Annotated in this window: 113 protein-coding genes, 2 tRNA genes and 2 pseudogenes; 58 read left to right on the forward strand and 59 right to left on the reverse strand. The window is 60.2% G+C overall.

Features of this window, described 5'->3' with window-relative positions; all coding sequences use genetic code 11:
- The first annotated feature begins 193 nt into the window (after nt 1–193).
- Together CAK95_RS05020 and CAK95_RS05025 are read left to right on the forward strand one after the other, a co-directional pair.
- Complete coding sequence (locus CAK95_RS05020; protein ID WP_086086940.1) at nt 194–925, forward strand: response regulator transcription factor; 732 nt, start codon at nt 194–196, stop codon at nt 923–925.
- Nucleotides 922–2160 (forward strand): sensor histidine kinase, encoded by a 1239-nt coding sequence (locus CAK95_RS05025; RefSeq protein WP_245303631.1) that lies wholly within the window; start codon nt 922–924, stop codon nt 2158–2160. The genes CAK95_RS05020 and CAK95_RS05025 overlap by 4 nt, the downstream gene beginning before the upstream one ends.
- Nucleotides 2161–2622: 462 nt before the next feature.
- Here the strand turns inward: CAK95_RS05025 and CAK95_RS05030 are convergent, their stop codons facing one another.
- Nucleotides 2623–3804, reverse strand: a complete 1182-nt coding sequence (locus CAK95_RS05030) for a lytic murein transglycosylase (RefSeq protein WP_086086941.1) — start codon at nt 3802–3804, stop codon at nt 2623–2625.
- Between the two features lie 49 nt (nt 3805–3853).
- Nucleotides 3854–5860 carry a lytic transglycosylase domain-containing protein gene (locus CAK95_RS05035; protein WP_245303632.1) on the reverse strand — a complete coding sequence of 669 codons (2007 nt, stop codon included), beginning with the start codon at nt 5858–5860 and terminating at the stop codon, nt 3854–3856.
- A gap of 404 nt (nt 5861–6264) precedes the next feature.
- Between CAK95_RS05035 and CAK95_RS05040 the strand changes: the two genes are divergently transcribed.
- The 5 genes from CAK95_RS05040 to CAK95_RS05060 all read left to right on the forward strand — a co-directional run bounded on the left by CAK95_RS05040 (nt 6265) and on the right by CAK95_RS05060 (nt 9881).
- On the forward strand, nt 6265–6468 hold the full coding sequence (locus tag CAK95_RS05040) for a hypothetical protein (RefSeq protein ID WP_086086943.1): 204 nt from the start codon (nt 6265–6267) through the stop codon (nt 6466–6468).
- 50 nt (nt 6469–6518) lie between these two features.
- A complete protein-coding gene (locus tag CAK95_RS05045; RefSeq protein ID WP_086086944.1) occupies nt 6519–7313 on the forward strand; it encodes an SGNH/GDSL hydrolase family protein in 795 nt (264 codons plus the stop codon).
- 148 nt (nt 7314–7461) lie between these two features.
- Nucleotides 7462–8940 (forward strand): MBOAT family O-acyltransferase, encoded by a 1479-nt coding sequence (locus CAK95_RS05050; protein WP_086086945.1) that lies wholly within the window; start codon nt 7462–7464, stop codon nt 8938–8940.
- Between the two features lie 147 nt (nt 8941–9087).
- Nucleotides 9088–9291: a hypothetical protein gene (locus tag CAK95_RS05055; protein WP_086086946.1), complete on the forward strand. Its 204-nt coding sequence runs from the start codon at nt 9088–9090 to the stop codon at nt 9289–9291.
- The gene (locus tag CAK95_RS05060; protein ID WP_086086947.1) at nt 9291–9881 is read left to right on the forward strand and encodes an alpha/beta hydrolase; all 591 of its coding nucleotides are present in this window, start codon (nt 9291–9293) and stop codon (nt 9879–9881) included. Before CAK95_RS05055 ends, CAK95_RS05060 begins: the two co-directional genes overlap by 1 nt.
- An 11-nt stretch (nt 9882–9892) precedes the next feature.
- Here the strand turns inward: CAK95_RS05060 and CAK95_RS05065 are convergent, their stop codons facing one another.
- The 9 genes from CAK95_RS05065 to CAK95_RS05105 all read right to left on the reverse strand — a co-directional run bounded on the left by CAK95_RS05065 (nt 9893) and on the right by CAK95_RS05105 (nt 18620).
- Entirely contained in the window at nt 9893–10390 is a 498-nt protein-coding gene (locus CAK95_RS05065) for an SH3 domain-containing protein (protein ID WP_245303633.1), read from the reverse strand.
- 607 nt (nt 10391–10997) lie between these two features.
- Nucleotides 10998–11357, reverse strand: coding sequence for an HdeA/HdeB family chaperone (locus CAK95_RS05070; protein WP_183044369.1), 360 nt, complete (start codon nt 11355–11357; stop codon nt 10998–11000).
- 95 nt (nt 11358–11452) lie between these two features.
- A complete protein-coding gene (locus CAK95_RS05075) occupies nt 11453–12883 on the reverse strand; it encodes a DUF1254 domain-containing protein (protein ID WP_086086949.1) in 1431 nt (476 codons plus the stop codon).
- A gap of 54 nt (nt 12884–12937) precedes the next feature.
- The gene (locus CAK95_RS05080; RefSeq protein ID WP_147413742.1) at nt 12938–13705 is read right to left on the reverse strand and encodes a hypothetical protein; all 768 of its coding nucleotides are present in this window, start codon (nt 13703–13705) and stop codon (nt 12938–12940) included.
- Between the two features lie 193 nt (nt 13706–13898).
- Nucleotides 13899–15329, reverse strand: a complete 1431-nt coding sequence (locus tag CAK95_RS05085; RefSeq protein ID WP_086086951.1) for a DUF1254 domain-containing protein — start codon at nt 15327–15329, stop codon at nt 13899–13901.
- A gap of 58 nt (nt 15330–15387) precedes the next feature.
- Entirely contained in the window at nt 15388–16830 is a 1443-nt protein-coding gene (locus CAK95_RS05090) for a DUF1254 domain-containing protein (RefSeq protein WP_086086952.1), read from the reverse strand.
- A gap of 54 nt (nt 16831–16884) precedes the next feature.
- Nucleotides 16885–17364 carry a DUF992 domain-containing protein gene (locus CAK95_RS05095; RefSeq protein WP_157699550.1) on the reverse strand — a complete coding sequence of 160 codons (480 nt, stop codon included), beginning with the start codon at nt 17362–17364 and terminating at the stop codon, nt 16885–16887.
- An 85-nt stretch (nt 17365–17449) separates the two neighbouring features.
- Nucleotides 17450–18154, reverse strand: coding sequence for a hypothetical protein (locus tag CAK95_RS05100; RefSeq protein WP_245303634.1), 705 nt, complete (start codon nt 18152–18154; stop codon nt 17450–17452).
- Between the two features lie 85 nt (nt 18155–18239).
- Nucleotides 18240–18620, reverse strand: a complete 381-nt coding sequence (locus CAK95_RS05105; protein WP_086086954.1) for a helix-turn-helix domain-containing protein — start codon at nt 18618–18620, stop codon at nt 18240–18242.
- Between the two features lie 295 nt (nt 18621–18915).
- Here CAK95_RS05105 and CAK95_RS05110 point away from each other — a divergent pair, with 295 nt between their 5' ends.
- The 6 genes from CAK95_RS05110 (at nt 18916) to CAK95_RS05135 (ending at nt 24617) form a co-directional block, all read left to right on the forward strand.
- Nucleotides 18916–19917 carry an AraC family transcriptional regulator gene (locus tag CAK95_RS05110; protein ID WP_086086955.1) on the forward strand — a complete coding sequence of 334 codons (1002 nt, stop codon included), beginning with the start codon at nt 18916–18918 and terminating at the stop codon, nt 19915–19917.
- Between the two features lie 156 nt (nt 19918–20073).
- Nucleotides 20074–21528, forward strand: coding sequence for an outer membrane protein (locus tag CAK95_RS05115; protein ID WP_086091195.1), 1455 nt, complete (start codon nt 20074–20076; stop codon nt 21526–21528).
- Between the two features lie 89 nt (nt 21529–21617).
- On the forward strand, nt 21618–21980 hold the full coding sequence (locus CAK95_RS05120; protein ID WP_086086956.1) for an Ig-like domain-containing protein: 363 nt from the start codon (nt 21618–21620) through the stop codon (nt 21978–21980).
- A gap of 267 nt (nt 21981–22247) precedes the next feature.
- Nucleotides 22248–22874 carry a lipase family protein gene (locus CAK95_RS05125; protein WP_147413690.1) on the forward strand — a complete coding sequence of 209 codons (627 nt, stop codon included), beginning with the start codon at nt 22248–22250 and terminating at the stop codon, nt 22872–22874.
- A 63-nt stretch (nt 22875–22937) separates the two neighbouring features.
- Nucleotides 22938–24122 carry an alpha/beta hydrolase gene (locus CAK95_RS05130; protein WP_086086958.1) on the forward strand — a complete coding sequence of 395 codons (1185 nt, stop codon included), beginning with the start codon at nt 22938–22940 and terminating at the stop codon, nt 24120–24122.
- Nucleotides 24123–24137: 15 nt separating this feature from the next.
- Nucleotides 24138–24617, forward strand: a complete 480-nt coding sequence (locus CAK95_RS05135) for a hypothetical protein (protein ID WP_086086959.1) — start codon at nt 24138–24140, stop codon at nt 24615–24617.
- Nucleotides 24618–24795: 178 nt separating this feature from the next.
- Here the strand turns inward: CAK95_RS05135 and CAK95_RS05140 are convergent, their stop codons facing one another.
- Together CAK95_RS05140 and CAK95_RS05145 are read right to left on the reverse strand one after the other, a co-directional pair.
- Nucleotides 24796–25731: a hypothetical protein gene (locus tag CAK95_RS05140; RefSeq protein ID WP_086086960.1), complete on the reverse strand. Its 936-nt coding sequence runs from the start codon at nt 25729–25731 to the stop codon at nt 24796–24798.
- A gap of 75 nt (nt 25732–25806) precedes the next feature.
- Nucleotides 25807–26739 (reverse strand): annotated as a pseudogene (locus CAK95_RS05145) (heme o synthase); the annotation flags it as partial.
- A 425-nt stretch (nt 26740–27164) separates the two neighbouring features.
- Here CAK95_RS05145 and CAK95_RS05150 point away from each other — a divergent pair.
- Nucleotides 27165–28061: a DUF2189 domain-containing protein gene (locus tag CAK95_RS05150; protein ID WP_086086962.1), complete on the forward strand. Its 897-nt coding sequence runs from the start codon at nt 27165–27167 to the stop codon at nt 28059–28061.
- Nucleotides 28062–28205: 144 nt separating this feature from the next.
- On the opposite strand, the gene CAK95_RS05155 is transcribed toward CAK95_RS05150, so the two are convergent.
- The 6 genes from CAK95_RS05155 to CAK95_RS05180 form a co-directional block, all read right to left on the reverse strand.
- Nucleotides 28206–28538, reverse strand: a complete 333-nt coding sequence (locus CAK95_RS05155) for a cytochrome C oxidase subunit IV family protein (RefSeq protein WP_086086963.1) — start codon at nt 28536–28538, stop codon at nt 28206–28208.
- A gap of 8 nt (nt 28539–28546) precedes the next feature.
- On the reverse strand, nt 28547–29254 hold the full coding sequence (locus CAK95_RS05160; RefSeq protein ID WP_086091196.1) for a heme-copper oxidase subunit III family protein: 708 nt from the start codon (nt 29252–29254) through the stop codon (nt 28547–28549).
- A gap of 43 nt (nt 29255–29297) precedes the next feature.
- A complete protein-coding gene (locus CAK95_RS05165; RefSeq protein ID WP_086086964.1) occupies nt 29298–30023 on the reverse strand; it encodes a cytochrome c oxidase subunit 3 in 726 nt (241 codons plus the stop codon).
- 12 nt (nt 30024–30035) lie between these two features.
- Nucleotides 30036–31799: a cytochrome c oxidase subunit I gene (gene ctaD / locus CAK95_RS05170; RefSeq protein ID WP_086086965.1), complete on the reverse strand. Its 1764-nt coding sequence runs from the start codon at nt 31797–31799 to the stop codon at nt 30036–30038.
- Between the two features lie 88 nt (nt 31800–31887).
- Nucleotides 31888–32721, reverse strand: a complete 834-nt coding sequence (locus CAK95_RS05175) for a cytochrome c oxidase subunit II (RefSeq protein WP_086086966.1) — start codon at nt 32719–32721, stop codon at nt 31888–31890.
- A 319-nt stretch (nt 32722–33040) separates the two neighbouring features.
- Entirely contained in the window at nt 33041–33508 is a 468-nt protein-coding gene (locus CAK95_RS05180; RefSeq protein WP_086086967.1) for an Lrp/AsnC family transcriptional regulator, read from the reverse strand.
- Nucleotides 33509–33696: 188 nt separating this feature from the next.
- On the opposite strand from CAK95_RS05180, the gene CAK95_RS05185 reads away from it, so the two are divergent.
- From CAK95_RS05185 to CAK95_RS05210, 6 genes are all read left to right on the forward strand, one after another.
- Nucleotides 33697–34413 (forward strand): aspartate/glutamate racemase family protein, encoded by a 717-nt coding sequence (locus CAK95_RS05185; protein ID WP_086091197.1) that lies wholly within the window; start codon nt 33697–33699, stop codon nt 34411–34413.
- Nucleotides 34414–34476: 63 nt separating this feature from the next.
- Nucleotides 34477–36798 carry a molybdopterin guanine dinucleotide-containing S/N-oxide reductase gene (locus CAK95_RS05190; protein WP_086086968.1) on the forward strand — a complete coding sequence of 774 codons (2322 nt, stop codon included), beginning with the start codon at nt 34477–34479 and terminating at the stop codon, nt 36796–36798.
- Between the two features lie 24 nt (nt 36799–36822).
- Complete coding sequence (locus tag CAK95_RS05195; protein WP_086086969.1) at nt 36823–37767, forward strand: 4-hydroxy-tetrahydrodipicolinate synthase family protein; 945 nt, start codon at nt 36823–36825, stop codon at nt 37765–37767.
- Nucleotides 37768–37773: 6 nt separating this feature from the next.
- Complete coding sequence (locus CAK95_RS05200; RefSeq protein WP_086086970.1) at nt 37774–38553, forward strand: SDR family oxidoreductase; 780 nt, start codon at nt 37774–37776, stop codon at nt 38551–38553.
- A gap of 24 nt (nt 38554–38577) precedes the next feature.
- Nucleotides 38578–39555 (forward strand): Bug family tripartite tricarboxylate transporter substrate binding protein, encoded by a 978-nt coding sequence (locus tag CAK95_RS05205; protein WP_086086971.1) that lies wholly within the window; start codon nt 38578–38580, stop codon nt 39553–39555.
- Between the two features lie 52 nt (nt 39556–39607).
- Entirely contained in the window at nt 39608–40864 is a 1257-nt protein-coding gene (locus CAK95_RS05210; RefSeq protein WP_086086972.1) for a D-amino acid dehydrogenase, read from the forward strand.
- 30 nt (nt 40865–40894) lie between these two features.
- Here CAK95_RS05210 and CAK95_RS05215 read toward each other — a convergent pair whose 3' ends face one another.
- The 11 genes from CAK95_RS05215 to CAK95_RS05265 all read right to left on the reverse strand — a co-directional run bounded on the left by CAK95_RS05215 (nt 40895) and on the right by CAK95_RS05265 (nt 52265).
- Entirely contained in the window at nt 40895–42211 is a 1317-nt protein-coding gene (locus CAK95_RS05215) for a PepSY-associated TM helix domain-containing protein (protein ID WP_086091198.1), read from the reverse strand.
- A gap of 15 nt (nt 42212–42226) precedes the next feature.
- Nucleotides 42227–44563 carry a TonB-dependent receptor gene (locus CAK95_RS05220; protein ID WP_245303635.1) on the reverse strand — a complete coding sequence of 779 codons (2337 nt, stop codon included), beginning with the start codon at nt 44561–44563 and terminating at the stop codon, nt 42227–42229.
- Between the two features lie 189 nt (nt 44564–44752).
- Nucleotides 44753–45703 carry a FecR family protein gene (locus CAK95_RS05225; protein ID WP_086086973.1) on the reverse strand — a complete coding sequence of 317 codons (951 nt, stop codon included), beginning with the start codon at nt 45701–45703 and terminating at the stop codon, nt 44753–44755.
- An 83-nt stretch (nt 45704–45786) separates the two neighbouring features.
- Nucleotides 45787–46281 carry an RNA polymerase sigma factor gene (locus CAK95_RS05230; RefSeq protein ID WP_086086974.1) on the reverse strand — a complete coding sequence of 165 codons (495 nt, stop codon included), beginning with the start codon at nt 46279–46281 and terminating at the stop codon, nt 45787–45789.
- A gap of 212 nt (nt 46282–46493) precedes the next feature.
- The gene (ptsN, locus tag CAK95_RS05235; RefSeq protein WP_086086975.1) at nt 46494–46955 is read right to left on the reverse strand and encodes a PTS IIA-like nitrogen regulatory protein PtsN; all 462 of its coding nucleotides are present in this window, start codon (nt 46953–46955) and stop codon (nt 46494–46496) included.
- A gap of 149 nt (nt 46956–47104) precedes the next feature.
- Nucleotides 47105–48649, reverse strand: coding sequence for an RNA polymerase factor sigma-54 (gene rpoN / locus CAK95_RS05240; RefSeq protein WP_086086976.1), 1545 nt, complete (start codon nt 48647–48649; stop codon nt 47105–47107).
- Between the two features lie 124 nt (nt 48650–48773).
- Nucleotides 48774–49943 carry an LPS export ABC transporter ATP-binding protein gene (gene lptB / locus CAK95_RS05245; RefSeq protein WP_245303636.1) on the reverse strand — a complete coding sequence of 390 codons (1170 nt, stop codon included), beginning with the start codon at nt 49941–49943 and terminating at the stop codon, nt 48774–48776.
- Nucleotides 49944–50027: 84 nt separating this feature from the next.
- Nucleotides 50028–50711, reverse strand: a complete 684-nt coding sequence (locus CAK95_RS05250; RefSeq protein ID WP_086086977.1) for an LptA/OstA family protein — start codon at nt 50709–50711, stop codon at nt 50028–50030.
- Nucleotides 50708–51430: an LPS export ABC transporter periplasmic protein LptC gene (lptC, locus tag CAK95_RS05255; RefSeq protein ID WP_086086978.1), complete on the reverse strand. Its 723-nt coding sequence runs from the start codon at nt 51428–51430 to the stop codon at nt 50708–50710. Before lptC ends, CAK95_RS05250 begins: the two co-directional genes overlap by 4 nt.
- 102 nt (nt 51431–51532) lie before the next feature.
- Nucleotides 51533–52147 carry a ribonuclease D gene (locus CAK95_RS05260; RefSeq protein ID WP_086086979.1) on the reverse strand — a complete coding sequence of 205 codons (615 nt, stop codon included), beginning with the start codon at nt 52145–52147 and terminating at the stop codon, nt 51533–51535.
- Nucleotides 52148–52178: 31 nt separating this feature from the next.
- Nucleotides 52179–52265, reverse strand: a tRNA-Leu gene (locus tag CAK95_RS05265).
- A gap of 125 nt (nt 52266–52390) precedes the next feature.
- Here CAK95_RS05265 and CAK95_RS05270 point away from each other — a divergent pair.
- Complete coding sequence (locus CAK95_RS05270) at nt 52391–53359, forward strand: complex I NDUFA9 subunit family protein (RefSeq protein ID WP_086091201.1); 969 nt, start codon at nt 52391–52393, stop codon at nt 53357–53359.
- Between the two features lie 20 nt (nt 53360–53379).
- Here CAK95_RS05270 and CAK95_RS05275 read toward each other — a convergent pair whose 3' ends face one another.
- Complete coding sequence (locus tag CAK95_RS05275; RefSeq protein WP_086086980.1) at nt 53380–54183, reverse strand: undecaprenyl-diphosphate phosphatase; 804 nt, start codon at nt 54181–54183, stop codon at nt 53380–53382.
- A gap of 153 nt (nt 54184–54336) precedes the next feature.
- Between CAK95_RS05275 and CAK95_RS05280 the strand changes: the two genes are divergently transcribed.
- From CAK95_RS05280 to CAK95_RS05295, 4 genes are all read left to right on the forward strand, one after another.
- On the forward strand, nt 54337–55035 hold the full coding sequence (locus tag CAK95_RS05280; RefSeq protein WP_086086981.1) for a glutathione S-transferase family protein: 699 nt from the start codon (nt 54337–54339) through the stop codon (nt 55033–55035).
- An 87-nt stretch (nt 55036–55122) separates the two neighbouring features.
- Nucleotides 55123–56043, forward strand: a complete 921-nt coding sequence (gene pcaQ, locus CAK95_RS05285) for a pca operon transcription factor PcaQ (RefSeq protein ID WP_086086982.1) — start codon at nt 55123–55125, stop codon at nt 56041–56043.
- 115 nt (nt 56044–56158) lie between these two features.
- Nucleotides 56159–57172 (forward strand): Bug family tripartite tricarboxylate transporter substrate binding protein, encoded by a 1014-nt coding sequence (locus CAK95_RS05290; protein ID WP_086086983.1) that lies wholly within the window; start codon nt 56159–56161, stop codon nt 57170–57172.
- 14 nt (nt 57173–57186) lie between these two features.
- Complete coding sequence (locus CAK95_RS05295) at nt 57187–58092, forward strand: MBL fold metallo-hydrolase (protein ID WP_086086984.1); 906 nt, start codon at nt 57187–57189, stop codon at nt 58090–58092.
- 3 nt (nt 58093–58095) lie between these two features.
- Here the strand turns inward: CAK95_RS05295 and CAK95_RS29570 are convergent, their stop codons facing one another.
- The gene (locus tag CAK95_RS29570; RefSeq protein ID WP_183044306.1) at nt 58096–58236 is read right to left on the reverse strand and encodes a hypothetical protein; all 141 of its coding nucleotides are present in this window, start codon (nt 58234–58236) and stop codon (nt 58096–58098) included.
- A gap of 332 nt (nt 58237–58568) precedes the next feature.
- On the opposite strand from CAK95_RS29570, the gene pcaQ (CAK95_RS05300) reads away from it, so the two are divergent.
- Nucleotides 58569–59480 carry a pca operon transcription factor PcaQ gene (pcaQ, locus tag CAK95_RS05300; protein ID WP_086086985.1) on the forward strand — a complete coding sequence of 304 codons (912 nt, stop codon included), beginning with the start codon at nt 58569–58571 and terminating at the stop codon, nt 59478–59480.
- Between the two features lie 245 nt (nt 59481–59725).
- Nucleotides 59726–61336, forward strand: coding sequence for a sulfatase family protein (locus CAK95_RS05305; RefSeq protein WP_086086986.1), 1611 nt, complete (start codon nt 59726–59728; stop codon nt 61334–61336).
- A gap of 49 nt (nt 61337–61385) precedes the next feature.
- On the opposite strand, the gene CAK95_RS05310 is transcribed toward CAK95_RS05305, so the two are convergent.
- The 4 genes from CAK95_RS05310 to CAK95_RS29845 form a co-directional block, all read right to left on the reverse strand.
- Complete coding sequence (locus tag CAK95_RS05310; protein WP_086086987.1) at nt 61386–62369, reverse strand: Bug family tripartite tricarboxylate transporter substrate binding protein; 984 nt, start codon at nt 62367–62369, stop codon at nt 61386–61388.
- A 303-nt stretch (nt 62370–62672) separates the two neighbouring features.
- Nucleotides 62673–63143 carry a DUF2948 family protein gene (locus tag CAK95_RS05315; protein WP_086086988.1) on the reverse strand — a complete coding sequence of 157 codons (471 nt, stop codon included), beginning with the start codon at nt 63141–63143 and terminating at the stop codon, nt 62673–62675.
- Between the two features lie 148 nt (nt 63144–63291).
- Complete coding sequence (gene murA, locus CAK95_RS05320) at nt 63292–64581, reverse strand: UDP-N-acetylglucosamine 1-carboxyvinyltransferase (RefSeq protein WP_086086989.1); 1290 nt, start codon at nt 64579–64581, stop codon at nt 63292–63294.
- 195 nt (nt 64582–64776) lie between these two features.
- A complete protein-coding gene (locus CAK95_RS29845) occupies nt 64777–65100 on the reverse strand; it encodes a hypothetical protein (protein WP_086086990.1) in 324 nt (107 codons plus the stop codon).
- 104 nt (nt 65101–65204) lie between these two features.
- On the opposite strand from CAK95_RS29845, the gene CAK95_RS05330 reads away from it, so the two are divergent.
- Complete coding sequence (locus CAK95_RS05330; protein ID WP_086086991.1) at nt 65205–65450, forward strand: hypothetical protein; 246 nt, start codon at nt 65205–65207, stop codon at nt 65448–65450.
- A 128-nt stretch (nt 65451–65578) separates the two neighbouring features.
- Nucleotides 65579–65653, forward strand: a tRNA-Thr gene (locus CAK95_RS05335).
- Nucleotides 65654–65670: 17 nt separating this feature from the next.
- On the opposite strand, the gene CAK95_RS05340 is transcribed toward CAK95_RS05335, so the two are convergent.
- A complete protein-coding gene (locus CAK95_RS05340) occupies nt 65671–65994 on the reverse strand; it encodes an ArsR/SmtB family transcription factor (protein WP_086086992.1) in 324 nt (107 codons plus the stop codon).
- 42 nt (nt 65995–66036) lie between these two features.
- Between CAK95_RS05340 and CAK95_RS05345 the strand changes: the two genes are divergently transcribed.
- The gene (locus CAK95_RS05345; RefSeq protein ID WP_120265430.1) at nt 66037–66567 is read left to right on the forward strand and encodes a DUF6428 family protein; all 531 of its coding nucleotides are present in this window, start codon (nt 66037–66039) and stop codon (nt 66565–66567) included.
- A 110-nt stretch (nt 66568–66677) separates the two neighbouring features.
- On the opposite strand, the gene CAK95_RS05350 is transcribed toward CAK95_RS05345, so the two are convergent.
- Nucleotides 66678–67067 carry a DUF6481 family protein gene (locus CAK95_RS05350; protein ID WP_086086993.1) on the reverse strand — a complete coding sequence of 130 codons (390 nt, stop codon included), beginning with the start codon at nt 67065–67067 and terminating at the stop codon, nt 66678–66680.
- 172 nt (nt 67068–67239) lie between these two features.
- On the opposite strand from CAK95_RS05350, the gene CAK95_RS05355 reads away from it, so the two are divergent.
- Both CAK95_RS05355 and CAK95_RS05360 read left to right on the forward strand, forming a co-directional pair.
- Nucleotides 67240–67929, forward strand: coding sequence for an isochorismatase family protein (locus tag CAK95_RS05355; protein WP_086091203.1), 690 nt, complete (start codon nt 67240–67242; stop codon nt 67927–67929).
- Nucleotides 67926–68522 (forward strand): DedA family protein, encoded by a 597-nt coding sequence (locus CAK95_RS05360; protein ID WP_086086994.1) that lies wholly within the window; start codon nt 67926–67928, stop codon nt 68520–68522. The genes CAK95_RS05355 and CAK95_RS05360 overlap by 4 nt, the downstream gene beginning before the upstream one ends.
- 135 nt (nt 68523–68657) lie before the next feature.
- On the opposite strand, the gene CAK95_RS05365 is transcribed toward CAK95_RS05360, so the two are convergent.
- Nucleotides 68658–68849 (reverse strand): hypothetical protein, encoded by a 192-nt coding sequence (locus CAK95_RS05365; protein ID WP_086086995.1) that lies wholly within the window; start codon nt 68847–68849, stop codon nt 68658–68660.
- Between the two features lie 156 nt (nt 68850–69005).
- On the opposite strand from CAK95_RS05365, the gene hemA reads away from it, so the two are divergent.
- Nucleotides 69006–70232 (forward strand): 5-aminolevulinate synthase, encoded by a 1227-nt coding sequence (gene hemA, locus CAK95_RS05370; protein WP_086086996.1) that lies wholly within the window; start codon nt 69006–69008, stop codon nt 70230–70232.
- Nucleotides 70233–70255: 23 nt separating this feature from the next.
- Here hemA and dmeF read toward each other — a convergent pair whose 3' ends face one another.
- A complete protein-coding gene (gene dmeF / locus CAK95_RS05375) occupies nt 70256–71194 on the reverse strand; it encodes a CDF family Co(II)/Ni(II) efflux transporter DmeF (RefSeq protein ID WP_086091204.1) in 939 nt (312 codons plus the stop codon).
- Nucleotides 71195–71281: 87 nt separating this feature from the next.
- A complete protein-coding gene (locus tag CAK95_RS05380) occupies nt 71282–72370 on the reverse strand; it encodes an AbrB family transcriptional regulator (protein ID WP_157699551.1) in 1089 nt (362 codons plus the stop codon).
- 236 nt (nt 72371–72606) lie between these two features.
- On the opposite strand from CAK95_RS05380, the gene CAK95_RS05385 reads away from it, so the two are divergent.
- From CAK95_RS05385 to CAK95_RS05395, 3 genes are all read left to right on the forward strand, one after another.
- Nucleotides 72607–73977, forward strand: a complete 1371-nt coding sequence (locus CAK95_RS05385; RefSeq protein WP_086086998.1) for a glutamate--cysteine ligase — start codon at nt 72607–72609, stop codon at nt 73975–73977.
- A gap of 141 nt (nt 73978–74118) precedes the next feature.
- A complete protein-coding gene (gene ybaK, locus CAK95_RS05390; RefSeq protein WP_086086999.1) occupies nt 74119–74589 on the forward strand; it encodes a Cys-tRNA(Pro) deacylase in 471 nt (156 codons plus the stop codon).
- On the forward strand, nt 74583–75479 hold the full coding sequence (locus tag CAK95_RS05395) for a DMT family transporter (protein WP_086087000.1): 897 nt from the start codon (nt 74583–74585) through the stop codon (nt 75477–75479). Before ybaK ends, CAK95_RS05395 begins: the two co-directional genes overlap by 7 nt.
- A 466-nt stretch (nt 75480–75945) precedes the next feature.
- Here the strand turns inward: CAK95_RS05395 and CAK95_RS05400 are convergent, their stop codons facing one another.
- Nucleotides 75946–76827, reverse strand: a complete 882-nt coding sequence (locus CAK95_RS05400; RefSeq protein ID WP_086091205.1) for a LysR substrate-binding domain-containing protein — start codon at nt 76825–76827, stop codon at nt 75946–75948.
- 199 nt (nt 76828–77026) lie between these two features.
- On the opposite strand from CAK95_RS05400, the gene CAK95_RS05405 reads away from it, so the two are divergent.
- Complete coding sequence (locus CAK95_RS05405) at nt 77027–77398, forward strand: DUF1127 domain-containing protein (RefSeq protein WP_086087001.1); 372 nt, start codon at nt 77027–77029, stop codon at nt 77396–77398.
- 132 nt (nt 77399–77530) lie between these two features.
- Here CAK95_RS05405 and CAK95_RS05410 read toward each other — a convergent pair whose 3' ends face one another.
- A complete protein-coding gene (locus CAK95_RS05410; protein ID WP_245303637.1) occupies nt 77531–79135 on the reverse strand; it encodes a glycosyltransferase family 39 protein in 1605 nt (534 codons plus the stop codon).
- 214 nt (nt 79136–79349) lie between these two features.
- On the opposite strand from CAK95_RS05410, the gene CAK95_RS05415 reads away from it, so the two are divergent.
- Genes CAK95_RS05415 through CAK95_RS05425 form a run of 3 tightly spaced genes read left to right on the forward strand, consistent with a single transcriptional unit; the run spans nt 79350 to nt 80775 of the window.
- Nucleotides 79350–79892, forward strand: coding sequence for a PAN domain-containing protein (locus CAK95_RS05415; protein ID WP_245303638.1), 543 nt, complete (start codon nt 79350–79352; stop codon nt 79890–79892).
- Nucleotides 79893–79936: 44 nt separating this feature from the next.
- Nucleotides 79937–80284: a DUF6152 family protein gene (locus tag CAK95_RS05420; RefSeq protein WP_086087004.1), complete on the forward strand. Its 348-nt coding sequence runs from the start codon at nt 79937–79939 to the stop codon at nt 80282–80284.
- On the forward strand, nt 80284–80775 hold the full coding sequence (locus CAK95_RS05425) for a DUF6644 family protein (protein WP_086087005.1): 492 nt from the start codon (nt 80284–80286) through the stop codon (nt 80773–80775). The genes CAK95_RS05420 and CAK95_RS05425 overlap by 1 nt, the downstream gene beginning before the upstream one ends.
- Nucleotides 80776–80784: 9 nt before the next feature.
- Here CAK95_RS05425 and lepB read toward each other — a convergent pair whose 3' ends face one another.
- The 8 genes and pseudogenes from lepB to CAK95_RS05465 all read right to left on the reverse strand — a co-directional run bounded on the left by lepB (nt 80785) and on the right by CAK95_RS05465 (nt 87056).
- The gene (gene lepB / locus CAK95_RS05430; RefSeq protein WP_086087006.1) at nt 80785–81528 is read right to left on the reverse strand and encodes a signal peptidase I; all 744 of its coding nucleotides are present in this window, start codon (nt 81526–81528) and stop codon (nt 80785–80787) included.
- A 30-nt stretch (nt 81529–81558) separates the two neighbouring features.
- Nucleotides 81559–82992: a metalloprotease TldD gene (gene tldD, locus CAK95_RS05435; protein ID WP_086087007.1), complete on the reverse strand. Its 1434-nt coding sequence runs from the start codon at nt 82990–82992 to the stop codon at nt 81559–81561.
- Nucleotides 82993–83078: 86 nt separating this feature from the next.
- Nucleotides 83079–84023 (reverse strand): sigma-70 family RNA polymerase sigma factor, encoded by a 945-nt coding sequence (locus CAK95_RS05440; RefSeq protein ID WP_086087008.1) that lies wholly within the window; start codon nt 84021–84023, stop codon nt 83079–83081.
- Nucleotides 84020–84655 carry a glutathione transferase GstA gene (gene gstA, locus CAK95_RS05445; protein WP_086087009.1) on the reverse strand — a complete coding sequence of 212 codons (636 nt, stop codon included), beginning with the start codon at nt 84653–84655 and terminating at the stop codon, nt 84020–84022. The genes CAK95_RS05440 and gstA overlap by 4 nt, the downstream gene beginning before the upstream one ends.
- 42 nt (nt 84656–84697) lie before the next feature.
- Nucleotides 84698–85456 carry an SDR family NAD(P)-dependent oxidoreductase gene (locus CAK95_RS05450; protein ID WP_086087010.1) on the reverse strand — a complete coding sequence of 253 codons (759 nt, stop codon included), beginning with the start codon at nt 85454–85456 and terminating at the stop codon, nt 84698–84700.
- Nucleotides 85457–85589: 133 nt separating this feature from the next.
- A pseudogene (locus CAK95_RS05455) lies at nt 85590–85934 on the reverse strand (invasion associated locus B family protein); the annotation flags it as partial.
- Nucleotides 85853–86506 (reverse strand): MarC family protein, encoded by a 654-nt coding sequence (locus CAK95_RS05460; protein WP_086087011.1) that lies wholly within the window; start codon nt 86504–86506, stop codon nt 85853–85855. The pseudogene CAK95_RS05455 and the gene CAK95_RS05460, both read right to left, overlap by 82 nt.
- A 28-nt stretch (nt 86507–86534) precedes the next feature.
- Complete coding sequence (locus CAK95_RS05465) at nt 86535–87056, reverse strand: invasion associated locus B family protein (RefSeq protein ID WP_086087012.1); 522 nt, start codon at nt 87054–87056, stop codon at nt 86535–86537.
- A 417-nt stretch (nt 87057–87473) separates the two neighbouring features.
- Here CAK95_RS05465 and coxB point away from each other — a divergent pair, with 417 nt between their 5' ends.
- The 12 genes from coxB (at nt 87474) to CAK95_RS05525 (ending at nt 98368) form a co-directional block, all read left to right on the forward strand.
- The gene (gene coxB / locus CAK95_RS05470) at nt 87474–88319 is read left to right on the forward strand and encodes a cytochrome c oxidase subunit II (RefSeq protein WP_086087013.1); all 846 of its coding nucleotides are present in this window, start codon (nt 87474–87476) and stop codon (nt 88317–88319) included.
- A 76-nt stretch (nt 88320–88395) separates the two neighbouring features.
- Nucleotides 88396–90015, forward strand: a complete 1620-nt coding sequence (gene ctaD, locus CAK95_RS05475; RefSeq protein ID WP_086087014.1) for a cytochrome c oxidase subunit I — start codon at nt 88396–88398, stop codon at nt 90013–90015.
- A 58-nt stretch (nt 90016–90073) separates the two neighbouring features.
- Nucleotides 90074–91054, forward strand: coding sequence for a heme o synthase (locus CAK95_RS05480; protein WP_086091206.1), 981 nt, complete (start codon nt 90074–90076; stop codon nt 91052–91054).
- A gap of 5 nt (nt 91055–91059) precedes the next feature.
- Entirely contained in the window at nt 91060–91224 is a 165-nt protein-coding gene (locus CAK95_RS05485; protein ID WP_086091207.1) for a CoxF protein, read from the forward strand.
- 1 nt (nt 91225) lies between these two features.
- Nucleotides 91226–91834 carry a cytochrome c oxidase assembly protein gene (locus CAK95_RS05490; protein ID WP_086087015.1) on the forward strand — a complete coding sequence of 203 codons (609 nt, stop codon included), beginning with the start codon at nt 91226–91228 and terminating at the stop codon, nt 91832–91834.
- Nucleotides 91835–91945: 111 nt separating this feature from the next.
- Nucleotides 91946–92800 carry a cytochrome c oxidase subunit 3 gene (locus CAK95_RS05495; protein WP_086087016.1) on the forward strand — a complete coding sequence of 285 codons (855 nt, stop codon included), beginning with the start codon at nt 91946–91948 and terminating at the stop codon, nt 92798–92800.
- 161 nt (nt 92801–92961) lie between these two features.
- Entirely contained in the window at nt 92962–93348 is a 387-nt protein-coding gene (locus CAK95_RS05500; RefSeq protein WP_086091208.1) for a DUF983 domain-containing protein, read from the forward strand.
- Complete coding sequence (locus tag CAK95_RS05505) at nt 93345–94091, forward strand: SURF1 family protein (protein WP_086087017.1); 747 nt, start codon at nt 93345–93347, stop codon at nt 94089–94091. The genes CAK95_RS05500 and CAK95_RS05505 overlap by 4 nt, the downstream gene beginning before the upstream one ends.
- A 154-nt stretch (nt 94092–94245) precedes the next feature.
- Nucleotides 94246–95661 carry a threonine synthase gene (gene thrC / locus CAK95_RS05510; protein ID WP_086087018.1) on the forward strand — a complete coding sequence of 472 codons (1416 nt, stop codon included), beginning with the start codon at nt 94246–94248 and terminating at the stop codon, nt 95659–95661.
- Nucleotides 95658–96929, forward strand: coding sequence for a M16 family metallopeptidase (locus CAK95_RS05515; protein WP_086087019.1), 1272 nt, complete (start codon nt 95658–95660; stop codon nt 96927–96929). The genes thrC and CAK95_RS05515 overlap by 4 nt, the downstream gene beginning before the upstream one ends.
- Before the next feature lie 54 nt (nt 96930–96983).
- A complete protein-coding gene (locus tag CAK95_RS05520; RefSeq protein WP_086087020.1) occupies nt 96984–97562 on the forward strand; it encodes a GNAT family N-acetyltransferase in 579 nt (192 codons plus the stop codon).
- 287 nt (nt 97563–97849) lie between these two features.
- Complete coding sequence (locus tag CAK95_RS05525; RefSeq protein WP_147413689.1) at nt 97850–98368, forward strand: hypothetical protein; 519 nt, start codon at nt 97850–97852, stop codon at nt 98366–98368.
- An 81-nt stretch (nt 98369–98449) separates the two neighbouring features.
- On the opposite strand, the gene CAK95_RS05530 is transcribed toward CAK95_RS05525, so the two are convergent.
- The 5 genes from CAK95_RS05530 to CAK95_RS05550 are packed head-to-tail and all read right to left on the reverse strand — an operon-like array spanning nt 98450 to nt 100985.
- Nucleotides 98450–98932, reverse strand: coding sequence for a F0F1 ATP synthase subunit B family protein (locus CAK95_RS05530; RefSeq protein ID WP_086087022.1), 483 nt, complete (start codon nt 98930–98932; stop codon nt 98450–98452).
- 11 nt (nt 98933–98943) lie between these two features.
- Nucleotides 98944–99489 carry a F0F1 ATP synthase subunit B gene (locus CAK95_RS05535; RefSeq protein ID WP_086087023.1) on the reverse strand — a complete coding sequence of 182 codons (546 nt, stop codon included), beginning with the start codon at nt 99487–99489 and terminating at the stop codon, nt 98944–98946.
- A gap of 56 nt (nt 99490–99545) precedes the next feature.
- Nucleotides 99546–99773: a F0F1 ATP synthase subunit C gene (locus tag CAK95_RS05540; protein ID WP_086087024.1), complete on the reverse strand. Its 228-nt coding sequence runs from the start codon at nt 99771–99773 to the stop codon at nt 99546–99548.
- A 45-nt stretch (nt 99774–99818) separates the two neighbouring features.
- Nucleotides 99819–100568: a F0F1 ATP synthase subunit A gene (locus tag CAK95_RS05545; protein ID WP_086087025.1), complete on the reverse strand. Its 750-nt coding sequence runs from the start codon at nt 100566–100568 to the stop codon at nt 99819–99821.
- A gap of 39 nt (nt 100569–100607) precedes the next feature.
- Nucleotides 100608–100985, reverse strand: coding sequence for an AtpZ/AtpI family protein (locus CAK95_RS05550; RefSeq protein ID WP_086087026.1), 378 nt, complete (start codon nt 100983–100985; stop codon nt 100608–100610).
- A 241-nt stretch (nt 100986–101226) separates the two neighbouring features.
- On the opposite strand from CAK95_RS05550, the gene CAK95_RS05555 reads away from it, so the two are divergent.
- The 3 genes from CAK95_RS05555 (at nt 101227) to CAK95_RS05565 (ending at nt 103010) form a co-directional block, all read left to right on the forward strand.
- Nucleotides 101227–101673 carry a hypothetical protein gene (locus tag CAK95_RS05555; protein WP_086087027.1) on the forward strand — a complete coding sequence of 149 codons (447 nt, stop codon included), beginning with the start codon at nt 101227–101229 and terminating at the stop codon, nt 101671–101673.
- An 8-nt stretch (nt 101674–101681) separates the two neighbouring features.
- The gene (locus CAK95_RS05560; RefSeq protein ID WP_245303639.1) at nt 101682–102140 is read left to right on the forward strand and encodes a secondary thiamine-phosphate synthase enzyme YjbQ; all 459 of its coding nucleotides are present in this window, start codon (nt 101682–101684) and stop codon (nt 102138–102140) included.
- A gap of 204 nt (nt 102141–102344) precedes the next feature.
- Nucleotides 102345–103010 carry a response regulator transcription factor gene (locus tag CAK95_RS05565; RefSeq protein WP_086087029.1) on the forward strand — a complete coding sequence of 222 codons (666 nt, stop codon included), beginning with the start codon at nt 102345–102347 and terminating at the stop codon, nt 103008–103010.
- On the opposite strand, the gene CAK95_RS05570 is transcribed toward CAK95_RS05565, so the two are convergent.
- Entirely contained in the window at nt 103011–106490 is a 3480-nt protein-coding gene (locus CAK95_RS05570) for a hybrid sensor histidine kinase/response regulator (protein WP_086091209.1), read from the reverse strand.
- Between the two features lie 163 nt (nt 106491–106653).
- On the opposite strand from CAK95_RS05570, the gene mscL reads away from it, so the two are divergent.
- Nucleotides 106654–107073, forward strand: a complete 420-nt coding sequence (gene mscL / locus CAK95_RS05575; protein WP_183044313.1) for a large conductance mechanosensitive channel protein MscL — start codon at nt 106654–106656, stop codon at nt 107071–107073.
- A gap of 25 nt (nt 107074–107098) precedes the next feature.
- A complete protein-coding gene (locus tag CAK95_RS05580) occupies nt 107099–108274 on the forward strand; it encodes a pyridoxal phosphate-dependent aminotransferase (protein WP_086087031.1) in 1176 nt (391 codons plus the stop codon).
- Nucleotides 108275–108313: 39 nt separating this feature from the next.
- On the opposite strand, the gene CAK95_RS05585 is transcribed toward CAK95_RS05580, so the two are convergent.
- Nucleotides 108314–110521, reverse strand: a complete 2208-nt coding sequence (locus tag CAK95_RS05585; protein ID WP_086087032.1) for an FAD-dependent oxidoreductase — start codon at nt 110519–110521, stop codon at nt 108314–108316.
- Between the two features lie 60 nt (nt 110522–110581).
- Nucleotides 110582–111790: an acetyl-CoA C-acetyltransferase gene (locus tag CAK95_RS05590; protein WP_086087033.1), complete on the reverse strand. Its 1209-nt coding sequence runs from the start codon at nt 111788–111790 to the stop codon at nt 110582–110584.
- 220 nt (nt 111791–112010) lie between these two features.
- On the opposite strand from CAK95_RS05590, the gene CAK95_RS05595 reads away from it, so the two are divergent.
- Nucleotides 112011–113822 carry an ABC-F family ATP-binding cassette domain-containing protein gene (locus tag CAK95_RS05595; protein ID WP_086087034.1) on the forward strand — a complete coding sequence of 604 codons (1812 nt, stop codon included), beginning with the start codon at nt 112011–112013 and terminating at the stop codon, nt 113820–113822.
- The last annotated feature ends 190 nt before the right edge of the window (nt 113823–114012 follow it).

Here is a 114012-nt window from a genome sequence, read left to right on the forward strand (position 1 = left end):
ACAGGTGCAGATGCCCATAAACCAAACGCTTTGCTCGCATAGGGCAATTCGTGTCTAACTGTCTTGGCCGCGACCAATTTGTGTCGAAATGTTTCTGGAGAGATCGCGAGACGCAATTTGTTACAAATGACGGCTTCCTTCGACCGTACTTCGCGGTAAAAGTGCGCCCCTAAGCCAGTGCCGAACAACACTTATGAGTACACACACGCCGCAAATCCTGGTGGTCGACGACGATCCGGAAATCCGAAAACTGCTCGCGCGCTATATCGAAGGGCAGGCATTTCGCGTTCTATTAGCGTCGAGCTGCCGCGAACTCCGTGAGCGCATTGCGACCAATAAAATCGATCTTATCGTTCTGGACGTGATGCTGCCGGATGGGTCGGGCCTCGACGCCTGCCGAGATTTGAAAGCAGAACGAAACACAATCCCCATCATTCTGCTGACCGCTCTCAAGGAGGATATCGATCGTATCGTCGGCCTGGAGATGGGAGCCGACGACTATCTCGGCAAACCGTTCAACCCGCGTGAATTGGTGGCACGGATTCGCGCCGTCCTGCGACGCCGTTCCGAGACGACCTCGCAAGCTCCGACCTCAAAGGTGTATCAATTCGAAGGATTGATCGCGGACCCGCAAACGCGCAGCGTCGTGGACCCTCAAGGCAACGCTATCGAATTGACAGGTGCTGAATTCGATCTGCTGCAGACATTCCTGGACCGACCTGGACGCGTGCTCTCGCGGGATCAGCTTCTGGATCTCACGCATGGCCGTGACGGGGGCGACGTGCTCGATCGCTCGATCGACGTCCTGATCAGCCGCCTCCGGCGCAAGTTGGACGCCTCGGGGGCAACACGCCTGTTCAAGACTGTTCGCAACGGCGGATATCAGCTGGTCGTGAAGGTCGAGTTGCAGGACTCTCCATCATGACCACGTTGCGAGCCAAACTTGCCATGCTCGTTGCCATTGTGATCATTGCGATGGTCAGCATCATAACGGGCGTGCTCATCTACCTGCTGAGACCGCCGAATGAACGGCAAGCAATCGGTCCCATGGCCGAGCAGGTTCAATTGCTGGTGGGAATAGCGCGCGCTGCGCCGGCATTGGTGCCGATCCAGCAAAAACCAGCCGAAGGCGAGGTCGAGACGGAGGTAACCTCCTGGCTACGCGAAACGTTGAAAGCGCGGGGAGTGCCACGCGATGTCCTAGTGTCTCGAAATCTCCGCGATCTGCCTATGCTGTCTATTCCTCTCGACCAAGGCTGGCTTGTTACACAACTCACCGACCTACCCCCGCCGGGCGGAGTTTTTAATATAGTTCTGATGTGGCTCGCGCTAATTGCCCTTGGCGCGATCGCGATCGCGCTCTTCTTCGCCCACCGGATGGTCAAGCCTCTCGTCCTGCTTGAAAGAGCGATCGAGTCGGTGGGGCCGGACGCCCTGCTGCCCGAGCTTGCGATCAAGGGGCCGGCGGAGGTACGGGTCGCCGCTAAGGCACTCAATTCCCTGTCCTCCCGTCTCAAAGAGGCGATGGAGAGCAGAATGCGCCTTGTGGCCGCCGCTGGACATGACTTGCGGACGCCAATCACGCGCATGCGCCTGAGGGCAGAGTTCGTCGAAGACGATGACGACCGCGCAATGTGGCTCAAAGACATCGACGAACTCGCACGGATTGCGGACAGTGCGATCCTCCTCGTGCGGGAAGAGGCCGGGAAGTCCGCACCAGAGTCTCTCAGGCTCGACACGCTGATTTCGGAGCTCGCGGACGAGCTGCGGGCATTGTCATATGACGTCACGCTCACCGGCACCGCCGAGGCGATCGTGCGGGCAAACCGAACCAGCCTCAATCGCGCATTTCGCAATTTGATCATTAACGCCGCTACCCACGGGAAGCGGGCGCGCATCGCCGTCGAAAGCACGCCTTCAGAGGCGCGCGTTGTCATCGAAGATGATGGACCAGGGATTCCGCAGGATCTGCTTGGGCAAGTGTTCGAGCCATTCTTCCGCGCTCACCCTGCGCGCACAAAGAATATCGATGGCGCAGGGCTGGGTCTGACGATCGCATATGAGATTGTGCAGCGCACCGGTGGTACCATCACGATAGAAAATGGTCCATTGTCTGGCTTGCTCCAGATTGTGAAGCTGCCGGTTTACCAAAAACGATAATCAAATTCTGTCTCTCGATAGGGTTTCACCGAGTGAAACGCTGTTTTGCCATCCAGACGGAAAGCCCATTCTCAGCTTCAAGAATAGCTTTCAGCAAGCGCTCAAACGTGTGGGCATCCTCTACGGGTCCAACGGGATGAAGCGAGCCCCCTACTCGCTCCGGCACACCTAAGCCACGATGAGATTGTCGGAGGGCGTCAGCGTCTTTCAGCTAGCGGCTAACATGGGCACCTCGGTCGAGATGATCGAAAAGTTTTACGGTAAAAAAGCGGGTGCGCGATCCGAAGTCAGCGACGGAGCTGACGAAATGGTAACAGCGACCGCCGCCTGATTCAGCGGCTGATCCCTCGGGACCGGCCGTTTGTCGCTATAGCGTTCGTTTACATTCTCATTAGCATTTCTCGTCAGATTGAATATCGCCGGACCAACGTTTGGAGCGAGACGCAATCCTTGCTGCGACCCTTACTTGCCACCAAGCGCACGGTAGATCTTCTGACCGGCGCGGCCCGTCGGCTGCATGCCGAAATGCTTCTCTGCTTCCATAATGGCCTCGCGTGTCGCCGGGCCGATTTTCCCGTCTGTCTTTTCAAGGTCATAACCGCTCGCCAATAGCAGCTTTTGCAGATGGAGACGCTTGGCGCGCGAGAGGCCGGCATCGTCGGTTGGCCAAGCCGTCCTCAGTGATGGATAGCCGGCGAGCCGGTCCGCGAGATAGGAGACGGAGATGGCGTAGGATTCGGCGTGATTGTAAGCATAAATCGCGTTGAAGTTGCGGAAGACAAGGAAGCCTGGCCCCTGACGTCCAGCAGGCAGGAGAAGGCCGGCTTGAGCACCGCCGGAAAGCGGAGCTCCGTCCGCACGCATCACGCCACGGCGCGCCCAGGTAGACAAAGCTGCCTTGTTTTTGCGTCCCGTCGGGCCGACGTAGCCCGGTGGGACTTTCACTTCAATCATCCAGGACTCGCCGCGCCGCCAGCCAGCGCGTTTCAGATAATTGGCCGTCGAGCCCAACGCATCGGCAACGGAGTTGACGAGATCGCGCCGTCCGTCGCCGTCGAAATCAACGGCGAGACGCCGATAAGTGGACGGAATGAACTGCGTCTGTCCGAACGCACCGGCCCACGACCCTTGGAGCTTGCCGAGTTCGAGATCGCCACGATCGACAAGCTTCAACGCAGCAATCAGCTCCCCGCGCCAGAAGGCCGTTCGACGTTCTCCTTGGCATGCAAGAGTCACCAGAGCATGCGGCAAAAAATGATCACCGACTTCCCGTCCATAGTCGGTTTCAATGCCCCAAACCGCTGCAATCACGTGGCGGTTGACACCGTAACGCTGCTCTGCCGATCGCAAGACGCGATCGTACTTCTGCATCATGTCACGACCGTCCTTAATGCGCTGCTCGTCTACCAGAAAGCCGAGATAGTCCCAGATCGGCGTGTTAAATTCTGGCTTGAGCGCTGACAGCCGCAGAACCTTTTCGTCCGGTTGTCTAAGACTGAGCGCGCGGGACGCGAGGGAATGGCTGACGCCAGCCTTGACTGCTGTCGCCCTCAAGCCAGCGACACACGATGAGAAACTCGCGGCGGCTGCCGAGTGACCGACCCACATGACCGATAGCATCGCAACCAGGATCGTCACCCGCATGTCTGCTCCATTCGAATATTGGATGTTTCCTTTTTATGGAAGATGGGGCCTACCCCTGCATCCCGCGCATGTCGGCCTCGATAGTGAGCCGTGCCGGACGCTCGAATCGCGACCGGTACACCTGCAGGTTCTCCATCACACGCTGCACATAGATGCGCGTCTCCGTGAACGGGATGCGCTCGACCCAGTCGACGACGTCCACATTCGGGTTGCGCGGATCGCCGTAGCGCTTCGTCCATTCCTTGACGCGCCCGCGCCCTGCATTATAGCCAACAAAGGCAAGGACGTGATTGCCGTCATACGTATTGACGAGGTCGGCGATTTCGGCCGCCCCCATCTGCACATTGTAGCTGGGATCGTTCAGAAGCCGTTTGGGGTCGAACTTGATTCTCAATCGGCGCGCGATGGTACGCCCCGTGGCGGGCATCACCTGCATCAACCCCTTCGCCTTCGCGGCCGAAACGACACGCGGGTTGAAGGCGCTTTCCGCCCGTGCAATCGCGTAGACAAGGCTCTTGTCCGCTTTTGGTCCGATGGGGGCGTATTTGGGCAGGCCGACATTTGGGAACGCATACTGATCGAAAGCAAATCCACGCGCCAGCGCGCTTCTGCCAAGATACAACATGGCGCGCGCGTCCTTATGCCTGGCGGCCGTCTCGGCAATGAGCGTCAGCACGGCTGCGTCGCCGACGCGATTGAGATCGGCGACGAACGGGACCACGAGATCGCGGTTGCCGGTCGCGTAAAGCAGCTCAACCGCACGCACCAGATCGACATTACGTAAGGCTGCGCGCCGCATACTGTCCAAGGCCGGTGGTCGGCGCACCAGAATTCCGCGGCGTCCAAGGCGGGCGCGCGCAAGTTGGCCGTAATACGCCGCCGAATGCTCTGCCGCCGACTCGTAGTACCGGCGCGCATCGCTACCGCGGCCAGCAGCTTCGGCAGCGCGTCCGAGCCAATAGCCGGCGCGAGCGAGCGACGTCGGGTGCGTCGTGATCTGCGGGATGCGGGCGAAATGCTTTGCCGCCGAGCGCGGATCGTTGAGAAACCGCAGCGCGATCCACCCCGCCGTGAACGGATGGTCGACGCGGAGGCCTTCCTTCGACGGAAGAGCGGCATTGCGGGCGATCCGGTAGGCGATCTGTGCCTTGCCGTCGTCAAGCATTTCCCGCACTAGAATTCGGCGCTCGATCCACCACTTGTCGGCATCGTGAATGAGACGCGCATCATGCGGCGCCGACAGCATCAATTTGGCAGCTTCGCCGACTTGACCACTCCGCCGAAGCCACTGGACACGCGTAAGCAGATAGGCGGGATCGTTGCGTGCTGCCTGCGGCACTGCGTTGAGGAGCGTGCCTGCATTCTTCGCCCTTCGGGTGACCGCCGCGCGCGCCTTCACAATAGCGACTTGGGGGGCGCTGAGACGCTTCGCCGCACGCATTGCAGTATCGAAATCGTTCGCATACAGCCGAATGTGCATGCGCGCCTTATGATCGGCCGTCGTAAGCAGCGACCCAAATGTCTTCAATACCTGCGCTTCGAGTTGAGCTGAGAAGTTGTCTTCACGCCAAGCAGAGCGAACATATTTCCCGGCCGCAGTGACCTTGCCCTGCGCCAGCAGCGCCCGTGCCATCGCCAGCTTGCCGAGCGATCCCAATGGTTCATGATCGGAGAAGAAGGCCAAGACGACACCGGGCTCGCGCTTCTCGGACCAGAGCCGCGCTTCCGCACGCCGCCGAAACATATCTCGGCTCGGCCAGGCCCCGTTGGCATCCAGGAATGCGGCATAGCGCGCAAAGCTCGCTGCACTGTCGCCCGAGCGCAACATCACCCATTCCACCAGCTTTCGGCTCACCTCGTCATGGATGTAGTCGCGACGATTGGTCGCTGTGTCGACTTTGCCGCGAAGAGCGAGACGGATTGCGCGCTTGAGTGCATGAATGTTCGCCTCTGACGAGGCGATTGGTGCATATGCCGGAGGAACGTCGGAAGCCGGGGGTGTGAGCATCGATGACGTCGATGCCAGCAACCGATTGATCGGGTCAGCAAGTGCCATATTCGGGCGCGAACGCGGAATTGGTATGTGACGGACGGCCTTCAGTCGGCCTACTGCGCGACGAGATTCCCGTACAACATTACCGCTTCTCGCTACTGCCTTGCGGGAATGGGGCTTGATCTTCGTTTTGCTGCCGGACGTCTTTTGTGCCGTTGCATGCTTGCCGTCCTTTGGACTACTGGCGGCATGCGAGGTGGCCGCGAGCAGTGCGACGCAAGCAGAAAAAGAAATCGTAGCGAGGTGAGCGCGAATTGTCTGCGTCATAAAGTCCCATCTCAGCCGCGCAGCAACGGCTTGGAATTGCGTCAGTCCCCTCCGGGATTCTGCACGAAAGCGTTGATGAAATGCAAATCCAAGTTGAATTTGCCGCATTTTGATCCTCAACCACGGCAAGGATGGGACAAATGCGGCGACGCACGATGTCAGTGAAACACGCACTCGGCGAATTCGATGTGGGCGAGCGCGGTGCGGACTTTCATCATTGGATCGAAACAGTAACAATGCATGCAGACATTGCAGATTCGCAATCAGCTACGATTGCGCTGCGATCCCAAAGCAAGAGCTTTGTTCAACCGCCGCAGACGATGCTGCTTGATCCACTCACATGAGCAGCAACGTGATGTAACGAATAGGTGCTAAAAACGGGAGCGTTTCGGGCATGTCTTTTGGTTTTCGAAAATGGCGCAAACACCGACCCAGCTTTTGCTGGCTCTTTATCTTTTGTGCCGTCTCGATTCTCGCTCCGATTCAGTCAGCTCACGCTCGCAAGTTGGACAATGCTCATGCCGGGACTATCGCCTTGCTGCAATCGTCGCAGCGATTGCGGATCGGGGTTGTCGGCGATTCCATGGCCGGAGATCTTGGGGACGGCATGCAGAAGCTTCTGCGCGACCATGACACACTTAAGGTGATCAGGTTTGCGAAGCCTGCCACTGGCCTCATGCGGGACGATGTTTACAACTGGCAAAGCGCCTTGAAGGCATTCATCAGCAAAACAAAACTCAACGCCATCGTCGTCATGATAGGCGGAAACGACCGCCAGTCGATTTGGCTGAATGGCCGCAGACTGCCCCGTGGATCAAAAATGTGGCTGACCGAGTATGAACGGCGCGTCGCCCGATTCATGACGACTCTCGCAGCAGTGGATGCGAAGGTTTATTGGGTTGGCCTACCGGCGGTCCGATCCGCTTGGATGAGCCGAGACTATCAAGGGCTCAACAGAATTTTCCGTGCACAGGCCAGAAAACATGGGTTCACCTATGTCAGCACCTGGGAGCACTTTCTGGATGAGAGCGGCGGCTATACATCCTTCGGTCATAGCCTCGACGGAGTGAAGCGGCGTCTGCGCAAAGAGGACGGGATGCATTTCACCAACGATGGTCAACTTCGGCTGGCCGATATTGTCGCCGGTGCGATTGGCCGCGATCTGAGCGAGATCAAGACGGCCCGCTGACGCATTCAGGGAATCAAAGCCGGGGTCGGCGTACTGGGCGATAGTCACACAGGCAAAGCCCATCTACCGGCGCCCGATCAGAGGTTTTGCAGCTATGGGCGGCTAGCCCGGCCACGACAAAATCAGCAACGCTCATTCGTCGGTGCTCATGCTTTTTCCCACACTGACTTTTGCATTGTTCTTCATCGCGGTCTTCACACTCGCTTGGATCCTGCAGCCACATGCCGAGCCGCGCAAAATGCTGCTGCTCGCGGCGAGTTATCTTTTTTACGGTTGGTGGGACTGGCGATTTATGGCCCTGCTTGCTGGCAGTTCCGTGGCCAATTACCTGGGTGGACTGCTGCTTGGGCGGACCAAGGAGGATCGCTCGAGGCGCTGGATCGTCGCCGCGATGGTTGCGGCCAATCTCGCCGTTCTCGGCTTCTTTAAATACTATGGCTTTTTTCTCGATAGCTTAACTGACCTCTTGCTGAAGTTCGGCCTGCAACGTGACATGCCGTTTCTGGAAATCATTCTGCCGATTGGCATTTCGTTCTTCACGTTTCAGGGCATCTCCTATGTGGTCGACGTCTATCGCGGTCACGTGAAGCCGGTATCCTCACCGATCGACTTGTTTCTCTACATCTCGTTCTTTCCACAGCTTGTCGCGGGTCCGATCGTGCGCGGTTCGGACTTTCTTCCGCAATTGTCAAAGCCACCGCAACTCACTCGCGTCGTCGCGATCTACGGCTTCATTCTGATTTTGGCCGGAATGCTGAAAAAGACCGTGGTGGCACATTATTTGGCGGTCGACCTCGTCGATCCGGTGTTCGTCGATCCTACATCCGCAAGCAGCGCCGACCTTGTTGGCGCGCATTATGCGTACGCCATACAGGTCTATTGCGACTTTTCGGGCTACAGTGACATCGCTATTGGTGTCGCCGCCCTTCTTGGATTTCGCTTCAGAAAGAATTTCGATCGCCCGTTCGCCGCCACCTCGATGCAGCAATTGTGGCAGCGCTGGCACATCTCGCTGTCAACCTGGTTACGCGACTACCTCTACCGGGCCCTGCGCGGGAAAAAGCGAGAAGCAGGTTGGCGCATGCACCGCAACATCTTGCTGACGATGTTGCTTGGTGGTCTCTGGCACGGCGCCAGTTGGACCTTTGTCATCTGGGGCGCCATTCTCGGTGCGGCGCTTGTGATCGAGCGTGTCGTCAAGGGCCGCTATCATGAATGGCGGGGGCAGATATCTGCGCGCAAGAGCGCGCCTGATGTGCATGTGAGTAGCCGCGCAACTCAATTCGGATTGATCGCTTCGGCCTTCGTCGGGTGGTTCATGACTTTCCATGTCTTCACACTTGCTGCGATTTTCTTCCGCTCGCCGGACCTGGAAGTTGCGACAAGCTACTTTGAGCAAATGTTTTCATGGACAGGCAGCGTCCACCTGTTCAGTCCGTTTCTCCTTATCCTGACCGCAGGCTCGGTGGCCGTACAATTTCTGCCGGGCAATACTCTGGAGAAGACAGCAGAGAAACTGCGCAACATGCCCGCATCGATACTTGGGCTCCTGTTTGGCGGCGGGCTTGTGCTGATCGAGTTCATCGGCCCCGAAGGCGTTGCGCCGTTCGTTTATTTTCAGTTCTAAGTCACGTGATGGATAAATCCCATGCTTGATAGACCTTCCAGATATCGATCACCCGCACGCCGCCTATGGCACATCCGTTACTTCCGTCGCCGACCAGAAGCCAAAACGTCAGATACCAGCACAAACGTCCGAGCCAGCTGTTTCGCCATGCTGATCGCATTCGTGCTGATGGCGCTTTTCAATTCCAGCGACTTGCGCAGCTTCACCCGCGACCTGCCGGGCAATTGGTTAACTGATCAATTGGTGGCGTACTCCGATCAATGGCACGAGCTGATGCTTGCGTTGGGGCCAGCGCACGCCCAGCCGGCAGTGCGCGACGTGTTTGATGATATCCACGAGCTGCGCTGGTAATGCACAACCCAGGCAATGCCATCATTGTGCATGGCACTTGCGACCGAACTGAATATTTCAGTCCGGATCATCCGGCACTGTCGAATAGCCACTGGCTGCCTTGGATTCAAAAGCAACTGCTGATCAAAGGAATTGCCACACAAACGCCCGAGATGCCCAAAGCATATGATCCAGTCTATACGGTCTGGAAGCGGGAGCTGGAACGGTTTGATACCGACGCCACGACACTTCTGATCGGCTATAGCTGTGGCGCCGGCTTTTTACTGCGTTGGCTGAGTGAGAATGCCATTCGGGCCGCAAGGCTCATCCTTGTTGCCCCATGGCTTGATCCAGATAAGACACACACTCGCGGCTTCTTCGACTTTGAGATCGACCCCAGGCTGGACGCGCGCGTGAATGATATCCAGCTTCTGGTTTCGAACGACGACCATCCTTCGATACTGAAATCTGTCGGGCAGGTCGTTGACGCGCTTCCGCATATTGGAGTGCACCGGTTTGATCGGCTGGGCCATTTCACCTCAAAGGATTTGGACTCGACCGCTTTCCCACAATTGCGCGCTATCGCGCTGGATGAAACCGAGGCGGAATGAAGATTAGAGGACTAAAATACTTCGCCCGGATATGCGCCCCAAAGTCTCGTCTGGCGGATGTACCCCCTCCTCCCCTTGGCTTTCACCTTGCACCATTTTCCATCGCATCCGACGACGCGAACCAGCACCTTCGACTGCACGATCGCGACAGTCGAGGCGTTCTCCGCAGCATCAGAGCGTATCGCAACAGGGTTAGCGCCTGACCATGGGGCGACGAGCGCCGTTCTGTTGCCGGAAAGCAACGATCCGACTATCCAGCCCTCTTCGCCACCCCAGTCGCGGATTCGCCGCCAATTCCCAAACTCCGCAATTATTTCCACCGGAAGACCACGTCGAACAAATGTCCACTTGAGAGGGTAGCTGACGCCTGGTCCCACGCGCACGTTTGCAGGTTTGGACTTGACCGAGACGAATCGAGGAATCGGCAAACTGGTCGTTCTTCCAACATCCGACGCAAATGTGTTGCCAGCGAGCAAGCCTACAGCAATGATTGGAGCGGAAATGATCATGCGGCGCATCATTCGATAGCGTGTACTCCAGATTTCGTAGCACATAAAGAACTGGCAGGAGCTTACTGACAGCTACCGACGATCGCCCTCCCTGCAATGACAGCAATCCGAAAGAGCGGTTAGCTAGCGCCTTCTGCGATAAGGCGAAATACGCGATTCGCGCTTGGTAGCGTGCCCTACATGGCAACAAGGACTGTTACATGCCAGTACACCGTTATTTTGCATCGTATTAAGGCGTTTCCCGTCTCCTCTTCATCATTTCTAATTTTGTTCCCGCGGCGCGGCGCTGCCCGCGCAGTCGGAGGGGATGAGCAAGAAGTTGTAGTGGGCGCTCGTGCCACCCCATCGCCGTAGATGTCGATCGGACGGCGCGAGATCGGGAAAGGCCCGCAATCACGCACAGGCTTCGATCAAAATATCGGACACTTCGAGCGACAGTCTATAATATTTTATCGCGCACATTTTTTGTCGCAGTCCACCAAGCTGCGCCATCGGTGACGCTATGCGTCCCGGCGAAGGTCCAGCGGTGAACGCCAATCGCCTGTCAGGAAAACTGACTGCCGACGTCGAAGCCGCCGACATCGCCGCTGAGGGTCAATCCGTTAATTTAGTCTGGCTTCATCTTGATCCCGAGCTTGGCCCGCATGTCCTTGAACACCACAGCAATCGCCTCGATGATCCGTTTGTCCGGATTGGCCTTGCAGTACATGATGACTTCGTGCTCGGCCTCTTTTGCTCTCTTGATGTTCAGCAAGTGCTTGTGGGCGAGACCATTGTACCAACCGCTATACCAGGTGGTGAGCATGTCTGCATCTTGCTGCCACGTGCCGGCCAGTTGCGCGCACGTCAATTTCTGAACGTCCAAATACCCGTCGGCATCGGCATAGGCACTGAGGTCGGTCTGTGCGCGCGCCGGCTGTATGGATGTGAACCCGAGGATTGCTGCGATGATCAGTGCTCCGCGCATAGTCGTCCCCCAATATCGTCTTTGAATTTGGCAAGGAAAAAATAAATCAGGTCGAGCCCATGCCGGCCCGCAAAGACCGGCATGGGTTCGCTCACTCAAGAGACTTTCTTGGCCGCAGGAATCGTCCACGTGCCATTAATGATCGATGGGTCCGTCTCGGTCGGCCAATACATCCGCAACATCAGAATGAAATCGCCGGGAGGTGCCGGGAGCCAGTTTGATTCCTTGTCTTTGCCGGGCGAGTCTTTCTGGATGTAGAGATCGGTCGAGCCATCCGGATTGGTCTGCAAATCTTGCCGCGGGCTGATCGAGTAGCGATTGAGCGGATTGTTCACGAAGAAATACTGGCTGTCATACATCGTCAGCGACCAGAACCCTTCGACCGGCGGCAAATGGCCTTTGGGGAATCGCATGACATACTTGTTTGCCCCATTGTATTTGCCGCCATCTGCATCGACTTTCGAGGTCGGGTAGACCGCATCCTGCGGGCGATTTGCGCCGAGCCCGATTGCAGTCACGAGCGCCCGCATCAGGTAGTCGGTCCCGTAGATACCCGTCTTCGTGGTGAAGGCCCAGCCGTTCTCGTCCTTGATCGCCTTGTTGATCTTGAACTGGAGCATGATCCTGTCGACTGCGACTTCGGGGACGCGCTTCAGGAAATCCGCCTTGAGCTTACTCGGATCGAAGTCCTGTCCAGGAACTATGCCGATGCGCGCGAATTTGGCGAGTTGTGGAGCATCCGCTGTGGAAGGCGGATTCGTCTTCATCAATTGGCTGAGCAGCGTGAAGTACGACACAGCATCCATGCGATTGACCTGTTCGCGGACGGCCGTCTTCATATCGATCGATGGGTCGACTTTGCCCGGAGGCGGCGTATAGGGCTTGCCGTAGGCGCTCAGCGGTGTGAGCTTGCACTCGTCCTGCAGCTTATGCACGGCTGCGTAGTCCTCCGGCGTGCCCGTGCAGTAAATGCGACCGAGCAGCCAGACGATGTTGGTCGGTGACTTATATTCCTTGACGCCGTCCGGCAACTTGCCGTTCCAGCCCGGCCCGGTGATCGCATAGGTCTGCGCCCCAGTCCCGGTCGTGCGCTTGCCTGGGGCCTGAAACACCGTCGTCCAGCCGTCCAGCATCGGCATCAGGAAGTAGCGTCCTTGCATGTCCGGAGTGCTGAACACCCACGGCTCCTGGCTGACATCGAAGAACGCCGTCGTATAAAGCGTATCGGCATTGGGCGCTGTGACGTCCCGGAACGAAGCGTTAGGATATTGGCGCAGCTTGATGAGCTGACCCATAGGGGCCCGCGTTCCCTCAGGCGCGGCAACATTGGTGATGACCCGCCGGGTCATTTCCATGGTCACAAGCGGATAGCCAAAGATGTAGGCGTCAGTCGCGAGCCAAAAATCCTCCAGGCCTTCGCCGATGCCGAGGAAGGAGCCGTGCTGAGCCAGGGCTGAACGGCTCATTGCCGCTCCCGTGAGTAGACTTATTCCGCCAAATGCGGCGGACCGGCGGGTAATCTTCATTTGAGCCTCCTCAGTTTTGATGCACTCACAAGCGATTCCGCGACTATGCCGAGATCAGAAACGCGCCGTCACACCAATGACCGGCCCATGGGTCAGCATGTCGTATTCATAAAGTGTACTTCCGGCGCCTTTCTCGAAATCGACGTAAAGAGCACGATAGCCAAGCATAGCGCTCCAGATGGCGTGCTGAGTGCGGGCGAAATCCCAGTTGAGATAACCCATGGCCTGCCAGGAGATCTTGCTTCCGGCACCGAACCCGCCAACGTCGCCACGCAACACCAGTTCGGTGTGAGGCGAGAAGTGATGGCGCAGGCGCAAGCCAACCAGCGGATCGAACCAGGTCACGTCACCGGAATTAGCAAAGGCGCGCCCGCCACTGACGGTCAGATCGCCAATATTCAGGCCGGCGGATAACGCCAGACTCGCCTCCGCATTTTGCCACCAGAAACGCCCACCGCCGTAAAGATCGATCGACGTTTGCGCGCCCGGTGTTGCACCGCGCCACTGAAACAGTTCGTATGCAAGGGCTGCTTCCGCAATGAACATCTCGAACTGGACCGACATTGACGCCGCCAACGTCCCGCCGACCCGGGGGTGCACGCTGCGTGCGCGGGCGCCGCTGTCGGAGGCGCCCACCTTCATGTAGACGAGATCGGTCATGACGGAGAACGGCCCCTTGCGCGCCTCGAAAGCGCCCATCAGGCCGAATAGTTCTTTTGGAATCTTCCGGTGCAGCAGGTCGATGAAGTCGGCATCGACATCGGCGGTACGCCCCTTGACGGTCGTAGAACCGTTGATCGACGGCAACCACGCGTAAGGCATGATGGTGTACGTCCAGATGGACGGTTCGGGTGGCGGCGGCGCTTTGAACACCGGCGCAGGCATATCCGCCGCGAAGGACAGCGAACTGCAACAGAATATCAGGGCCGCACAAGCTGCGGCCTTTCCCAGGCTTGGATTAATGGTCATGGTCCCCTTTTTCATGCCCATGGCAGCGTCGAAGTCCTATCGTCTGTCAAACCCGCTTGACGCCGGGCGGCTGCCACGTCCCATTGCCGACCGGCAGAATTGAAGGCGCTTCTGTTTTCGGCCAGTAGAGCCGCATGGCCGTGTAAATCGGGCCGTTGGGCGCCGGCAGCCAGTTCGATTCCTTGTCCGCGCCTGGCGACTTGTGCTGGATGTAGAGCGTCAGCGAACCGTCCGCGTTCTTCTTCATGGTCGGGAGCATCGGCGAATTGATCAGATAGCGGTTGATCGGATTCTCGATCAAAAGCTGCGTCTTGCCATCGTACATCGTCACCGACCAGAAGGCGTTGACCGGCGGCAATTGGCCGGCCGGGAAGGTCAGCGTGTAGTTGTGCTGGCTGCCGTCGAGCGGCTTGCCTTCCGAATCGAACTTTCCGAGCGGATAGGTCGCTTCCACAGAATCGTTTCCATAGATGCCCGCCTTGGCGCCTGCGGCGCGTTTCAGCCAGTCGCCATTGAAGAATGCGGCATCGCCAAAAAGAGAGCTGATCCGCCATCCGTTGGCCGACACGCCGGCCTTGTCGACGGCCTCGCCGATCTTTCTCTCTCCTTGCCTCATTCCGATGAGGATTTCCGCCTTATGCTCAAGCGGGAGATCCTTGAAGCTGAAGGTCTTTCCAGCCCCGACGCCAATGCGCGCAAGCTTCGCGCGGATATCCTTCTCGTTCTCGAGCGCCGGCGCGAATTGCAAGCAGAAATCGAGGTACTCGAAGAAGTTTGTCTTCACGAGTTCCTTGTCGATCTTCGGAAAATTCACAACCGGCGAAACAGGCGGCGCCGACTGCTTCAGATAGGCGGAAAGCGGCTGTGCCTTGTAGCCAGCTTGCACCTTCATCACGCTGTTGATGTCGCCCGGATTGAAAAGCTGGGTGCGGTAGAGGGCGAGCGAGAACTGCGTGCCCGATTGGAACACCTTCTTGATTCCAGCCGGAGTTGCGCCCTTCCACTCCGGTCCGACAACCATATAGTCGCCAGCATCGCTTCCGGTCGCGCGGCTGCCGATATAGCCATAGTTGTTGGTATTGCCGTCGATAAGCTGAACGGAGTAGTAGCGCTTGGATTCCACCACCGGCACCGAAAGCACCATCGGCTCCGCCCTCAGGTCCATCCATACAACCGAATAGGGCGTGTCGCTGTTCGGCGAAATGACGGCAGTGTCTTTATAAGTAAAGACGTGGGATTCGTTTTTGATCTGATTGAACGGCGCTTTGAATTGCCCCGAGCTGCGATCGACGGCGTATTCGTACATGATGCCGTAGTTCATCACGATCGGCAGGCCGTAGATGAATCCGGCTTCTGCGATGTCCTTGGCCTCGATGATGCCAGGGTAGCTTTGCGCCATCAGGAGGCTTGGCCTCGCAATTGCGGCACCGGCCACGACCGCCGCGGTGGAGCGAAGTAAATCTCGCTTCGTCAACATGCGCCTACTCCTTAACTACACGATTGAGTTATCGAATCGATCTGCATTCGGAATTCTGTCAGACTCGCTTGATGCCGGGCGGCTGCCAGGTGCCTGCACCGGCCGGCAGGATGGACGGCGCTTCCGTCTTCGGCCAGTACAGACGCATCACGAGATAGATCGTGTCGTTGGGAGCAGGCAGCCAATTGGATTCCTTGTCCGCGCCGGGGCTGTCTTTCTGGATATAGAGAGTGAGTGACCCGTCCGCGTTCTTCTTCATGCCGGGCAACATCGGCGAGTTGATGAGGTAACGGTCGATCGGGTTCTTGATCAGAAGCTGGCTCTTGCCGTCATACATCGTCACCGACCAGAAGGAGTTCACCGGTGGCAGTTGTCCCGCCGGGAAGGTCAGTGTGTAATTGTGCTTGCTGCCGTCGAGCGTGCGGCCGTCGCTGTCAACGCGCGTGAACGGATAGGTCGCTTCCGCCGGATCATTGCCATAAATGCCGGCCTGAGCGGCGACGGCACGCTTCAACCAGTCGCCATTGTAGTGTGCGCTATCGCCCGGAAGACCGCTAACCCGCCAGCCATTGATCGCCTTGCCGGCATTGGAAACGGCCTCGTCGACCTTCCGTTGGCCCTCCTTCATGCCGACGCCAAGCTCCAGCTTATGCTCCAGCGGCAGGTCCTTGAAGTTGAGGGTCTTGCCCGGCCCGACACCGATGCGTGCCAGCTTGGCGCGTATCTCCTTCTCATTACCCTGCGCCGGCGCGAATTGCAGCGCAAAGTCGAGATAATCGAAGAAGTTGGACTTCACGAGCTCCTTGTCGATCTTGGGGAAATCGACGGTTGGTGCGGCCGGCGGCGGCGTCTGCTTCAGATAGGCCGAGAGCATCTGCACCTTGTAGCCAGCCTGCACCCTCTTGACGTTGTCGAGATCATCCGGGCCGAAAAGCTGGGTGCGATAGCCCGCGAGGGAAAACTGTGTGCTCGAACGAAACACCTGCTTGATGCCCGCTGGGGTGTCACCCTTCCAATCGGGCCCCACCACCATGTAGTCGCCGGCACCGCTCCCTGTGGCTCGGGTGCCGATATAGCCATAATTGTAGGTATTGCCGTCGCAGAGCATGACCGAGTAGTAGCGCTTCGGGTCGATCGCCGGCACCGAGAGGACCACCGGCTCCGCCCGCAAATCCAGCCACACGAAGGAATAGGGCGTGTCGCTGTTCGGCGTGACGATTGCCGTGTCCTTGTAGGTGTAAACGTTGGGCTCGTTCTTGATCTGGTTGAACGGCGCCTTGAACTGCCCCGAATTGCGATCTACCGCGTACTCATACATGATTGCGTAGTTCATCACGATCGGCAGGCCGTAGATGAACCCTGCCTCGGCGATGTCCTTGGCCTCGAACAGGTTGGGCCAATCGGCTTTGTTCTGCGCAATGGCCGGGGTGTACTTCGCCGTCGTGGCGGCGATCACGGCAATCGCCGCGGTGGAGCGAAGTAAATCCCGCTTCGTCAACATTTGCCCATTCCTTAATTACTCGATTGAGTTATCGAAACGATCTGCATTCGGACGTCAGGGAACCCACCGCAATTCGATGGTTGATATCCCGACGGACACGTTGAGCGCCGCCTCTCCGGACAAAGAAACCGGCTGCAGTGCATAGGCGCGAGCGTTACCGCCAAAAAGGATATTAGCGCCGACGCCAACGCCGACGCCAATCTCACCGCTCGGCCCCACATACGTGCCGGCAAGCGCACCGTTCAAAGGGCCAGCCGTAGGCGAATAGACTTGCCAGGCCAGCCCCTGCGCCAGCGTGATCCCGATGTCTACACCCAGCGTACCGAACGTACCGGTGTAATTCTCAGGCGGGTAAGGACCGACCGGCTTGTAAACACAGTTCATTGTCTGGAGAGAGCCGACGATCAGTCCGATCGTTGGCGAGAGATTGCACCTGAGGAGGCCTGTATTCACTCCAGTTACGCCCGGTGGCGGCACACCTGGCGCTTGTGCAATCGCTGGCGATGCCAGCGTTGCAAGTAGTAACACCGTCACGATTTGACGAACTCTCCTGATGCATGACATGTCTCGCCCCTCTTCCTTGCTCACCGTTAATTGGTACAGCTCTTGTGGTCTTTCATCAGCAAGGCGGATAGGGATAGTAGCCGCACCGCGGCGGGTAATAGGGGTATGGTGCATAGGGAGCTGCGTAGGGATACGCCGCAACAGCCGCTGCTCCAGCAACGGCAGCAGCGCCCGCGACTGCTGCACCGCGGTAATAGGCACCCCGCCATGCTGTGCGGCGAGCAACGCCGGCGAACGACAACGGCGTAAACGGTCGGCCAATGATGTCGATAAAGACTGATGCCGGCCCATCAGCTCCAGCGAGGTCGCCCTCAAGCACATCGACATCGAAAGTGAGCTTGTCGCCTTCGAGTTTCGGCGACTTCAGAACAACCACCGCGTCGAGCACAGCCGCCCCGTCCTTCTTGAAGCCTGACACGGTCGCGTTTGGCGGATCCTTCGCAAAATTGTCGCTGCCGTTGCCCCAATCTTCGACGATCCGCGCCGTCAGGTCGTGTCCGGCAGCGCGCACAGGACGATCCGCAAACACGATCGCGTTCGGAGAAATTCCGGTCAGCACGAGCTTGCCGTCTTTCAGGCTGACACCTCTGGAATTGAGAACAAACAGCGACGGAACGACCTCGGGCTTGGCCTGTCCGATGGATTTCTCGAGAGGGACGTGCGGCTTCGTCTCGGAGACAGCTTGCGCAGAAAGCGTCGCGGGCGAGCAGATCAGGCCAGCAACAGCAACGGCCATAAGGGCAGCGCGAAGTTTCGTCATTGGCTTTCCTCCCAGAGGTACGTTTCGTTTAGCCATTTCGTGCCAATCGGGAGGACAAGTCTTGCCATTTCGCGCCAATCGCGACTCAGCGTTGGCTGGCCGCAGGCGAACTCTTGTCGTGCAGCGCCTTGCCATTCCTTTGTTGCCGCCGATAAATAACGGGTTGAATTTTCATCAAACGCATGAAGGTGCGGCTGAAGCTGCTGGGTCCGGCATAGCCGAGGCGCAAGGCGATATCTGAAATCCGCACGTTGGATTCCACGAGCAAATGGCAGGCTGCATCGAGACGGACTTCCGCGACCATTTCACTGTAACTGGTGCCCATCTCGCCAAGATGACGCTGCAGCGACCGTGCGCTCACTCCTAATTGATTTGCAGTGCGCTGAAGCGATGCGCCACCGTGTCGCAGCGACGCGGCAATGGCCGCTCGCACCGCGTATCGGGAGGGCATACGGACGGGCTTCATAGGCGCGTCATGAAAGGGCGGAAACCTTTGCCACCTCGTTTGGTCGTTGTTTTTGTGGTCTATGCCTGAAGCAGTCAGCCGTCTGGCCATAAGCCGCCAAAATTCCATTTGCGGCGACGAGTTGGCTGGCCTGCATCTCGATCAGGGCGGACTGGGGCATCAACGCTGCATTGCAGCAAAGGCAATTCAAGAGACGGAAGATTGTAGATAGCCGGGCGCTTCCATGCCGGCACGACACTGAGAAAAGAAAGAGCGTAAGTAATAATTTCGCGGTCCGGGTGGGGAGACCGACAATATGAATGGTATTCCTTTAACGCGTTGCCAGTTCCTGATCCCTTTCGCCGTTATTCATAATGACATCGGAGCCCCGACTGAGGCGCTTCTGGCGAAGTTTCGTCTTCCGACGTCTTTGGAAGAGAAGGCCGATCACTACGTGCCAATATTGCCGGCCATTCGATTCGCGGAAGCCGTACAAAGATCACAGGGCATCACGGATATCGGCTTCCAGGCTTCTCGGCTTTTGCAGTTTTGCCATCTGAGCGAAAAGCTTCGCATCATCATCGGTCACTCTCCAACGTTGCTTGCTGCGCTACAGCAAGTGTGCAAATGGGCGCCACTTGAAGATACGAATTTGACCATGTGGCTGGAACGCTGCGACGATACTGTGAGAATTTGCAGCAAGCTTATTGGGACAACCGGCCTGCTGCACCTTGAACACTCGCAGTGGCTCCAGAACGTTTTTCCCATACACATCGTTCGGCAGTTCACCGGACCGGACTGGACCCCTTCAACAATTGCCTTTGAAGCCAATTATACGCCCAGTCAGGAGACACAATCTTTTTGGCCAAACACCCGCTTCCTGTCGGGCCAGCACGCCTCATGGATCGATGTGCATGTTTCGCAACTAAGTTGCCCTAACCTCGCCATTGAACCGCCGCCGAACCCGTATGAGGATGAAGATCAGACCTCTCCCACCGAAATTGTCCGCACGCTCAAATTGATGTTGCCATCCTACCTGGATGAAGGAGCTCCGACCGTCACGGAGATTGCCGAGATGGCCGGCATCAGCGTCAGAAGCTTTCAGCGCAAGCTCTCAAGCATGGGCCTGTCTTATTCGGGGCTGGTCGATGTGGTTCGATTTGAGAGTGCTGCGAAACGTCTGCGTGATACAGACGCCAAGATTATCGACGTTGCCTTCTCCTGTGGCTATGCGGACCCCGCTCACTTCACTCGCGCTTTCCGCCGAATTTCCGGGACGACGCCGAGAGAATTTCGCGACCAGTGGAGACCACGGTAAGTCTCGCTCTCCTAGGCATGGATTTTCCGGCAAGCGAAAGCGGCCATCCCTTCGATTGGCGCGAAATGGCAATTTTTGGCGGCTCAATGTCGCTATGAAGCGCGTTGTTTGGTCTCGCAGCAGCGCGGCCCGATCATGGCTGATATTGGGGCGTCCATGAAAGCACTTTTCATTGGGAGCAAGGCGGTCGCAGTTGCGTCGATAGCGACGTCCGCTTGGGCGTCGGATTTGCCGACCAAGGCACCGGTTTGGTACTCTCCGGATGTTGTCGCGCCCTATAACTGGTCGGGATTCTATTTGGGAGCCAACCTCGGCGGACGATGGGCGAACGGAACGCTGACCATTCCCGGCAACAGTCTCTATGGCGGCACCACGGCATTCATCGCCGGCGGGCAAGCCGGCTATAACTTTCAAGCCGGTCACCTGCTCTTCGGTATCGAAGGCGACTTCGACGGGGCGATTTTCAATCGTCCGCCGCTCCCGGTGCCGACATTGGGCTCTGTGAGCCAGCGTTGGATGGCCAGCATGGCTGGTCGCGTTGGCTACGTGAAGGACCGATGGCTTGTCTATGGCAAGGTGGGCGGCGGTTGGGCGCACCACGACATTTCAGTCAATGTCCCCGGCCTTGGCTGGAGCGAATCCAGCACAAAAAGCGGCTTGCTTCTCGGCGGCGGCATCGAATACGGCTTCAAACCGCACTGGACCGTCAAGCTCGAATACAATCACCTTTCGCTACCATCATGGACATCGGCGACCTTCCCGGCAGTATCGTTGGACCGTGACATTCAGACGATCAAAGCCGGCATCAATTACAAATTTGAAAGTGGCGGTTCGACCGTGGCGGAGCGGCCTAGCGGTTCTCGTCCGGCGTCCTCGTCGGAAGAATCGGAAGATCTGCGAAAACAATCTCAGAATCCGGTCGCAAGTCTTGTCAGCGTGCCGTTCCAAAGCAATACCAATTTCAATGCCGGGCCCTTCAATCGCACGCAGGAAGTCTTCAACATCCAGCCCGTTGTACCAATGAGTCTGAATGCGGAATGGAACGTCATCTCGCGCACAATCATTCCGCTGATCAGCCAGCCGGAACCGCTGGTGAACGGCAACACCGGTGGCATCGGTGACATTACGCAATCGCTGTTTCTTTCACCCGCTAGTCCCGGGAAGCTGATTTGGGGCGTGGGTCCGGTCTTCACGATTCCCTCGGCGAGCGACCCCATTCTCGGCACAGGCAAAGTGTTGTTTGGCCCCACAGCCGTTTTCCTCACCACGCCAGGCCATTGGGTCATCGGTGTCTTGGTCAACAACCAGTGGTCGGTCGGCGGCAATTCATTGCGACGATCTGTCAATACATTCCTCGCTCAGCCATTCATCAACTACAACATGGCTCACGGTTGGTTCCTGACCACGTCGCCGATTATTACTGCAGACTGGCTCGCGGCATCCGGTCAGAAATGGACCGTACCGATCGGTGGGGGGATCGGACGCGTGTTCAAAATCGGCGATCAGCCTGTCAATGCGCAGGTTGCTGCCTATTACAACGCGATCCGGCCTGACGGCGCCCCAGACTGGCAGTTGCGGGCCCAGATTGCGCTCCTGTTCCCGAGTCATTGACGGAGTGACGATCCGCTCCACCGTAAGCATTCTCAGACGCATGACTATATCGAAGCAATTTTCTTGTTCGCGAAAGAAGGAGGCAACCAATGAAACGGAGTATCGTGTTCGTGCTGATGTTCTTGGGCTGGCACGCACCGGCATACGCGGATTGTGGGGTCATGCCGTGGTCCATTCCGTATCTCGGATCTAATACGAGCACATCGATGTCGGTCAGCAGTGGTGAAGTCTGCCAGATCGACACAGGTGCTGGTGGAACAAACATCATTACGTCCGTTGTCATAAGCGCGCCTGCCACCAACGGGTCTGCTTCGACCAACGGCGCAGATGTTGTCATGTATCAGTCGCAACCAGGATACACTGGCCCTGATAATTTCACGTTCACGATTACCGGGAGTGGCCCTGGCGGGAGCGGCTCGTCTTCCATTGCGGTGAGTGTAACCGTGCAGTGACCGATCGATACGCTCATCCTCGTAGCAAAAATGAAAGTTCGATAATCAGCGCAAACACCGGCAGTCCTTCGATTGGCGCGGAATGGCAATTCTCGATTGCCCAATAACGCTATGAATGCGGGTGTTTGGCCCGCAGCCGCAGTTCGGATGGCCTTCCATGACTGCGGTCAGGGGATGCTTCCGGTCAGGTGGGCGGTTGGGATATATCGGTTAGAAGTGGATCGGGGGGAAACTTTCATGCGTCGCTCAATCGTTGGATTTCTGCTTGTGGTCGCGCTGCTTGTGCCTCTCGCGAGTGACGGCTGGTCTCAAAAGGGGCATGATCGTTCCCGAGCAACGCAGCAGGAGCACGCACAGATCTACCTGATCCGGGGCTTGTTCGGGGTGTTTTCCACCGGCATGGACGAAATGGCCGCCCAGCTGAAAGCGCAGGGTTATACTAATGTGACTCTTTGGAGCTGGACCGATGTCGATCAGATTTCGCACGACATCATCGCGGGCCACCAGAACGGCGATGATGCGCACATCATCCTGATCGGCCACTCTCTTGGCTCGGATGCGGTGGTGCAAGTGGCTCAACGGCTGGCGCGCGAGAACATTCCGGTCGATCTCGCGGTGACCTTCGATATCACGGAAAATCTCGTGGTTCCGAACAATGTTGGCCGCTTCTTCAATTTCTACCAGCTCAATGGCTTTGGCCGCACCGCTGTTGAACCTGCCGGATTTCCGGGAGAGTTCAGCAATATTGATCTGTCCAGTCAGACCCAGCTGAGACACGCGAATATAGACAACGCACCGCAATTACAGTCGTTCGTGCGGCAGCAAATCTACGAGCTGACGCATACGCACGTGATGACTGTCGCCGCAAGGCGCAAGGCCAGCCCGCGCGGCTAAGCTGGAGAATGTCGCGAACTACGACATCGCTCCCAGTCCAACCGACAGAGGCGTGATTGTCATATGATTGGATACCGCCGTTTCATCGTTCGAGAGAGCGTTACGCGTAACGCGTGGAGAACCAAATTGTCGCGACATCACCTTGCTTTGGCTCTCCTGGGCGTGGCTTTTCTATGCGGCGCCTGCTCCGAGCGCCCGCTCCAGGGCGTGCTGATCCCTGTCGCGGAAGCAACGCCAGGCACCTCGCGCGTGCCCGTACTGGTCGCCACGACCCGCCAGCGCGCGCCGTCCGATCCCGGCGAGATGTTCAACAGTGAGCGGGCCGAAAGCATCTCCTATGCATCGGTCACCGTTTCAATTCCTCCGGATGCCAACCGCAAGATTGGAGAGGTGCAATGGCCGGCTGTCGTTCCTGGCGACCCAAGCCGGAACTTCGTGACCGTATCGGCGGACTATATCGACAAGAAGGACTTCGCCGCCGCCATTGCAAACACTGCAAAGCAGACCGGCCGTAGCAAGGTCATGGTTTTCGTGCATGGCTTTAACAACCGCTTCGACGATGCGGTGTATCGGTTTGCGCAAATCGTGCATGATTCGAAAGCGCCGGTCGTCCCTGTGCTGTTCACCTGGCCGTCGCGCGGCGAAATCCGGCTTCGCGCCTACACCTACGACCGGGACAGCGCCACCTACTCGCGGGATGCGCTCGAAGACCTGCTCGCCATGCTGGCGAGCTATCCGAGTGTGAAGGAGATCTCGGTTCTGGCTCATTCGATGGGCAACTGGGTGACCCTGGAGGCGTTGCGAGGGCGATCCATGCGAGCCGCGCAGGGGAGAACCAATACAGACAAGCTCAAATACGCGATGCTGGTCGCCCCTGATGTGGATGTCGACGTCTTTCGAACCCAAATCCAGCGCATGGGCGCCGCCAGACCGCGAATCGCCCTATTTGTCTCGCAGGATGACAAGGCGCTGGCTTTATCGAAAATAATTTGGGGCGGTGTACCACGGCTCGGGGAAATTGATCCCAATATCGAGCCATACCGCAGTGAATTCGAGCGTGATAGAATCATGGTCTTTAATCTGACCAAGCTGAAATCGATCGGCGATGATCCCCACGACCGCGCCTTCGAGGACATCACCACTGTCGTGGGCATGATCAGGCAGCGTCTGAGCGAGGGGCAGGCTATGACGGACCATCGCCCAAATCCCATCGCTCACATGGAAAACATATCGGCAATGTCGAGATAGCGGAGGCTGCACGAGATGGACGTTCTGGATGCTGCCCCCTGGGGCACTGACTGGGCTTGGAGCCTGCCGCTGATCCTGGTGAACGTCATCATTCATGTCTTCGGCCTTGCGTTCATCTATGACGCATTCACGTTCTTATTGCGGGAGATCAAGGTTCGCCGCCGTTTCATGATCCGGTTTGCCGAGCTCATGACTGTGGCCGTCTTGCTGATCGTCGTCTTGCACGGCCTGGAGGCGGTTGCATGGGCCCTCGCTTATCTTGGGCTCGGTGCGCTTCCCACCGCCAAGTCCGCGATGCTCTATTCGCTCGGCGCGATGACTGGCTTCGGAGCCGGCAACATTGCCTTGCCATCGCACTGGCAAATGATGGGTGTGCTTCAGTCGCTCGCCGGCGTGCTGCTGTTCGGTCTGACCACTGCGTTCATGTTTGCGATGTTCCAGGCAGTATGGCCGTCGCAACAACAGCATCCAGGCCCCTCTCCAATCGACTCATGACATCGACCTGAATACGAAGGTTGTCGAAAGCAGCGCTATGACGCTCTGCCGGGCACCCAAACGCCGTAAAGGTCCCTGTGGCGCCGGTGGTGGTCCCCAAGTCCTTTCGGGCTGCCCGGACATTCCGCCCCAGGCGCCTCGTCTTCGATAGCAAACGTCGTAGGAGCCAACCCGCGCGTCAAAAGCGCGCGCTGATACCCATGATGGGTCCGTGCTGGAGCATGTCGTATTCGTAAAGCGTGTCGCCACTGCCCTTGCTGAAATCGACATAGAGCGCGCGGTATCCGAGCAAGCCCGACCAGGTGACATTATGCGTCTTGGCGAAGGTCCAGCGGTAGGCGCCAATCGCCTGCCATGAAAACTGACTGCCGACGTCGAAGCCGCCGACGTCACCGCTGAGGGTCAATTCGTGACCGGGCGAGAACTGATGGCGCAGACGAAGCCCTACGATCGGATCGATCCAGGCGACATCGCCAGACTTAGCGACAGCGCGGCCACCGCTGATGGTGAAAGTCCGGCGTGGCAGCACAAGCGCGAGCTGTGCGGTCAGCCCCAAACTCACTTCGGCTTGCTGCCACCACACGCGTCCGCCGCCGTAGATATCGAGTGCGGTGCTCGAACCCATCCCGCCGAAGGGCGATCCCCAGTGCGCGACCTCATACGCGGCAGCGAGCTCAGCAATGATCATCTTGAGGGTCGTATCCAGCTCGGCCTGCGCGCCCAGCGTTGCGATCGGACCAAAGGTGATCGAGCGTGCGCCACCCTTTGAAGCACCAAGCAGCAGGTAGACGAAGTCACCCAAAACAGCGAAGCGATCGTTGCGCGCCTCGAAGCCCGTCATCAACCCAAACAGCTCCTTCGGTATCTTTCGATGGATAATATCGCCGAAGAAGGTGGCATCGACATCGGTCGAGTGCCCTTTAATGGTCGATGTGCCGTTCAGCGACGGCATCCAGAAATAGGGTACGATATCGACCTTCCAGGGAGTTTCGACTGCTTGCGGGATTGCCTTGACCGGCAAAGGCGTCTTGAGATCAGCCGTCAGCGACGGAGAGCTGAGGATCACCGTCCAGACCAGCGAGCCGACAACCAAAATTGAGCTGCGAGAAAACATCGTGCACCCCCAACGTGTCTGCAAGCACGATTCAACAGCCTGCATACTTTATCGGATTCGAATCTTTCAATACAGCTATTCTTGCCCCTTTTGCACATTCAGCACTGTACGAAATCCAAGATGCGCCGGATTGCCTTCGATCAGCAGCACAGCGAAAAGCAAAAACAGATAAAGGATGGAGAAGGCAAATAATTGCCGTGCCGCCTGTTCGGCTGCGCCCCCCTCGGTCAGCGCTTTGACACGAAGGGTGAGCACGAGCATGAGTGCCCCGCCAGCCAGCGAAACAAAGCCGTAAACCGGACCGGCATGACCAAGCACCCATGGCATGACCCCGATCGGCGCAAGAATTAGCGTATAGAAGAATATCTGGCGCCGCGTTTCAATCACGCCGCTCACAACCGGCAATACGGGCACGCCAGCGCGCGCAAAATCCTCAATCCGGTAGAGCGACAGCGCCCAAAAATGCGGTGGCGTCCAGAAAAAAATGATCAGAAAAAGAATCAGGGCTTCAAGGCCAATGCCGCCAGTTGCCGCCGCCCAGCCGATCATCGGAGGAAAGGCGCCGGCGGCGCCGCCGATCACGATGCTCTGTGGCGTCGAGCGCTTAAGCCACATCGTGTAGATGACGACATAGAAAAATATCGTGAAGGCGAGCAGCGCCGCGGCGAGCCAGTTTACGATCAGGCCGAACATACCGACAGACCCGACCGATAACGCCAAGCCGAAGACCAGTGCTTCAGCGGGCGCGATCTTACCGGCCGGCACAGGCCGCCGCACAGTTCGAACCATTGCGGCGTCGATATCGGCGTCGTACCACATATTCAGAGCACCGGCGGCGCCGGCACCGACCGCAATGCAAAGCAGAGCCGTGAGCGCCGTGACCGGATGCATGCCGTCAGGCGCCATCATCATGCCGACAAACGCGGTGAAGACGACGAGCGACATCACTCGCGGCTTTAGCAGCGTGATGTAGTCGGCGACGCTCGCCATGTTCACCTCCGCCGAGGGCGGGGATTTTTCGCCCTGCGCCTCGTCGTGATGTTGCGTCCTGGCTCACCAACTCGCGGTCAGGCGTTTGCCACTTGCGCTCAACCGGCACCCAAATTCCTGCATAAGGCTAGCCGTTTAGGCCCCCGTCAGCAAACTCGGACCCTGCAAACTTGGCCCCCGTAATGGCCGCCGACGCTGTCCGTGGATGGGCCATCTGATCTTTTCGCAAGTGCGTTGTCCTCGCGGACCTACCCCACGTAGGAACATACCAGCACCTCCCGCAGGCCATTAAAATGCCCTCCATCAGAGGGGCGACAATCTTGACGGACGGGCGTATATTTCCACATGCAGGTCGCAGCTACCGCTTGACCCGCGCCGCAAATGACGCCGAGCGTCACCCGGAGCCCCGCGATCGTTCTTGAACGGCTCACGGAGGCATAGACATGGCCACTCTCCACGTCATCGACGGCGCCAGCGGCGCCTCGGCGAATCTCGTCGTCCGCAAAATTGGATTTGCGGATTTAAAGGACGCGATCACCAAAGGTGTCGACGACTTCTGGGCGATGCCAACTCACGTCATCCTGCTCAGCGTGATCTATCCTGTGGTTGGGCTGCTTCTCGCCCGTATGTCCTTCGGCTACGATATGATGCCGATCTTGTTCCCTCTCGCGGCCGGCTTCGCGTTGCTTGGCCCATTCCTGGCCATCGGACTTTACGAGTTGAGCCGACGCCGCGAAGAGGGCCTCGACACATCATGGAAACACGCGTTTGAAGTCGCTCGCAGCTCGTCCGCTGATGCCATTTTTGCGCTCGCGCTGATGCTGGTGATTCTGTTTGTCGCCTGGCTTGCGGTCGCCCAAGCGCTTTACCAGTCGCTGTTCGGCTATGGAGTGCCGGAAGCCGTCGGGCAATTCATCAATCAGATCTTCACAACGCGAGAGGGCTGGATTCTCATCATTGCCGGCAATGCCATCGGCTTCCTGTTCGCCGTTCTGGCCTTCTCGATCAGCGTCGTTTCCTTTCCGCTGTTGCTGGATCGCGATGTCGGCACGGTTGTTGCCGTTCAAACGTCAGTCAAGGCGGTTTTGCTCAATCCGGTCGTCATGGCGGCATGGGCGCTCTTCATCGCCGTTGCGCTGGTGATCGGTGCGCTGCCATTCTTTGTCGGACTTGCGGTTGTTATGCCGATCCTCGGACATGCGAGCTGGCATCTGTACCGCAAAGTCGTGGCGCCGGATGACAGCCCACGACCGACACTGCACCAACCGCGGAAAGGACATCGCTACGCGGCCGATTTCCCGGCGGTTCTCTTCCCATGGGCACGCGAAGATAAAGACTGACAAAACGCTCCGCTGCCTGCAAAGGGCCGCTCATTCTCTGACAAGGCCGCATCCTGAATTCGGGTGCGGCCTTAAAGTATGAGGCCTCAAAACGCGAAACGGTTCTCGGACAACATCAAACGCGCACCGCGATCGAGCGACATCTCATCCTCCGCCAAAGAAGACGACACGCATGAGATGAGTGTAATCAGATTCAAGCGCCATGATGGCCACGAACACCAAAACAAAAACGGGTGGAACGAGGATGGCGTAGGAAAGCGCCAGCCGCTCCCAGGCCATATGCATAAAGACAGCGACGATCAGGCCCGCCTTCAAGGTCATGAAAGTGAGGATCAGGGACCATCTGAGAAATCCCTGAAGGGCAAAATAGTCCACGAGATAAGAGCCGATGCTCAGAATGAACAGCCACCCCCACACGACAAGATAAAGCTTGATCGGGTGCTGTTGTCCTTCGGCGTGCGCTGCAGCCTGTGCCATGGTTCGCCTCACCACAGATAGAAGAAAGCAAAGATGAACACCCAGACGAGATCGACGAAATGCCAGTAAAGCCCCATGATTTCGACGATCTCGTAGTTCCCTTTCCTGCTCGTGAAAAAGCCGCGCCTTTCATGGTCGAAATCGCCCCGCCAGACCTTGCGCGCGATGATAACGAGGAAAATCACACCGAACGTCACGTGCGTGCCGTGAAAGCCCGTGATCATGAAGAAGTTGGATCCGAACTGAGCCGCGCCCCATGGGTTTTCCCACGGCCTGACGCCTTCATGGATCAACTTGGTCCATTCAAATGCCTGCATTCCAACGAATGCGGCTCCTAATGCTGCCGTCAGCAGCATGAAGACCGCGGTTTTGGTACGATCGCGGCGATAGCCGAAATTGACTGCCATCGCCATCGTCCCGCTGCTGCTGATCAGAACAAACGTCATGATCGCAATGAGGATGAGCGGAATTGAATGACCGGCTATCGTCAGGGCGAAGACTTCACTCGCATTCGGCCATGGAACGGTGGTCGACATGCGCGTCGTCATGTACGAGAGCAGGAAACAACTGAAGATGAAAGTATCGCTCAGGAGAAAGATCCACATCATGGCCTTCCCCCAGGACACATTCTTGAACGCACGCTGATCCGAAGACCAGTCCGAAACAATGCCTTGCCAGCCTGACGGCGGCTCAAGGGTCCGGCCCGCCTCCACCATCACATCCTGCGTATGCGTCAACGCGTGATCGGCCATGACCGTGCTACCTCGATCCCGGGATGAGTTGGATGCAACGCACGAGAAACTCGGTAAATGAATCGCCCGGCTCCATCAGCAGCAATCCGAACAGGATCAGCCATACCAGCAGCAGGAAATGCCAATAGATCGCGCACAGATCCACGCTGAGTCGCACCTGGCTTGCCCGCTCGCTATGCCAGACTTTGTTCGCGGTTCTACCCAAGGCGACGATGCCGCCGAGCACATGAAGCCCATGCGCGGCAGTGAGAACATAGAAGAAGGTATTGGCGGGGTTTGAGGCCAGACCGTATCCGGCACTCGCGAGCTGGTGCCAGGCTATGATCTGCCCGCCAAGGAAACCAAGCGAGGTCACACCGGCGCCAAGCAGGCCAAAGGTTACACCATCCATCTCATCCCGGTTCGCGGCCACCCGCGCCCATTGCAGGGCGATGCTGCTCAGGATCAGCACGAATGTGTTGAACCACAGCAGCGCCGGCACCGGCAGCGGCCGCCAATCCCCCATTTGCATGCGCATGAAATACGCGCTCAGGAACAGCGTAAACAAAGCGCCGGCAACAACGATGAAGAAACCCAACCCGACTTTGGCGGGCGAAATTTGTGATGAGCCCGCACCGGAGACCTCGCCCACAGGTCCGGCTTCCAGCCAGGGCTTGGCCATCAGCCTTTGATGCGACAACCACCATGCCGCAAACACACCGAGCACCGCCAGAAACAGAATGATGACGCCCACAGCGCCTCCTCCTCAAGCGGTTTGCCTGATCCCGGGTTGATTCTGCGGTACGAAGTCCCGATCGGATCCGGGTACGCTATAGTCATAGGCCCAGCGATAAACGACAGGAAGTTCTTTGCCCCAATTGCCATGGGCCGGCGGCGTCTCCGGCGTTTGCCATTCCAGTGTCGTGGCATGCCAGGGATTGGGGCCGGCCTCCTTGCCGCGGAAAAGGCTCCAGACCAGATTGAACACAAAAACCATCTGAGCAAAGCCAACGATCAATGCGACAATACTGATGAACGCGTTCAGATCGTGCGCCGATGCCGGAATGAAGTTGGTTTCGCCAATGTCGTGGTAGCGACGCGGCATACCGAGCAGGCCGAGATAGTGCATCGGGAAGAAGATCGCATAAGCACCGAGGAACGTGACCCAGAAGTGGAACTTGGCCAATCCGTCATTGAGCATGCGCCCGGTCACCTTCGGGTACCAATGATAGATCGCTCCGAAGATGACGAGGATCGGAGCCACGCCCATCACCATGTGGAAATGGGCGACGACGAACATCGTGTCGGACAATGGAACGTCGACGACCACATTGCCGAGGAACAAGCCCGTAAGGCCGCCATTCACGAACGTGACGATGAAGCCCAGCGCAAACAGCATCGGCGGGGTGAGATGGATGTCACCACGCCACAGGGTCAGAACCCAATTATACACTTTGAGGGCCGTCGGTATGGCGATGATCAGTGTCGTCGTGGCGAAGAAAAATCCGAAATACGGATTCATGCCGCTCACATACATATGGTGCGCCCAGACGATGAAACTGAGTGCCGCGATCGCCACGATCGCCCACACCATCATACGATAGCCGAAGATATTCTTTCTCGCATGCGTGCTGATCAGATCTGAAACAATACCGAAGGCCGGCAAGGCGACGATGTAAACTTCGGGATGACCAAAAAACCAGAACAGATGCTGGAATAGAATCGGGCTGCCTCCGCGATAGCTCAGCTGTTCGCCCATCGAAATGAGGGCCGGCATGAAGAAGCTGGTTCCGAGGAGCCGATCGAACAGCAGCATCACGCTGGCGACGAACAAGGCCGGGAATGCGAGGAGCGCCAGAATCGTGGCGGTGAAAATCCCCCAGATCGTCAACGGCATTCGCATCAATGTCATGCCGCGGGCGCGCCCCTGCAGCACCGTCACCACATAGTTCAGCCCGCCCATCGTGAATCCGATGATGAACAGGATCAGTGACGTGAGCATCAGGATGATGCCCCAATCCTGCCCTCCCGGCGTTCCGGTGAGAATGGCCTGCGGCGGGTATAGCGTCCAGCCTGCGCCGGTGGGACCGCCCGGCACAAAAAAGGTTGCCAACAGCACAATGACGGCAAGCAAATAGATCCAGTAGCTCAGCATGTTCACATAAGGGAACACCATGTCCCTCGCACCCAGCATCAGCGGGATGAGGTAATTGCCAAAGCCACCGAGGAATAATGCGGTGAGCAGATAGATCACCATGATCATGCCGTGCATGGTGATGAACTGCAGATATTGCTCAGGATCGATAAACGAAAACCGGCCCGGAAATCCCAATTGCAGCCGCATCAGCCATGACAACACCAGGGCGACGAAGCCAATGGCAAGAGCCGTGACGGAATATTGGATGGCGATGATCTTGGCATCCTGCGAGAAGACATACTTCGTCAGCCAGCTCTTGGGATGATAGAGCTCGACGTCCGGGACTTCAGCCGGTGCAACGCCGGTCGTTCCGCCAAGCGGGACATCAACCATCGAAATGCCCTCGTTGTTCGTTTCCTCTCAGACGCGGCGCGTTTTGGCTTGCATCATGCCGTTGCTTTTGCCGGATGCCGTGTCTGCTTCATTCACTCCCTAATTGGTTCGCCGTCCTTGCCGTTTTCGATCGCCCCGACAGTTCAGCGAATGTTTTCTGTTGTTGCAGCCAATCGTGATAGTCACCCTCGTCCTCGACGATCACCTTCCCGCGCATCTGCGCGTGCCCAACGCCACATAGCTCCGCACAGAGAACTTCGAAGGTGCCGGTTCTGATCGGGGTGAACCAGAAATAGGTGACCGATCCGGGCACGAAATCCATCTTCGCCCGGAACTCGGGAACATAGAAATTGTGCACGACATCGGTTGAGCGAAGCAGAACCTTGACCGGCTTGCCAATCTGCAAATGAAGGTCGTCGCCAACGATCACAAGATCGTCTTGTCCATGAGGATCGTTCGGATTCAAACCCAAAGGGTTGTCAGCACTGACATAGCGAATATCGGACGTGCCCAGCCGACCATCCTTGCCGGGAAGACGGTAGCCCCACTGCCATTGCTGACCCAAAACCTCGATCTCGGTCGCTCCGTCCGGCACCGTGATGAACTGATGCCAGACGACCAGACCCGGAGCGAGCATGGCCGCCACGCCGACGCCGGTGCCCACGCTCAACCACCATTCGAGCCTCTTGCTCTCCGGCTGATAAGCTGCTTGCCGCCCGGGCTTGTGGCGAAAGCGCAGGACGCAGTACGCCATAAACAAAACGACGGCGCAGAACACGCCACCGGTGATCCAGAATGTGATGATGATCGTATCGTCGATAAAACGCCAATTCGAGGCGATAGGCGTCCACCACCAGGGGCTCAGCAGGTGGAAGACCACCGAGCCGACCGCTACCAAGATCATTACGATCGCTGTCTTCATCTCTTCATTCACCCTTGCGTCAAGGCACCACGGGCATGAATTCAGAGGCGATTTCTATGGACTATAATACAATGAAAGCTGATTAGAAAAGCCCTGCCTTTTGCGTTAAGCCGGTCGGACGCGGTATTTCAGACACCCATCAATCAGATCACGGCGCGGCCAAGCCACACATCCTGTCAATCGGCGCGATCTTCGCGACCGCACAAATTTGAGTTTATGAGGGGCGCGCGCTTCGACCGAGATCGCCGTACGCTCAATGATCTGATAGCCAATGCGCCGCGTTCTTCTCGATCTTACGACATCGTGGCCTCCCGAAAGGCTATGATATCTTGATATAGCTCGTCGGAACCGCAGTCGTGAATTTCATCTCTTCCATCGCGATGGCAGAACTGATGTCGAAGAATTCCACGCGGCGGATCATGCGCTGATAAACCGCATCATATGTCTCCACGTCTGGAACAACGATGCGCAGCAGGTAGTCCGCCTCGCCGGTCAGCCGCCATGCTTCGACGATCTCGGGGATGTCGATAATCATCTCGCGAAAGGTCTGAAGCCATTCGGCGGCGTGCCGCGGCGCTTTCACCGAGACGAAGACGGTCATCGGCAGGTTCACTTTGCGGCGGTCGAGCAAGGCGACACGGCGCAGGATCACGCCATCGTCTTCAAACCGCTTGATCCGGCGCCAGCACGGCGCGGTGCTGAGCCCGACCTTGTCCGCGATCGCGGTGACCGATACGGCTGCGTCCTTTTGCAAAATATCGAGAATACGCTTGTCGATCTCGTCCATGGGGACACCCTTATGGCCTTCATTTTCTCCATTATGCCATGATGCAGTAATAATTTTCAATATAGGATCATAATCAGCAATTTTTTTGCTCTTATTCCGTAGTATAAGCAAAAAGGAGATGATCATTTTTCCTGGCCGTGTTGCTAGTCTTTCGCTGGCTGATTTCTGGCGAAAGCGAGCGCAACACCATGAAAACCATTGGACTCTTGGGCGGCATGAGCTGGGAAAGCACCGCGGTTTATTATCGGCGGATCAATGAAAATATCCGGGACCGGTTTGGCGGCCTGCACTCCGCCGAGGTGCTGATGCGCTCGGTGAATTTCGATACGATTGTCGCATTGCAACAAAGCAACGCCTGGGATCAGGCTGGCGCAATCCTGGCGCGCCTGGCCAAGGATCTGGAGCAGGCGGGCGCCGACTGTATCGTGATCTGCACCAACACCATGCACAAACTCGCGGATATGGTTCAGGAGAGGATTTCCATCCCGCTGCTGCACATCACCGACGTGACCGGACAGGCGTTGAAGGCCGCAGGCGTCCGCACGCCGCTGCTGCTGGCAACACGCTATACAATGGAGCAGGATTTCTATCTCGCGCAATTGCGCGACAAGCATAGATTATCGCCCATGGTCCCCGACGCCGAAGACCGTACCACGGTTCACGACATTATCTTCAGCGAGCTATGTTGCGGCGTGGTGCGGAACGAGTCGCGGCAGCGTTACCTTGACGTGGTCGCGCGAGCCCACGCGGCCGGCGCCGACAGCGTCATTCTGGGATGTACAGAGATCGGGCTCCTGATCGGTCCAAACGACCTCAATCTGCCGACATTCGATTCCACGCTGCTGCATGCTGATGCCGCAGTCGCTTTCGCGCTCGACGAACCACGCACGCGCCACGCGGCATGAGAGGTTAGCGTTCGTGTCTGATCGGTTGTCACACATCCTGAAGCCCCGCGGGACTTGCATCCGATGACCATCGCACGCGTCCCATCGCTGGCTCATTGGGGCGCATTCACTGCGATCGTTGAGAACGGCCGGGTTGTCGCCTGCGAGCCCTTTGCGCAGGACGAAGCACCGTCGCCGATGCTCGATGCCATCCCGGAGATGGTCCACTCGCCCCTGCGGATCCGCAAGCCGGCGATCCGCGACGGCTGGAGTGACGGCGCACCACGCACCGGCCATGACAGTTTCCGCGAGATCGAATGGGAGGAAGCGCTGGACCTCGTGACGTCGGAGATCCAGCGGGTCCGCGGCGCTTATGGCGATACCGCGATCTTCGGCGGCTCCTATGGCTGGTCCTCGGCGGGGCGATTGCATCACGCGCGCTCGTTGGTGCGGCGCTTCCTGTTTCAAGGCGGCGGCTGTGTCGATCAGTTCGGCAATTACAGTTGGGGCGCAGCGCAAATTCTGTTGCCGCATGTGATCGGCACCTATCAGCCGGTCACCGGACGCGTCACCGACTGGGTGTCAGTGGTCAAGCATACCAAGCTCATCATCGCCTTCGGTGGGCTGCGCTTGTCAAACGCGCAGGTGACGTCGGGTGGCGCCGGCGGACATTTCCTCAGAGGCTGGCTCCACCGGGCAAAGGCCGCCGGCATCAAATTCGTGATGATCAGCCCGACGAAATCCGATGCGCCGGATTTCCTCGACGCGGAATGGCTTCCGATCCGGCCCAATACTGACACCGCCCTGATGCTGGCGATGGCGCATACATTGTTCACCGAGGGACTCGACGACACAGAATTCCTCGCTCGCCACTGCGTTGGCGCCGACCGCTTCAGGTCCTACGTGCTGGGTGAGAGCGACGGCACGCCGAAGGATGCGGACTGGGCTGCAGCGATCTGCGGCATCGACGCGAGCCGCATTCGCGAGCTGGCGCGTTCCGCCGCGTCTACCAATAGCCTCCTGACTTGCACCTGGTCGCTCCAGCGTGCGCGACATGGCGAACAGCCCTATTGGGCGCTGATCGCGCTCGCAGCAATGCTCGGCGGCATCGGCCTGCCCGGCCGGGGCTTCGCTTTCGGTCATGGCTCGCTGAACGGCGTCGGTGTGCCCCGGCTGCCGCTGCCGGGGCCGGAACTGCCGTCGCCGAAGAATCCAGCCAAGATCGGCATCCCGGCTGCGCGTGTCACCGACATGTTGCTGTCGCCCGGCGAAACGTATGACTTCAACGGCCGTCGCGAGACTTATCCAGACATCCGGATGATCTATTGGGCTGGCGGCAATCCGTTCCATCACCATCAGGATCTCAATCGACTGCGGCGCGCCTGGCAGAAGCCGCAGACCATCGTCGTACATGATAGCTGGTGGACGCCGACAGCACGGCATGCCGATATTGTGCTGCCCGCGACGACATCGCTGGAACGCAACGATGTTGGCGGCTCGTCACGCGATCCCTTCATCCTTGCCATGCGTCAAGCAATCCCGCCTGTCGGAGAGGCGCAAAGCGATTATGAGATTTTCCGTCAGCTCGCCGCCCGGCTCGGTTACGAGCAGACCTTCACGGAAGGCCGGGATGAGATGGGATGGTGCCGCCTGATCTATGATGACTTCCGGGCGAGCGCGGCCAGGCAGTCGGTGACTTTGCCCGATTTCGAGGATTTCTGGGACGCCGGCTTCGCTGTCTTGCCGCCACCGGAGAACGATTTCGTGCTGTTCGATGCTTTCCGCCGCGATCCGGAACGCAACTCCCTGAATACTCCGTCTGGCAAGATTGAGCTGACCTCCGACACCATCGCCGGCTTCGGTTATGACGATTGTCCGCCGCATCCAGCCTGGCTGCCGCCGGAAGAATGGCTCGGCGGCGAGCTCGCGCGGCGGTGGCCCCTCCATTTGCTCACTCACCAGCCGGCCGGACGGCTGCACAGCCAGATGGACCCGGCCTCGATCTCGCGCGGCGAGAAGGTCCATGAGCGCGAGCCTGTTCGCATCAATCCGGCCGATGCAAAAGCGCGCGGTATCGCGAGCGGCGACGTGATCCGCTTGTTTAACGATCGCGGCGCTTGCCTCGCTGCGGCGGTGATCGACGACAACGTGATGCCTGGGGTGTTGTTGATGGCGACGGGCGCATGGTTCGATCCGGACGGCGCAAGCGGCCGGCCGGAGCGCCACGGCAATCCCAATGTGTTGACGCGGGATGTCGGAACGTCCCGGCTGGCGCAGGGACCAAGCGCACTGACAGCGCTTGTCGAAGCCGAACGTTGGCAGGCCGCTCTACCGGCCGTACAAGTTTTTATACCGCCGGTTGTGCGGGCGGCGATGCCGGTGAATAACGATCGTACGCATGCGTGAACCCCTGGAGATGGAGCACCCTTGATGAAAACCAAGACATTGATGACCGGATCATTCGTCGCGCTGATCACACCGTTCAATAAGGATGGTACGGTCGATTTTGCAGCCTTCAAGGAACTGCTTACCTTCCACGAGAATAACGGCACCAGCGCCATTCTCATCATGGGATCGACTGGCGAAAGCTCGATGCTGTCGCAGGATGAGAAGAACCGCATCATCGTCGAGGTAGCGAAGATGAAGACGGCCCGCATGCCGATTTTCTTCGGCTGCACCGGCAATAACACCAGCCAGACGATCGCCAATGTGAGATTTGCCAAAGACAACGGCGCGGACGGCGCCATTTTGGCCGCGCCGGCTTATATCTGCGCGCCGGAGGCGGACATCGAAAGCTTCTTCCTCGAAGTCGCCGACGCCACCGATCTGCCGCTTGGCATCTACAACAACCCGCCGCGGGTGAAGAGCGATCTGCATTGGGATCAACTGATCCGCATTTTTCAGCATCCCAATTATGTGGTGCACAAGGAATCGACCGGCCGCGTCGGTCAGGTGGCGCAGGTTCTCGCCGCAAAGACTGGCGTTGCGGTGATGTGCTGCGACAGCCCCAATCTCGGCCTCGTGGTTCCGACCATGAGCCTCGGCGGTCATGGCACCGCCAACATGACCGGCAATCTCGCACCGGCCGAACTCGCCACCATCTCCAAGCCCTGGACCAGCTATGCCGAAGCCGAGGGCTTCCGGAATGCTTATCTCGGCTTGCTTCCGCTCCTGCATTACACCTATTCGGCAATCAATCCGGTCGCGGTGAAATCGCTGATGAAGGCGCTCGGCATGCCGTCCGGCGATTTGCGTAAACCACTCACCGGGCTGGAAGGCGAAGCACTCGCCAAAGGCATCCGGGTCATCCAGGAACTGGGTCTCGACAAGAAATACGGCTATCGCATCAAACCACTCTCCGCTGTTGCAGCTTGATCGGCGATGGATCTCGGCATCAGTGGCCGCAAGGCTCTGCTCATCGGTGCAAGCCGTGGTTTGGGCAAGGCCTGCGCACTCGCACTTGCCCGCGAGGGCGTCGATGTCACCATCGTCGCCCGCACACCCGAGGTGCTGGAACGCACCCGCGCCGAGATTCGCGCGATCTCTAAAGCGGATGTGAGCTGGATCGCGGCGGACATGACGTCAGAGCAGGGACGCGCGGAAGCGCTGAAGGCGTGTCCCGCTCCTGACATTCTTCTCAACAACGCCGACGGCCCGGTACCGGGCGATTTCCGCGCTTGGACACGCGAGGACTGGCTCGGCGCGATCGATGCGATGATGCTCGGGCCGATCGACATGATGCGGCGAACGGTCGATGGCATGATGGAGCGCGGCTTCGGCCGCATCATCAATATCGTCTCGCGCAGCGTGAAAATTCCGCAGCTTGAGCTCGGCCTGTCGAACGGCGCACGCTCAGGACTTGTCGGCTTCGTCGCAGGATTAGCGCGCCAGACGGTCGCGCACAACGTGACCATCAACAATATCCTGCCCGGCATCTTCGACAGCGACGCGCAATATCGTCACATCGAAGGCATGCTGGAAGCCGGCGGAAAGTCGTTCGACGAAATTTGGCGTGAACGCGCAGCCGCAAATCCGGCGAAGCGCTACGGACGCCCCGAGGAGCTTGGCGCCTATTGTGCCTTTCTCTGCTCGGCGCATGCAGGATTCGTCACAGGTCAGAACATCCTGATCGATGGCGGCAGCTATCCGGGTACGTACTGAAACATTGCGAGAAAGGTTCGTTCCATGAGACGTTTGTTTATGTTCGCCGCGCTCGGTGCGGCGGTGCTCGGCCTGTCATCGGTCAGCGTGCGCGCGCAGACCAGCTTTCCCTCACACACGATAACGATGGTCGTGCCTTATCCAGCCGGCGGCTCGGTCGATGGCGTGGCGCGGATTTTGGCTCAGGCTTTGCACAACTCGCTCGGCCAGCCCGTCATCGTCGAGAATCGGGCCGGCGGCGCCGGTGGCATCGTCGGTGCCAACACCGTCGCGAAGTCCAGTCCCGACGGCTACACGCTGTTGCTGACCGCATCGATCCATGTGGTCACGCCCTTCCTGCACAAGAAGGTGCCCTACGACGTGGTGAAGGATTTCACACCGATCTCGCTGGTCGCAGCCGGCCCGCTGGTCGTCAGCACGTCGCCCAAAGTGCCGGCGAACAACCTCAAGGAATTATTTGAACTGGTGCGCAAGGAGCCGGACAAATACACCTTCGCCACGTCGGGCTTCGGCTCGGCCGGTCACCTTGCGATCGAACTGCTGAAGCGTGACGCCGGCGTCAACACACTGGTGATCGCTTACAAGGGCGCCGGACCGGCGCTGACCGATCTGATGAGCGGCCAGATCCAGCTCATGGTTGATCCGATGCTGTCATCGATGCCGCTGGCCAGGGCCGGCAGTATCAAGGCGCTGGCCATCACCAGCACGAAGCGTGTCGCAGTAGCGCCGGAAATTCCGACCCTTGCGGAATCCGGCATGCAAGGCTTCGACTTTGCGTCGTGGTACGGCCTGTGGGGACCGAAGGACATGCCGGCCGCCGTCGTCAGCAAGCTTCAGGCCGAGGTCGCGAAGGTCGTCTCGCAGCAGGATGTCAAGGAACGCCTTGCGGTCCTGGGCTTTGAATCCATCGGTTCGACGTCCGAATATTTCACAAAATACATCGCTGATGAGATGACGAAATACGACCAGATCATCAAAGCCTCCAACATCAAAGCTGAGTAGGCGTGCCAATACACCAGCCGGTTTCGCTCTATCAGGATGACGGGCGGACGGGATGAAGGTTCTGGTTCTAGGTGCCGGCGTCATCGGCGTCACCTGCGCGTATTATCTCAATCGGGCCGGACATGAGGTCGTCATCGTCGACCGTCAGTCCGGCCCGGCGATGGAAACGAGCTTCGCGAATGCGGGCGGTGTCTGTCCTGGCTTTGCAGGGCCATGGGCGGCGCCCGGAATGCCATGGAAACTGGCGCGCTGGCTGCTGGAGCGCCATGCGCCCTTATCCTTCCGTCTACGGCCGGACAGTCATCAATGGCGCTGGCTTGCGGCCTTCCTGCGCAATTGTTCGCCCGAACGCTTCGTCGACAATAAAGCACGCATGCAGCGCATTGCGCATTACAGCAAGGCTTGCCTTACGTCTCTGCGAGAAGAGACCGGCATCGCCTACGACCAGCAATCGGCGGGCGTACTCCAGATCTTTCGCACTGAAGCAGAATGCGCTTTGGCCTTGCACTCATCGAACGTGCTGGAATCGTTCGGCATCCGGCATACGATCGTAAATGCGGAAATCGCAACGACGATCGAACCCGCGCTGAAGCGGTCCACGGTCTCGATTGCCGGCGGCCTGCATCTGCCGGACGACGAGACCGGCGACTGTCATCTTTTCACGACGCGGCTCGCCGATCTGCTGCGCGAGCAGGGCGTGGCTTTCCAGTTCGACACGACCATTCGCGGATTACCCGCCGAAGGCGGGCGCATCACAGGCATCGTGACCGACAAAGGCGTCATGAGCGCTGATCGTTATGTTGTCGCGCTCGGAAGCGAAGCGCCCCTGCTGCTGCATCCGCTGGGGATTGATCTTCCGGTTTATCCGGTGAAGGGCTATTCGATCACGCTTGCGATTGACAACGACGATAGCGCTCCGCGCTCGTCGGTCATGGACGAACATACGAAGGTGATGATCACGCGGCTCGGCGCGCGGCTGCGCGCGGCCGGTGTCGCCGAAATCGGAGGCTATGACCGCGACACGGATCCACGCCGCGCATCGGGTGTGCGCGCTGCCGCCGCCGCGCTGTTTCCCGACGCCGGCGATTATGATCGCGTGACCTATTGGTCGGGCCTGCGTCCGATGACACCGGACGGTCCGCCCTATCTTGGTGCGACACACTTGCCAAATCTGTTTCTGAATCTCGGCCAAGGATCGAATGGCTGGACGCAAGCCTGTGGCTGCGGCCGCATCGTGGCAAACCTCGTGAGTGGCGCCGCACCGGAGATTGACCTTGATGGCTTGACGCTGATGGATCGCAAAACCTGATTTGGTCGGCGGCGTGATTGGGTGAGTCGCTTATCCCGGCCGGCGGTCTGCCGCACCATTTTCAGCGCCTTGCAGAGCGAAGGCGACGTCGTCTGTCCTTGCCGATTTGCGCCAGACCCGCGCAGCACGCTTGCGCCACCAGATCACCACACCCGTCACCGACAGCGCCATGATCACAAGGCCCATCAAAGACACAAGAATACGCCCCGGAAGTCCCAGAATCCGGCCCGAATGCACGGGAAACTGCGCCTGGAGAAAGATGTCAGCCGCCGTCCCCGTCCATGGCACGCGCGCACCGAGATAGCCCCCATCGGCGCCGTCGTAATAGAGAATTGCCGGTCCGACACCGGCGGCGCCATGATCGTCTCCGGCATGAAAGAAATGGACGCCGTAGATTCCGAAGTTCGGCGTGTAGAAGGCTGCGCCAGCCGGTTCCGCCCAGCCGCGGCGTTGAGCTTCGTCGCGCGCCCGCGCGATGATGTCCGCGTAACCGATTTGAGGCGTGATCGGCTGATGCTTATCCGTTCGCGTGCGCGTATCGAATGGTGTGGGCGTGACCTTCGAAACCGTCGACATTATCGGATAGAAGACATCGCGATAGAGGTTCAGCGAAAATGCCGTGAACGCCAACACGAACATCATCGCCCACGTCCACAGACCGAAGGCGCGATGAATGTCGAAGTTTAGACGATAGGAGCTTGCGCCCATCTTGATCTTCCAGGCAGGCTTCCAGCGTGTCCACCAGCCGCGCATTGATCGCTTCGCGACTGGCCGATGCACCTTCCCGTCCTGAGGGCGCCGGGATGGCAGCGTGAGATAGAAGCCGACGAAACAATCCAGCAGCCAGAGAACGGCGATACCGCCCAAGAGCCACAACCCCCAACGATCGATGCCCCACATCTCAGGGATGTGCAGCGAATAGTGCAGCACGTACAGGAAGGAGATGAAATTTTCCCGTGTCACCGGCCAGGGCGCGCCCCACTCGCGCTGACCGATGACCTCACCGCTGATCGGATCGACAAAGACCTGATTGTATCCCGGTTCAAAAAGCCGACCCGTCGCCGGGTCGACGACAGGCCGCACACCGAAGGCCAGCGCTTTCCCGGTTTCCGCCACGAGCCGCATATAGGTGACCCGTATCCTCGAGTCGTTCGCCTCAATCCTGCGCGCAAGTTCGAGCGAAGGTATGGGCTCCCCACGGCTTTCGACATGCGTGAGGTGCCGATTGAGCAGGTCGTCGAGTTCATGGTCCCACGAGATAATGGCCCCCGTGGCTCCTGACACAAACAGGAAGCCTGCGATCGTAAGCCCGACCCAACGATGGAGTTGCAAGAAGAGCAATCGCACCGCCACCTCACATCCTCAGAAGGTGAATGTCGTTGAGAGCAGGAACGTGCGCGGCGCACCCGGCGCCAGCCAGCCTGAAGCATAGGCGGCCGATGACCAGTAGCTCCTGTTGAACACGTTCTCGACGTTGGCGCGAATGATAATTGGCTTACCATTGACGACGAATTTGTAGCGAGCACCAAGATCGAGTCGGGTCCAGCTCGGGATGCTTTGCGTATTGGCGCTGTCGACCATCTGCTCGCCGGTATAAATGACCCGGCCAGTCAAGGTGAGCCCCGGCACGAAGGGCGTATCCCATTCCGATCCAAGATTGATCTGCAACTTCGGAACGCCGGGCGCTTCGTTGCCGTCGAAGGCGCCATTGGCTGTATTGATCAGTGTGGCCTGGATGACACTGAAACCGCCCAGAAGCCGCACATCATCGCTGACCTTTCCGAACACATTGAACTCGAGCCCGCGATTACGCTGCTCGCCATCGGCCGAAAGCACACCGGTTGGACTGGGCGCGCTCGCACTGGGCTGCGTAATCTGGAAAGCACTGAACGTCGTGGTGATCTCGCCCCAGTCTATCTTGATGCCTGCTTCATGCTGCTTCGACACATAAGGCGGAAGAACTTGCCCGGCATTGGCATAGGGTTCGACAACGATCGCACCCGGCTGAAGTCCTTCGATATAGTTGCCATAGATGGAAACATTGCTGAATGGTTTGACGACGAAGCCAACCGCTGGCGTGATGGCACTTTGGTCATAGCGGGCGGTTATTGCTCCGGTCGCAGCACTGAAATTATCGGCCTCAATGTTCTGCTTTCGCACTCCGACAATGAGCTGAACTCTCTTGTCGAGGATCGACATCACGTCGCCGACCGCCAGGCTGGTGAGAAGACTGTCACTTATCTTGGGCGGGCTGAGACCGCTGATCTCGGGAGCGGCCACCGAAGCAGGGTGGTAAAGATTCGAATCGATGGGGCCACCGGCACTGACCGACGCCCCTGCGGTCTTTTGATAATAACGATTGACGCCGACGGTGAGTTGGTGATGCACCGGCCCCGTATCGACTTGGCCACGGATGCCCAGCTCTTGGGTATCGGTGTTATAGCGATATTTCAGATGTCCGGGCGTCGCGGTGAGATCGCCCGCTGCATTGGTGATCGTCGGAAAGTAGGTCAACCGCTCCCAGTCGGTAATCTTGCCGCCCGCGGCAGCAAACAAGGTCCATTGAGGCGTCAGGTCGAATTCAGCGCGCGTGGCAAAAAATTGATCCTTGATATCGGACCAGCTCCAGGGAAAGAACCAGTTCGACGATGCATCCGGCGCCTTCGGCACAGGAACACCAGGATTCAAATAGCTGATCAGCGACGGCGCATTGAAATTCTGTTGCTGATATCCGAGATCGGCGGACAGGCGCAGCCGCTCTCCGCTATAATCCAATCCAAGAACCGCGGACCCGAAAGCTCGGGATTGATAATCAACGCCGGTCTTGCCGTCCTGATAAGAGCCGTTGAAGCGCACACCAAATTCATTGCTCGCGCCAAATCTGCGGCCGATATCCACATGTCCACCGAACTGGCCGTTCGAAACATAGGTCGGAGTGAAGCGCGTAATCGGCGCATCGGTGGCCCGTTTGGGCACGATGTTGACACTGCCGCCAATACTGTTGTTCGGCTGCATGCCATTCAGCAATGCTGACGGGCCCTTGAGGATCTCCACTCGCTCCGCCATTCCGACATCGACGGTGAAGGCTGGAGCAACGCCATACAATCCCGCGAATGCCACATCCTGATTGGACGCCTGGAAGCCGCGGATCATCAATGGCGCCGAATAGCCAGATGACGGCCAGGAGGTTCGCACCGACGGATCGTTGGCAACGACATCAACGATGGTCCGGGCCTGCTGATCCTCGATGGTCTGGGCGGTATAACTTGTTTGGTTGAACGGCGTGTCCATCACATTGAGATTGCCGAGCAAGCCGACTTGCCCGCCAGATGCAACCTGCCCTCCCGCATAGGGCGGCGGAAGGTTGCCAAGCACGGCGTTTGGATTGCGATTGCCTGCGACTGTGATCGTATCGAGCACGATGGCCTGAGCATGCGCATGGATGGCCTCAGGAGTCGTCAGGATGACAGTTGTTGCGTTTGTAAAGCGGTATTCGACTTCGGTGCCCCACAGAAGAAGGTCAAGCGCCTGCGCTGCAGACATGCGACCGGAGACAGCCGGCGCGCGAAGCTTCTGTGTCACCGTGCCATGGGCAACGACGTCGAGGCCTGTGATCTTGGAGAACGTCGTGAGCGCACTTTTCAGAGGCTGATGGTCGAGTTGAAAATCAAACGTGCGACTTGCAGTGCGCAACGCCACCGACGTTACATCCTGAGCATGCGCAGCCGACGAAATTGCCAAGGCCTGAATAGAAATTGTTGAAACTAGAACGCTAATCGCCCCGATCCGCAAACGTAACATGCATTCCCCCAACCAAAGCCACGGGCGCCGTGGCCCCCCTGTCGGGTTCGACAATCGGGAAACTCATTTGTCCGGATCGGGGTGCAATTATTTTGGCAGCAGAAACGTGAGAAGCGGTGTAATCGAAACGACACGCAACGGAACCACCAGCGTCAATTGATCGAGTATTTCATCCGAGCGCTGGATATCGACAATCAGCGTGATCCTTTGCGCAGCCAATGCGCTGGTCATAATAACGATTGTCCCACGCCGCCACCGATTCAGAGAGCTTACGACGGCGCCAAGGGGCTCATTGGTGAAAATCAGCCGTCCCTCACGCCAGCCAAATTCAGTTTCCGGATCGAATCTTTCTGGCCGACCAAGGGCCGTATCGCGGTAGTGCAGGCGAAACCCCGCGGAGATCCGCTCGACGTCTCCTCCTACAGCAACCCGTGTTGCGTGCTCAGTCACCGCCACGGCGGCTTCGCCATCTCTGTAGGTCACGCCGAATGCGGTACCAAGAGCCGTGACCGTCCCACGGCCGACACCAACGACAAATGGCCTTGCATCCTTGGCAACCTGAAAAAAGGCCTCCCCTTCCTCCAGTGTCAGACGGCGTTCGCTTTCCGTATAGTCGAGGGAAAGACGTGATTGGGCGGCAATATCGATGCGCGTGCCATCGGGTAGAGTAACGCGCTTGCGCTCGCCGGTGCCGGTTCGGTAGTCGGCGAACGGATGATCGCTGAGATACCAGGCAGCAGCTCCGCCACCGGCGGTCAGGAATATGAGGGCCTTGCCAATATCGCGCCGGCTGACCGCCTTCTTGGTGGCTGCGCGGGCCTTTGCTTCCGGCAGATCGCCCGAACCCTGCCATAACCGCTGCACCTCCGCCCAAGCCAGCTCATGCCGATAATCTTGCTCGAGCCAGTCTTTGAACTCACGCTGCTCCTCAGGGGAGGGAGACCGGTTCAGCGAGCGGACAAGATGCTGCGCTGCTTCTTCGAGAATCCGCGGGCCATCTGGATCACCGCTCGCATCCCAGCCTTTTGAACGTTCCACGGCAATCCCCCGGACCCGGACTACACAACCGGCCAGTTTCTTCCTAGAGGTAAGACAAACTGGATTGCGCTTTGTCCGCTCGATCAGCGAGAAAATTCGCCAAGACGGATTTGGAGCCGGGTAACGATACGGACCAAGTGGTCGAATGCGCGCTGGCGAGGAACACCGAGTTTTACGCCGATCTGACTGAAACTGAGGCCGTCGACCCGCGACAGCATGAATATCTCACGATGGAGCGGCGGAAATTCCGTTAAAGTCTTCGCAACAATAGCCAGTTCCTGCCGAGACAACAGCAGCCGTTCAGCACAGGGCGCATCATCTGCAATTGCATCCAGGCAAGCGGGGTCGTCAAACTTGACCAACCGCTCCCGGCGGTTGTGATTGATGGCCAGATTTCCGGCTGCTCGAAAGAGATATCCCCGACTGTCGAGAACAGGTGCCGCTGGCGTTGCAGTCAGAAGACGAAGAAACAACTCTTGAGTCAGATCTGCAGCGACTTCCGGCGAAGACACGCGCCGCCGCAAGAACCGGACAAGGTCCCGATGATGCCGCCTGAAAAGGTCCTGCAAATCCCACATAGCAACTCAAGCACGCTCAAAGGCAATTCATCACCTTTAACGCACCGCAAATATTGCTGCAATATCAATAGATTATAGCTTCTATAAAGAACAGACCGGATCGTCTCTGCCGGCATTGAAGCGCAAGCCGTGCGAGTTAGAGCGTTTTCGAGCGAAGTCGATACCGGTTTTCGATCATGCTCCGACTCTAAGAAAGACCATCGACGACGACGTCACGCCGCTGCGGACGGCGTCATCGTCAGCACCGCATAGAGCGCATCGGCATCGCGCGATTCACGCAGCTTGTTGGCGATGTCGGGATCACGCAACAGACGCGCGACGCGCGCAAGCGCTTTCAGATGATCCGCACCGGCGCCTTCCGGCGCCAGCAGCAGAAAGATCAGATCCACAGGCTGTCCATCGAGCGATTCGAAATCGATCGGACGGTCGAGACGCGCGAACAACCCGAACAGACGATCGAGCTGCGGCAGTTTGCCATGGGGGATCGCGATACCGTGCCCGATCCCGGTCGAACCAAGCTTTTCGCGCTGCAACAACGTTTCGAAAATCGTGCGCTCATTGAGACCCGAAAGCATCGCAGCGCGCGCCGCAATCTCCTGAATCGCCTGCTTCTTGCCGTTGACTTTGAGCGCCGGGATGACGGCGTTCATTGCCACAATATCGTTAAGCGCCATTGGAAACAGGTCCGCCGGAATAATTAGCCAAGTTGGAGTGGAGAGCGGCGGACCATAGGGACGGCTCCACGCCCCGTCAATGCCCCGAACTCCTGCGAGATATGCACGATATGCGCGAATCTTATTAGTTCCATTTTGTGACAGCCCCGTTATCGCGCAAGCGCAGCGCTTTGTTTCTCGCGCCGGCGCTGCACCGATGATGCAATGCGCATGCCCTCGCGATATTTCGCCACAGTACGGCGCGCAATGTCGATGCCGGACTCGCGCAGCTTTTCGACGATCGTATCGTCGGACAGGATGCCGTCGGCTGTTTCCGAATCGATCAGGCTCTTGATGCGATGCCGCACGGCTTCGGCGGAATGCGCTTCGCCGCCATCGGAGGCTGCGATCGACGACGTGAAGAAGTATTTCAGCTCGAAGATACCGCGTGTCGTCGCCATATATTTGTTGGCGGTGACGCGCGACACCGTCGATTCATGCATCGAGATCGCATCGGCGACAGTCTTGAGATTGAGCGGACGCAGATGCTGAACGCCATGTGCGAAAAACGCATCCTGCTGTTTCACGATTTCCGCCGACACTTTCAGGATCGTGCGTGCACGTTGATCCAGTGCACGGATGAGCCATGTCGCGGACTGAAGTTTCTCGGCGAGATACGCCTTGTCCGTCGATGCCGTCGCGGTCTTCGAAACGCGCGCGTGATAGGTCTGGTTCAACAGGATCTTCGGCAGCGTATCGGAATTCAGTTCAATATTGAACGAGCCGTCCGGCGCCGCACGAACAAACACATCCGGAACGATCGGCTGCACGGGCGCGGAGCCAAAAGCCAGGCCCGGTTTCGGATTGAGCTGCTTGATCTCCGTGACCATATCGACAAGGTCTTCATCGCCGACGCTGCAGAGTTTGCGCAATGCCGCGAAATCGCGCTTCGCCAGAAGATCAAGCCGGCTCAGCAATGCTGCCATGGCGGGATCATAGCGATTGCGCTCCTTAAGCTGGATCGCAAGACATTCGGTGAGATTGCGGGCACAGACGCCGGCCGGATCGAAGCTCTGCAGAACCGTGAGAACGGATTCGACATCGGCAAGGCTGGTGCCGAGCTTGTCGGCAACGGATTGCAGATCGCCGATGAGGTAGCCGGACTCATCGACCATATCGATCAGATGCTGTCCGATCATACGGCGCGCCGGATCGATGACGGCGAGCGAAAGCTGCCCGGCCAGGTGATCCGTCAGCGTCTGCTCGGTCGAGACAAAGGCCTCGAGATTGTATTCGCCATCCTCGCGCCCGCCCGAACCAACGCTCGCCCATTCCGAATGGGCCGCCGTCACATCGTCGTTGCGGGCCGAGCCAGGACCTGTCCCGCCATCTTCCGGAAAGAGGTTGTCCAGCCGCGTTCCGAGTTCGTCCTCCATGGCGTTCCGGCTGGTCGTCAGATCGCCGTTCATCCATTCGCCGGCGACCTCGCCATCGGGACCGCCGCCGGCGGTATCCTCGCCTGCAGCCTCAAGGGGCGCGGCGGGACCGTCATCGTCGTTCGCACGCTCAAGCAGAGGGTTTTTCTCAAGCTCCTCCTCGACATAAGCCATCAGGTCCAGATTGGAGAGCTGCAGCAGCTTGATGGCCTGCATCAGCTGCGGCGTCATAACGAGCGCCTGGCTTTGGCGGAATTCGAGGCGAGTGGTGAGTGCCATGCCGCGCTTTTACCTCAGCGGCATGATTTATGCATGTAGAAAATGTAACGAGAGAGTAAATGCGTAGTGCCAAAACCGCGCAAGTTCTGTCTAGACATTAGGCAGATAGCACTGTTAGCGCGCTTTAGAGGCGGAATTCCTCGCCCAGATACAGCCGCCGGACGTCCGGGTTGTTCACAATATCCTCAGCCCGGCCCTCCATGAGAACCTCGCCGGAATAGATGATGTAGCCGCGGTCGGTCAAACCGAGCGTCTCGCGGACGTTGTGGTCGGTGATCAGCACGCCAATGCCGCGGCGGGTCAGATGCTTCACCAGCACCTGGATATCGCCGACGGCGATCGGATCGATACCGGCGAAGGGTTCGTCGAGCAGCATGTAGCTCGGACGGGTCGCCAGCGCGCGGGCGATTTCGACGCGCCGCCGCTCACCGCCGGACAGCGCGATCGACGGCGACTTACGCAGCTTTCCGATGTTGAACTCGTCGAGCAGGTTTTCGAGGTCGCGGTCGCGCTGCTTGGGATCGGGCTCGATCACCTCAAGCACCGAACGGATATTGTCCTCGACATTCAGCCCGCGAAAGATCGAGGCTTCCTGCGGCAGATAGCCGATGCCGAGCCGTGCGCGCTGGTACATCGGCAAGGCGGTGACATCGTTGCCGTCGAGTTCGATCTTGCCGCGCTCAGCTTTGATCAGCCCGGTGATCATGTAGAAAATCGTGGTCTTGCCGGCACCGTTTGGGCCGAGCAGCCCCACTGCTTCACCACGCCGCACGAACAGGCTGGCCCCCCGCACGACCTTGCGTGCGCCGAAACTCTTTTCGAGGCTGTGGGCGGCCAGATAGCCCTGCAAAGCTGGCTGTTGCGCCGGCGCGGCCCGGCGCGGACGTGGCGGCGTAAAGCGCGGCTCCGCCGGCGGCCTTGGCGGCGCCTCATATTGAGCCTGTTGAGCCTGCGGCGCATAGCCCGGGGGTGGCGGCGGCGCATGGCGGTTCATCGGCTGCCGCGGCGGCTCGGGCCGATACTCGTCCTGCGCAAATGTGTCGGGATGCAGCGGATGCTGGAAGGTCTGAAAACCACCTGTGTCACGGAGCAGGTATTCGTCCCGTAGCGGCTCGACCTGCAGCGCCTCGGCGGAAAGCTGAGGTTGCAGACCTGGTGTCTTCGGCGCAGCCGCAGCCTGCGGCCCCTTTTTCACCAAGCCGCCGATCTTCTCCAATTCCACACGCCACGAGCCCGAAGGCTTGCGCTTGCGCGGCTTGGCGCTGCGGCGAAAAAACGAGAAAATATCCAGCACAAAAGCCCCTTCAGGCCGACCAGCCGCTCGCTACCGACATAATCTGACGGAATCGCGCTTGCAACGGACCCCCGGCCCTGACCGTCAATTACTACCGGTACTGCCAGTGGGGCGAGATTTAGGCGCGCTGCCCTTGGAGTCCCTGCCCGGCAACTTCAGGCCACCGCCTTTGTCATCTTTGCTGTTGGTCGAAAACACGCCCTGCACCGGACGCCCCTTGGCCGATTCGACCTTGGCGGCGCTGGTCGTCAGATCGACGACGAGCCGGTCGCCGCGCAGGACGTTGGTCCCTTGGGTGATGACCACGCCACCCTCCAGCGTCACGGTGTTGGTCTTCATCTCGAAGATGCCGATCGCGCCAGTCGCGGTCTGCTCTTTCTGGATCACGGTCACGCCACCGCGTGCCTCAAGCCGGCGGATCGATTGCCGGCCGCCGGGACCCGGCTCGGCCGCTTTCATGGTGCCTTTCGTGGCAACTTTGCCGCCCTTGGGATCGTCCTGATCGTAGAAAACCACGAGATCCTTGCATTTCATGATCACGTCGCCCTGCGTGACCACGACGTTGCCGCTGAAGACCGCGGTCTTGTCCTTGTCGCGCACTTCCAGCGAAGCGGCTTCGATCTTCACCGGCTGATCGCGGTTTTGCGAGAAGCCCTGCAGCGCGTTCGGCACGCCTGTGCTTTGTGTGTTTTGTGCAGGCGCCGTGCCTGCAAAGCACATGGCGGCCAACACGGCCGGCACCAGATGGAATCGAAATCGAAACATCATTGCGAAGTAGCCTGAGACGGAGCCGCCGTTTGCGTCGGCATACCGCGATTCACCGCTTCGGGCGTCAGCGTCATGACGACGTTGCCGTCGAATCGGATCACCGCGCCGGTTTCGGTGACTTCTAGGCGATTGGCATCAAGCGTGCCTTGCGGCATTTTCAATTGCACCGGCTTTTCGGACAGGATGCGTCCCTTCTTGATCTCAACCTGCGCTTCGGTCAGCCGCCCGTGATAACCCGCCGTCGAGTTGATGATGATCTCCTGACCGAGCGTCAGCAAATCGCCCTTCGTGTCGTAGACGCCGTCGACCGCCGTCAGCGTCACCTTGCTTTTGTCTTCCATATCGATACGCGCACTGATCTCTTTCAACTCGACAATTTGCGGCGCCTTGGTGTCCTGCGATGCCGCTGCGGCCGTGACCTCATATTCGCGTTGGTCCTTGGTGTAGCCGGCCAGCCGCGGCGCTTCCATGGTGATCTTCGATCCGGAAATAACGAGCGTACCGAACTGCGTCGGCACCCGCAGCCAGCGCAACGGATTGAGATAATTCGCCGCCACCAATCCGAGCAGCGTCAGCACCAGCACCGCCGGCACCGCGCGGCGAAGAAAACGCACATACCGGCTATGCCGGCGGGCACCGGCAATCACCGTCTTTCGTTTTCCCACAATGGGTTGGCCCGGCTGACCCCAGTCCTCCGGTCCCGTAAGCATACGGTTCATAGAAACGAAATGTCCCGCCCGGAATCGACAATCGTCCAGGCATCCTAGCGTCAAGTTGCCGGAAAATCGCTTGGGAATATGGCCCTGACACGGCGGCGGAGGTCAGGAATGGGCGAAAATGTCCTGTTCGCCCCAGCCCAGGAGGTCAAGCCGGGCCCGGTCCGGAAGGAACCGGAAACAGGCCTGCGCCAGATCGGCGCGGCCTTCTCGCGCCAGCATGACGTCGAGCTTGTCCTTCAGCGCGTGCAGATAGAGGACATCGGAGGCCGCATAGGCCACCTGAGCCTCGCTCAGGGTCTCCGCACCCCAATCCGACGATTGCTGCTGTTTGGACATGTCGACGCCCAGCAATTCGCGCGTCAGATCCTTCAACCCGTGCCGGTCGGTATAGGTGCGGGTCAGCCGGGAGGCGATCTTGGTGCAATAAAGCGGCGCCGGCATGACCCCCAGCGTGTTGAACAAAACCGCGATGTCGAAGCGGGCGTAATGAAAGATCTTCAGGATCGCCGGATCGGCCAAGAGCCGTTTCAGATTGGGCGCGTCAGTGGTTCCAGCCGGAATTTGCACCACGTCGGCAGATCCATCGCCCGGCGACAACTGAACCACGCAAAGCCGGTCGCGATGCGGGTTGAGCCCCAGCGTTTCGGTGTCGATCCCGACAGCGCTTGTGTAGCGGGAGAGATCGGGCAGATCGCCGCGATGCAGACGGATTGTCATTCAGATCTCGCGGCGGGAGAATCTTGTATTTTGGTGCCCAGGAAAGGACTCGAACCTTCACAGCCGTTAAGCTACTGGCACCTGAAGCCAGCGCGTCTACCAATTCCGCCACCTGGGCAATGGGCGTGTCATAAGAGGCCGGGTCCGTGATTGTCAACGACAGGACACCTGTACAGGTCAAAAACCTTGCGGTATCTCGCAGGAAGACGCGAGAGGCGCGACCCCAAGGCGGCAATCATGGCTTTGCAGACCAATTCCGACACCCTGATCACCATTTTCGGGGGCTCAGGCTTTCTTGGCCGCCATGTGGTGCGCGCCCTCGCCAAGCGGCGCTATCGCATTCGCGTCGCCGTGCGGCGGCCCGAACTCGCCGGCTTTCTGCAGCCGCTCGGCACCGTCGGGCAGATCACCGCCGTGCAGGCGAATCTCCGCTACCCGCGCTCGGTCGAGGCTGCGGTGCGGGACGCCGATATCGTCATCAACCTCGTCGGCATTCTGTTCGAGCGCGGCCGCCAGAATTTTGAAGCCGTGCAGCATTTCGGCGCTGAGCAAGTCGCTCTCGCGGCCACGGCGTCCGGCGCACGCGTGATCCACGTCTCGGCGATCGGCGCCGATGAAAAGTCATCGTCACTCTATGCTCAGTCGAAAGCCAAGGGTGAGCAAGCCGTCCGCGCAGCGTCACCCGACGCGATGATCGTGCGGCCGTCGATCGTGTTCGGCCCGGAGGACGAGTTCTTCAATCGCTTTGCATCGATGGCGCGCATGCTGCCGTTCCTGCCGCTGATCGGCGGCGGCGAGACGAAATTTCAGCCGGTCTTCGTCGGCGACATTGCGGAAGCGATCGCCACCGCGGTCGAAAAGCACGAGGGCTTTGGCACCACCTACGAGTTCGGCGGGCCGGAAGTGAAAACATTCCGTGAGCTCATGGAGTTTGTGCTGGCGACCACCGAGCGCAAGCGGCTTCTCCTCCCGGTGCCGTTTGGGCTTGCGAAGCTGAAGGCATCGTTCCTGCAATACCTGCCGAACCCGCTATTGACACCCGATCAGGTCGAGCTTCTGCGCCACGACAATGTCGTGTCGGCGCGCGCGATCCACGAGAACCGGACATTGTCCGCCTTCGGCATCGTGCCGGCAGCGTACGAAGCGATTGTGCCGAATTATCTCTGGCGCTTCCGCAAGACTGGGCAATTCCGCACCGGCCGCTTCGCCTGACGATACCCGGCGTCCGGCAATCAGAAGCCGAGCGCCAGCAGGATGAGGCCGATACAGCCGACGATCACGCGCCACCATGCGAACAGCGAAAAGCCGTGGCGCGAGACGTAGTTGAGGAACGTCTTCACCACGAAAAATCCCGCCACGAACGAACAGACGAATCCGATCGCGACCAGCGTGATGTTGTGCGACGACATCTGCCCGTGATTTTTATAGAGATCATAGGCGAAGGCGCCGGCCATCGTCGGCATCGCCAGGAAGAACGAGAATTCCGCGGCCGAGCGCTTGTCGGCGCCGAACAGCATCGCCGAGACGATGGTGGCGCCCGAGCGTGACACGCCGGGAATCATCGCAAGGCATTGGAAAATGCCGATGCCGAGATACATCGGCAGCGAGAACTCCGTCGCTTCATAATATTTTGGCTTGAACTCAAGCTGATCGACCCATAACAGCACGGCGCCGCCGGCGATCAGCGTGAAGCAAACGATCCAGACATTGAAAAGGTAATCCTTGATGATCGAATGCGCCGCCGCACCGATGATCGCCGCCGGCAAAAATGCAATCAGCACACCGAGCACGAAACGGCGCGCGGACGGGTCGGAAAACATGCCGATAAAGATGCGCCACAGTTTGGCGAAATAGATCGACAGAATGGCGAGGATCGCACCGAGCTGGATCAGCACCACAAACGTCTTGCCGAATTCGTCGTCGGAAAATCCGAGAAACCGCTCCAGCATGAGCAGGTGGCCGGTCGACGAGACGGGCAGAAATTCAGTCAGACCCTCGACGATGCCGAGAATAACTGCCTTGATCATATCACTCATGAATGCCCCGGCTCATCGCCTAACGAAGAATCGAAATGATTGATATTTCTGGCCCGGTTCCGTCTGGCGGGCAACGAAGTTTCATGCAATTCAACAGTTTGCCTCTTTTTACACCATGATGCGTGGCATTATCGCCGCGATTCGTAAGGCCGCATGCTGACCCTCTTTCACCACCCATTCTGCCCCCATTCGCGTTTCATCCGCCTTGCGCTCGGCGAATACGCCGTTGAGCCGGCGCTTGCCGAAGAACGCGCGTGGGAGAGACGAGAAGAATTCCTTTTGCTCAACCCCGCCGGGCAAACGCCTGTGATGGTAGCGGAGGGTTATCCGCCAATTCCCGGCGCCAGCGTCATCGCCGAATATCTCGCCGAACAATATGGCCCAACCGAGGACGGCACCGGCCGCGATCTCCTGGGCAAAAGAATTTCGGAACGGATCGAAGTGCGCCGGCTGCTCGCATGGTTCAACGAGAAATTCTTCACCGAAGTCTCGAACCCGCTGGTGACGGAGCGCGTCTACAAACGCCACATGCGCGAGCAGCAGGGCGGTGGACCACCGGACACGGATATCATGCGCGCGGCGCGCCGGAACATTCGCTATCACCTCGCCTATGTCGGCTGGCTCGCGGGACAGCGTGACTGGCTCGCCGGTGACAACCTGTCCTATGCCGATCTCGCCGCCGCCGCACAGCTCTCGGTGATCGATTATCTCGGCGATGTGCCGTGGTCGGAGAACGATCACGCCAAGAACTGGTATGCGCGGGTGAAGTCGCGTCCTTCGTTCCGGCCACTTCTGGCGGAGACGTCAGCGGCGCTGCCGCCGGCGCCGCATTACGCCGATCTCGATTTCTGAAAAGCCGCAGGCTTTGAAAGCCCGGATGCTCTCGCCGTAGCATAACCGGTCGAATATATATGTGAGCGAGCCTCGAGAGGTCCTCACATGACCAATATCCATATTCGGTTTCGTCATCTGCAATGCTTTTTGGCAATCGCACAGCATCGCACAGTCGGTGCCGCGGCCAGCGCCCTGGCCATCACACAGCCGGCGCTTTCCAAAACTCTTGGCGAACTCGAAGACGACCTCGACGCACGGCTTTTTGAGCGCACAAGGAAAGGCATGCTGCTTACCCGGGCTGGCGAGATATTTCTTGAACATGCCGCGGCGAGTGTCGCATCGCTTCGCAGTGGGATCGAGAGCATCAAGAATAGCGGAGTCGGCGTGACCGTAGGCATATTGCCGACAGTTGCGGAACGTTTGATGCCGCGCGCCACCATGATGTTCAAGCAGAGGCTGCCTGAAATCCCTGTCCGCATCGTCGCGCTTGAGCACGCGCCGCTTCTCAATATGTTGCGGCTCGGCGAGCTCGATTTTGTTGTCGGCAGGCTCGCAAACCCCGAGAGCATGATCGGGCTGACATTCGAACAGCTTTATGTCGAACCATTGGTGATTGCGGTCTATTCCAATCATGCTCTTACAAACATGAAGCGGTTCCGCGTGCCGCTGATCCTCGATTATCCATGCGTCGTCCCCCATCACAACACGATTATCGGTCAAGAAGTTGAACGTTTTCTGCAATCCCACGGTATCGCGAAGCTGAGAAATTACGTTGAAGCGACGACGTCGGTGGCCTTCGCGCGCCGGTACGTTGCGGAGGCCAATGCAGTCTGGTTCGTGGCCCGGGGAATCGTCGAAACAGACCTTTCGCAAAAGGTCATGAGCGCGCTGCCGGTCAATACCGAGGCTATGACCGGCCCTGTCGGCATCACATCGCGCACGGGAAGGCCTGTCCAGCGACAAGCTCTGGAGCTGATCGCCGCAATCCGGGAAACCGTAGCAGCGATGAACCATCGAGCAATATAATCAACTCGATATACAACGACACACAAAGATCATTATCGCAAGCGCGCGCGCTGGTCGAAGATGCCGGAGAAGAGACGCAGCCTTACACATACACAATCGATTGTGGAGGACGACTATGAGCGCCTTTGGCAAAATGAGGGGCCTCTCGGCTCTGCTCCTATTGCACCTGTTTGAAGGCTTCTTGGCTGTCGCGTTGCTGACAATTTTGGGCAGTCCGGTCTCCGCGCAGTCCTATCCCTCACAAGTCATCCGCATCGTCGTGCCAACAGCACCTAGTTCACCGCCCGACATCGTCAGCCGCGTGATCGCCAATGAATTGCAGAATGCCAATGGATGGCGTGTCCTGATCGAGAACAAGCCCGGTGCGGTCATGACGATCGCCGGTGCCGACGTCGTGAAGCAACCCGCCGACGGCTATTCAATCCTTGCGATGAGCGTGCCGATCGCCGCGGCGCCGGCCTTCCTGCCCAACATTCCGTTCAGCATCGACAGGGATCTGACCCCGGTCGCAAAGATTTCGACGTCCTACAACGTGCTGGTCGTCCATCCGAGCATAGCGGCCAACAACGTGGCCGAACTCGTGACGATTTTGAAATCGAACCCGGACAAGTTCAACTTTTCTTCCGGCGGCTTTGGCACTCCGGCACACCTGATCGGGGAGATGTTCAAGCTCCAGACCAGCGTTCAGACCACGCATGTCCCCTATCAGCAATTTCCTCGGGCGATCGCCGATCTCCTGAGCGGTACCAATCATTACATGTTCGTGACCACGCTCCCTGTGGTCGAATTGATCCACGCGGGCAAATTACGTGCGCTTGCTGTCACCGGCCCGAAACGGCTGGAATCGATGAAGAACGTGCCGACCATCGTCGAGCAGGGCTTTCCAAACCTGGTGGTCGAGGATTGGGTCGGCTTTGCCGTGAAGTCCGGCACACCGAGAGAGATCGTGGCTGTGCTGAACAGCGCCATCAACAAGGCGCTGGCGAATCCCGATGTGCGAAACGCGCTCGCCAAGATCGGTGCCGAAGCGGCGGGGGGCACACCAGAGGAATACGGTACGCTGTTGAAGAATCAAGTCGCACATTGGGCGAAGGTTGTGAAAGACTCTGGGATGAAATTGCCGCAGTGAACGCAGACCATTCCATGTCAGTGGAATTTCGCGTTACGCTGCTCGGCACTGGAAATCCTTCTCCGTCGCCGGATCGCTTCGGGCCCAGCACGCTTGTTGAAGCTGGCGGCCAGCGACTTCTGGTCGATGCCGGACGCGGCGCGACCATCCGGCTGTGGCAATTGGGTATCCCGCTCAGCGCGATCAATCGGCTGCTCCTCACGCATTATCACTCCGACCACACCAGTGGCGTGCCCGATCTCTGGCTGACGGGTTGGCTGCCGCCGGTCTGGGGATCGCGAAAATCTCCGTTCCGCGTCACCGGACCAACCGGTGCGAAGACACTGATGACGAAGCTGGAAGAAGCTTATGCCGCGGATATCGCAATTCGGCTGGCTGACGAGAAGGTGCCGCGCGATGGCATCGCCGTCGAGGTGCAGGAATTCGACCGCGACGGCATCGTTTACGAGAAGGAAGGTCTGAAGATCACCGCCTTCGAAGTGGACCATGGCGACGCCATCAAGCCGTGCTACGGCTACCGCTTTGACTATCGCGGTCGCGCCGCAGTGCTGTCGAGCGATACCCGCTACAACGAGAACGTCATCAGATACGGCACGAATGCCGATTTGCTTGTGCACGAGGTCATGGCGGTACGGCCGGCCTTATTGGGCGAGCCGGGCATCCAGCACATCATGGCTCATCACACGACCCCGCAGGAAGCCGGACGGGTCTTTTCACGCACTCAACCAAAGCTCGGCGTCTTTACTCATCTCGTGCTGCTGGCGAGCCCGCGGGTGCCCGCGATGACCATTGACGACCTCGTGTCTGCCACACGCGAGACCTATGACGGTCCACTCGTGGTGGGCGAGGACTTGATGTCGTTCGAAATTGGGGAAAACGTCACAATACGCCGTTTCAAGGCCATGCCTGGCCCTGGCTGACGCTCAGGACGGGCGCTGGGCCGATGACGTCGCGCGCGCCTTGGGACCGGGACCACGCATATAGTGGCGCTCGGGCCGATATTTCTCGTGGGTCCGGAGTTGCTTGAGCAGCGACTGCAGGGCGGCGGTGAGTTTCCAGATCATTGTTTTTTCGTATCGTTCAGACGGGCCGGGTGCGCGGATGGTTTACAACCCGTTCACGTGACGGAATTTCGGCATCATCGTAGCGATCAAAAGAGAATCTCTCGTTAACACCTATGAAGACACGGTGGCATGACGCCCTGATGGCGCAGTTCACAGGTCACTGCCACCCGGGTTCCCGGCCTGCTATAACTATCCGGTTATTTCCCTAGAGCATGATGCCGAAAAGCGTGAAACGGTTTTCGGCATCATGCTCTAACGTATGAGAATCGATCACGTTTATGACTTTGGATCGATCCGATCCAAAGTCATCGTGATCTAGTCCGGCCGTGCGCATGAGCGACATCCGTATCCGTTTTCGTCACCTTCAGTGTTTTCTCACCATCGCCCAGTTGCGCAGCGTCGGTGCCGCCGCCGATGCGCTGGCGATCACCCAGCCGGCGCTGTCAAAAACCTTGCGGGAGCTGGAGGACGCCCTCGGCGTCAAGCTCTTCCTGCGTGACAAGAAGGGCATGATGCTGACGCGCTTTGGCGACGTCTTCCTGCAACATGCCGCCGCCAGCATCGCCTCGCTGCAGCAAGGGATCGACAGCATCAAGCTTGCGGGGAATACCGGCGGCCTTGCCGTGGCGGTCGGCGTGTTGCCCAATGTCGCCGCGTCGGTGATGCCGAAAGTCGTGCATCTGTTCAAACAGACCGCGCCCAACACCAATGTGCGCATCGTCATGGGCAGCAATTCGCATCTGCTCGATCAATTGCGGCTGGGAGAACTCGACCTCGTGCTCGGCCGGCTCGCGCAGCCCGAATACATGATCGGCCTGTCGTTCGAACAACTCTATTTCGAGCCGCTGGTCCTCGCCGTCAGATCGGGACATGCTTTGCTCGCGACACCCCGTTTCCGGCTGAAAATGATCTCCGACTATCCGTGGATGCTGCCGCATTACGGCACGATCATTCGTATGGAAACCGATCGCTTCCTGCTGGCGCAAGGCATCACCCCGTCGAACGATATCGTCGAAACGACATCGATCAGTTTCGGGCGAAGCTATCTGCTCCAGAGTGACGCGATCTGGTTCACACCCCGCGGCGCGGCCGTACCGGACATCGAGAATGGCAGCATCGCCCTGCTTCCGCTTGCCTCCGGCAGCATGGAAGGACCGGTCGGCATCACCATGAGGGCGGATACGATAGCAGCGCCGTCCGCTGCCCTGATGATGCAATCCATTCGCGACGCGGTGCTGCAGTGACCGGCCCGCATGGCCATAACCGAACGGGCATGACCCCGATCGAAAATATCATTTCCATTCCCCTTCCACTCGCGCAAGACCTCACAGAAGCGTTTTCGAGCGAGGTGGGCACCGGCCTTCGCCGACCATGGCCTGCTTCGTCCGGCGACGGCCGGTTCGCGTGAAGAAAGCGCGTTAAAATAACAAGCCGTCAGGCTGCCGCTCCATTCCCTGCAAAATCCGGATCAGACAGAAACTTGGATCAGATGACGACGAGACAACCTGGATCCCGCAGACCCAATTTCATCCTCTTCATCACCGACCAGCACAGGGCCGACTATCTCGGCTGCTATGGTCATCCGATCCTGCGAACGCCGCATATCGATTCCATCGCCGCGCGCGGCACGCTGTACGAGAAATTCTACGTCGCGAGCCCGGTCTGCATGCCGAACCGCGCGACGCTGATGACCGGCCGCATGCCGGCAGTTCATGGCGTGCGATCGAACGGCATCCCGCTGTCGCAGGAGACGGTGACCTTCGTCGATCTGCTGCGTGACGCAGGTTACGACACGGCCCTGATCGGCAAGAGCCATCTGCAGAATTTCACCGGCATCCCGGCGATGTCGAAGCCGGCGGTCCCGCGCGAGGGCTATCGTCAGCCATCGGCGGCCTTGCGTCAGGCCATGCGCATCGATGTCAGCGGGAAGACTTACGGCCAGGAACAGCCGGCCTATTGGGAAGAGGCAGGCGCCCATATCGCGACGCCTTTCTATGGCTATGGCCATGTCGAGATCGTCACCGGCCATGGCGACGCCGTCGGCGGCGACTATCAGAACTGGCTGCGCGCCAAAGACCCGAAGGCCCTTGACCTCCTTGGCCCGAAGAACAGCCTGCCGCACGATTACATTGTGCCACAGGCCTATCGCACGCGCATTCCGGAAGAGCTGTATTCGACCAACTATCTCGGCGATCGCGCCGAGGCCTATCTGAAGGCACGCAAGAGTGACGATGCGCCGTTCTTCCTCACCGTGTCATTTCCCGATCCGCACCATCCGTTCAATCCGCCCGGCAAATACTGGGACATGTACAAGCCCGAGCAATTCCCGGTACCGGAGGCATTCCAGCGCAATGACTGGACGCCGCCACAGCATGTCCAGAACACGATTGAAGAACGGGCGAGCGGCAAGGCGCAACTGCACGGCATGCGCACGATCGGCGTGTCGGCGCGCGAGGCGCAAGAGGCGCAGGCGCTAACCTGCGGCATGATCGCCTGTATCGACGATGCCATCGGCCGCGTTTTGAAGGCGCTGGATGAATCGGGAGAGCGCGACAACACCGTGATCATCTTTACCACCGATCATGGCGATCATCTCGGCGATCATCGTTTGATGCTGAAAGGCGCGGAGCAGTATCAGAGCATCCTGCATGTACCGTTCATCTGGTCGGACCCGGCGGCACCCGCAGCCGCGCGCACCGAGGCGATCGGCTCGACCATCGACATTCCGGCGACGATCCTCGATCGCGCGCGCATCCAGCCCTATGTCGGCCTGCAGGGCAAAAGCCTGCTTCCGGCAATGGGACCGCAGGGCAAGCCGGTGCGCGATTGCGCCTTCGTGCAATACGAGCATCAGATGGCCGACAAGGATGTCGATACGATGCCGCGCTGGCACACCATCGTCGATGCGCGTTACCGCATGACGGTGATGTCGGATTCAGAATTTGGCGAATTGTACGACCTGCAGAACGATCCGGGTGAGTTCGACAATCTCTGGGATCGTCCGGACCACGCCCCGCTTAAGGCTAAGCTGATGGAGCGGCTGGTGCAGCTCGAGATCGAGCACACCGACACGGTTCCGTATCCAACGGGACGGGCGTGACTCTTTTTCCCTCTCCCCGCTTCAACGGGGAGAGGTGAAGAAAGAAAACTCAATCCGCCTTGAAGCCGGTCTCGTCGGCAATCTTGCGCCAGCGCTCCATCTGCGTCTTGATATCGGCCATCAGCTTCTCAGGCCCGGTGGCGCCGACCGCCTCCATGCCCTGAACGTCGAACTTGCTCTTCACATCCGGATCGGCATGCGCCTTCTTGGCGGCATCGATAAAGGCTTCGATGGCCGGCTGCGGCGTGCCTTTCTTCACCAGCAGGCCGAACCACACCATCGCGGTGAAATCGTCATAGCCAAGCTCCGCGAAGGTCGGCACGTCGGGCAGAAAGCGCGTGCGCTGCGGGCTGGTCACGGCAATCGCGTTGAGCTTGCCGGATTTGATGAACGGCATGGCATTGCCGAGCTGCATGAAGCCGAGCAACGCATGGCCCGCGACCATGTCGTTGGTCTGGGGACCGGAGCCCTTGTAGACGATGTGATTGAGGTCGAGGCCGAAGCGCGTGTTGAGCTGATGGCCGAGAAAAGCCGACGGCGTGCCCGGGCTGAACGACGCATAACCGAGTTTGCCTGGATTGGCCTTGACCCAGGCGACCAGCTCCTTGAGGTTTTTCGCCGGCACGCTCGGATGAGTGGCCAGAACAAGCGGCGCTTCCACGCCCTTCACGATCGGCACGAGATCGTCAATCGTCCAGCGCAGATTCTTGTAGATGACCGGATTGATCTCGGTCATCGCCTGGGTGCCGACCCACATCATCGTTCCGTCGGCCGGCTGATCGACGACATATTGGGTGGACAGGATGCCGCCCGCGCCGGGCTTGTTCTCGATGATGATGGTGCGGCCAAGCGTCTTCGACATGTGGTCGCCGACAATGCGCGCATAGGGGTCGAGAATCCCCCCGGCCACGGATCCGACGACAATCTTGATGATGCCGTTATCGGCCGGCTGAGCGGTCGCGCCGGATGGCGCAAGCGCCGCAAACGTTAAAGCACAAAAGGCCGCAACAAACCGTGCGCAGGCTGCGCGCATGCTATCCTCCCATATGGCGTCCCGCGCTTACTGCGCGCTTGTTGTCGTTTTCGACCGAGATTTCGGCCCCGGACCGCGCATGTAATGACGCTCCGGATGATATCTGTTCCGTCGATGACGCGAGAATTCGCGGAGCAACGCACGCAACGCCATACTGAAGCGCCGCAAACGGGGATACAAGATCAAGGACATCGCTCGGACACAGGGCATCCGGCGATGGAAATCGCACCTTCGCGGCTAAGTAAAATGAGCAATTTTTCGGGTGTCATAGCCAAATGGCTATGACCGCCCGGACAGGCCCTGTCAGGCCCGCATGATCTTGCTCTCGATCGGCGTCGTCTCGATGCACTGATGATCGGGACAGGCGGGCGCCTGCCAGATCGGACCGAGATCGACCACCTCGCTTTCGAGGCATTCGACCTCGAGCCGCAACGCGCCGCCGCCCGAGAATGACAGGGTGACGACACCGCCGGGCGCATCCGTTTCGGAAAATTCGATCGCCAGGAGATTGAGGAGCTGATCCTTGGCCGCGCAATCGAGACCGCGGCACTTGCAGGACGAAACACGATCAAAGCGCAGTGCCGCGCGCCGGCGCTGCCAGGCCGGACTTTCGGCCACCGCCGCTTCCCAATCGAAGCGGTTGAGCGCGATCACGACGCGGTTTTCATTCGGCCGCCAGAGCACTTCACCGATCCTGACCACCGCATCCTGAAGATGCGCAGACACGATTTCCAAGTCCTCGCGGTCGAGCGCGATGAGTTTCAACATATCCATGACACGGCCTTTTTGGGTCGGTCTTTAAGTGAATTTGCCCTGCAGGCTAGTTAGGCAAGCATTTCTTTGCCGCAAGGGGCAAAGGGCCCGCAGACCAGGTCGGAAGGAACGATATTATGGCGCGTTAACCGCGTTCGTCCAACAGCTTTTAGCCGCTGACCCGCTCGACCAGACCGCCACAGGCGCTGAGCTTTTCCTCAAGCCGCTCGAAACCGCGATCAAGATGGTAGACGCGGTTTACCACCGTCTCCCCCTCGGCCGCGAGCGCTGCAATCACCAGCGATACCGAGGCACGCAGATCGGTCGCCATCACCGGCGCACCACGCAAGCGGTCGACGCCCTCGATCATCGCCGACTGGCCATCGAGCGAGATCTTTGCGCCGAGCCGCGCCAGCTCCTGCACATGCATGAAACGGTTTTCAAAGATCGTTTCGGTGATCCGCGAGGTCCCCTTGGCCTTGGTCATCAGCGCCATCAATTGCGCCTGCATGTCGGTCGGGAAGCCGGGGAACGGCTCGGTCGTCACTTCAACGGGCTGCAGACCCGAGCCGTTGCGGGCAACGCGCACGCCCTCATTGGTTACGGTGACCTTGGCGCCGACTTGCTCCAGCACATCGAGCGTCGATTGCAGCAATTCCGGCCGCGCGCCCTGCAGCATCACATCGCCGCCGGTCATCGCCACCGCCATCGCATAGGTGCCGGTCTCGATGCGGTCGGGCACGACATTGTGCCTGGCCGGACCCAGCCGCGAGACGCCCTCGATCTCGATATGCGAGGTGCCGGCGCCGGCGATCTTCGCGCCCATCTTGATCAGGCAATCAGCGAGGTCCTTCACCTCTGGCTCCTGCGCAGCGTTGTCGATCACCGTCGTGCCTTGCGCCAGCGCGGCGGCCATGATCGCAACATGGGTGCCGCCGACGGTCACCTTGGGAAAATTGATCTCGCCGCCGCGCAATCCGTTCGGCGCCCGCGCCACCGCATAGCCGCTGTCGATATCGACCGTTGCGCCGAGTTGCTCCATGGCCATGATCAACAGATCGACCGGCCGCGTGCCGATGGCGCAGCCGCCCGGCAGCGACACCTTGGCTTCGCCCATGCGCGCAAGCAGCGGCGCAATGATCCAGAAGCTGGCCCGCATTTTCGAAACCAGTTCGTAGGGCGCGGTGGTGTCGACGATGCTCGCGGCGGAAATCTTCACGGTCTGGCCGGCATGCTCGCCGTCGCCCGCGCGCTTGCCCGACAGCATGACATCGACGCCGTGATTGTTCAGGATGCGCTGGAGTTGCACCACGTCGGCGAGGTGAGGCACGTTTTCCAGGATCAGCGTGTCTTCGGTGAGAAGACTGGCGATCATCAGCGGCAAGGTCGCGTTCTTGGCGCCGGAAATCGGAATCGTGCCTTCCAACGGCCGTCCGCCGGTAATCCGAATGCGATCCATGCGCCCCTCCAACCGATGACTGGACTGGCTGCGGCACCCGCAGCCGATTTAAACCTAGAGCATTTTAAACGTAGACCATGATGCCGCCCGAAAACCGCTTCGCAGTTTTCGGCATCATGCTCTGTCCTAGCCTACATCCTGCCCCTTGGGGGTGGAATATGGTCGAAATCGGCCTTCTTGATGTGGTTTACTTGATCAGTCCTTGACGCCCGCGCCCGAATTGGACGGATGCCGCGGGGCTTCGGCCGACGAGATAGCCTCCGATTCGGACGAACGCTCGCGCGCCTGCGCTTTCCGGCGCTTGAGGTTGTCTCTCAGCGCCTTGGCCAGCCGCTCCTTTTCCGCATCCTTCGGCGGGGTTCTGGGTAATCCGGACATGGCTGCCACAAAGCCTAAAAACCGGGCGACAGGCAAGACCCAGAGCGTTTTCGAGCGAAGTGGGTACCGGTTCGCGTGAAGAAAACGCGTCAAAAAACAAAAAGCGGCTTCCCCTGCCGGATCCGCATTGGCGCCGCGCATAAGCTCTTCACCGCAATATGAAGGCATCGACCACAAGATCGCGGCGGCGAACCTTCGGCCCCGATCATAGCTTGGCCCTCGGACCCAAACCGAAAGAGAGAGCCATGCCCCGCACACTCGCAGTTGCTATTGCCGCCTTGCTGATCACGTCCGGTACGACCGGAGCGATGGCCGCCACGCGTCATGCCAACCATGCCAGCCACGGATATTCGACCTATCGTCCGGCAACCGTCCCGATTGTTCCCTACCGCGCGCGCAGCGCCTACGGCGCCGTCGCCGCACCGACCATCGGCGGCGACTGCAGCCAGCGGCCCTTTGCCCGCGATTGTGACAAGCGCGGGCCCTGGTAACGCCATCCGTATCGTGGAATGCCCTTGCCCGGTCCTCCGGCGGCAGCTAATAACCCCGCCGGGCGGACCGAAATCGATTCAACTGGCCGCTCGATCCGAAAGCCCGTAACCGGGAACCGATCGGACACGCTGCCGTAGCTCAGTGGTAGAGCACTTCATTGGTAATGAAGAGGTCGACAGTTCAATCCTGTCCGGCAGCACCACGCATTCCTCTGAAAGATCAGCACGACGCGGCCATGGCCGGTTTGCAGACAGCGGGATGCCCAGCGCAGCAATCCTCCATGAGAAACTGGATGAGCGCCCGAAGCGCCTTGTATTCGGCGCTGTAGATCATCGAACGCGCCTCGCGCCGGACGGCGATGAGACCTGATCGCTCAAGCTCCTTCAGATGAAACGACACGTTTGAAGGCGACACCTCCATGGCCTCGCCGATGGCACCGGCCGACACACCCGAAGGTCCCGCCCGAACCAGCATTCGGAGAATGCGCAGCCGGGTTTCCTGAGAAATGGCGCCGAAGGCCATCAGGGCTTGACGTTGGTCCATATTTCAACGATCCTTGAAATGTTGAAACAAGGAGTAGCCGAGATGCTCGCCGCCGGCAACCGCGAACTTCAATCTCCCCCGCCAGCCCTCTCGGACGGTATCCTCATGGGCGATTTACTGGCGTTCCTGAAGCAGCACGGGCATCTGCCGTTGGTGTTTTCATATGGCGGCAGGGCCGTGAAACCCGGCTATCACGTCACGGAAGTCAAAGCCGGCCAGTTTTCAGCGTTGGATTGCGGGGCCAATCCGGAAGCCTGGACCGAACTGTTCGTCCAGCTCTGGGATGTGCAGGACGGTGACCGCACGCACATGCTGGCGAGCAAGTTCTCGGCGATCATCGGCAAGGTCGCAGACCATGTGTCCCTGGACTATTCCGCCAAGCTGACGTTTGAAGTCAGCGACGGGGTCGCTCCCATGCAGCTGTATCAGGCGTCTTCAGCCGAGGCCCGTAGCGGCCGCGTTGAGGTCAGCCTGATGCCCCGCGTATCGAGTTGCAAACCGCGGGACCGTTGGTTGGCAACACAGACGCCAACCTGTTGCGGCAAAGAAGCTGCGACCGGCTGTTGTACGTAGCTTCGCCGGCACCAATGCGCATTGACGGTGCCTTGCATTGAAAACCGCGGCGCTCGAAGCAGTGCTTTCGAGCGCCGTAAACCGGTCGAACGGTTTTCAATGCCGTTGTCTCAGTAACCCTTGCGGCGCTGCTTCTTCGCCGCCTTGCGCGCGGCATAGCGGGCGTCGCGCGCCGCCTTCTGCTCGGCCAGGAGGGCGATCATGGCTTCGGCCTCTTCCGCCTTGATACGCTCAGCTTCGGCTTCCGCCGCGAGACGGGCCTTTTCTTCCTCGGCCGCCTTGCGCGCCGCCTCTTCCGCTAACCGCTGCTCTTCGATCTTGCGGAGCCTGTCCTTCTCGGCCTGACGCGCGAGACGCGCCTCGTGGATCGCCTTGCGTTCGGCCTGCCGGGCGGCAAGCCCTGGATCTTCCGCTTTCTCTCGAAACTTCTGCAACATCGCCTGCTTGGCGGCCATTGCGTTCTTCTGACGGTCGTGAAGGCTCGGATCTTGGTAGCTCATTGAGTCCCCATGTGAGTGAAGGCGGCTATATATGGCCTTCGTGACGCGGTCTCAACATTCCGCAGACGAATTAATGGCGCGAAATGCGCGCTATGCGTTCACGAATTGGGACAAGACCGTCATATCGGTTAAAGAAGCGCCGATATTGCCCCTGGAGGTTCGAGTAGCCGCAATGCATCCCGTTTCGATCCGCCCCGAAATCATCGCGCGCGTCGTCGCCCGTAGAGGCCGCGCCAACTGGTTCGACCGGCTGGAACCGGCCCGCACGGCCCTGGTGGTCATCGATATGCAAACGGCTTTCTGCCAGCCCGGAGCCCCTGCCGAAGTTCCGGCATCCCGCGAGATTGTGCCGGCAATCAACGAATTGACCGGCGAATTGCGCAAGCTCGGCTGCCCGGTGATCTGGGTGGTCCACGCCAACACCCACAAGGGCGGCCGCAGCGACTGGGCTTTGTTCTTCAACAATGTCGTCGGCGATGATGTCCGCGAACGCACGATGGATGCACTGGCCCCCGGCAAGCAGACAGTGTGGCCCGAACTGAACGTCGCTGATAGCGACCACACCGTGATCAAGAACCGCTACAGCGCGTTGATTGCCGGGTCGTCGCAGCTCGAACGGCTGCTGCGCAGCCTCGATATCGATACGGTACTGATCGCCGGCACCAAGACCAATGTCTGCTGCGAATCCACCGCGCGCGACGCGATGATGCTCGATTTCAAGGTGGTGATGCTGTCCGATTGCTGCGCCGCTCTGTCCGATGACGAGCACCGCTCGGCGCTGGAGAATATCTTCCAGCAGTTCGGCGATGTGGCGACGGCGGACGAGGCGCTGCTGAAGCTGAGGGTGCCGGGGAACACATGACCGACCTCACCCAACTGATTGATGCAGTCCGCGAGCATGGCGAAGTCGTGTACGCCTTCATCTTCGCCTACGCGGCATCGCATGCGTTGCTGATGGCCCTGTTCGCGGGCTATGCGGCGCAGCTCGGCGTGCTCGATCTGAAAATGACGATTATCCATTGCTTCGCCGGGAGCTTCGCTGGCGACGTCTTCCGGTTCTGGCTCGCGCGCCGTTACGGCGAACGGCTGCTGGCCCGCTGGCCGCGCATCTCCGCGCATGCCACCACCGTGAAACGGTTGGTCGACCGGCACGCGCTCTGGCTGCCGCTCATTCACCGGTTTCCCTATGGCATCCGGGGGCTCGGCGCCTTCGCCTACGGCTTGTCGAAAATGTCGTGGGGCCTGTTCCTGGTCCTGAATCTCATCGGCGCCGCGGTGTGGGCGGTATCGATGGTGCTGGCCGGTTACGCCTTCGGCAAGGTTTCGGACAAGGTTCTCGGCGACACCGTTTCGGGGCTCAGCCTGGCGATGCTGGTCGTATTCCTCGCCGTGTCGTGGCTGCTCAGCCGCAAACTCGAACAGGCCATCGAGGCCGACGCGAGACGCAATCCGTAATGTCCGCCCTTGAAAAGGTCTTCCAACGGGATACGGCGGCGGCGATCCTTCCGAAAACCGCGCGCCGTCGCGCACCTGAAAACTGATCTTAATCAAAGCAAGGCCGGGCGAGTCCGGTAGTCTTAAACCAAGACCTCAGTTCAGCCCGCCGAGCAGCCAAACCACCAGAATGATTGGCAGTGGTATACCGATCAGCCAGAGAAGAAGTCCGCGTCCCATGTCCAGCTCCCAATATTGCCCCTCGTCGGATTGTGAACGCGGGACCGAAAGGCCGGGTTCCAGGAGAAAAACTGCGCCAAGTTGGGAGTTTTTGCCGGCCTTGGACAATTTGCCCAGCCTCGCGGGCCGATCTGCGTCGTTTTGAGGCCACCCATACCTCGACAAACACCGTTGAACGCTTCTAAAACTGCTCTGGAAATAGGTTTGAACGCCCGCCCTGCCGCCCGCGACCAAACCGCAAGTTCGCTTGGGACGTCCGTTGCCATGAACTACAAGTCCTTCTTCGATAACGCTTTGAACCGCCTGCACGAAGAGCGGCGTTATCGCGTCTTCGCGGACCTGGAGCGGATCGCCGGACGTTTCCCGGTCACTATCTGGCACGCGCCGGAAGGCCCGCGCGAAATCATCGTCTGGTGTTCGAACGATTATCTCGGCATGGGTCAGCACCCGAAGGTGGTCGGCGCCATGGTCGAAGCCGCCACCCGCATGGGGACCGGCGCCGGCGGCACCCGCAACATTTCCGGCACCAATCATCCGCTGGTCGAGCTCGAGAACGAACTCGCCGACCTGCATGGCAAGGAATCGGCGCTGATCTTCACCTCCGGCTATGTGTCGAACCAGACCGGCATCTCGACCCTCGCCAAGCTGATCCCGAATGTCCTGATCCTGTCGGACAGCTACAACCACAATTCGATGATCGAAGGCGTGCGGCAGTCGGGCTGCGAGAAGAAGATCTTCCGCCACAATGATCTCGCGCATCTTGAGCAGCTTCTGCAGGAAGCCGGCCCCGATCGGCCGAAGCTGATCCTGTTCGAAAGCATCTATTCGATGGATGCCGACATCGCGCCGATCGGTGCGATCTGCGATCTCGCCGAGAAATACGGCGCCATGACCTATATCGACGAAGTGCATGCCGTCGGCATGTACGGCAAGCGCGGCGCCGGCGTTTCCGAACGCGACGGCGTCATGCATCGGATCGATGTGATCGAAGGCACGCTCGGCAAGGCGTTCGGCTGCTTCGGCGGCTATATCGCCGCCAGCCATTCGGTCTGCGACGCCGTGCGCTCCTATGCACCGGGCTTCATCTTCACCACCGCCTTGCCGCCGGCCGTCTGCGCCGCTGCGGCCGCGTCGATCCGGCATCTGAAGACCTCGCAATGGGAGCGCGACAGGCATCAGGAACGCGTGGCCCGCGTGAAGGCGGTGCTGACCGCCTCCGGCCTGCCGGTGATGCACAGCGACACGCATATCGTGCCGATCGCCGTCGGCGATCCGGAAAAGTGCAAGGCGGCGAGCGACATGCTGCTGACCGAGCACGGCATCTATATCCAGCCGATCAACTACCCCACCGTGCCGAAAGGCACCGAGCGGCTGCGCGTCACGCCGTCGCCCTATCACGACGACCAGATGATCGATGCCCTCGCGGCCGCCCTGATCGATGTCTGGGAAAAGCTCGGCATGCCGCTCAACCGCGCGCTGGCGGCGGAATAAGGCGTCTCACTCCGACAGCTTGATCAGTGCCGGCAGGCATGCACCTCGACGGTGACATGCGACAGGCCATGCAAACCGGACAGCCGCGCCTTGTAGGTGTCGGGCGCCTGCGGCGCATCGGACACGACCGATGCGATGACGCCGATATGACCCGGCCCGAGCCGCCACAGATGCAAATCCGTCAGCCGGTCATCTCCTGATTCCAGGCGCCGCCTGATCTCGCCGGCCAGCCGCGCATCCGGCACGATATCGAGCAGCACCGCACCGGAGGCCCGCATCAGGCCGATCGACCAATGCGCGATCACCAACGCACCGACGATACCGACGGCCGGATCCATCCAGTCCCATTGGTAAAAGCGCCCCGCGAGCAGCGCCCCGATCGCAAGCACCGACGTCAATGCATCGGCAAGGACGTGGAGATAGGCGCCGCGCAGATTGTGATCGTGATGATGGTGGTGATGACCGCCGTGACCTTGATCATGCGCATCGCCATGATGACCACCATGTCCATCACGCAGCAACCACGCGCTGCCGAGATTGACGGCAAGCCCGATCACCGCAATCACCAGCGCCTGATCGAAGCGGATCGCAACCGGCTGCCACAGCCGGATCAGCGATTCATAGCCGATCAACAACGCCACCACCGCCAGGATCATCGCGCTCGCGAAAGCCGCCAGCTCCCCGAGCTTTCCCGTCCCGAATGTGAATTGCGCGTCATGCGCATGCTTGCTGGCGAACCGATAGGCCAGCGCGGCGATGGCCAGCGCCGCCGCATGCGTCGACATGTGCCAGCCGTCGGCCACCAGCGCCATCGATCCGAAAATCGTGCCGCCGACGATCTCGACCACCATCATCGATGCGGTCAATCCGACGACCAGCCAGGTCCGGCGCTCGTTCCGTGTGTGATCGGCGCCAAGGAAAACGTGCTCGTGCCGCCAGTTCTTCAGGCTGTGCGTGTGCATGTTCGACTCCAGCTCACGGACAAGTCGGGCTTCCGTCGCAAGTCCGCAGACCATCGTTTTGATAGTTAACGCTCGAAAGGCCGGACCTCAATCCTCCTGCACCGGGCGCTTGTCCGGCAGCTTCGGGGGGATCTTTGGCGGCTGTCCGTACATTTTCACGAACAGCGGCAGCGACAGCGAAATCAGAATGAAGCGCGCCACATGATGGGCGCCGACAAAGATCGGATCGAGATGCAAGGCCAGCGCCAGGATCATCATCGCGTCGAGCGCACCGGGCGAATACGAGACGATGATGTCGGACAGCTGCAGATTGACCAGCCAGGCCGACATCGCCGCGAACACCGAGACGATCAGGATCGCCACCGAGAACGAGCCGAGCGCCGCCAGCGAATAGCTCAGCAATGTGCGCAATTGCGTATTGGCGAAACGCGATCCGGTCAGTGCGCCGAGCGCCACCATCACCGCATTGACGATCCACCACGGCATCGTCGCGTGAATGACGCCGCTGCCATGCAGGATCGCCGACGCCAGCATCGCCCCGAAGATCAGCCCGCCGGGAAACCGCACCCAATGCGCGAGGAAAGACGATGCACCCGCAACCACCACAAGGACGACCAGTTCGGGAATCGAATCGGTGATCGCAAAGCTGCGCGTCGGCGCCGGCGGGATCAATCCGAACAGCGCCAGCCCCACCGGCAGCAAGGCGGTGAGAATCACCACGCGGATCGTCTGCACGATGGCAATGCCGCGCAGGTCGGAATGGCATTGCGTCGCATTGGCGATCACCTGCGACAGCGCGCCGGGCGCCGAGCCGAACAGTGCCGACAGCATGTCCCAGCCATGCACCTTGCGAAGGTAAAAGGCGCTGCCGAAGGTCGAGCAGGTCATGCCGATGCACAGCAGCACGACACTGAGCGGCCAGGTGGCAATCCCCTTCAATGTCTCGGGGGTCACCGCCCCGCCGAGCGAGATACCGATCAGGACGAACACCACCCGACCGAGCGGCGCCGGCATATGCATCGGCCGGCCGGCCAGGGCCGCGATGGCGACGAAAATCATCGCACCGGACAGAAATCCGGCCGGGATGCCGGCCGCGTTGAAGATCGCCCCGCCAATGGCCCCGATGACGAGGGTTTCACAGAGGCGCAGCAGATTCTGGGGGAAGGGAAGCGGCATAGGCACCGTTATGTCCATTCCCGCAGACCTATCAAGGCGCTGGGAGCATCCCATATATGCCGGCAACGCGGGCGATCATCCGGACACTTGGCATCACGCCGCAGAAGGATTATGCGCCCCGTCAACGAGTTAGCGCGTGACCGGGACCAAAGCGGACAGCCGCTTTGCCGGTCCTGCGCTGATTGCCCTTCCCTCGGACCCGCGTGTATGGTCGCGGCCCTTTTGCCGGATATCTCATGGCCCGTGACCAAATCGACATGACGCCGATCGAGCGGCGCGACGAACTCGTCGCCTGGCTCGAATCGGGTTGCAAACCGAAGGCGCAGTGGCGCATCGGCACCGAACACGAAAAATTCCCGTTCACCGTCAAAGGCCATAACCCGGTGCCCTATGAGGGACCGCGCGGCATCCAGGCGCTTCTGAATGGCATGCAGTTGCTGCTCGGCTGGGAGCCAATCATGGAGCACGAGAATATCATCGGGCTCTATGACGTGACCGGCGGCGGCGCCATCTCGCTTGAGCCGGGCGGACAATTCGAATTGTCCGGCGCCCCGCTCGAAACCGTGCACCAGACCTGCACGGAGCTGATGGCGCATCTGGCGCAGGTGCGTGAAGTGGCGCGCCCGCTCGGCATCGGCTTTCTCGGCCTCGGCATGACACCGAAATGGTCGCGCGCCGACATCCCGATGATGCCGAAGGGCCGCTACCGCATCATGACGAAATACATGCCGACGGTCGGACAATACGGCCTCGACATGATGTACCGGACCTGCACCGTGCAGACCAATCTCGACTTCTCGTCCGAAGCGGACATGGTCAAGAAACTGCGCGTGTCGCTCGCACTGCAGCCGGTGGCGACCGCTTTGTTCGCCAATTCCCCTTTCACCGAAGGCAAGCCGAACGGCTTTCTCTCCTTCCGCTCCGAAATCTGGCGCGATACCGATCCCGACCGCTCCGGCATGCTGCCCTGGGCGTTCGAGGACGGCATGGGCTTCGAGCGCTGGGTCGATTACGCGCTCGATGTGCCGATGTATTTCGTCAAGCGCGGCGACGATTATGTCGACGTGTCCGGCCTGTCGTTTCGCGATCTGTTCGCCGGCAAGCTGAAGCAATTGCCCGGCGAGCGCGCGACGATTTCGGACTGGGCCAATCACATCTCGACGATTTTCCCGGAAGTGCGGTTGAAGCGCTATCTCGAAATGCGTGGCGCCGATGGCGCGCCCGGACGCCGACTGCCGGCGCTGCCGGCCTTCTGGGTCGGTCTTCTTTACGATGACACGGCACTCGATGCGGCGTGGGATATCGTCAAGAGCTGGACCGCCGAGGAACGGCAAAAGCTGCGCGACGACGTGCCGACGCAGGGTTTCGCGGCCGTGATCCGCAACCGCACCATGCTGTCGCTGGCCGAAGAAACGCTGAAGATCGCGCGCGAAGGCCTGACGCGGCGAAGGCGCTTCAATGCCGGCGGCGAAAACGAAACAAAATATCTCGAGCCGCTGGACGATCTGGTGTCCCGCGGCACAACACCGGCCGAAGAATTGCTCGATAAATTCCACGGACCTTGGGCGCAATCCGTTGAGCCGGTCTTCGACGAATATGCGTATTGATGGAGTTCCGCCTGAACGATCAACCCACGTCATCCTGAGGTGCGCGGCAACGCCGCGCCTCGAAGGATGATGTGGCCGTCGCCCTTCGAGGCTCGCTTCACTCGCACCTCAGGATGACGGAGAAACAATCGCGCAAGTTCAATGGCCAAATCCACACCAGCCACCACCGCCCTCGAGAAAGCCGGCATCGCCTTCACGCTGCATGAATACGACTACGATCCGAATGCCGCACGCATCGGCATGCAGGCGGCAGAAGCGCTCGGCATCCCGCCGGCGCGCCTGCTCAAGACATTGATGGCGAAAGCAGGCGGCGCCGTCGTCTGTGTGCTGGTGCCATCGGACAAGGAAATCAGCCTGAAACGTCTCGCCGCAGCCGCAGGCGCGAAAGATGCCGCCATGCTGCCGCCGGCCGAAGCCGAACGCATCACCGGCTATCATGTCGGCGGCATCTCACCGCTCGGCCAGCGCAAGCGCGCCGCCACCTTCATCGAACAGGATGCGCTCACGCACGCGACAGTTCTCGTCAATGGCGGACGCCGCGGCCTGCAGATCGAAATCGCACCTGCCGATCTCGTGAAAGCGACCGGCGCCAAAGCGGCGGCTCTATGCTGACTCGCGCACGTCTGACGGCATTCGATCTGCTGCTTTATGCGACCGTGGTGGTGACCTGGGGCTTCGCCTGGATCGCGATCCATTTTCAGGTCGGCGCCGTTTCGCCCGATGTATCGATCCTCTGGCGCTTCCTGCTTGCGGGAATGCTGATGCTGGGAATCGCTGCCATTCGCGGCGATCGTTTGCGCTATTCACTGCAACGGCACGCGATGTTTGCGCTGCTGGGGCTGACGTTGTTCTCGACAAACTTTCTATTGTTCTATCACGCAGCGGAGACTTTGCCGTCGGGCCTGCTATCGATCGTGTTCTCGCTGGCGTCCCTGATCAACGTCGGACTGGGCGCCCTGCTGTACAAGACGCCGATCGATCGCCGCGTCGTCATTGGCGGTTTGCTTGGCGCAATGGGAATAACTGCGATGTTCTATTCGCAAGTTGCCGGCGCCGAATTCCAGCACGGCGCCGTTTTCGCACTGATGCTCTGTATCGTCGGCACGATCGCTTTCTGTTTCGGCAACATGGTGTCTTCACCGCTCCAACGCGACAAGATTCCGGTCTTCGCATCGACTGGATATGGAATGCTGTATGGCAGCGCGGCACTCGCTGTTTACGCCGCCTCGCGGGGACATGCCTTCACGATCGAATGGACGCTGCCCTACATGAGCGGCCTGATCTATTCGGCGCTGATCGCATCCGTTGTGGCTTTCGCCTGTTATCTGACCTTGCTCGGACGCATCGGCGCCGACCGCGCCGCCTATGTCACCGTGCTCGGACCGGTCGTGGCGCTCGCGGTCTCGACCTTTGTCGAGAATTTCCACTGGAGCCTGCCGACGGCACTCGGGCTTGCTGCGGTCCTCGCCGGCAATGTGCTGGTGCTGCGGCCGGCGAAGTAAGCTTTGTAGGGCGGATTAGCGAAGCGTAATCCGCCAAACCCGCAGGGCGGGTGACGCCTCGCTAACCCGCCCTACACACGTCTTGGCTGTCTGGATTACCCATCTAGACAGAATTCCTATAAGATTATATACCTACTCCGTTTGCGCAAGCGCAAAGGCTATTCGGCTCACACTAAGGTGGGCTTCCGGGCAGTCCTGCTGGACGCGGTCTGGACGAAGGCGGGCGAAAGCCTGCCGGATCAGGGTGCGGTTTCCGCTCGGATGCACTCGTGCATCGCGAGACGATGACGTGTGGCTGTTTGATATTTGAAAAGATGTGCGATCTCGTGTCCCGGACGCGGCGCAGCGTGGCAACGATGCGCCGCAGAGCCGGGACCCATCTGAGCGAGGCAGGTCCCGGCTCTGCGGCACACCATTCCGCTTCGCTTCATGCTGCGCCGCGTCCGGGACACGAGACTGTCGGCTATTACTCCGCCGCTTGCGCTGTTTCCGACAGGTTGTCGAGCGAGGAGATGATGTGCTCGGCGAGTGCATCGGCCAGCGCCGAGCTTTCATGCGTGTTGCGCACGAGACCGACACGGCAATACGGCAATTCAGGAAAGCCGTCCGCGGGCGTCAAAACGCGCATGCCCGGCCGGAGCGTCGATTCCGGGACGATTGAAACCGACAGACCGGCCAACACCGCGGCGACGTAAGCGCCGGCATTCGAGCTAGTGTAAAGAATGCGATGCGGCCGGCCGGTTCTTTCCAGATGTTCAAGTGCAATGCGGCGCCATGAACAGGTCTGCTTGCCGAGCGCGAGCGGCAGCGGGTTCTCGGTATGGGTCGCATGCCGCACCGAGGTCACCCAGAGCAAACGCTCCTGCCGGAACGGCTCGACATTGCGCTGTGTTTCAGTCGTGGTGATGATCGCGAGATCGAGATCGTTGACATCGATCCGGCGCAACAGATCCGCCGATGGCTCGCACAGCACGGTGAGTTCGACACCGGGATAAGCCCGCGAGAAGCGCGCCATGATCTCCGGCAGATAGCGGTCGGCATAATCGTCCGGCACACCGAGCCGCACCCGGCCCGACAATTCCGGACCGGAGAATGTCGACAGCGCTTCGAGATTGAGCTTCACGATCCGCCGCGCGTAATCAAGCAGCCGATCGCCGTCGTCCGTCAGCTTCGAGGCTCTTCCGTCACGGGCGAAGATCGGCTTGTTCAGCCGCTCCTCCAGCCGCTTCATCTGCATGGACACGGCGGACTGCGTCTTGTGCACGACCTCCGCCGCCTTGGTGAAGCTGCCGGTCTCGGCAATCGCAATGAAGGTCCGAAGCTGGTCGATATCGATCAAGGCCGTCATGGGCATCTTCGCCGGGCCCGGTCGCCCCGCGCCTTTCATCACCGATAATGATGCTGGAGATTAGAAACATTCGTTTCACTTATCAATGGCGAGGTGACATATCAAAACCTGTTCGGAAACAACCTGGCCGGAAATCGGGTCGCCCAAGGTGAGGTCTTGGGGGCAGGGTTTCGTGCCGCCTCATGCAAGGACCATCACCATGGCCACGACCTGCAACGTCACCACCACCGCACGGCCCTTGCCGTTGGGCCTTTCATCCCTTGTTTCGGTGATCGCCGCAGCCCTGCAAAGCGTGGTCCGCGCCCTGAAAAATCGCCGCGATGCCAGACTGCTGGCCGGCATGGACGACCGGATGCTGGCGGATATCGGTCTAACGCGCAGCGACCTGCATGATGCCTATGCCGAGCCGCTGTGGCGCGACCCGACCGATCTCCTCGCCGGCCGGGCCTGCGAGAAGCGACGGTATCGCCGTGGCAGCCTGCTGACGCCGCGCATCGCGGCGCCGTCGCTGGCGCCCGACGTTACGCTGGAGAAGCAGCGGGCCCGCCGGACCACGCGGCATTCCGTCTGACATTTCAGTGGAGTGAGTTTTGCGGCCGGCTCTGCCCGACCGGCCCGCGATCCGCGTGTCTGTGCGTCCCCTCTCACGGACGCGGATCCAAACGCCCGCCGGCCCTCCCCGGCGGGCGTTTCTTTTCGAGGCTCAAAAGGCCTTGCCGAGCGCCCTCTGCGTGATGCCGCGGCGATCCTTCACGATCCCGATTGGAACGCCAAGCCGCCGGATCGTGGCCACGGTCCGTCCCTCGACCAGTTGGTCGCAATTCATATGTGTGGGCGCAATGAAGAAGTCCGCCTCGAGCCAGCCCGGCGACGCACGCAACCGCTTGTCCGCATAATTGTCGAATGAAAATTTCTCGCCGCAGACGCCGACCGTGTAGACGCGCTGCGAGGTGTCTCCCGGCAAGCCGAGATAATTCTGCAAAGCGTTCACAGCATCCGGCATCATGTTGACCCAGTAATCCATTTCATAGCGCCGCGCGGCACCATCAAGACCACCGACCAGCGGATTGTAGAAGAGATATTCGTAAGGGTGCAGACGCACGAGCGTGACGGTATTCCAGACGACGGCGGCAGACAAAGCGCAGGCAGCAAACACGGCCAACCATCGCTGCGGTGACAATGCCATCAGCACCGCATCGAAGCCGACGCCCGCCAGAACTGCCAAGGGCGGCACCACGAACAGAAAATGCCGCATGCCGGAAAAGGCCGGCCCTTGCGCCGCGGCTTCGCAGGCGATCGGGAACAGGACCACGAAAGTCACGATGGCAACTTCGATCTGCCGTCTTGGCAGATTCGCAATCTTGTCTCTGGCGACCGCTCCGATCAGAAAAGCAAGCGCGCACAAAGCGCCAATCGATGTGAGCATTGGCGTCTTGATCAGAAGATAGAACGGCACATACCACCGCGGCACGTCGGCCATCCGATAGATTTCGCCGGCAACGATCGTCCGGATCTCGTAGTGGAAATGCGCAAAGGAAAAAATCGCACGCAAGGGATTGAGCGGCTCCAGTGCTGCCCAGGGCCATGCCGCGATCATGATAAGGTAGCCGAGCACAAAAGCCGGCGCGACACGAAGTCCTGTACTGCCGAGATACCGACCGATCTTGCCGATATCGCGTTCCGCCCACGGGACCGCGATGACGACCAGCAGCCCTGCATAACCGATCAGCAACAATCCCATCGCCCGCAGCCCGGTCGCGGCCCCCAGCATCAGTCCGAACCCGATCACATCGCGCCAACGCGGCGCTGGGAAATCGCGGGCTGCACGCAGAAGAAAATACAATGCGCCGATCATCGCCGCGGCGAACGGAATATCCTTGGTGTGATTGAACATTCCGCCGAAATACGGCCCGCAGGTCGCAAGAGCCACGGCAGCAATAAGTCCAGCGCGGGGACCAGCGATCAGCCTGGCCGTCGCCCAAGTGGCGACAATGCCGGCGACGCCAATGATGGCCGATAAGAAATGGCGGATCAGAAAGACGTCGAATGGTAACAGCTTGGCGAGCAGCACCGCGACGATATCGAACAAACCGCCATAGAGATAAAGATTCTTGTAATTGAAAAGCGCGACATCGCGAAATCCGCTGGCATAGTAATTGATAATCAATTCGCCATAGCGATGCTGCACTTCTTCATCGTTGGAAATACCGTAATCGCGGAAAACAACAATCGCGAGAATACACAATCCCGTCAGCAATCCGATTGCAAGGCGGTCCGCAAAGCCGGATCGCCGCCAAAATCCCGGCACGACTATCCCCCAGATCATTTCCCGAGGGCCATTGTTGCGCGCCAGACCCACCTTGTCATGTTGCTGCGCACAACACGGCATATGTCTTGCAGCGCCGCCATGTCAGAGCGGCATCCGTTCACGACTTTGCATCCGTCGCAATCGACGCTCGCAACACGTATCCTGAGACTTTAACATGCTGTTCAGGCGGACCTGCGATTTGCCGAGCATGAGAATGAACCAGTGCTTTGCGATGCTGATGGCGTGCCTATTGGCGCTGGCGGCAAGTCCCACAACGGCAAGCGCACAGGCCGGCTTCGACCGTCCAGGCGGCGATTATACGAGCGCACCGGTGCGGACAGGCGATCCCGCCATCTGCGCGGCGCGATGCGAGCGCGACGGCCGCTGCCGGGCCTGGAGTTTTTCCTATCCGAATACGGCCACGAAAGACGCGACCTGTCGGCTGAAGAACAAGGTCATGCCGACGAAAGAGGACGCCTGTTGCGTCTCCGGCATCCGGGGCGCTGCCTTGCTTGAACCGCGGCTGGGGACACTTGAATTCGCCATCGACCGGTACGGCGGCGACTACAAAGCAATCGATATCCCCCCGGACGCGACCGGCAGCGGCTGTGCCAAAGCCTGCCAGGCCGATAGCAAATGCCGCGCTTTCACCTATCTGAGACCTGGCTACGGCAATACGACCGCACGATGTTTCCTGAAGGACCGCATTACCAAACCGCGCCGCAAACCCTGCTGTATTTCGGGCGTTGTCCGTTAATCGCAAACCCGAGGTCAATTGCAGAGCAAACGATGGAGAGCGCCATGAGACTCTGTGTGCTGACAGCCACACTCGTTGCCGCTACTGCCGGCGGCGCCGCGGCCCATCACGGCTGGGGCAGCTATGACGCCAACAAGCCCGTTACCGTGACCGGCGCGATCCTCACCTCGAAATACGAAAACCCGCACGCTACCATTACGGTCAAAGGCAATGACAAGGTGTGGACAGTGACACTGGCGCCGACCTTCCGCATGATCAATCGCGGCGCAACGGCGGAAATGGTCGCCGTCGGCAAGATCATTACCGCCTACGGCTACCCTTCCACGGCCGCGAAGGATGAAATGCGAGCCGAACGCATCACCGTCGACGGCAAGACTGTCGAGATGCGTTGATGACGGATGCCGCGCCGGCGATCTTCGTTGCTATCGAAGGCTCCGCCTTCGCCGCCATGATCCGGCAGTCGCCGTTCGCTTACATGATCGCGAATGTGGCGCACATCCTGTCGCTGATGGTGTTCTTCGGCGCCGTGGCGGTGATGGATCTGCGGCTTGCCGGCGCATTCGCCGCAACGTCACCGGACTACGTGCTGCGGAAAGCAAGAATATTTATAGGCCTCGGATTTCTCGGCCTTCTGGCTTCGGGCATCGTGCTGTTCTCTGCGGAAGCAAGCCATGTCGTCCTTAATCCTCTGTTCCAGATCAAGGCCGGACTGATTGGGCTCGGGATACTCAACGCTGCTTCATTTGAGCTTTTCGTTCGTCCGAAGGTGAAAGGCATCGCGCCCTTGACACCGCTGCCGCGTGCTGCCCGCTTCGCGGGAATCGCATCAATCGCAATCTGGCTGACTGTGGCCGCGTGCGGACGGCTGATCGCTTACTTCTAGATCCGGCGATCACTGCACGGCGGTGAAGAAGCGCGAGAGCCGCAATCCCGCCGGCCAGGTCCAGATCGGGTCGTTCAGCTTGCCGAGATCCCATGATCCGGCGAGCCCGACCACGCGTCCAACGATATCGTCAGCCGGCAGCAAACCGACGCCGCCGGCAGATGGCGGTACCCGGCTGTCGGCCGAATTGTCGCGGTTATCCCCCATGACGAAAACATGCCCCGACGGCACGAGCACTTCATCCGTATTGTCGAGCGGACCAAGCGCTTCGGTCTTGAAAATCAGATGCTGCCGTCCGCCCGGCAACGTTTCGATCAAGCGAACAGCGCCGGTGTGGTGGCCGTCGCTATCTTCGGCCTGAGCGACGCCATCCGCACGTTCTTTGACCACTTCGCCATTGATCCACAAATGGCCATCGCGCATCTGCACGCGATCGCCCGGCAATCCGATGACGCGCTTGACCCAGATCTCTGAGCGGTTGGCCGGCGAACGAAACACCACGACGTCGCCGCGTGCCGGCAATTCGCCGAAGATCCGTTGCGTCGGTGGCAGGGTCAGACCGAACGGCAAGGCCAGTGATGCAGAGCTGTAGCCATAGGCGTATTTCGTCGCCACCAGCTCATCGCCGATCATCAGCGTCGGCTCCATCGAGCCGGACGGCACATAGTAGGGTTCGGCAATAGCGGATTTCACCACCGTCAGCGCTAAGACAAAGGCAAAAAACTGCGCCACCGTGCGCGACCAAGTGCCCATTGCTGTCAGGCTCCTCTTGCAGATGCGGTTTTAGCCGCCGGTGCCGCCCACAGTAATGCGGTCCATCCGCAAGCTCGGTTGCCCGACGCCGACCGGCACGCCCTGGCCGTTCTTGCCGCAGGTCCCGATGCCATGATCGAGAGCGAGATCCTTACCGATCATGCTGATGCGATGCAGATCGGTCGGCCCGTTGCCGATCAGCATCGCGCCTTTGACCGGCGCGCCGACCTTGCCGTTCTCGATCCTGTAGGCCTCGGTGCACTGGAACACGTATTTGCCGGATGTGATGTCGACCTGTCCGCCGCCGAAACTCACGGCATAGATGCCGTTCTTCACCGAGGCAATGATCTCGCCCGGCTCCTTGTCGCCTGCCAGCATGTAGGTGTTGGTCATGCGGGGCATCGGCACATGCGCGTAGGATTCGCGACGTCCGTTGCCGGTGGGCTTCATGTCCATGAGCCGCGCGTTCTGGCGGTCCTGCATGTAGCCGACGAGGATGCCGTCTTCGATCAGCACGGTTTTGTTGGTCGGTGTGCCTTCATCATCGATCGAGAGCGAACCGCGACGCGACGCGATCGTGCCGTCATCGAGCACCGTGACGCCCTTGGCCGCGACCTGTTGCCCCATAAGCCCGGCAAAAGCCGACGTGCCCTTGCGGTTGAAATCGCCTTCGAGACCGTGGCCGACCGCTTCATGCAGCATCACGCCTGGCCAGCCTGCGCCGAGCACCACGTCCATTTCGCCCGCCGGGGCCGGTACTGATTCGAGATTGACCATCGCCTGCCGGACCGCGTCGTCGACGGCACCACGCCAGGCCTTCGTTTCGATGAAGCGGGCATAGCCCTCGCGGCCGCCATAACCATGGCTTCCGGTTTCCTGCCGGTCGCCGTCGCCGGCCACGATCGACACGTTGATGCGGACCATCGGCCGGATGTCGCGATAAACCTCACCATCGGCACGGACGATCTCGACCACCTGCCAGGAGGCGCCGAGGCTGGCGCTGACCTGCCGCACCCGCGGGTCTTTCGCGCGGGCATAGGCATCGATTTCCTGCAGCAGCTTCACCTTGGTCTCGAAGCCCGGAGCGTCGAGCGGATTTTCGTCGCCGTAGAGGCGGACGTTGCTGCGACCGGGCGCATCCGAATAGCGGCCGGTATAGCCGCCCTTCACGGCCCGGACGGCATCGGCCGCCCGAATCAGCGCTGCTTCCGACAGGTCCGAGGCATGGGCATAGCCGACCGCCTCGTCCTTCACGGCCCGCAGGCCGAATCCCTGCGCGGTGTCGTAGGTCGCCTGTTTCAGGCGCCCATTGTCGAAACCGAGAGCCTCGGACTGGCGGTATTCCAGGAAGAGCTCGCCGTCATCGGCGCCTTCCAGCCCTTTGGAAATGATGGATCGGACACGCCCCCGGTCGAGGCCGGCGCGGTCGATGAGGGACGATGTGGAGAGGGTTTTGTCGGTCATGGCGGGAAGATAGGCTCGAAGGACGGAAAGTGCGAGGGAGCCCGGTCATTTCCAGGTGAGCTTCGGCAACCAGCGCCAATAGCGCCTTAGTGCGCGGTTCCTTCGCTTGCGGGCTTGGCGGCCCCTGCCAGCTCTGCATCGGCGATGACGTAGCGAACGTATCGATAGTCGCGAATGAAGCTGATCCGGCCCTCACGCCACTCGAGCCACATGACGTAGCTGGGTTTCGGATCGGCGCGATTTTCAAAAACCGCGATCACCTCGCGTCCTTCGAGCCAAGCTGGAGCGAACCACAGGCCATCGATCTTTCCATAGATGGTGAAGAACGAACCGACCTCGGCGGTGCCGGCGCGAAGCGGGTGCGAGGACTGTTTGAGCTTCACGTCGTCGGCCAGGAGCGCCCGCAGACCGTCCCAGTCCCGCTGGTTGAAGAGCGCGGCGTAACGCGCCACCGCGGCAGACGCCGGCCGCGCCTCAAGAAGCACGGCAGCTTGCGCATTGATCTCCCGAAGACGCGCACGACCCCGTGCCAAATGCCCTTTGACCGCGTCGACCGTCAGGTCCAGAAGCGTGGCGATGTCGGTCAGCGACTCGCCGAGCACGTCCTTCAGCACGACGACACTCCGCTGAAGCGTGGGAAGCTCCGCAAAGCGCGACACCGCGGTCTTGATCGCTTCCTGGCGCATCAGCATCTCCACGGGATCAGGGCTGGTCTGATCAGCGACATCCGCGGCGTCATCGATCGGCTCCGCCGCGCGCACCGCCCGGCTGCGCAGCAGGTCCAGCGCGCGGTTGTGGGCGATCCGGAATAGCCAGGGCCGAAGCGATGGCGTCTCCTCCACACCCGACAACTCAAATTCCTCCAACGCAACGAAAGCTCGCACAAGCGTATCCTGCACGACGTCCTCGCCGTCGATGACCGATCCCATAAGCCGCGCACAATAACGGTGCAGCTCGGGCCGCAACTCTTCCGCCTGGGCGAGGAGCTGCGCGCGGTGGTCGCCGTGCGACGAAGGTGGTCCTGCGCTCAAGCCGCCGTTTCCTCATGCGCCGCCGCGACGAGCCCCTCGGCCATCAGTGCTTCGTGCACCTTCGGACGCGCGGCGATGCGAGCCATGTAGGCGGACAGGTTGGGGTAAGGCGTGAGATCAATTTTGAGAAAATTCGACCAGTTGACGATCGTGAATGCGTAGGCATCCGCGATCGTGAAGGCATCGCCCGTTAGATACGCGGATGTCGCCAGATGCCGATCGAGCTCTGCGAAGCGGAGGCCAAGCTTGCCGTGCGACGCCTGCTTGGTGGATTCCGCGGCTTGGGCGTCCCAAAGCCATGGGCTGAAGGTCTTGTGCAATTCGGAAGCCACGAAGGCGAGCCACTGGTTCACGCGCAGCCGCTCCTTTGATCCGATGGGCGGCGCGAGATCCGATTGCGGCGCCTGCTCCGCCAGATATTGAACCAGCGCGGCGGCTTCGGTGTGAACTTCGCCATCGTCGTCCACGATCGCCGGAACATAGCCGCGCGGATTGATCGCGAAATAATCTTCGCCTGTCTTGGTCCTGCGCGAGGCCAGATCGACCCTGACCAGATCGATGGCGAGACCGGCTTCGCGGGCGACGATATGGGCAGCGAGCGAGCATGCGCCGGGTGAATAATAGAGCTTCATGGCCGTCTCCGGATGATTTGTGTTTGACGCGCGGGCGCGTGCTCAAGCTGCCGCTTCCTCGAGGATTGTGACTCCCGTGTCACCCTTGAGCCCGAAAGCGAAGCCCTCGGCATATTTGGGGTCGTTCAGCACGGAGACGAATTTCTCGCCGAACTCCCGCGGCGGCATCGGCGCACCGAAGCGGGTGAAATACTCATCGAGCTCCATGTTCAAGGCGCGGGCGTAGGCGTTGGCGGCTTCATCACCGATCCCGGTGCCGGGGATCATTTGTCGCGGCACGATGACCTGGAAACGGATTCCGAGGCCCTTCTGCTCCGAGACCCGGTTGGCATACTGGGCCATGAACCAGAGCATGCGCTTGGCGCCGCCATAGCCGCCCGACATCGGTGATCCACTCACGGCCGCGCCGCTCGATACCACGAGCACCCGGCTGCCGGGCGTGAGTGGCATGTTGAGCGCCGCTTGCAGCCAGTAAAGCCCAGCCTTGACGTCGTGCTCCCAGGTTGCGCTGAAATCCGCCCAGCTCAGCTGGTCCAACCGGCCCATCCGCGGCTTCGCGCCGGCATTCAGAGCAACGATGTCGGGGCGGACTTCCGAAAGAATGAGGCGCGCGGCGCCCTCATCTGTCACATCGGCGGGGATCGTGGCGACACCCAGCCGTGCCCGCACGGCCTCGAGCGCATCGATATCGCGGGCAACGACCGTCACCCTGGCACCATGTGCAACCAGGGCCTCGACCAGCCCCAGTCCAAGGCCGCGGCTTCCGCCGGTCACTACAATCGTCTTGTCTTTGAGGCTCATCGTTCCGCTCCAATGTGTCGATGGAGCTAAGACGGCTGAGACCTTGAAAAGGAGTCAGAGCGGGTGGCCGGCCTACGAGCAGGAGGCCGCAGCAATGTGTGCCATTATGTCGAACGGTCCGGCCGAATCCCGCTCAGGGCAGCTTGTCGAAGCCCTCGCCGAAGCCCTTCAGGGCCATCGGGAAGCCGATGCCCTCTTCCATTCGGCAGACAGCGCACGAAATCGGCCCGTCCGATGTCCGCATTATCGATCTTCAGCCCCAAACCGGAGGGCAACCGTCCCCAGCGGCGTGATCACCCGGATCAGGCGGCTCTTGTTGCCGGCCGTTTTGAGAATGAGCACCGTGAGGCCCGACATTGGCCCGGTCCTCGGCGGTAACGAGGCCGGCGGAGGCGCCTAGATCGACGGCAGCTTGAGCCACGCCGCAACCGCGCTCAGCACCAGATTGACCGCCAGCGCGGACAGCAGGAGACCCATGATCCGGCGCAGCAACTGAGTGACGCCACTCCCGGTTATGCGTTCGATCCAGTCGCCGGCGAGAAAAATGACCAGCATTCCGGCAAGCGCGGTCGCCAGCGCACCCAAGGTCTGCAGCTGCTCCATGTGGGAGTAGCGGTTGTTGTCCATGAGCAGAACGATCGTGAGCATGCCACCGGGGCCGGCGATGATCGGGGTCGCGAGCGGGAAAACCGCAACCTTCATCACGGCATCGCGCCGCGCGGCGGCATTCCCGCGTTTGGCTGGAACCGTGAGAGCGTGTGAATTGTCTCCTAGCACCATGGAGACCGCGAACAGGAACAGTACGATCCCGCCGGCGATCTGAAAGGACAGGAGCGATATGCCCATGGCCGCCAGCAGGAACTGGCCAATGAACCCGAACACGGCAAGGATGACAAAGGCCATCAGCACCGAAATCACCGCTGCCCTGCGCCGCTCCTGACTTGTGAAATTCGGGGTCGCGCCGATGAACAGCGGGAGATGGCTGATCGGATCAAAGACAGCCCAGAGCGTCAGCAGTTGCGTCAGAAACAGCGTCTGATCGGGGAGCATCGCGCCGCCTCGGGCCGGTCAGGAAGGTTTAGGGCAGTTTGTCGAAACCCTCGCCGAAGCCCTTCAGGGCCATCGGGAAGCCGATTCCCTCTTCCGGGGTCTGGAAGATGATGAAGGTCGCGGTTGTCCCCGACCGCATCTGCTTGGTCAGGTTGTCATCCATGACCACCTCGGCCACGCAGCCATTGGGCAGGCAGCGGACGAAGCCGGCCCGGCCGATATCTGCATTATCGATCTTGAGGCCGAGCCCGGACGGCAGCAGCACGCCCAGCGGCGCGATCACCCGCATCAGCCGGCTCTTGTTGTCGGCGGTCTTCAGGACGATCACCGTGAGGCCGATATTGGCCCGATCCTCCGCGGTTACGCTCTGAATCAGGGCACATTGCTCGCTCTGGGCGCCCGGCGGCGTATCGCAGCGGATCTGCCAGTCGGCATGGACGGACTTTACCGCCCCCTGCGCGCCGGCATGCCCGGTCTGCAAAATCCAGATGGCCAGGATTGCAGCGAGAAACAGCGATCCGCTGTGCCCCGCATATCGTGAAATCACCATGTCACCATCCAGGCTGATGGTTGCCCTTGTTTATCGTTCATCGGCACCGCTGGCCGGAACCGAATCGCCTTCGGAACCAGCCCCTGACGCGTGGCACCACGCAAGCGGCGTGAAGTCAAGCGTACACAGAAGAGACAAAAACGCCCTTTTCTGGCCGAAAAACCACAGTTCGTCATCGCTTTGGTCACGGACGCAATGTCTCATTAGTTCAATGTGCAGGCACGTTGCGACCGAGGCGGAATTATGGTTTGAGAGGCCGGGATTTTCCCCAAAATCCTGCCGCGCGCCGTTGCCGCTCCGCCCGATCGATGGGGCGGTTTGCGCGCGAGGATTGGGCTTTTGGCCCGGTCGGAACGAGCCATGCGCGACTTGACCGGTGCGCCGATGGCTTAAGGTGTCGAAGGAGCGAATACGACAATGCGGGTCCAGAGATTCTTGATCGCAGCGGCCCTGGCCGCCGCCACGCTGTTTCCCATGGCAGCGATGGCCGGCATGGGACAGCCTTCGCCGTGGCAGATCGGCTTTCAGCAATCGGCCACGCCGATCATGGAGACCATCACCTGGTTCCATGACTTCCTGCTGTACATCATCACCGCGATCACGCTGTTCGTTCTCGCGCTGCTGCTGATCGTCATTTTCAAGTTCAATTCGCGCGCCAACCCGGTGCCGTCGAAGACCACCCACAACACCCTGATCGAGGTCGCCTGGACGGTGATCCCGGTGATTATCCTGGTGGTGATTGCGGTACCGTCGTTCCGGCTGCTGTTCGCGCAGCTCACCATCCCGCCGGCGGATATCACCATCAAGGCGACCGGCAAGCAGTGGTTCTGGACTTACGACTACCCCGACAACGGCTTTTCCTTCGATTCTTTGATGGTGCAGGACAAGGATCTCAAGGCTGACCAGCCACGCCTTCTCACCGTCGACAACGAAGTTGTCGTCCCGGTGAACAAGGTGGTCCGGGTTCAGGTGATCGGCGCCGACGTGATCCACGCCTTTGCTGTCCCGTCCTTCGGCATCAAGATCGACGCCGTCCCGGGCCGGTTGAATGAGACCTGGTTCAAATCCACCGTTGAAGGTGTTTTCCACGGACAATGCTCGGAATTGTGCGGCAAGGACCACGCCTATATGCCGATCACCGTGCGGGTCGTGAACGACCGCGACTATGCCGCCTGGCTCGATCAGGCCAAGAAGAAATTCGCGGCCAATCCGAACGAGAACGGAACCACAATCGCTGCTAAGGACGCACCGAGCGCGCAATAACAAAGGCCGCGGGGCGACACGGCATTCGTAGATTGCTCCGCGAACCACTCGAATAAGGACTTAAAGGGTTCAGACCATGGCAGCCACGCCGAATACCGATAGCGCCCACGCCGCACATCACGACGCGCACGACCATCCGACCGGATGGCGGCGCTATGTCTATTCGACGAACCACAAGGACATCGGCATGATGTATCTGTGGTTTGCGATGTTTGCAGGCGTGGTCGGTGGTGTGCTGTCGATCGGCATGCGGCTGGAATTGCAGCAGCCCGGCATGCAGATTTTCCACGACGCGCACATGTTCAACGTGTTCACCACCGCGCACGGCCTGATCATGATCTTCTTCATGGTCATGCCGGCGATGATCGGCGGCTTCGGCAACTGGATCGTGCCGCTGATGATCGGCGCGCCGGACATGGCCTTCCCGCGCATGAACAACATTTCGTTCTGGCTGCTTCCGGCCTCGCTGGCGCTGCTTGTGATCTCGCTGTTCGTCGAAGGTGAACCGGGCGCGCCCGGCGTCGGCGGCGGCTGGACGATCTATCCGCCGCTCTCGACCTCAGGTCATCCCGGACCGGCCGTCGACTTCGCGATCCTGTCGCTGCATATCGCCGGCGCCTCATCGATCCTTGGTGCGATCAACTTCATCACCACGATCCTCAACATGCGCGCGCCTGGCATGACCATGCACAAGATGCCGCTGTTCGTGTGGTCGATTCTCGTCACCGTATTCCTGCTGCTGCTGGCGCTGCCGGTTCTTGCCGGCGCCATCACCATGCTGCTCACCGACCGCAATTTCGGCACGACCTTCTTCGCGCCCGATGGCGGTGGCGACCCGCTGCTCTATCAGCATCTGTTCTGGTTCTTCGGCCATCCGGAAGTGTACATTCTGATCCTTCCGGGCTTCGGCATTGCCAGCCAGATCATCTCCACCTTCGCACGCAAGCCGGTCTTTGGTTATCTCGGCATGGCCTACGCGATGGTCGCCATCGGTGGCATCGGCTTCGTCGTGTGGGCCCACCACATGTACACGGTCGGCATGAGCACCGCGACGCAGGCCTATTTCGTCGCCGCGACGATGGTGATCGCGGTGCCGACGGGTGTGAAGATCTTCTCCTGGATCGCCACCATGTGGGGCGGGTCGATCGAATTCCGCACGCCGATGCTGTGGGCTGTGGGCATGATCTTCCTGTTCACGGTCGGCGGCGTGACCGGCGTCGTCCTCGCCAATGCCGGCGTCGACCGCTCGATGCACGACACCTATTACGTCGTTGCGCACTTCCACTACGTGCTGTCGATGGGCGCGGTCTTCACCATCTTCGCCGGCTGGTATTACTGGTTCCCGAAATTCACCGGCTACATGTATTCGGAGACCATCGGCAAACTGCATTTCTGGGTCACCTTCATCGGCGTGAACCTCTTGTTCTTCCCGCAGCACTTCCTTGGCCTCGCCGGCATGCCGCGCCGCATCGCGGATTATCCGGACGCCTATGCGGGCTGGAACACGGTGTCGTCGATTGGCTCCTACATCTCCATCCTCGGCCTGCTGATCTTCTTCTACGGGCTCTTCGTTGCCTTCTCCCGCAAGGAACAGGCTGCGGATAATCCGTGGGGTCCAGGTGCAACGACGCTGGAATGGACGCTGTCGTCACCGCCTCCGTTCCATCAGTTCGAGGTCCTGCCGAAGATCAAGTAAGCCGATCTCGAATTGTCCGATTGAAGCTGGAAAAGCGAGTGTTTGAGTAACGATGTCGATGCAAAGCGAAACCGCGCGCCTGACCTCACCGCTTCCGGCGGTGAACGATGGCGCGCGCCATGGCGCCAATCCTGTGGGGCCAAGCCTTGCAACGCCGCGTGACTATTTCGAAACGCTGAAGCCGCGGGTGATGTCGCTTGTCGTCTTCACCGCGCTGGTCGGCATGGTGGTGGCGCCGGGCCACATCAATCCGGTAATCGGCGGCGTCGCGCTCCTTTTCATCGCCATCGGCGCCGGCGCCGCTGGCGCTTTGAACATGTGGTACGAGGCCGATCTCGACGCGATGATGTCGCGCACGATGAAGCGGCCGATTCCGGACGGGCGTATTCAGCCCGGTGAGGTCCTCGGCTTTGCGCTGTCCCTCGCCATTTTTTCTGTGGTGGCGCTCGGCCTGTTCGTCAATCTTCTCTCTGCGGCTCTGCTCGCCTTCACCATTTTCTTCTATGCCGTCATCTATTCGATGTGGCTGAAGCGCTGGACGCCGCAGAACATCGTCATTGGCGGTGCCGCCGGCGCCTTGCCGCCGGTGATCGGCTGGGCTGCAGCAACAGGATCGGTCAGCCTCGAACCGATCGTGATGTTCCTGATCATCTTCGTCTGGACGCCCCCACATTTCTGGGCGCTGGCCATGCTGCGGACCGACGAATATGCGCGCGCCGGCATCCCGATGCTGCCGGTCGTCGCCGGTGAACGCGAGACGCGCCGCCAGATCGTTCTGTATTCGATCCTGATGGCGCCAGTCGGCGCGTTGCCCTACATCCTTGGTTACACCAGCGCGCTCTACGGCACGGTGTCGATCATCACCGGCGCGATGTTCGTGATGGCCGCGTTCCGTCTGCGCAACGCTCCTGAAGGCGAAGCCACCGAGCGCGCCGCCAAAAAACTGTTCGGCTTTTCGATCCTGTATCTTGGACTTCTGTTCGCCGTCCTTTTGATCGATCGGGGCTTTGGCTTGTCCTTCGGGCAACTGACGTGGTGAGCACCGTGAACGATCAGCAAGATGAAAACGGGATCGTCCTCACCGAGGCGCAGAAGAAGGCGCGCCGCACACGCTCCATTGCGATCGCCGTCTGTCTCGCCGTTCTGGTTGTGCTGTTCTACATCGTGACGCTGGTGAAAGGCCCCGGCGTCCTCAACCGGCCGATCTGACATGACGAACAGCGATCAGCCTCGCCAGCCATCCCGCACCCGCGATGCCGTTGTCGCGGCGTCCTGCGGTGCCTTTGTGGCGATGATGGTCGGCATGTCCTATGCAGCGGTGCCGCTCTATGACTGGTTCTGCCGCGCGACCGGCTTTAACGGCACGACGCAAGTCTCGAAGGCCGGGCCGGACACCGTGCTGGATCGCAAGGTCACCGTCCGCTTCGATGCCAATGTCGGCGCTGGTTTGCCGTGGAAATTTGTTCCCGAGCGCAACCAGATCGAAGCAAGACTGGGCGACGTGATCACCGTCGATTACATCGTCACCAATCAGGCCGCACGCGAGACTCATGGTCTTGCCGCCTATAACGTCGCGCCGCTGAACCTTGGCGCGTATTTCCAGAAGATCAACTGCTTCTGCTTCACCGAGCAGACGATGAAGCCGGGCGAAACGCGCGCGATGTCGGTCGTATTCTACATCGATCCCGCGATCGACAAGGATCCGGACGGACAGGGCGACCTGACGATGACGCTGTCCTACACATTCTACCCGCAGCGCGATCAGCAACGGCCGCAGGCGGCGATCGGAACCACGGGCACAGCCGGACGAATCGAATAAAGCTTTGATCCCGAAAGGCGGGAGATCGCTTTTCGGCAAGGATCGGGCTCAGCGCATAGAGAGACGAATGGCGCTAATCGCGCCAAGAAGGATTGAGACGGAGACAAGGGAATGGCGGGCGCTACCAAACATCACGACTATCATCTGGTGAATCCGTCACCATGGCCGTTCGTCGGCTCGGTGTCGGCGTTCATCCTGGCGGTGGGCGCCATCACCTGGATGCACAACACCTTCGCGGTGGCACCGCTGATCTTCGCGGCAGGCGCCATCGGCGTGCTTTACACGATGGCCGGCTGGTGGCGCGACGTGATCCGCGAGGCGGAGCATGGCGACCACACCCGCGTCGTGCAGTTGCATCACCGCTACGGCATGATCCTGTTCATCGCCTCCGAGGTGATGTTCTTCGTCGCCTGGTTCTGGGCCTATTTCAACGTCGCGCTGTTTCCGCATGCACCCCATGAGTTCCTGCGCACCGAGTTCATCGGCGGCGTCTGGCCGCCCAAGGGCATCGAGACTTTCGATCCGTGGCATCTGCCGCTCCTGAACACGCTGATCCTTCTGACCTCGGGCACCACCGTCACCTGGGCGCATCACGCCCTGCTGGAAGGTGACCGCGAGAGCGTGAAGAAAGGCCTGTGGCTGACGATCATCCTCGGCGCGATCTTCACCTGCGTGCAGGCTTACGAATACAGTCACGCCACCTTCGCCTTCAAAGGCAACATCTACGGCGCCACCTTCTTCATGGCGACCGGCTTCCACGGTGCTCACGTGATCATCGGCACGATCTTCCTGATCGTCTGCCTGTTCCGCGTCTATGCCGGCCAGTTTACGCCGAAGCAGCATCTCGGCTTCGAATTCGCCGCCTGGTACTGGCATTTCGTCGACGTGGTGTGGATCTTCCTGTTCGCTGCCATCTATGTGTGGGGCTATGGCGGACCCGTGGCAGGAGCCGCCGGCGGGCATTAGCACCGCAGATTGATGAGATTAAAAAAGGCGGCTTCGGCCGCCTTTTTCTTTGCTTCTTGTCATGGCCGGACTTGTTCCGGCCATGCACGTCTTACATACAGACAGGCTCCAAAACGTGGATGCCCGGCGTAAAGCCGGGCCTCCGGACCATCAAAACAGACATGACCGAGCCCTCCCCGATCAAAACCGCACTCACCTGCCGCTGCCCTGCCTGCGGCGAGGGAAAGCTGTTTCAAGGCTTCCTGACGCTGCGGCCACGCTGCGACAAATGCGGCCTCGACTATAATTTCATCGATTCTGGCGATGGCCCCGCCGTGTTCATCATTCTCGCGGCCGGCTTCATCGTGGTGTTCGCGGCGCTGATCGTCGAATTCACCTATCAGCCGCCATTCTGGTTGCATGCCGTGCTCTGGCTGCCGCTGATCCTTGCCGTGACACTGCTGCCCCTGCGTCCGACGAAGGCCCTGCTGATCGCGCTTCAGCATCGCCATAAGGCTGCTGAAGGCAAACTCGAAATGCGCGATCCTGCGCCAGACAAAGCACCATGACGGCAGCGGCCACGGATCCATCCCTGCTGCGGCGGTTGCTGATCCCCGGATTGTTCACGCTGGTGGGGCTTGCCATCCTGATCTCGCTTGGCGTCTGGCAGCTTGAGCGCAAGCAGTGGAAGGAAGGCCTGATCGCCTCACTCGACCGGCAGATGAAGGCGCCGCCCGTCCCGCTTCCGCCAGCCTCGCAGTGGTTAAACCTCACGCAGGACAATTCGGAATTCCGCCATGTCTCGCTGCGGGCGGAATTCCCGGCTGACGCGAAGCCAGCCTATCTCTACACCGGCGCCTCCGCCCTGCGCGAAGACGTCAAGCAGCCGGGCTATTTCGTCTTTGCCCCGGCGCGCCTGCCGGACGGCCGTGTTGTCGTGGTCAACCGCGGCTATGTGCCGATGGACCGTCCGCAAAAAATCCCGGCTGGTCCGGTCGACATCGTCGGCTTCATCCGCTGGCCCGAATCGCCCGGCTGGTTCGTCTCCGATCGCGACGCGACTGGCGAGGTGTGGTTCGTGCGCGATCCGGAGATGATGGCAACGGTGCGCGGCTGGGGTTCGGTCGCACCATTCTATATTGATCAGGAAAGCCCGGTCCCCGCCGGGGGATTGCCGCGGCCGGGGTCTCTATCGGTCAATCTGCGGAACAATCATCTGGGCTACGCCATCACTTGGTTTGGTCTCGCAGCCTCCCTGGCCGCTGTTTTTGCCGCCTGGGCAGCCCGGAACTGGTATCATAAGACCGTGTAGGTAGGTTCGCTTCCTTGTGGAAATCACCCCGAACCACTAGTCTATAGGACTACTCGGCTTTCCCGGATTTCGGGAAATCCCATCGTTAAATCAAAGACTTGTTTCTTCCCCCGCTGGCGACAGAGACCGCGCGCGGCGGGTTTGAGGACCGCCATTGCTGTACGTTTCGACCCGTGGAGAAGCCCCGCCGCTTGGCTTCATCGATGTGACGCTCGCGGGCCTTGCGCGCGACGGCGGACTCTATGTGCCGCAGTCGTGGCCACAACTTTCATCCGACACCATCGCCAGCTTTGCCGGCCGCGATTATGCCGAAGTTGCGGTCGAGGTCATTCGCCCTTTCACCGGCGACCAGATTTCTGTTTCGGATCTGTCGCGCATCGCGCGCGAGGCCTACGGCACGTTCCGCCATCCGGCGGTGGCGCCGATCTCGCAATTGCGCTCGAACTTGTTTCTGCTTGAGCTGTTCCACGGGCCGACTCTCGCCTTCAAGGATCTGGCGATGCAGTTCCTGGCGCGGCTGATGGATTACGCGCTGGAGCAGCGCGGCGAGCGCGTCACCATCGTGGTGGCGACATCCGGCGACACCGGTGGCGCGGCAGTGGAGGCCTTTCGCGGCCGCAATCGTATCGATCTCGTGGTGCTGTTTCCCGACGGCCGCGTCTCCGACGTGCAGCGTCGGATGATGACCTCGGCGGACGACGCCAACATCCACGCCGTCGCGATCGACGGCACATTCGACGATTGCCAGGCGCTGGTGAAGGCGATGTTCAATCACCATGCCTTTGCCGATCGTGTGCGGCTCGCTGGCGTGAATTCGATCAACTGGTCGCGCATCGTCGCGCAGGCCGTTTACTACTTCACCGCAGCCGTCTCCCTTGGCGCGCCCTCTCGCAAGGTGGCCTTCACGGTTCCGACCGGCAATTTCGGCGACATCTTCGCCGGTCATGTCGCCCGCCGCATGGGCCTGCCGGTGGACCGGCTGGTGATCGCGACCAACGTCAATGACATTCTGGTCCGCACGCTGACCAGCGGCGCCCATGAGCCGCGCGAGGTGATCGCGACCTCCTCGCCGTCGATGGATATCCAGGTCTCCTCGAATTTCGAGCGGCTGTTGTTCGAAGCCTATGGCCGCGATGCTAAAGCGGTTGCCGCTCTGATGAACAATTTCGCGCAGTCGAAGCGCTTCGAGGTGGCCAGCGCGGCGCTCTCCGATATCCGCGCCGGCTTTGCCGCCGGCCGCGCCGACGAGGACGAAGTCGCGTCGACCATTCGCACGGCATTGCGCGAGACGGGACATTTCATCGATCCGCATACAGCCGTCGGCATTGCCGTCGCGGAGAAGGAGCCGCGAGATCCGTCGCTGCCGATGGTCGTCTTGTCCACCGCGCATGCGGCGAAATTCCCCGATGCGGTGGAAGCCGCATGCGGCGAGCGTCCGCCTTTGCCGAACTGGCTGTCCGATCTCAATGAACGGAAGGAGCACATCACCAGGCTGCCCTCCGATCAGACGCAAGTTGAAAAGTTTGTACAGGCGGCCTCACGGGCCGCGCGTGAAGGAGCTGCCGCATGAGCGTTGAAGTCACCCGTCTGCCGTCCGGTCTTACCGTCGTGACCGACGCGATGCCGCATCTCGAAACCGCCTCGCTTGGCGTGTGGGTCGGTGCCGGCAGCCGTGATGAAATGGCCGACGAGCATGGCATCGCCCATCTGCTCGAGCACATGGCCTTCAAAGGGACGAAGCGCCGCAACGCGCGCCAGATCGCCGAGGAAATCGAAGCGGTCGGCGGCGATCTCAATGCCGCGACCAGCGTTGAAACGACGACTTATTATGCACGCGTGCTGAAGCCCGACGTGCCGCTGGCGCTCGATGTGCTGTCGGACATCCTCGCCAATCCGGCTTTCGATCCGGAGGAATTGTCGCGCGAACACAATGTGATCATGCAGGAAATCGGCGCTGCCGAAGACACGCCCGACGACATCGTGTTCGACCATCTGCAGCGTGTCGCCTTCCCCGGTCAACCGATCGGACGCCCGATCCTTGGCACCCGCGACAGCGTCAAATCGATCAACGCCAGTCGTCTGCGTCAGTATCTCGCCCGCAATTATCGCGGTCCGGACATGGTCGTCGCCGCCTCCGGTTCGGTGACGCACGAACTGATCGTGGATGAAGCCGAGCGGTTGTTTGGAAGTTTCAAGAGCGACGCGGCTCCCGCACCGGAAGCTGCCCGCTTCGTCGGCGGTCAGTATATCGAGCGGCAGGATCTGGAGCAGGCGCATCTGGCGCTGGCGCTGGAGGGACTGCCGCAGCGCGATCCGCTGCTGTTCAGCTTGCAGGTGTTCTCCAACATCATGGGCGGCGGCATGTCATCGCGCCTGTTCCAGGAAGTGCGCGAGATCCGTGGCCTCTGCTACACGATTTCCAGCTTCCACATGGCCTATTCCGACACCGGCTTTTTCGGAATCTATGCCGGCACCGACGACAATGATGCGCCGGAGCTGATGCAGGTGGTGATCGACCAGCTTGAGCGCGCCGTCTCCACCATCACTGACGAGGAAGTGGCGCGCGCCAAGGCGCAGATGAAGGCCGGCCTTTTGATGGCGCTCGAAAGCTCGAGCGCCCGCGCCGAGCAGCTTGCCCGTCAGATCATGATCTATGGCCGGCCTTTGCCGTTGTCTGAGATCGTCGCCAAGATCGAAGCCGTGACGGTGGAAAGCACGCAGGCTGCCGGACGCGCCTTGCTGGCACGCAGCCGCCCGGCAGTTGCAGGCCTTGGACCGGGTCGCGGGCTGGAACGCGCAGCGCTGCTCGTGGAGAATTTTGCACGCGCCGCGGCGTGATATTAGTCTTGGCGACTCAAAGAGCCCGCACATGGCACGCGGGCGGACAAGGCGATGGCTTTCTTTCGTTCGATCCATGTGAGCGAACAGCTTCCCGTCGTGCAGGGCGACAACGTCTTCCTGCGCGCGCCGCAAATGACCGATTTCAGCGAATGGGCCGCCTTGCGGGAAAAGAGCCGCGATTTCCTCGTCCCGTGGGAGCCGACCTGGCCGGAGGATGACCTGACACGCTCGGCATTCCGCCGGCGGTTGCGGCGCTACAACGAGGACATGCGCGGTGACCTCACCTACCCTTTTCTCCTGTTCCGCAAATCCGACAACGCCATGCTCGGCGGATTGACGCTGACCAATATCCGGCGCGGCGTGGCGCAGGCCGGCAGTCTCGGCTACTGGACCGGGGCCCCTTTTGCGGGCCAAGGCTATATGACACGCGGCGTCGCAGCATTGATCCCGTTCGCGTTTGATGCCCTTCGGTTGCACCGCATCGAGGCCGCCTGCATTCCCACCAATTCGCCCTCGATCAAGCTGCTGGAGCGGACCGGCTTCAAGCGCGAGGGCTATGCGCGAGAATATCTCTGCATCAACGGATTGTGGCAGGATCACCTGCTTTACGCCCGCCTGAAGGGCGATTAACCACACATCCGCGGCATGCCTTGGGCTGGCCATGGTTCGCTTGCTATAGTCATGGCGCTTTTGGGGTGCTGCCCGGCTTGGCCGGGCCAGAGCATGATGCCGAAAAGTGCGAAGCGGTTTTCGGACGACATCATGCTCTCATGTATCAGAATCGGGTTTTGAGTATGCGTCGGGGATCAAGCAACAATCACCGCATTATGCGGATCGCACCGTTTGCAGCCATTGCACTGTTGGCGGCCGGATGCTCGTCGTCAGGGGTTAGCAACGAAGCTTCGCTGAGCCAGGCGATGGCGGGCACTGCTCCCGCAGCCAATCCCGACACAACCGGTTCGACCGGCAATCTCGAACGCTGCCCGAATGTCGAATTGCGACAGGGCGCGGGCACCTACGCCATCAACACGCCATCACGCGACCCGTCGGCGATGCAATTGCGCTATCAGATCTCGATCGGGCAGACCGCACGCGAATGCAAGAATGTCGGCGGCAATCTCGTCATGCGCGTCGGCCTGCAGGGCCGTGTCGTGCTTGGCCCGGCTGGCGGCCCCGGCAATCTCGACATTCCGATCCGCTATGCCGTGGTCGAAGAAGGCATGCAGCCGAAGACCATTTTCACCAAGATGGAGCGTGTTCCGGTGTCGATCGGCGAAGGCCAGCCGCATGTGGCGTTCACGCATATCGAGGAGGAGATTTCGGTGCCGATGCCCGCGGGTGCGGCATTTGACAATTACATCATCTATGTCGGCTTTGATCCGATCGGCGCCTCGCAGGAGAAGAAACCTGCGCCCAGGCGCGCGCGTCAAAGCTGACGCAGGCTCTTTCTCCTTAAAACAAAAACGGCGGCTCAGAGCATGAGCCGCCGTTTTTGTTTCGGGTCATGACGCAGAAGCCTAATTCAGCTTCTTCTTGACGTCGTCAATGCCGCGCGAGATCAGGTCGGCTGCAATCGAACCCTTGGCGGTATGCGCCAGCACCTTTTCGGCGGCACCGACCGCAACTTCAGCAGCGACACTGCGCACTTCGGCCAGAGCCTGAGCTTCGGCCTGCGCGATCTTGGCCTCCGCCATTTGCGTGCGGCGGGTGACAAAATCCTCGAGCTTGGCATGCGCCTCGGCGGCAAGACGCTCGGCATCGGCCTTGGCACTCTCGATGATGTCGGCCGCTTCCTTCTCGGCATTGGCCGTCTTCTGCTTGTATTCGGCCAGCAGCGCCACGGCTTCCGCCTTCAGACGCGCGGCCTCTTCAAGCTCCGATTGAATGCGCGAACTGCGCTTGTCGAGCGTGCTCGCGATCGTCTTGTGGACGCCCAAATAGAGCAATCCAGCCAGAAAGATCACCAGCGCTACGGCAACCCAGAATTCTGCTTCGAACATGGTCTGGATCCTTAGCGCTTCATCGACTGGTCGACAGCGTCGGAGACCGAAGCTTGGTCCGGCTTGTTACCGATCAGGCGCTCGACGATCGCCGAAGCCGTATCGGTGGCAATACCACGAACATTCGACATGGCCGCGGTCTTGGTCTGCTCGATGGTCTTTTCCGCATCCTGCAGACGCTCATGCAGTTTGCCTTCGAGCGTCTTGCGGCGCACGTCCGCTTCGGCCGTCAGCTTGTCACGCGTCTGACCGGCAATCGACTGTGCGTTGGTCCGCGCATCGGCCAGCTTCTTTTCATAATCGGCGATGGCCGCGTCGGTCTCGTCCTTCAGCTTCTGTGCCGCCGCGAGATCGTCGGCAATCTTGCCGGCTCGCGCCTCGACGATGGCGCCGACGCGCGGCAAAGCCACACGCGACATCAAAACGTAGAGCAGAACGAAGGCGATCGCGAACCAGATCAGCTGGGACGCGAAGGTTTCCGAATTGAATGGCGGGAACGGCGCTTTCGCTCCGTCATGAGCACCGCCATGGGCTTCGGTAGTCGCTTTGGTGGCCATCGGGACTCTCTCCACCTGCGCGCGCGAACCGCGCGCAGGTCCTCACTCCTTGAGGATTAGACGGCGAACAGCAGCAGCAGCGCGATCAGCAGCGAGAAGATGCCGAGCGCTTCGGTCACCGCAAAGCCGAAGATCAGGTTGCCGAACTGGCCCTGGGCAGCCGACGGGTTACGCAGCGCCGAACCGAGGAAGTTGGCGAAGATGTTACCCACGCCGACGCCGGCGAGGCCCATGCCGAGGCAAGCGATGCCGGCACCGATGTACTTTGCTGCAACAGGATCCATTGATTGCTCCTTTGGGATCGATCTGATGAGAGGGTTGCCCGGGCGTCAGTGGCCCGGGTGAATAGCGTCGTTGAGATAGATGCAGGTCAGGATCGTGAACACATAGGCCTGCAGGAAGGCGACCAGGAATTCGAGAGCGGTCAGCGCCACGGTCATGCCGAGCGGCAGGACCGCGCCGAGCCAGCCGAGGAACCCGAGGCCGCCGAGCATCGTCACGAAGCCTGCGAACACCTTCAGCGTGATGTGGCCGGCAAAGACGTTGGCGAACAGACGCACGCTATGAGAGATCGGCCGCGACAGGAACGAGATCACCTCGATCAGCACGATCAGCGGCATGATGTAGATCGGCACGCCACTCGGAACGAACAGCTTCAGGAATTTCACACCGTTCTTGTAGAAACCATAGATCAGCACCGTCAGGAACACGATCATCGCCAGCGCGGCGGTGATGATGAGATGGCTGGTCACCGTGAAGGTGCCCGGGATCATCCCGATCATGTTCGCAAACAGAATGAAGGTGAACAGCGTGAAGACGAGGGGGAAGAACTTCATCCCCTCCTTGCCGGCCGAACTTCGCAACGTGTCCGCGACAAATTCGTAGGTGATTTCCGCGATCGACTGCATCCGGCCCGGAATGACGGCCCGGCTGGCGGTGGCGCCCAGCATCAGCAGAGAGACGCCGGCGACTGCGAGAAACATGTACAGCGCAGAATTGGTGAAGGCGATTTCGTGTCCGCCAATATGACCGAGCGTAACGATCTTCTGGATTTCGAACTGGTGGATCGGATCGGCCATGGCCGCGTCTTGGTCCTTCGGTCGCCGCGCGAATGCGGATCAGGTTTTGTCAGCGCCGCCACCGGGAAGTTTGCTTGGCGCAAGAACCCCGGCCGCACGCATCACGTTCAACACCCCGGCCACGAAGCCGAGCAGCACAAATACGATCATCCCCCACGGCGAGAGTCCCAGCAGGCGATCCAGCAACCAGCCGATAACCGCCCCCACGAGCACGCCCGCCACAAGTTCGGCGGAGAGCCGGAAACCGCGCGCCATTGCTGACGGATCGGAACCCGATTGCGGGGATTCGCGCACCTCCGGTTTGCGTCGCTCGACTTGATCGAGCTTCGCACCGAGGCTCTTCAGCCTCGCGGAGAAGGCAGCTTCCGAAGAGGCTGGATTTTTCGAACCGTCTTTGTCGCGTGCGCCGTCAGCCATGCTTTCGACACTCGCCTCAGGAAACGTCCCGAAGGCCCTCGTACCCCTCAAAGCCGGGCGGACCATACTTATGCGGTTTTCGCAAGTCAAGAAACGCTGTGCGCCGCGCAATGCTGGAATAACAACGTAGTTTCAATTACTTGGCCAGCAGCGACAACGCGTCATCCGGATCGCCACGCGACTTTCGGTGCAGGTTCGGTGAATGCTACAATCCGATCGTAGGTCAAAGGGGATTTTGCCCATGTTTCGCACCCTCGTTATCGCCCCGTTTCTGCTGCTCGCAGCCCCGGCTGCGGCCCAGAACGCACCCGATACGGACAATGGCCGCTATACGCTGAACCGGACGGATGACGGCTATCTGCGGCTCGACCAGCAGACGGGTCATGTGTCGGTCTGCACCCGCCGCGAACTTGGCTGGGCCTGCCACCCGGTTCCGGACGAGCGCAGCGCGCTGGAAGAAGAGATCGCCCGGCTGCAGAAGGCGAATGCCGCTCTCAAGAAAGACATGCTGGCGCGCGGCGTCACCCCGCCCGGCACCCCGCAGGCGAAAGCGCAGACACCGCCGCAGGACGGCAAGTCGCCGACAGACGCGGAGATCGACCGCGCCATAGCAACCGCCGAGCGGATCTGGCGGCGCCTGGTCGAAATGATCGCGCGGCTGCAGCGGGACATCTTCACCCAGATCTGAGTGGCATCGTGGGCTTGTCCACCATCACCACGGTGACCGCCAATGTCATCGCCACCGCCGAATTGACGATCGACACGCCCGGCGAAGGCTTCATCGATATCACCGCCGAGGTGCGCCATTTCGCTGACAAGGCCACCGCACGGGACGGCACGGTCTCGCTGTTCTTGCGCCACACGTCGGCGTCGCTGACGATCCAGGAAAATGCCGATCCCGATGTCCTGCGCGATCTGACCACGGCGCTGCGTCACCTTGCCCCACGCGATTTCGGCTGGATTCACGATACCGAAGGCCCCGATGACATGCCCGCCCATGTGCGGACGATGCTGACGGGTGTGTCCCTGCAAATCCCGATTGTGGGCGGACATCTTGCACTTGGCACCTGGCAGGGCATCTATCTGATCGAGCATCGCGCTCGTCCGCACCGGCGCCAGATCATTCTGCAATTCGCCGGCAGCCAGCGCGGTTAGAGCGTTTTCGAGCGAAGTGGGTACCGGTTCGCGTGAAGAAAACGCGTCAAAACAAAAGCTGGAGGCCCCGGCTTTGATCCCATCAAAGCCGAAGGGCTCCAGGATACATCTTGAGGTTGGCGGCAGGCTTTCTCTCGACTTAGGCAAAAATGTTGTAAAGTCGTCACATGTGGCGCCGTGGATTGATCAAGGAATGACGCCGAAGTGACAGAAACGACATATCGCCTGGTGATCGCCGACGATCACCCGCTGTTCCGCGGGGCACTCCGCGAATCCGTCGGCGGATTGTTTGGCCGGGTCGAAATTTCCGAAGCCGGCTCGTTCGACGACGTGTCCAAGCTTCTCGAAGCCGGCAGCGATGTCGACCTGATCCTGCTCGACCTCACCATGCCCGGCGTGCGGGGCTTTTCCGGCCTGATGTATCTGCGCGCCCAATATCCCGGTGTGCCGGTCGTCGTGGTGTCGGGAAACGACGACCCGACCGTCATCCGCCGCTGCATGGATTTCGGCGCCTCCGGCTTCATTCCGAAAACGTTGGATATCGAAGAGATGCGGGCCGCGATCGGTGCCGTCCTGAAAGGCGGCGTCTGGACGCCTCCGGATATCGATCTCGAGGCCGGAACGGATGTGGAAACCGCGGCCCTGCTTGCCCGGCTGGCGACGCTGACGCCGCAACAGGTGCGCGTCTTGATGATGCTGTCGGAGGGTCTGCTCAACAAGCAGATCGCCTACGAGCTGTCTGTGTCGGAAGCCACCGTGAAGGCGCATGTCTCGGCGATCCTGCAGAAGCTCGGCGTCGAAAGCCGTACCCAGGCGGTGATTGCGGCCTCGAAGATCGAAGTCGGCCAGTGGCCGGCGCTGGAGCAATGATCACTCTGCCGCAATCGTCTGCATGCGCCACTGCGCCAGCAAGGCACGGAGCGCAGCCGGCTTCACGGGCTTATTGAGGATCGGCACATCGTGACGACGCGCCTCGTCTCGCACGCGCGGCGTACGGTCGGCGGTGATCAGGATCGACGGCATGGTACGGCCGAAACGCTCCCGCAACCGCACGATCACATCGATCCCGTTGCCATCGTCGAGATGATAATCGACCAGAAGGCCGCTGAGCACCGAATCCGATGTTTCGATGACCGCTATCGCCGCTGACAGGTTCGGCGCTTTCATCACCTGACAACCCCAGCCGCTCAGCAATGCTTCCATGCCGTCGAGGATCTGGGGATCGTTATCGATACACAGCACCGCCATGCCGCCAAGCTGCGCAGGAATCGCGCGCACCGGGCGCTGCAGCACCGACGCACGCACCGCGGCCGCAACCGGCACCTCGACCGAGAACATCGAGCCGCGCCCGGGCCGCGACTTCAACTCCACGGAGTGATTCAACACGCGGCCGATCCGTTCGACGATCGACAAGCCGAGCCCAAGGCCGCGCGCAACCTTCGCACCATCCTGCAACCGGTGAAATTCACGGAAGATCGCACGCGTCTGCGATGGCGGAATACCGAGCCCGCTGTCATGCACTTCGATCCGCAGCGCGCCATGGGTGCGACGGCAACCAACAAGAACCCGCCCCCGCGGCGTATACTTGATCGCGTTCGAAATCAGGTTTTGCAGGAGCCGCCGCAGCAACCGCCGGTCCGACCGCACGGTTGCGCTGGACAGGACGAAGGTCAGATCGAGCCCTTTCTCACGCGCCAGCGGGGCGAATTCGACCTCAAGCTGGCGCATCATCTCGTCGAGGCGGAAGGACCCGACCTCCGGCTTCATCGCGCCGGTATCGAGGCGCGAGATATCCAGCAGCGCACCAAGAATTTCCTCGACCGCATCGAGCGATGCATCGATATTGCCGACCAGCCGGCCGTCCTCGCCGCTGCCCTGCCGTTCGACCAGCGACGTCACGTAAAGGCGTGCGGCATTCAGTGGCTGCAGAATGTCGTGGCTCGCAGCAGCAAGGAAGCGCGTCTTGGAGATGTTGGCCTCTTCCGCATCGGCCTTGGCGCGCACGAGTTCGCCATTCAGCAAGGTCAGTTCTGTTGTGCGTTCTGCAACGCGCCGCTCCAGCGCTTCGGCGGCTTCGAAGCTCGGCGTGACGTCGGTAAAGGTCGTGACGATGCCACCACCAGGCATGTGGTTCGTACGCACATCAAGCACGAGACCGCGTTCGCTGAAGCGTTCGATGAACGGTTCTGCCGCGACGTAGCGAGCCATGCGCTCGGCCACGAGTTCGTCGATATCGCCCCGACCGAACACACCCCGCTCCGCATGCAGACGGAGAATCTCCTCGAGGCGTGTACCAATGCCGATCATGTCACGCGGCAGATCGAGCACTTCGCCGAACTGCCGGTTCCAGCACACGAGCTGGAACTCCTTGTCGAACACTGCAATGCCTTCGCTCACATGCTCGAGCGCGGTCTGCAGGATTTCGCGATTGTAATGGATCGCCGCATTGGCATCGTCGAGCAGCTTCAATGCTGCGCGAGTGGAGACGGTGCGCTTGCGCAGCAGCAATGACAAGACGAGGCGCGATGACGCTGCACCGATCGCCGATGCCAGCAGATGCTCGGCATGCTGTAACAACTGGAAGTCGGCGGGGCTTCCCGGCGTCGTATCGATACGCTTGGCCGCAGCGAAACTCTCGAACGACGAGCGGGTACGCTCCTCACCGATATAGCGCGAGACCGTCGCCGTCAGTTCATCCACGGTAACGGCCGATCGCCACAAACGGAAACTCGGCGCGGGCGCTGAATCGGGAACGAACACATCGGCCTGAACGCGTTCGATCGCCTCCGGTGCTCGGCTGAGCGAAAAGCCGACATAGGCGATGATGTTGAGCGCCAGACTCCAGAACACGCCATGCGCGAGTTGCGGCAGATCGAGCCCGAACAAGGCCTGTGGCCGCAGGAACCACAAGCCGAACGGCCCATCGGTCAGTACCGACGGACTGACCAGGCCGCTGCCGGCTGCGCTCGGAATGAGCAAAGTATAAGCCCAGGCCAGAATACCGACGGTCAAGCCGGCGATCGCACCGCGCGCGGTCCCCTGCCGCCAGAACAACCCGCCGAAAAAAGCCGGCGCAAGTTGCGCCGCCGCAGCAAATGAGAGCAGGCCGATGGCCGCAAGCTGTGCGTCGCCGACCGAGTGATAATAAAGATAAGCCAGCAGCAGAATGGCAAAGATGGCGATACGCCGGATGCGCAGCAACAAGGCGCCGACGTCGGCCTGTCCGGTCACCAGCGCAGACCGCCGCTTGAGGAAGATCGGCACCACAAGGTCATTCGACACCATGATCGCCAGCGCCACCGATTCCACGATCACCATCGCGGTGGCCGCCGACAATCCGCCGATAAAGGCGGCAATGGTGAAGAACGAAGCGTTCACCGACAGCGGCAAGGCGAGCACGAACATGTCGCTGTCGGCGCCGCTCGACGGAAAGGTGAGCAGACCTGCCAGCGCGATCGGTATGACGAACAGATTGATCAGCACAAGATAAAGCGGAAACAGCCACGCCGCCCGCTTCACCTCGGCTTCGGAATGGTTCTCCACCACGGTGACGTGGAATTGCCGCGGCAGCAAAATGATCGCGACGAACGACAGCAGCGTCATCGCAATGACCGTGGAGAAGGTGGGCGGCGTCGTCAGCACCGCTGCCGTGTCCGGCCGGCTCAAGGCGCGCGAGAACAGATCGGCCGGGCCATCGAACATCACATACGTGACGAACAAGCCGACCGCGAGAAAGGCCGCCAGTTTCACGATCGACTCGGTCGCGATGGCCAGCATCAGGCCATCCTGATGCTCCGTCGCATCGATATGACGCGTCCCGAACAGGATCGCGAAAGCCGCCATCGCCAGCGCCACCAGCAGTGCGGTATCGCCAACGGCGTTTGGTGTGAAACCCGGCGCGACATGCAAGAACACCGTGCCGAACATCGACGACACGGCTTTCAATTGCAGCGCGATGTAGGGAATGGTGCCGATGATGGCGATCAGGGCCACCAAAGCCGCCACAGATTGCCGCTTGCCATAACGCGCGGCGATGAAGTCGGCGATCGAGGTGATGTTCTGGCTCTTGGCCAGCCGCACGATGCGCAGCACCAGCGGCGTGAACAAACCGATCATCAGGATCGGTCCGATATAGATGGTCAGGAAGTCGAAGCCCGCTTTCGACGCAAGTCCGACCGACCCGAAGAAGGTCCAGGACGTGCAATAGATCGCAAGGCAGAGCGGATAGATCAGCAGGCGCGAGCGGTCTCGACGCGCAAGACGCCAGCGGCGGTCGCCGTAGCTCGCCACGACGAACAGAAATCCGATATAGGCCAGCGCGATCGCAACAACGATCCAGGCCTCAAGAATCATGGCCAGCGTCCTTTCCCGACGGGCCGACCAACCATCGCATAAAACATCACAAATTGCGGTTCATGGCTACCGTTCGACCAAACCATGGGCCTTTCGTGAACTCCGGCAGGACCGTATCGTTAACATCATCGGGCCCCCGCCACAGGAGAAATTGATGGCCATATTGAAGGAGTTCCAGGAATTTGCGGTCAAGGGCAATGTGGTTGATCTCGCCATCGGCGTGATCATCGGCGCCGCCTTCGGCCGTATTGTCGAGTCGCTGGTCGGCGACATGATCATGCCGATTTTCGGCGCCCTCGGCGGACTGGATTTCTCCAATTACTTCATCGGGCTCTCGAAAGAGGTGACGGCCACAAACCTGGCCGATGCCAAGAAGCAGGGGGCGGTGCTGGCCTGGGGCCACTTCCTGACCGTCGCCATCAACTTCCTGATCATTGCCGGCGCCCTGTTTTTCGTGGTCAAGGGCATCAACATCCTGCGCCGCCGGGTGGCCGCCGAACAACCGGCAAAGGCGAGCGAGCCGCCGCGGCAGGAGAAGCTGCTGGAAGAAATCCGGGACCTGATGGCGAAGAAAAGCTAGGCATCGGACAATCCAGAACGCGCCAATGCCCTCACCCGATCTGCTCGGAGCCCTGCGCTCTCCGGCGCGCGAAGCGCCGGAAAGCGGCATCGTCGATATCATGAATTACGGCCGCCAGCGCGGCGGGGTCATGCCGCTCTGGGCCGGCGAAGGCGATCTGCCGACGCCGTCATTCATCATCGACGCTGCGGCGCAGGCGCTGGCCGCCGGCGAGACCTTCTATACGTGGCAACGTGGCATTCCCGAATTGCGGGAGGCGCTGGCGCAATATCACACTAGGCATTTCGGCCGGGTATTCACGGCCGACGAATTCTTCGTCACCGGGTCAGGCATGCAATCGATCCAGATCGCGCTGGCCATGACCGCCGAGGCCGGCAGCGAGGTGATCATTCCAACGCCCGCCTGGCCGAATGCGGCTGCGGCGACAGGCATTGCCGGTGCTCGCCCCGTCGAAGTTCCACTGCAATTTGGCAATGACGGCTGGACACTGGACATCGAACGCATCGCCGCGGCGATCACGGATCGAACCCGCGTCCTTGTGATGGTGTCGCCCTCCAATCCGACCGGATGGACCGCAACGCAGGACGAATTGCGTGAATTGCTCGCGCTTGCGCGGGCACACCGGCTCTGGATCGTTGCCGACGAAATCTATTCGCGCTTCTGGTATGGCGAAGGGGCGCGCGCGCCGTCCTTCTTCGACGTGATGGCGCCGGATGACCGGATCCTGTTCGTCAATACGTTTTCCAAGAACTGGGCGATGACCGGCTGGCGCATGGGCTGGATCGCGGCGAATCCCTCGCTCGGGCAGGTGGTCGAAAATCTCATTCAGTATTCGACATCGGGCGTCGCGCAATTCATGCAGCGCGCCGGTGTCGTGGCGCTGAAACAGGGCGAAGACTTTGTTGCCACGCAGGTCGCCCGGGCCCGCCAAAGCCGCGACATCGCCTGCGATATCCTCGGCCGCACCGGACGCTGCCGCTTCGCCATTCCGAAGGGCGCCTTCTATCTGTTCTTTTCGGTGGACGGCGAGAACGATATGCCGGCGCTGGCACGGCGGCTGGTGGATGAAGCGCAGGCCGGCCTTGCACCGGGTACGGCCTTTGGCGCCGGCGGCGAGCACTTCATGCGGCTGTGCTTTGCGCGCGATCCGAAACAGATTGAAGAGGCGTGCACACGGATTGCGAAGGTGTTGGAGATGTAGGTGTAGGGCGGATTAGCGAAGCGTAATCCGCCAGCATTTCTAAGCCGCCTCTTTCTTCCCACCGCTTGCGAAGCGCCCGTAAAACGTTTCGCCCTTGGCCGCGAGATCGAGCAACAGCGCATTCGGCCTGAAGCGCGAGCCGAATGTCTTTTCCAGCCGCTCGCACAAGGCGACAAAATTCTGCACGCCCATCATGTCGATATAAGACAACGTGCCGCCGGTGAACGGCGCAAAACCGAAACCGAGGATCGAGCCGACATCGGCCTCGCGCACATCGGTCAGCACACCCTCCTCGAAGCAGCGCGCTGTTTCCAGCGCCTGGATCGCCAGCATGCGCTTTTTCAGTTCATCGACATCGATGGTGTCGGGATCGAGCGCTCGCATCTGCAATTCAACGAGACCTGGCCACAGTTTCTTCGGTCCCTTTTCCGGATAATCGTAGAAGCCCTTGCCGTTCTTGCGGCCGAGGCGGCCATATTTCTCCACCATATCCGACAGCAGCACCTTCTGCCGTGTATCGACCGCATCCTTGCCGAGATCGGCTTCGGTGGCTTTGAGGATTTTCCAGGCGAGATCCACCGCCACTTCATCGTTCAGCGAGAGCGGTCCGACCGGCATGCCGGCCATGCGTCCGACATTCTCGATCATCGCCGCCGGCACGCCTTCCATCAGCATCAGATGGCCTTCGCGGATATAGGTGCCGACCACGCGCGAGGTATAGAAGCCGCGTGAGTCGTTGACGACGATCGGCGTCTTCTTGATCGCGCGCACGAAATCGAGCGCCATCGCCAGCGCATCGTCTCCCGTCTGTTTGCCCATGATGATCTCGACCAGCATCATCTTCTCCACCGGCGAGAAGAAATGGATGCCGACGAACCGCGACGGGTCCTTCGCGGTCTCCGCAAGCGAGGTGATCGGCAGCGTCGAGGTGTTGGAGCCAAAAATAACATCTGGCACCACCGCCTGCGCCTTGGCGATGGTCTCCGCCTTCACCTTGCGATCCTCGAACACCGCTTCGATCACGAGATCGCAGCCCTTCAGCGCTTCATAATCATCCGTCGGCGTGATCCGCGCGAGCAGCGCATCGCGGGCAGCGGCATTCGCGCGGCCTTTGTTGATCTGGTCGGTCATCAGCTTGTGCGAATGCGCCTTGCCCTTGTCGGCCGATTCCTGATCGCGGTCGATCAGCACGACATCCAGCCCGGCATTGGCGCTGACATAGGCGATGCTGGCGCCCATGAAGCCCGCGCCGATGATGCCGACTTTCTGCAATTTGGTCTGCGGCACATTGGCGGGGCGGCGGGCGCCCTTGTTCAGTTCGCCCATCGACACGAACAGCGTGCGGATCATCGCCGCGGCTTCCTTCGAGCGCAGGATATGCGCGAAGTGACGCGACTCGACCTGCAACGCGAGATCGAACGGCAGTTGCAGCCCGTCGAACACCACCTGCAGGACCGCGCGCGCGGCCGGATAATTGTCGTAGGTTTCACGGCGATAGATCGCGTTCGCCGGCATGAATGTCATCATCCCGGCTTTCGACCAGACGAGACCACCGGGATTCTTGAAGCCCTTCACATCCCACGGCGCCTGCGCCTTGCCGCCGGCCTTGATCCAGTCTTTCGCCGCAGCGATGAGGTTGGTCGCAGGAACGACATTGTCGATCAGCTTCATGCCCTTGGCGCGCGACGCTTTGAGCTGATCGCCCTTGAGCAGATATTGCAGGGCATCGGCCGGCATCATCATGCGCGAAATACGCGTCGTGCCGCCGGCGCCGGGAAACAATCCGATTTTGATTTCCGGCAAACCCAGCCGGATCTTGTCGTTGTCGGCAGCAAGACGATGGTGGCAGGCGAGCGCCAATTCGAAGCCGCCACCCAGCGCTGTGCCGTTGAGCGCTGCGACCCACGGCTTGCCGCAGGTTTCGATGCGCCGATAAAGCTGCGAGAGCTTGCGGCTTTCCTCAAACAGGCGCTTCGCTGCGGCTTCCTCGCCCTGCGACTGCACCATCTGCGCATAATGCGCCGACATGCTGTTGAGCAGCGTCAGATCAGCACCGGCGCAGAACGTGTCCTTGCCCGAGGTGATGACCACGCCTTTGATGGCTTCATCGGCGGTCGTCTTCTCGACGATCTCGAACAATTCCAGGATCGTTGCGACGTCGATGACATTCATCGACCGCCCCGGCGCGTCCCACGTCACCAGCGCGATGCCGTCTGAGTCGGTTTCCAGCTTGAAGTTGGTGGTCATCTCTTGCTCCGGCCGTTCCCCTCCCCCGCGAGCACTTGCGAGTGGTGGGGAGGGGAAAAATCAAACCCGCTCGATGATCGTCGCCGTGCCCATGCCGGCACCGATGCAAAGTGTGATCAGCGCGGTGTTGAGATTGCGCCGCTCCAACTCGTCGAGCACAGTGCCGACCAGCATCGCGCCGGTTGCGCCGAGCGGATGCCCCATGGCGATGGCGCCGCCATTCACGTTGATCCTGTCATGCGGGATATCGAACGCCTGCATGTAACGCAGCACCACCGAGGCGAAGGCTTCGTTGAGCTCGAACAGATCGATATCGGCAACCGACATGCCGGCTTTCCTCAGGACCTTCTCTGTCACCGGCACAGGACCCGTGAGCATGATGCCGGGCTCCGAACCGATATTCGCAAAGGCCCTGATGCGTGCCCGCGGCTTCAGACCCGCGGCCTCACCCGCCTCCTTGTTGCCGATCAGCACAGCCGCTGCGCCATCGACAATGCCGGACGAATTGCCGGCGTGATGCACGTGGTTGATCTCTTCGATTTCGGGATAGCGCTGCGATGCCACCGCGTCGAAGCCGCCCATCTGGCCCATCTCGACAAAGGACGGCTTGAGCGAGGCCAGCGACTGCATGGTGGTCGAAGGCCGCATATGCTCGTCCTTGTCGAGCAGCGTGATGCCGTTCACATCCTTGATCGGAAGGATCGACTTCGTGAAGCGGCCTTCTTCCCAGCTTTGCGCCGCGCGCTTCTGGCTCTCCACCGCATAGGCGTCGACATCGTCGCGCGAGAAACCATACTTTGTCGCGATCAGATCGGCCGACACGCCTTGCGGCATGAAATAGGTCGGGATCGCCGCCATCGGATCGGCAAACCAGGCGCCGCCCGAAGCGCCGATGCCGACGCGGCTCATCGATTCGACGCCGCCGCCGATGGTCATGTTGTGCTGGCCGGACATTACCTCGGCCGCGGCGAAATTCACCGCATCGAGACCCGACGCACAGAAACGGTTGATCTGGATGCCGGGCACATGATCGCCATAGCCGGCCAGCAGCGCCGAGATTCGCGCGACATCGCCGCCGGCTTCACCGACGGGATCGACGCAGCCCATCACCACGTCATCGACCAGTTCGGGATCGAGATTGTTGCGCTCGCGCACGCCCCTCAGCACCTGCGAGCCGAGATTGACGGTCGAGACCTCATGCAGGGACCCGTCCACCTTGCCGCGCCCCCGCGGCGAACGAAGATGATCGTAGATGAAGGCGTCGGTCATGCAGACACTCCCCGTTCCCCCGCGACTGGGTCCCCGCGAAGGCGGGGCCCATAGCCACCATGAACGATTATGGGTCCCCGCCTTCGCGGGGACGACTCCTGATTTAATCGCTGCGCATCAACATTACAGAGAGACATATAAAAGTCAGGTTGATGAATTGCAGACGACCCAGCCACTTTTATAATGGCGAGCGGCCCGCCCACGCGATACACCCCGCCCCATGGCACCTCTGATCCAGCTTCGCGATATCGGGCTCACTTTTGGCGGCACGCCGCTTCTGACCAATGCCGAATTGCAGGTTTCGGCCGGCGAACGGGTGTGTCTGGTGGGCCGCAACGGGTCGGGCAAATCGACGCTGCTGAAAATCACCGCCGGGATGATCGAGCCGGACCGGGGAACCGTGTTCACCCAGCCGGGCGCCACCATCCGCTATCTGCCGCAGGAACCGGATTTCTCCGGTCACGCCACCACCCTGTCCTATGTGCAGGCGGGCCTGGCTCCGGGCGATGACACCTATCAGGCGCAATACCTCCTGGAACAGCTCGGCCTGACCGGCCACGAAGACCCCACCCATCTCTCGGGTGGTGAGGCACGCCGCGCCGCGATCGCGCGCGTGCTCGCCCCCTCGCCCGACATCCTACTGCTGGACGAGCCGACCAACCATCTCGATCTCACCACCATCGAATGGCTGGAAACCGAATTGAAGAGCCGGCGCTCGGCGCTGGTCATCATCAGCCATGACCGCCGCTTCCTCGACAATCTCACGCGCGTCACGGTGTGGCTCGATCGCGGCAAGACGCGGCGGCTGGAGGTCGGCTTTCGCGATTTCGAGACAAAGCGCGACGAAATCCTCGCCGAGGAAGAACTCGAACAGCACAAGCTGGATCGCAAGATCGCCGCGGAAGAAGACTGGGTCCGGTATGGCGTGACCGCGCGACGAAAGCGCAATGTCCGCCGCATGGCCGAATTGCAGGCCTTGCGCAAAAGCCGGAACGATTATCGCGGCAGCGTCGGCAAGGCCGAGATCACCGCCGCCGAAGCCGACAAATCCGGCACGCTGGTGATCGAGGCGAAACATATCTCGAAGTTTTATGATGAGCGTCCGATCGTCAGCGATTTCTCGACCCGCATCAACCGTGCCGATCGCATCGGCATCGTCGGGCCGAATGGCAGCGGCAAGACGACGCTGCTCTCGCTGCTGACCGGCACGCTCGCGCCCGATTCCGGTTCGGTGCGGATCGGCACCAATATCGAGATGGCCAGCCTCGAACAGGATCGCGACAGCCTCAATCCGGAATGGACGCTGGCCGAAGCGATGACCGACGGCAAGGGCGATACCGTCAGCATCGGCGGACAGACGAAACACGTCGTCGGCTATATGAAGGACTTTCTGTTCAGCCCCGAACAGATCCGCACGCAATTGCGCGCTTTGTCGGGCGGCGAACGCGGGCGGCTGATGCTGGCCCGCGCGCTGGCGCGGCCATCGAACCTGCTGGTGCTCGACGAACCAACCAACGATCTCGATCTCGAAACACTCGACGTATTGGAAGAAACGCTCAGCGATTATTCCGGCACGGTGATCCTGATCAGCCATGACCGCGATTTTCTCGACCGCGTGGTGAGTTCGGTGATCGTGCCGGAAGGCAATGGTCGCTGGAACGAATATGCCGGCGGCTATTCCGACATGCTGGCGCAGCGCGGCGCCGACATTGCCTCGACCAAGCCTGTGCGCAACGCCACCGCGAGAGAACAAAAAGCCGCAGCCGCGGCCGCCGCGGCCACCAAGCCGAAGAAAAAACTCAACTTCAACGACAGGCATGCACTCGAAAATCTGCCCAAGCAGATCGCCAGGCTCGAAGGCGAGATCAAGACGCTGCAGAGCAAGCTCGACGATCCGGAGCTCTATGCGCGCGACCGCAAGGCCTTCGATGCGGCGATGACCGCGATCTCGAAAGCGCAAACAGACCTCGCGGCTGCGGAAGAAAAGTGGCTCGAACTTGAGATGCTGCGCGAAGAGGTCGAGGGGGCTTAGGCCGGGCGTATCCCGGCCACCGCGAGCCGGATCTTCGGCGCCTTCCGAGCATATTGGGACGAATATCGAGGGAATTGCTTTACGGTTTTCCTGCGAGGCTGCGCCGTCCGTCATTTGCCCATGAGAGAGACCGCCATGTCCCTTCGAGCCATGTCCTTTCGAGCCATGTCCTTACGGGCTGTGTCCTTGC

The organism is Pseudorhodoplanes sinuspersici (genome assembly GCF_002119765.1).
In the GTDB taxonomy this organism is placed as follows: Bacteria; Pseudomonadota; Alphaproteobacteria; order Rhizobiales; family Xanthobacteraceae; genus Pseudorhodoplanes; species Pseudorhodoplanes sinuspersici.

Bases quoted from the DNA above. Each gene is read 5' to 3' on its own strand.
- CAK95_RS05020 (WP_086086940.1), top strand. From the start codon at position 194: ATGAGTACACACACGCCGCAAATCCTGGTGGTCGACGACGATCCGGAA.
- CAK95_RS05025 (WP_245303631.1), top strand. From the start codon at position 922: ATGACCACGTTGCGAGCCAAACTTGCCATGCTCGTTGCCATTGTGATC.
- CAK95_RS05030 (WP_086086941.1), bottom strand. From the start codon at position 3,804: ATGCGGGTGACGATCCTGGTTGCGATGCTATCGGTCATGTGGGTCGGT.
- CAK95_RS05035 (WP_245303632.1), bottom strand. From the start codon at position 5,860: ATGGCACTTGCTGACCCGATCAATCGGTTGCTGGCATCGACGTCATCG.
- CAK95_RS05040 (WP_086086943.1), top strand. From the start codon at position 6,265: ATGCGGCGACGCACGATGTCAGTGAAACACGCACTCGGCGAATTCGAT.
- CAK95_RS05045 (WP_086086944.1), top strand. From the start codon at position 6,519: ATGTCTTTTGGTTTTCGAAAATGGCGCAAACACCGACCCAGCTTTTGC.
- CAK95_RS05050 (WP_086086945.1), top strand. From the start codon at position 7,462: ATGCTTTTTCCCACACTGACTTTTGCATTGTTCTTCATCGCGGTCTTC.
- CAK95_RS05055 (WP_086086946.1), top strand. From the start codon at position 9,088: ATGCTGATCGCATTCGTGCTGATGGCGCTTTTCAATTCCAGCGACTTG.
- CAK95_RS05060 (WP_086086947.1), top strand. From the start codon at position 9,291: ATGCACAACCCAGGCAATGCCATCATTGTGCATGGCACTTGCGACCGA.
- CAK95_RS05065 (WP_245303633.1), bottom strand. From the start codon at position 10,390: ATGATCATTTCCGCTCCAATCATTGCTGTAGGCTTGCTCGCTGGCAAC.
- CAK95_RS05070 (WP_183044369.1), bottom strand. From the start codon at position 11,357: ATGCGCGGAGCACTGATCATCGCAGCAATCCTCGGGTTCACATCCATA.
- CAK95_RS05075 (WP_086086949.1), bottom strand. From the start codon at position 12,883: ATGAAGATTACCCGCCGGTCCGCCGCATTTGGCGGAATAAGTCTACTC.
- CAK95_RS05080 (WP_147413742.1), bottom strand. From the start codon at position 13,705: ATGCCTTACGCGTGGTTGCCGTCGATCAACGGTTCTACGACCGTCAAG.
- CAK95_RS05085 (WP_086086951.1), bottom strand. From the start codon at position 15,329: ATGTTGACGAAGCGAGATTTACTTCGCTCCACCGCGGCGGTCGTGGCC.
- CAK95_RS05090 (WP_086086952.1), bottom strand. From the start codon at position 16,830: ATGTTGACGAAGCGGGATTTACTTCGCTCCACCGCGGCGATTGCCGTG.
- CAK95_RS05100 (WP_245303634.1), bottom strand. From the start codon at position 18,154: ATGACGAAACTTCGCGCTGCCCTTATGGCCGTTGCTGTTGCTGGCCTG.
- CAK95_RS05105 (WP_086086954.1), bottom strand. From the start codon at position 18,620: ATGAAGCCCGTCCGTATGCCCTCCCGATACGCGGTGCGAGCGGCCATT.
- CAK95_RS05110 (WP_086086955.1), top strand. From the start codon at position 18,916: ATGAATGGTATTCCTTTAACGCGTTGCCAGTTCCTGATCCCTTTCGCC.
- CAK95_RS05115 (WP_086091195.1), top strand. From the start codon at position 20,074: ATGAAAGCACTTTTCATTGGGAGCAAGGCGGTCGCAGTTGCGTCGATA.
- CAK95_RS05120 (WP_086086956.1), top strand. From the start codon at position 21,618: ATGAAACGGAGTATCGTGTTCGTGCTGATGTTCTTGGGCTGGCACGCA.
- CAK95_RS05130 (WP_086086958.1), top strand. From the start codon at position 22,938: ATGATTGGATACCGCCGTTTCATCGTTCGAGAGAGCGTTACGCGTAAC.
- CAK95_RS05135 (WP_086086959.1), top strand. From the start codon at position 24,138: ATGGACGTTCTGGATGCTGCCCCCTGGGGCACTGACTGGGCTTGGAGC.
- CAK95_RS05140 (WP_086086960.1), bottom strand. From the start codon at position 25,731: ATGTTTTCTCGCAGCTCAATTTTGGTTGTCGGCTCGCTGGTCTGGACG.
- CAK95_RS05150 (WP_086086962.1), top strand. From the start codon at position 27,165: ATGGCCACTCTCCACGTCATCGACGGCGCCAGCGGCGCCTCGGCGAAT.
- CAK95_RS05155 (WP_086086963.1), bottom strand. From the start codon at position 28,538: ATGGCACAGGCTGCAGCGCACGCCGAAGGACAACAGCACCCGATCAAG.
- CAK95_RS05160 (WP_086091196.1), bottom strand. From the start codon at position 29,254: ATGGTGGAGGCGGGCCGGACCCTTGAGCCGCCGTCAGGCTGGCAAGGC.
- ctaD (WP_086086965.1), bottom strand. From the start codon at position 31,799: ATGGTTGATGTCCCGCTTGGCGGAACGACCGGCGTTGCACCGGCTGAA.
- CAK95_RS05175 (WP_086086966.1), bottom strand. From the start codon at position 32,721: ATGAAGACAGCGATCGTAATGATCTTGGTAGCGGTCGGCTCGGTGGTC.
- CAK95_RS05180 (WP_086086967.1), bottom strand. From the start codon at position 33,508: ATGGACGAGATCGACAAGCGTATTCTCGATATTTTGCAAAAGGACGCA.
- CAK95_RS05185 (WP_086091197.1), top strand. From the start codon at position 33,697: ATGAAAACCATTGGACTCTTGGGCGGCATGAGCTGGGAAAGCACCGCG.
- CAK95_RS05190 (WP_086086968.1), top strand. From the start codon at position 34,477: ATGACCATCGCACGCGTCCCATCGCTGGCTCATTGGGGCGCATTCACT.
- CAK95_RS05195 (WP_086086969.1), top strand. From the start codon at position 36,823: ATGAAAACCAAGACATTGATGACCGGATCATTCGTCGCGCTGATCACA.
- CAK95_RS05200 (WP_086086970.1), top strand. From the start codon at position 37,774: ATGGATCTCGGCATCAGTGGCCGCAAGGCTCTGCTCATCGGTGCAAGC.
- CAK95_RS05205 (WP_086086971.1), top strand. From the start codon at position 38,578: ATGAGACGTTTGTTTATGTTCGCCGCGCTCGGTGCGGCGGTGCTCGGC.
- CAK95_RS05210 (WP_086086972.1), top strand. From the start codon at position 39,608: ATGAAGGTTCTGGTTCTAGGTGCCGGCGTCATCGGCGTCACCTGCGCG.
- CAK95_RS05230 (WP_086086974.1), bottom strand. From the start codon at position 46,281: ATGTGGGATTTGCAGGACCTTTTCAGGCGGCATCATCGGGACCTTGTC.
- ptsN (WP_086086975.1), bottom strand. From the start codon at position 46,955: ATGGCGCTTAACGATATTGTGGCAATGAACGCCGTCATCCCGGCGCTC.
- rpoN (WP_086086976.1), bottom strand. From the start codon at position 48,649: ATGGCACTCACCACTCGCCTCGAATTCCGCCAAAGCCAGGCGCTCGTT.
- CAK95_RS05250 (WP_086086977.1), bottom strand. From the start codon at position 50,711: ATGATGTTTCGATTTCGATTCCATCTGGTGCCGGCCGTGTTGGCCGCC.
- lptC (WP_086086978.1), bottom strand. From the start codon at position 51,430: ATGAACCGTATGCTTACGGGACCGGAGGACTGGGGTCAGCCGGGCCAA.
- CAK95_RS05260 (WP_086086979.1), bottom strand. From the start codon at position 52,147: ATGACAATCCGTCTGCATCGCGGCGATCTGCCCGATCTCTCCCGCTAC.
- CAK95_RS05275 (WP_086086980.1), bottom strand. From the start codon at position 54,183: ATGAGTGATATGATCAAGGCAGTTATTCTCGGCATCGTCGAGGGTCTG.
- CAK95_RS05280 (WP_086086981.1), top strand. From the start codon at position 54,337: ATGCTGACCCTCTTTCACCACCCATTCTGCCCCCATTCGCGTTTCATC.
- pcaQ (WP_086086982.1), top strand. From the start codon at position 55,123: ATGACCAATATCCATATTCGGTTTCGTCATCTGCAATGCTTTTTGGCA.
- CAK95_RS05290 (WP_086086983.1), top strand. From the start codon at position 56,159: ATGAGCGCCTTTGGCAAAATGAGGGGCCTCTCGGCTCTGCTCCTATTG.
- CAK95_RS05295 (WP_086086984.1), top strand. From the start codon at position 57,187: ATGTCAGTGGAATTTCGCGTTACGCTGCTCGGCACTGGAAATCCTTCT.
- CAK95_RS29570 (WP_183044306.1), bottom strand. From the start codon at position 58,236: ATGATCTGGAAACTCACCGCCGCCCTGCAGTCGCTGCTCAAGCAACTC.
- pcaQ (WP_086086985.1), top strand. From the start codon at position 58,569: ATGAGCGACATCCGTATCCGTTTTCGTCACCTTCAGTGTTTTCTCACC.
- CAK95_RS05305 (WP_086086986.1), top strand. From the start codon at position 59,726: ATGACGACGAGACAACCTGGATCCCGCAGACCCAATTTCATCCTCTTC.
- CAK95_RS05310 (WP_086086987.1), bottom strand. From the start codon at position 62,369: ATGCGCGCAGCCTGCGCACGGTTTGTTGCGGCCTTTTGTGCTTTAACG.
- CAK95_RS05315 (WP_086086988.1), bottom strand. From the start codon at position 63,143: ATGGATATGTTGAAACTCATCGCGCTCGACCGCGAGGACTTGGAAATC.
- murA (WP_086086989.1), bottom strand. From the start codon at position 64,581: ATGGATCGCATTCGGATTACCGGCGGACGGCCGTTGGAAGGCACGATT.
- CAK95_RS29845 (WP_086086990.1), bottom strand. From the start codon at position 65,100: ATGCGCGGCGCCAATGCGGATCCGGCAGGGGAAGCCGCTTTTTGTTTT.
- CAK95_RS05330 (WP_086086991.1), top strand. From the start codon at position 65,205: ATGCCCCGCACACTCGCAGTTGCTATTGCCGCCTTGCTGATCACGTCC.
- CAK95_RS05340 (WP_086086992.1), bottom strand. From the start codon at position 65,994: ATGGACCAACGTCAAGCCCTGATGGCCTTCGGCGCCATTTCTCAGGAA.
- CAK95_RS05345 (WP_120265430.1), top strand. From the start codon at position 66,037: ATGCTCGCCGCCGGCAACCGCGAACTTCAATCTCCCCCGCCAGCCCTC.
- CAK95_RS05350 (WP_086086993.1), bottom strand. From the start codon at position 67,067: ATGAGCTACCAAGATCCGAGCCTTCACGACCGTCAGAAGAACGCAATG.
- CAK95_RS05355 (WP_086091203.1), top strand. From the start codon at position 67,240: ATGCATCCCGTTTCGATCCGCCCCGAAATCATCGCGCGCGTCGTCGCC.
- CAK95_RS05360 (WP_086086994.1), top strand. From the start codon at position 67,926: ATGACCGACCTCACCCAACTGATTGATGCAGTCCGCGAGCATGGCGAA.
- hemA (WP_086086996.1), top strand. From the start codon at position 69,006: ATGAACTACAAGTCCTTCTTCGATAACGCTTTGAACCGCCTGCACGAA.
- dmeF (WP_086091204.1), bottom strand. From the start codon at position 71,194: ATGCACACGCACAGCCTGAAGAACTGGCGGCACGAGCACGTTTTCCTT.
- CAK95_RS05380 (WP_157699551.1), bottom strand. From the start codon at position 72,370: ATGCCGCTTCCCTTCCCCCAGAATCTGCTGCGCCTCTGTGAAACCCTC.
- CAK95_RS05385 (WP_086086998.1), top strand. From the start codon at position 72,607: ATGGCCCGTGACCAAATCGACATGACGCCGATCGAGCGGCGCGACGAA.
- ybaK (WP_086086999.1), top strand. From the start codon at position 74,119: ATGGCCAAATCCACACCAGCCACCACCGCCCTCGAGAAAGCCGGCATC.
- CAK95_RS05395 (WP_086087000.1), top strand. From the start codon at position 74,583: ATGCTGACTCGCGCACGTCTGACGGCATTCGATCTGCTGCTTTATGCG.
- CAK95_RS05400 (WP_086091205.1), bottom strand. From the start codon at position 76,827: ATGACGGCCTTGATCGATATCGACCAGCTTCGGACCTTCATTGCGATT.
- CAK95_RS05405 (WP_086087001.1), top strand. From the start codon at position 77,027: ATGGCCACGACCTGCAACGTCACCACCACCGCACGGCCCTTGCCGTTG.
- CAK95_RS05415 (WP_245303638.1), top strand. From the start codon at position 79,350: ATGAACCAGTGCTTTGCGATGCTGATGGCGTGCCTATTGGCGCTGGCG.
- CAK95_RS05420 (WP_086087004.1), top strand. From the start codon at position 79,937: ATGAGACTCTGTGTGCTGACAGCCACACTCGTTGCCGCTACTGCCGGC.
- CAK95_RS05425 (WP_086087005.1), top strand. From the start codon at position 80,284: ATGACGGATGCCGCGCCGGCGATCTTCGTTGCTATCGAAGGCTCCGCC.
- lepB (WP_086087006.1), bottom strand. From the start codon at position 81,528: ATGGGCACTTGGTCGCGCACGGTGGCGCAGTTTTTTGCCTTTGTCTTA.
- tldD (WP_086087007.1), bottom strand. From the start codon at position 82,992: ATGACCGACAAAACCCTCTCCACATCGTCCCTCATCGACCGCGCCGGC.
- gstA (WP_086087009.1), bottom strand. From the start codon at position 84,655: ATGAAGCTCTATTATTCACCCGGCGCATGCTCGCTCGCTGCCCATATC.
- CAK95_RS05450 (WP_086087010.1), bottom strand. From the start codon at position 85,456: ATGAGCCTCAAAGACAAGACGATTGTAGTGACCGGCGGAAGCCGCGGC.
- CAK95_RS05460 (WP_086087011.1), bottom strand. From the start codon at position 86,506: ATGCTCCCCGATCAGACGCTGTTTCTGACGCAACTGCTGACGCTCTGG.
- CAK95_RS05465 (WP_086087012.1), bottom strand. From the start codon at position 87,056: ATGGTGATTTCACGATATGCGGGGCACAGCGGATCGCTGTTTCTCGCT.
- coxB (WP_086087013.1), top strand. From the start codon at position 87,474: ATGCGGGTCCAGAGATTCTTGATCGCAGCGGCCCTGGCCGCCGCCACG.
- ctaD (WP_086087014.1), top strand. From the start codon at position 88,396: ATGGCAGCCACGCCGAATACCGATAGCGCCCACGCCGCACATCACGAC.
- CAK95_RS05480 (WP_086091206.1), top strand. From the start codon at position 90,074: ATGCAAAGCGAAACCGCGCGCCTGACCTCACCGCTTCCGGCGGTGAAC.
- CAK95_RS05490 (WP_086087015.1), top strand. From the start codon at position 91,226: ATGACGAACAGCGATCAGCCTCGCCAGCCATCCCGCACCCGCGATGCC.
- CAK95_RS05495 (WP_086087016.1), top strand. From the start codon at position 91,946: ATGGCGGGCGCTACCAAACATCACGACTATCATCTGGTGAATCCGTCA.
- CAK95_RS05500 (WP_086091208.1), top strand. From the start codon at position 92,962: ATGACCGAGCCCTCCCCGATCAAAACCGCACTCACCTGCCGCTGCCCT.
- CAK95_RS05505 (WP_086087017.1), top strand. From the start codon at position 93,345: ATGACGGCAGCGGCCACGGATCCATCCCTGCTGCGGCGGTTGCTGATC.
- CAK95_RS05515 (WP_086087019.1), top strand. From the start codon at position 95,658: ATGAGCGTTGAAGTCACCCGTCTGCCGTCCGGTCTTACCGTCGTGACC.
- CAK95_RS05520 (WP_086087020.1), top strand. From the start codon at position 96,984: ATGGCTTTCTTTCGTTCGATCCATGTGAGCGAACAGCTTCCCGTCGTG.
- CAK95_RS05525 (WP_147413689.1), top strand. From the start codon at position 97,850: ATGGCGGGCACTGCTCCCGCAGCCAATCCCGACACAACCGGTTCGACC.
- CAK95_RS05530 (WP_086087022.1), bottom strand. From the start codon at position 98,932: ATGTTCGAAGCAGAATTCTGGGTTGCCGTAGCGCTGGTGATCTTTCTG.
- CAK95_RS05535 (WP_086087023.1), bottom strand. From the start codon at position 99,489: ATGGCCACCAAAGCGACTACCGAAGCCCATGGCGGTGCTCATGACGGA.
- CAK95_RS05540 (WP_086087024.1), bottom strand. From the start codon at position 99,773: ATGGATCCTGTTGCAGCAAAGTACATCGGTGCCGGCATCGCTTGCCTC.
- CAK95_RS05545 (WP_086087025.1), bottom strand. From the start codon at position 100,568: ATGGCCGATCCGATCCACCAGTTCGAAATCCAGAAGATCGTTACGCTC.
- CAK95_RS05550 (WP_086087026.1), bottom strand. From the start codon at position 100,985: ATGGCTGACGGCGCACGCGACAAAGACGGTTCGAAAAATCCAGCCTCT.
- CAK95_RS05555 (WP_086087027.1), top strand. From the start codon at position 101,227: ATGTTTCGCACCCTCGTTATCGCCCCGTTTCTGCTGCTCGCAGCCCCG.
- CAK95_RS05580 (WP_086087031.1), top strand. From the start codon at position 107,099: ATGCCCTCACCCGATCTGCTCGGAGCCCTGCGCTCTCCGGCGCGCGAA.
- CAK95_RS05585 (WP_086087032.1), bottom strand. From the start codon at position 110,521: ATGACCACCAACTTCAAGCTGGAAACCGACTCAGACGGCATCGCGCTG.
- CAK95_RS05590 (WP_086087033.1), bottom strand. From the start codon at position 111,790: ATGACCGACGCCTTCATCTACGATCATCTTCGTTCGCCGCGGGGGCGC.
- CAK95_RS05595 (WP_086087034.1), top strand. From the start codon at position 112,011: ATGGCACCTCTGATCCAGCTTCGCGATATCGGGCTCACTTTTGGCGGC.